Here is a 111,442-nt window from a genome sequence, read left to right as displayed (position 1 = left end):
TAGAGCCCGACCGCGCACGGCACCGCCAGCAGGAATGTCAGGCGCAGGCCCCAGTCGAGCAGGCCCGAGTATTCGGCGCGATTGTCCTGGGCGCTCGCCTTCGACAGGCTTGGCAGCAGGATGGTGCCGAGCGCCACGCCGAGCAGCGCGGTCGGGAATTCCATCAGCCGGTCGGCATAGGTCAGGTACGACACGCTGCCGGCAGCCAGGCGCGAGGCAATGTTGGTATTGATGATCAGGCTGATCTGCGCCACCGACACGGCCAGCAGTGCCGGACCCATCTGCCGGAGGATGCGGCGCACGCCGGGATCGGCCCAGGCCTTGCGCACGCTGAAAGTCACACGCGGCATGGCGCCCAGGCGCTTGAGCGCGGGGACCTGGATCAGCAGTTGCAGGATGCCGCCGACCAGCACGCCCCACGCCTGCGCATAGATCGGCTGCGCCATGCGCGGGCCGACGAACAGCGCCGCGAAGATCAGGCAGAGGTTCAGCAGCACCGGCGTGAACGCCGGCACGGCGAACTTGCGCCAGGTGTTCAGGATGCCGGACGCCAGCGCCACCAGCGAGATCAGGCCGATATACGGGAACATCACCCGGGTCATGAAGACGGCCGCCGTATAGGTCTCGCCCTGGCCGCGGAAGCCGGTCGCGACTATGGTCATGACCAGCGGCGCGCCGATCACGCCCAATAACGACACCCCCATCAGCGCCCAGGTCATGATGGTCGCAACGGCGTCGATCAGGTGTTTGGTCTCCGCGTCGCCGCGCTTGGCGTGGTATTCGCCGAGGATCGGCACAAAGGCTTGCGAGAACGCGCCCTCGCCGAAGATGCGCCGCAGCAGGTTGGGGATCCGGAACGCCACGTTGAAGGCGTCGGTCATGTCCGAGGCGCCGAAGGCCCGGGCAATCATGATTTCGCGCACCAGGCCCGTGATGCGCGAGAGCATGGTCAGGCTGCTGATGGTGGCGAGCGCTTTGAGCAGGTTCAAGGTGAGTCGGCGGGAAGCGGTGGATCGGGCTGGTACGGGCTGGCGGGCATGGCGGCGTGCGTGCCGCGCATTGCGTGCAGGCGCGCGGATGGCGGTTCAGACGCCCGGCGCGCGGTAAAGTTGCCGCAGCGACACGCCGCGTGCGGCGAAGTGGCGCCTATTATACGGATCGGCTTGGCTGCAACTCCGGCCCAGCTTGGTATACCGAGCCCGGTCTTGCATGTGGCTTCGGCGTGTGTGTATAATTGCCGATTCACAAGGACAGCTGCGTTCCGGATTCGTGTGTCAGTGCATCCCGGGTCGCTTGATATGACTTAATTGTTGTGTCCCCCGCGGCACGCATCTGAATTCAGGATATTTAATTACATGGCAAATTCCGCACAAGCACGCAAGCGCGCCCGCCAAGCCGTTGCTCAAAACGCTCACAACTCCAGCCTGCGCTCGCGCCTGCGTACTGCCGTGAAGGCCGTCCGCAAGGCCATCGACGCCGGCGACAAGGCTGCTGCTGCTGAAATCTTCAAGAATTCGCAAGCTACCATCGACAGCATTGCCGACAAGAAGATCGTGCACAAGAACAAGGCTGCACGTCACAAGTCGCGTCTGTCGGCTGCTATCAAGGCCATGGCTGCCTGATAGTTGCCTGGGCCGCTCCGGCGGCCCCGACGGTACTGCAAAGTGCCCGTCTCAATAAAAAAGCTCGTCGGATGACGAGCTTTTTTATTTTCCGGCCGCCGCTGCGCGCGGCGCCCAGTCGTCTTATTCCAGCGAGCAGGCTTCGACCAGTTGCAGGTTGTTGTCGCGCGCGAAATTCAGCACGAAGTCGAGCGCCTTCGGTTCGATCTCGCGCAGGCGCACATCGACCACCACGCATTTGACGTTGCCCGAGAAGATCGGGCGCACGTACGGGGAATAGGTCAGGCGGGGATCGCCGGTATCGCCTTCCGGGCGGAATTGCGCCATGACGCCGCAGAGTCGTTCAGCCCAGTCGCTTGGACGGAAGGTCTTGCCTTCCTTGGTAATGCCTTGGATGAAGTATTCGCGAACATTGGGGTTCATGAGACTGGGCGACTGCGGGTGAGGCGAGGTGACTCGACGGAAAACCCGCGGAACGGGCGCCCGTTTGACGCGGCCGGCGAGTGTTTGGTTCGCTCTTTCCAGGCCGGGGTGGCGGGGCGTCGGTGTCTGCGGGGGCACTTTTGATGCCGGCGGCGGGCAGCGGCAAGGGTATGCCGGGCCCCGCGTGAATCAGCCAGTATTATATCTTATATAAGACTTGCGCATAAGCCCGAAAACCTGTCGGGAACCTGTCAGCAGGTGCCGAGGCGGGTTCTTCCGGGCTCGCCAAAGCAGAAATAATCCCTTATGATCGTTGCACGTAAATTGCGTATGCGACGCGAAAGGCGGCTCCGCGACGCGCTTCTGTCATGCAGGTTCATGACGGCGTGTCTCCTCCGGGCCGCCTTCTTTGTTTTATGAGCTCAACCCCGATCAAGCATTACCTCCAGTTCAGCGACTTGTCTCCCGATGAGTACGAGTACCTGCTGGACCGCGCACGGATCCTCAAGGCCAAGTTCAAGAACTACGAAACCTGGCATCCGCTGCACGACCGCACGCTGGCCATGATCTTCGAGAAGAACTCGACGCGTACGCGCCTGTCGTTCGAAGCCGGCATCCACCAGCTCGGCGGCCACGCGGTGTTCCTGAACACGCGCGATTCGCAGCTGGGCCGCGGCGAGCCGATCGAAGACGCGGCGCAGGTGATCTCGCGCATGGTCGACATCATCATGATCCGCACGTTCGGGCAGGACATCATCGAACGCTTTGCCGCGCATTCGCGCGTGCCGGTCATCAATGGCCTGACCAACGAATACCACCCGTGCCAGGTCCTGGCCGACGTGTTCACCTACATCGAGCAGCGCGGCAGCATCCGCGGCAAGACCGTGGCATGGATCGGCGACGCCAACAACATGGCCTACACATGGATCCAGGCGGCCGAGCGGCTTGGCTTCACTTTCAATTTCTCGGCGCCGCCGGGTTACCAGCTTGATCCGGCGATGGTGACGGCATCGGCCGCAGGCCAGCTCAAGGTGTTCGACGATCCGCTGGCGGCATGCCAGGGCGCGAGCCTGGTGACCACCGACGTGTGGACCAGCATGGGCTTCGAGGCCGAGAACGAAACGCGCAAGCGCGCCTTCAAGGACTGGATGGTGACCACGTCGATGATGGACCGCGCCGAGCCCGATGCGCTGTTCATGCATTGCCTGCCCGCGCACCGTGGCGAGGAAGTCGAGGCCGCCGTGATCGACGGCCCGAAGAGCGTGGTCTGGGACGAGGCGGAAAACCGCCTGCACGTGCAGAAGGCGCTGATGGAATACCTGCTCTGCGGCCGCTACTGAAGCACGCGCCGGCAGGCACAAGGGGAGGGGCCATGATGGCCCCTCTTTTTACGTGACCGCATCCACATGAATGCAATCAAGGAGATGGAAGTGAGCCAGTTCGACAACGTATCGGTCGTCAAGAAGGCCAACCTGTATTTCGACGGCAAGTGCGTGAGCCACACGGTGCTGTTTGCCGATGGCACGCGCAAGACGCTGGGCGTGATCTTCCCGGCGACGCTGACCTTCAACACCGGCGCGCCGGAGATCATGGAAGTCAACGCGGGCGTGTGCCGCGTGCGCCTGGCGGGCTCGGAAGACTGGCAGACCTATGGCGCCGGCCAGCAGTTCAGCGTGCCGGGCAACAGCAGTTTCGATATCGAAGTGCAGGAAACGCTCGACTACGTCTGCCACTTCGCCTGATCGTGGCGACGGAGCCGGTCAGAGCACGACCGGTTCCGGCTCGATACGCACGCCGAAGCGGGCCTGGACCGTATCGGCGATGCGCGTGGCCAGGGCCAGCAACGCTGCGCCAGTCCCGCCGCCATGGTGCACCAGCACCAGCGCCTGCTTGCCATAGACGCCCACCGGGCCGTCATTGACCCCCTTGAAGCAGCAGCGGTCGATCAGCCAGCCGGCGGCCAGCTTGAACGTGCCGTCCGGCTGGGCATAGCTGACCAGGTCGGGGTGGCTGGCCACCAGCGCGCGCCGTTGCTCGGCGCTGACCAGCGGATTCTTGAAGAAGCTGCCCGCATTGCCGATCTGCGCGGGATCCGGCAGCTTGCGCGAGCGGATGGCGATCACCGCGTCGCGGATCGTTGCGGCGTCAGGTGCGGCATTGCCTTCCAGTTCCCGTGCCAGTTCCCCATAAGCGAGCACAGGCTGCCAGTCGCGCGGCAGCCGCAGCGTGACCGCAGTGATGATGTAGCGGTCGCGGCCCGCCTGCTTGAACAGGCTGTCGCGGTAGCCGAAGGCGCACCGTGACAGGTCAAGGTCCACGAAGCGCATCGTCTGGCGGTCAAGCGCGCGCAGGCCGGCAAAGCGCTCGCGCAGTTCCACGCCATAGGCGCCGATGTTCTGGATGGGTGCCGCGCCGGCGGTGCCGGGGATCAACGCGAGGTTTTCGAGGCCAGGAAGGCCGTCCGCAATGGTGCGGCAGACCAGGCCATGCCAGTTTTCGCCGGCACCGGCGGTGACGCGCCATGCGTCAGTGCCGGTCTCCACGCGGTATCCCGGAATCTCCATCAGCAACACCAGCGCGTCGAGATCGCCGGTCAGCACGACATTGCTGCCGCCACCGAGCACCACCAGCGGCAGGCCCCGGCCGCGCGGGTCTTCCAGCGCGGCCAGCAGGTCGGCTTCGCTGCGGACATGGACGGCGTAGCGCGCGCGGACATCGAATCCGAATGTATTGTGGCGGCGCAGGGGATAAAATTCGTGGAAATCTGCCATGCAAGCTAGAGGTGATGCGGCCGCCACAGCGCGGCCTGGCGCCTCATGGTGCGAGGCAGGCTGGATTATACGGAAGTGCCGGCGTGGCCCGAACCGGGCCCGGACGCCGTGCAGGCAAGCGAAAAGGAGAATGCAATGCCGTCGTTTGACGTAGTGTGCGAAGCCAACATGGTCGAGATCAAGAATGCGGTCGAACAGGCCAACAAGGAGATCTCGACGCGTTTCGATTTCAAGGGTTCGGACGCACGGGTCGAGCAAAAGGAAGGCGAACTGACCGCCTTCGCCGACGATGACTTCAAGCTGGGCCAGGTCAAGGATGTGCTGATCAACAAGATGGCCAAGCGCAATGTCGACGTGCGCTTCCTCGACTACGGCAAGGTCGAGAAGATCAGCGGCGACAAGGTCAAGCAGGTCGTCACCATCAAGAAAGGCGTGACCGGCGACCTGGCCAAGAAGATCGTGCGCATGATCAAGGACAGCAAGATCAAGGTGCAGGCCAGCATCCAGGGCGACGCCGTGCGGGTGTCAGGCACCAAGCGCGACGACCTGCAGGGCGTGATCGCGTTGCTGCGCAAGGACGTGTCCGAGGCGCCGCTGGACTTCAACAACTTCCGGGACTGATTCCCGTACCCGCGCCGGTGCAATGCCGGCGCGGTGCGAGGCCGCCGGCGGCGCTCAGCGCGCCTGCGGCAGCCCGCCGATCTTCGCGCCGGCCCGGATGCCCTTCTGCGCGAACCAGCCCTTGTTCATCTCGAGTGCGTAGCGGATCGCCGCCTTGGGGCAGTGATTGTCTTGCGTCTGCGGCGCCATGTCCTCGATATTGACGATGCTGCCGTCATCGGCCAGGAAGGCGATCGACAGCGGCAGGTCCGTATTTTTCATCCAGAAGCAGTGTCCGGCCTTCTGCTCGAACACGAACAGCATGCCGGCATTGGCCGGCATCGATTTGCGGTACATCAGCCCCTGCTCGCGCGCCGCAGGCGTCGACGCGACCTCTGCCTGAATGGCGTACATCCCGGCCGTGAGAGGCACCACGGGCAGGGCGCTCTGTGCGTGGGCCAGCCCGGTGACGGTGGCGGCCAACAGGATGCAGCGGGAAAGCAGGGTCTTGGTCAGGATTCGCATGGCAATGCGGCGGGGGGTCAATGGCAGGCGCAAGCATAACGCACGCACGGGCAGACTGAGCGACGTCCGCACGGCGGCGCGGTGGATACAAAAAAAGGCAGGTTGCCGGGCAACCTGCCTTTCGCACGTGCGCCGGAGATCCGGCGCGGCCGCGTGCTTACTGTGCGGCCGGTGCCGAAGCGGCTGCAGCCGAAGCGGCCTTCTTCGAGTGGTGCTTCTTGTGCGAGCTCTTCTTCTTGGTGGCCTTCGGGGCTTCCTTGGCGGCCGGAGCTGCGTCAGCGGCGGCCGGAGCCGAAGCCTGGGCGAAAGCGCCCGTGGCGAACAGACCAACAACCAGGGCAGCGATCAGTTTTTTCATTGCGATTACCTCGAAGAGTGACTGTAGTCGGAAAGTTGGCGCGCAATTGGACGCGTCACCGACAACAACGAGGACACCGCCCGCTGCGTTGACGTACCCGGTGTTAGTTTTTGTAACGCACGCGACCCTTGTTGCCGGCGCCCGGCCCGCGCGGGGCAGGCTGTGGCGCGCGGGCGACGGGCAGGCCAAGCAGGTCCGGCGCCACGACACAGGATTGCCCCGGCAGCAACGACAGTGCGCGCAGGTCAAGCCGGCCGATGGTCGCGCGCACGAGGCGCAGCGTCGGGAAACCTACCGCAGCGGTCATGCGACGGACCTGGCGGTTCTTGCCTTCACGGATCTGCAGTTCGAGCCAGCTGGTCGGGATCGCCGCGCGATAGCGCACGGGCGGATGCCGGGGCCAGAGCCACGACGGCTCCTCGACCACGCGGACCTTGGCCGGCAAGGTATGGAAATCGCCGAGGTCGACGCCTTGCCGCAAGCGCGCCAGGGCGGCCTCGTCGGGAATGCCCTCTACCTGCGCGAAGTAGGTCTTGGCGAGCTTGTGGCGGGGATCGGCGATCCGCGCCTGCAGGCCGCCGTCATCGGTGAGCAGCAGCAACCCCTCGCTGTCTGCATCGAGTCGGCCGGCCGGGTACACGCCAGGCGTCGCGATCCACTCGGCCAGCGTCGGCCGCGAGGGATGCTCGGAAAACTGGCTCATGGTGCCAAAAGGCTTGTTCAGGGCAATCAACGTCATGGGGCAGCAGTATGCCGGAGCCGGGGCGATTCCCGGCGTTCCCTGATCGGCGCTTCCAGCGTGGCAGATCGCCCGGAATTGCTGCATAATTAGTGGTTAGTCTTGTGTCTTATATAAGACTGACGTGGTGCGGCGCAACGCAGGCGGCCCCGGGCCTCCGGCTACAATGCCTTCGCTCCGCCTCGCTCATTTTGCTGCCGGGCCGTGCGTGCCGGGCGGCTGTCTTAACCGTTCCGTACTGGAGACGTCATGTATCAACACATCAAGGTCCCGGCTGGCGAGAAGATCACGGTCAACCAGGATTTTTCGCTGAATGTCCCGGACCAACCGATCATTCCTTACATTGAAGGCGATGGTACGGGCCGGGATATCACCCCGGTGATGATCAAGGTGGTGGACGCGGCAGTGGCCAAGGCGTACGACGGCAAGCGCAAGATCTCGTGGATGGAGATCTACGCCGGCGAGAAGTCGACCAAGGTCTACGGCCCCGATGTGTGGCTGCCCGACGAGACCCTGGACGTGCTCAAGGAATATGTGGTCTCGATCAAGGGCCCGCTGACCACGCCGGTCGGTGGCGGCATCCGTTCGCTGAACGTGGCGTTGCGCCAGCAGCTCGACCTGTATGTGTGCCTGCGCCCGGTGCGCTATTTCAAGGGCGTGCCTTCGCCGGTGCGCGAGCCGGAGAAGACCAATATGGTCATCTTCCGCGAGAACTCAGAAGACATCTACGCCGGTATCGAGTGGGAAGCCGAAAGCCCGCAGGCCAGGAAGCTGATCGCCTTCCTGCAGAACGAGATGGGCGTAAAGAAGATCCGCTTTCCCGAAACCTCGGGGATCGGCGTCAAGCCCGTATCGAAGCAGGGCACCCAGCGCCTGGTGCGCAAGGCCATCCAGTACGCTATCGACAACGACAAGCCGTCGGTCACGCTGGTGCACAAGGGCAACATCATGAAATTCACGGAAGGCGGGTTCCGTGACTGGGGCTATGAGCTGGCCCAGGCGGAATTCGGTGCCGAGCTGGTCGACGGCGGCCCGTGGTGCAAGTTCAAGAACCCGAAGACCGGCCGCGATATCGTCATCAAGGACGCCATTGCCGACGCCTTCCTGCAGCAGATCCTGCTGCGTCCGGCCGAATACTCGGTGATCGCCACGCTGAATCTCAACGGCGACTACATCTCCGACGCGCTGGCGGCCCAGGTCGGCGGCATCGGTATCGCCCCGGGTGCGAACCTGTCCGACTCCGTGGCCATGTTCGAAGCCACCCACGGCACGGCGCCGAAATACGCCGGCAAGGATTATGTCAATCCGGGTTCGGAAATCCTGTCGGCGGAAATGATGTTGCGCCACATGGGCTGGACCGAGGCGGCCGACCTGATCATCGCTTCCATGGAAAAGTCGATCCTGTCGAAGAAGGTGACGTATGACTTCGCCCGCCTGCTGGAAGGCGCGACGCAGGTGTCGTGCTCAGGTTTTGGCCAGGTGATGATCGACAATATGTGATCCACTGGCCCGGCAGGCGCGCGCGTCTGCGTGCGAAAGCCCCGGCGCCGCAATGCGGCGACCGGGGCTTTTTAACGCCGATGAGCGACGTCGGGATCCGGGCAGGGTATTGCGGCACGGCGCACGGCCGCAGAATGCAGAAAGCCCGGCGCGAGGCCGGGCTTTTCGTCCGATGCGGTAGCGTGCAGCTGAGAGCCGTGCAACGGCATTGCCGCGGCCCTGAGGGCGGAGGCCATGCTGTTTTCGCGGATCCCGTTCCGGGGGAGTTTCCCCCCGCATCCTTGGTGACTACCCCGAAACTCTGTCGGCCCGGGTGCAGTCGCGGCGCACTTCAGCCCTGCGCGTCCTGGATGTTGGTGGCCTGCTTGCCCTTGGGGCCCTGGGTCACCTCGAACGAGACGCGCTGGCCTTCCTTGAGCGTCTTGAAGCCCGCCATCTGGATTGCCGAAAAGTGCGCAAACAGTTCTTCCTCGCCTTCGTCCGGCTTGATGAACCCGAAGCCCTTGGCGTCATTGAACCATTTGACGATACCGCTTGCCATATACTCCCCCAACGAAATAGCAGATTTCAAAGCGGGGAAGCCTGCGGCCAGCTGGATGACACGCGCTGCGGCGCCAGGCCGCCGCTTCCCTTCGGGATGCGGACGGCAATGACGCAGCATGGGTGAATCGCGTGGCAACGCTTCTGGTTATTGTGTGCCAGTATCGTCGCCACTGGTTCGTAAGCCTCCCTGCTCACGGATCACGAGGTCCGGCCCTTTTGCTTGACTCGCTGGCCTGAACCCGGTGTGCGACCGATTCTTCTGGCAAACCCATTTACTGTCAAGCTGGCGGATTCCCCACTCCCGGAAGGGTGTGGCGGGAATCGGACGGCCGCTGATGGTACCGTGTGGGGATGCGCACAGCGGCGTGGCGCACATTGGCGCTAGCGTGCCGGCGTGGGCCAGTCACGTGCATTGCAATGCCTTTGGCATTTTCCTAACGACGCGAACGCGTGGCGCGGCCCTTGAATCCCGCCACAGTTCCCCAAATTGCAGAGTTGCGAGTAAGGGTTAGAATAAAGCCATGGCTACACGGCTGGCGAATGTCCCACAACGCGAAGCAGGCACCATTCTGGAGCGGAAGGAGCAGGCGCTCAAACCGCCCGCTATGTACAAGGTGGTGCTGCTCAACGACGACTACACTCCGATGGAGTTTGTAGTCATGATCCTGCAACAGTATTTCAGCAGGGACCGTGAAACGGCGACGCAGATCATGCTCACCGTGCATCGGGAAGGTAAGGGCGTCTGCGGTATCTACACCAGAGATATCGCCGCGACAAAGGTCGAGCTGGTGTCAACGCACGCGCGGCAGGCGGGCCACCCCCTGCAGTGCGTGATGGAGGAAGCATGATTGCGCAAGAATTGGAAGTGAGCCTGCACATGGCGTTCGTTGAGGCCCGGCAGGCACGCCACGAGTTCATCACCGTGGAACACCTGTTGCTGGCGTTGCTCGACAACCCGACGGCAGCAGAGGTCTTGCGCGCCTGCGCGGCCAATATCGAGGACTTGCGCACCAGCCTGAAGAATTTCATCGCTGACAACACACCGGTCGTTCCCGGCACGGATGAGGTCGACACTCAGCCGACGCTGGGTTTCCAGCGTGTGATCCAGCGCGCGATCATGCACGTGCAGTCCACGTCCAACGGCAAGAAGGAAGTGACTGGCGCCAACGTGCTGGTCGCCATCTTCGGCGAGAAGGATTCGCACGCCGTCTACTACCTGCAGCAGCAGGGCGTGACGCGCCTGGACGTGGTCAACTTCATCAGCCACGGCATCCGCAAGGACCAGTCCGAGCCCGCCAAGCATGGCGATGGCACGGGCGAAGGCGAAGGCGGTGACGGCAAGGAAAGCCCGCTCGAGCAATACACCCAGAACCTGAATACGCTGGCCAAAGCCGGCAAGATCGACCCGCTGATCGGCCGCGAAAGCGAAGTCGAGCGCGTGGTGCAGGTGCTGTGCCGGCGGCGCAAGAACAACCCGCTGCTGGTCGGCGAGGCCGGCGTCGGCAAGACCGCGATCGCGGAAGGCCTGGCGTGGCGCATCACCAAGAACGAAGTACCGGACATCCTGGAAAAGGCGACCGTCTACTCGCTCGACATGGGCGCGCTGCTGGCCGGCACGAAATACCGCGGTGATTTCGAACAGCGCCTGAAGGGCGTGCTGAAGTCGCTCAAGGACAACCCGAACGCGATTCTCTTCATCGACGAGATCCACACGCTGATCGGCGCGGGCGCCGCGTCAGGCGGCACGCTGGACGCGAGCAACCTGCTCAAGCCGGCCCTGTCGTCGGGCCAGCTCAAGTGCATCGGCGCCACCACCTTCACCGAATATCGCGGCATCTTCGAGAAAGACGCGGCGCTGTCGCGGCGCTTCCAGAAGATCGATGTGGTCGAGCCTTCGGTCGACCAGACCGTTCAGATCCTGCGCGGCCTGAAGTCGCGCTTCGAGGAGCACCACGGCGTCAAGTACGCGGCCTCGGCGCTGACCGCGGCGGCCGAACTGTCGGCGCGCTTCATCACCGACCGCCACCTGCCTGACAAGGCGATCGACGTGATCGATGAAGCCGGCGCGGCACAACGCATCCTGCCGAAGTCCAAGCAAAAGAAGACCATCGGCAAGGGCGAGATCGAGGATATCGTCTCGCGCATTGCCCGCATCCCGCCGCAGAGCGTGAACCAGGACGACCGCAGCAAGCTGCAGACGCTGGAGCGCGACCTGAAGTCGGTGGTGTTCGGCCAGGACCCGGCCATCGAAGCACTGGCCTCGGCGATCAAGATGTCGCGCGCGGGGCTGGGCAAGACCGACAAGCCGATCGGCTCCTTCCTGTTCTCGGGCCCCACGGGCGTGGGCAAGACCGAAGTCGCCAAGCAGCTCGCCTTCATCATGGGCATCGAGTTGCTGCGCTTCGACATGTCGGAGTACATGGAGCGCCACGCGGTCAGCCGCCTGATCGGCGCGCCGCCGGGATACGTCGGCTTCGACCAGGGCGGCCTGCTGACCGAGGCCGTTACCAAGAAGCCGCACTGCGTGCTGCTGCTGGATGAAATCGAGAAGGCGCATCCGGATATCTTCAATATCCTGCTGCAGGTCATGGACCACGGCTCGCTGACCGACAACAACGGCCGGCGTGCCGACTTCCGCAACGTGATCATCATCATGACCACCAATGCGGGGGCGGAGACCATGAACCGCGCCACCATCGGCTTCACCACGTCGCGCGAGCAGGGCGATGAAATGGCCGACATCAAGCGCATGTTCACGCCGGAGTTCCGCAACCGGCTGGACGCGATGATCAGCTTCCGTTCGCTGGACGAGGAGATCATCCTGCGTGTGGTGGACAAGTTCCTGATGCAGCTGGAAGAGCAGCTTCACGAGAAGAAGGTGGAAGCCAGCTTCACCGAGGCACTGCGCAAGTTCCTGGCGCGCAAGGGCTTCGATCCGCTGATGGGCGCCCGCCCGATGCAGCGTCTGATCCAGGACATGATCCGCAAGGCGCTGGCCGACGAGTTGCTGTTCGGCAAGCTGGTGTCCGGGGGCAAGGTGGTGGTCGATCTCGACGATCAGGACCAGATCAAGCTCGACTTCTCCGAAGCCGATCCGGAGCCGCCCGAGGCGCCGGAAAGCGAGCAGCGCGCGGAGGTCTGAGCGACGCGCGAGGACATTGTCTGCAATTGCGGCCATCCTCGGGCAAAATACAGGGGCGGCAGAAATGCCGCCCTTTGTTTTTTGTCACGGCAGCCAGTGGGCCGCCTCTTCCAGAAAGACCGATGTCCCGTCCCGAACGCACGCGGCTGCGCCGCATGCTGCTCAAAGCCCTGCCGCTGGCCGCTACACCGCTGACCGCGGTGGCCGCCGGCGCGCCCGCCGATTCGCCCGCAAGCGGCCGTCCGATCACGATGGTCCTGCCGTTTCCGCCGGGTGGCAGCGTCGATATCGTGGCGCGCCAGCTGCAGCCGGGCCTCAAGGCTTTGCTCGGCCAGACGGTCGTGGTCGACAACAAGCCTGGCGCCGGCGGACTGATCGCCTCCAGTACCGTTGCGCGTTCCAAGCCCGATGGCAATACCCTGCTGATGGCTTTCGACACCCACGCCATCAACCCGTTTGCCTACAAGCAGCTGCCCTACGACACCTTCCGCGATTTCACCCCGATTTCGCAGCTGGTGCGTTTTCCGCTCGTGATTGCCGCGAATCCGGCGCTGCCGGCCTCCAATGTGCGGGAGCTGGCGGCACTGGCCAAGGCCAGGCACGACGGCGTGCGCTATGCCTCGTCCGGCATCGGCAGCCTCAACCAGCTTGCCGCCGAAGCGCTGGCCACCGAGACCGGCGTGCATATGCTGCACGTGCCCTACAAGGGCGGCGGCCCGGCCGTGCAGGCCGTGCTGTCGAACGAAGTCGACATCTTCTTCAGCAGCTACGCGGCCGTGCAGGCCCATATCGCGGCCAAGACCATCAAGGTGCTTGGCGTCACGGGAACCAGCCGGCTGAAGCAGTTGCCGCAAGTGCCTACCGTGGCGGAGCAGGGCGTGCGCGGATTTGAGGCGTATTCGTGGATCGGCGTGTTCGGCCCGGCGGGCATGGCGCCCGCCACCGTGAGCCGCATCCACGACGCCCTGGTGGAGTCGCTGCACCAGCCGCGCGTGGTCGATGCCCTGGCGGCGCAAGGCTTCGAGATCGTCGGCGGCAGCCCCGCCGAGCTTGGAAACCTTGTGCGGCATGAGCACGACAAGTGGCAGGCTGTGGCACGCAAGGCCAATATCCAGTTCGAGTAATGGCAGGCAACGCCGAAATGTTCGACCACGCTGTCGTGGTCTGCCCCGATCTTGATGCCGGCGCCGAGGCCTGGCGCCGGCTCGGCTTTACGCTGACGCCGCGCGGCTATCACACGCTGGGTTCCCAGAACCACTGCATCATGCTGGCGCGCGACTATGTCGAGTTGCTCCACGTCACCGCACCGAACCCAAGCCGGCAGTATTACTGGGACGCCCAGGCGCGTGGTGGCGGCTGTGCGGCCATGTCATGCAAGAGCGCCGATGCCTTCGCCACGGCGGCCCGACTGCGCGAGGGCGGCTGGCATATTTCCGAGCCGATCGAGTTTTCGCGTCCGGTGGTGCTCGACGATGGCAGCGAGCACGCTGCCACGTTTCGCGTCACGGCGCTCGATGACGCACCGGGTGCGCGCTACTTCGTTTGCGAGCACCGCACGCCCGAACTGCTCTGGCGGCCGGAATGGATCCGGCACGCCAATGGCGCGCAGGGGATTGCGTCGATGTTCATGGTGGTAGCGCCGGCGCTGTTGGATGCGACCGGCCGCGCCTATGCCGAGCTGACCGGCGGCGAGATGACGCAGCTGAGCGACCACATTTGCAGTGTCGCGGTGGACGATGCCACGCTGGTCGTCAGTACGCCCCAGGCGCTGGCAGCGGCAACCGGCACCGCGCACATCCAGCGCGATGTGCCGGGCTATGCGGCGATCCGCCTGCGCACTGGCGCACTGGCAGAAGCGCGCCAGATCTGGCGCGCGGCCGGCATTCCGGCCCAGGACCTCGGACCGCACGAGACCCTGATTCCGGCGAGCGCCGCCGGCGGCGTTGCCCTGCTGTTCGAACAGCAGGGCTGAAGCCGGGCAGCGTCAGGCGCTGGCCTTGGCGTGGTGCACACCAGTCGAGCCAAAACCGCCGGCGCCGCGCTCGCTGTTTTCCGAGAACTCCTCGACCGTCGTGAACACCGGGCGCAGCACGGGCACGAACATCATCTGCGCAATGCGCTCGCCGGGCTGGATCACGATGGGCTCGGTGCCCGGCGCGTTGCGGTTCCACACGCTGACCATGATCTGGCCCTGGTAGTCGGCGTCGATCACGCCGATCGAATTGCCCAAGACCAGGCCTTTCTTGTGGCCTAGTCCCGAGCGCGGCACGATGGTCGCGGCCATGTACGGGTTGCCCATATGCACGGCGATGCCGGCCGGCACCAGTTGCGCGGCGGTGCCCGCTGCGATCGACACCGGTGCGTCGACGCAGGCATGCAGGTCGATGGCGGCGGCCATGTCGCTCTGGTAAGCGGGCAGGCCCCACTCGTTCAGGCGGGAATCCAGCACCTTGATTTCAACGGACGGGTTCAGTTCTAGGCTCATTTCGGGATCGGTTCTGAGAATCTCCGGCAAGGCGGCTTGCCTTGACGAGGTTCAGTTTTCGGAATTCAGTTCAAACGCTTCGGCCAGCAGTTCGTACGTGCGCAGCCGGGCGGCATAGGTCGCGGTCACGCTCAGCACCACCAGCTCGTCGGCGGCGAACTGCTCGCGCAGGGCCAGCATGCGCTCCGCCACGCGTTCGGGCGTGCCGCAGAGGGTGCGCGGGCGCTCGCGCTCGATGATCAGCTGGTCGCGTTCGGTCGGCACATGGTTTTCGGCCTGCTCCAGCGACGGGATCGGCGCGTTGACCCCATAGGCCATCTGCAGCCGCCGCAGATCCACGGCGCGTTCCAGGTCGGCCGCTTCGGCGTCGGTGTCGGCGCAGATCACGAAGATCGCGGCGGCACTGTAAGGCTGGGCCTCATAGCCTGGCTGGAAGTCCTCTCGGTACTGCCGCGCGACATGATGGCCCGTGTGCGCGTTGATGAAATGCGCAAACGCAAACCGCAACCCGAGCCGCGCGGCCAGTGCGCCGCCGTAGTCGCTGGAGCCCAGTATCCACAGTTCAGGCTGCGTATCGACCACGGGCTGGAGCAGCACGCCCTCGGCCAGATGGCCGGGCGGCACGTCGCCGCGCAGCAGGCAGGACAGGTCGCGCACCTGCTCCTCGAACTGCGCGCCGCGGTCGTACTGGCCCATTGCCACGGCCTGCGCCGTGCGCAGGTCGCCGCCGGGCGCCCGGCCCACGCCGAGGTCGATGCGGTTCGGGAACAGGCCTTCGAGCATGCGGAACTGCTCGGCCACCTTGAACGGGCTGTAGTAGGGCAGCATGACGCCGCCCGAGCCCAGCCGGATACGCTGCGTGACGCTGCCGATGCGCGCCAGCATGACTTCCGGCGCGGGATTGCAGACGCCGCGCAGGCCATGGTGTTCGGCGCACCAGTAGCGCGTGTAGCCAAGCGCGTCGGCCATCTGCGCCAGTTCTACGGTCGCAGCCAGCGCATCACGCGCGGTGTGGCCGGCGATGACCGGGCTCTGGTCGAGCACGGACAGGCGCAGGCGGGGTTTGGTCGCGGTCATGATGCTTCAGGGCTGGGCGCGGCCCGGCAGGCGCTGGCCGATGGCAGCCACCAGTTGGCGCGCCAGCGTGAGCTTGTCGGCGCGCGGCAGCCGGGTCATGCCGGCGGCATCGAACAGCACGATCTCGTTGTCGTCGAGGCCGAAGGTGTGGTGGCCGATATTGCCCACCAGCAGCGGCACGCCCTTGCGCTGGCGCTTCTGTTCGCCGTACTGCTCGAGGTTCTCGCTCTCCGCGGCAAAGCCGACGCAGTAGGGCGCATGGGCGCGTCCGGCGACGGTCGCCAGGATGTCCGGGTTCTGCACGAACTGCAGCGTCGGCGTATCGGTATCGTTGGCCTTCTTGAGCTTCTGCTGCGCGACCTCGGCGGGGCGCCAGTCGGCGACGGCCGCAACCGCGATGAAGACGTTTACGTCGCGCAGCTGGGCCAGCACCGTGTCATGCATCTGCTGGGCGCTGCGCACATCGGTGCGCACCACGCCGCGCGGCGTGGGCAGGCCGGTCGGGCCGGCCACCAGCAGCACCTCGGCGCCGGCTTCGCGTGCGGCGCGGGCGATGGAAAAGCCCATCTTGCCCGACGAGAGATTGGTGATGCCGCGCACCGGATCGATAGCCTCGAAGGTCGGGCCCGCGGTGATCAATACACGCTTGCCCGCCAGCGGCTTGGGCTGGAAGAAGGCGATGAGGTCATCGACCAGCTCTTCCGGTTCCAGCATGCGGCCGTCGCCGACTTCGCCGCAAGCCTGGTCGCCGCTGCCGGGGCCGAGGATGACGACGCCATCCGCGCGCAGTTGCGCCGCATTGCGCTGCGTGGGCGCGGCGGCCCACATCTGGCGGTTCATGGCCGGTGCCACGAGCAGCGGACAGTCGCGCGCGATGCACAGCGTGGTGAGCAGGTCGTCGCACAGGCCATTGGCCAGCTTGGCGAGGAAGTCGGTCGATGCGGGCGCGATCACGATGGCGTCGGCCTCGCGCGAGAGGTCGATGTGCGCCATGTTGTTGTCGACGCGCGCATCCCACTGCGACAGGAACACCGGGCGGCCCGAAAGGGCCTGCATCGTGACCGGGGTGATGAAATGGGTCGCTGCCTCGGTCATGGCCACCTGTACCGTGGCGCCGGCCTTGGTCAAAAGGCGGACCAGCTCGGCCGACTTGTAGCAGGCGATGCCGCCGGCCAGGCCGAGAACGATGTGCTTGCCGCGCAAATCCATGGGGGACTCGTCAAAGAAAGGGGTGTCGGCATGATACCGGCAGCCCGCGCGGGCTGCCGGGGGCGGCTTGGTGCCGGCTCAGTGCCGGCGAACGCGCCGCAGCTCGTCGACGACCAGCAGCACAGCGCCGACGGTGATGGCGCAGTCGGCCACGTTGAAGGCCGGCCAGTGGTAGTTGCGCACGTAGAAATCGAGGAAGTCGATCACGTGCCCGTAGACCACGCGGTCGACCACGTTGCCCACGGCGCCGCCCAGGATCAGCGACACGGCGAAGCAGAACAGGCGCTGGCCGGTATGGCGGTAAAGCAGCCAGACGATGAACGCGCCGACCACGAGCCCGAGCCCGGTAAAGAACCAGCGCTGCCAGCCGCCGGCATCTGCCAGGAAGCTGAACGCCGCGCCCTTGTTGTAGACCAGGACCAGGTTGAAGAAGCGCGTCACCGGGCGCGATTCGCCGTACGAGAACGTACGCACGATGACGATCTTGAAGAACTGGTCCAGCACCACCACCAGCAGGGCGAACGCCATCCACAGCAGCGGCGTGGCGTTGCCCGAGGCCTTGTTGTTATGGCCCGACGCCTTGTTATTGCGGCGTGCCGGGCGGGCGGAACGGGTCGTGGACGATGCCATCAGGCATGGCTCCTGTGTTCACCGGCGCCGAACAGGTTGCTGTCGCAGCGGCCGCAAAGGGTCGGATGGTCGGGGTTCTGGCCAACGTCGGCGCGGTAGTGCCAGCAGCGTTCGCACTTGGCATGCGCCGAAGCTGCGACCGTGACGAGCAGGTCGCCGGCTTCCGGCGCGGGCGTGACGGTGGCCGCGGACGTCAGCAGCACGAAGCGCAGGTCGTCGCCAAGGCTCTGCAGCGCGTCCAGCACCGGGCCGCCGGCCTGGATGTTGACCTCGGCCTGCAGCGACGAGCCGATCGCGCCTTCCACGCGCACTGCCTCGAGCTGCTTCGTGACTTCCGCGCGGACTTCGCGCAGGGTGTGCCACTTCTGCAGCAGGTCGTCGGCCTGGTCCACTTCCGGCAGCGTGTAGTAGGTGCTCGTGAAGATGGTGTCGGTGTGGCCGGTGCCGTGCGCGAACACTTGCCACGCTTCCTCGGCGGTGAACGACAGGAACGGCGCCATCCAGTGCAGCATGGCCTGCGTGATGTGGTACAGCGCGTTCTGCGCCGCACGGCGGTCCTTCGAGTCAGGCGCCGTGGTGTACAGGCGGTCCTTCAGCACGTCCAGGTAGAAGCCGCCCAGGTCTTCCGAGCAGAAGGTCTGCAGCTTGGCCACCACCGGGTGGAACTCGTACGCGTCGTAGTGCGACAGCACTTCCTTCTGCAGGCGCTCGGACAAGGCCACGGCGTAGCGGTCGATCTCCAGCCATTCCGAAGCGGGCAGCGCGTGCTTGGCATGGTCGTAGTCGGACAGGTTCGACAGCAGGAAGCGCAGCGTATTGCGGATGCGGCGATAGCTTTCCACCACGCGCTTGAGGATCTCGTCGGAGATCGACAGCTCGCCCGAGTAGTCGGTCGAGGCCACCCACAGGCGGATGATCTCGGCGCCCATCTTGTTGGCGATGTCCTGCGGCGACACGGTGTTGCCGACCGACTTCGACATCTTGCGGCCTTCGCCGTCGACGGTGAAGCCGTGCGTCAGCAGCGCCTTGTACGGCGGCTTGCCATACAGCATCGACGCCGTCAGCAGCGACGAATGGAACCAGCCGCGGTGCTGGTCCGAGCCTTCCAGGTACAGGTCCGCCAGGCGGCCGTCGGCTTCATCGGCCGACGGGTCGTACAGGTCTTCGCGGTGCGAACCGCGGATCACGGTCCAGTGCGTGGTGCCCGAATCGAACCATACGTCGAGCGTGTCGCGGTTCTTCTCGTACTGGTCGGCCTCGGCGCCGAGCAGTTCCTTCGGGTCCAGCGTCTGCCACGCCTCGATGCCGTGCTGCTCGACGCGCTTGGCCACTTCTTCCAGCAGCTCAGGCGTGCGCGGGTGCAGCGCGCCCGTTTCCTTGTGCAGGAAGAAGGCCATCGGCACTCCCCACTGGCGCTGGCGCGACAGCGTCCAGTCCGGGCGGTTTGCGATCATGTTGTGCAGGCGCTGCTTGCCCCACGACGGGAAGAACTCGGTAGCCTCGATGCCCGCCAGCGCGGTTTCGCGCAGCGTCGGCACCGGCTTGCCGTCCTGCTCGACCGGATCGACATCCATGCCCGCAAACCACTGCGAGGTGGCGCGGTAGATGATCGGCGTCTTGTGACGCCAGCAGTGCATATAGCTGTGGGTGTACTTGTGCGAGTTGAACAGGTTGCCGGACCCCTTCAGTACCTCGACGATCTTCGGGTTCGCGTCCCAGATCGACAGGCCGCCGAACAGCGGCAGCGTGCCGGCGTACACGCCGTTGCCCATCACCGGGCTGATGATGTCGTGGTCGCTCATGCCGTGCGCCTTGCACGACTGGAAGTCTTCCACGCCATAGGCCGGGGCCGAGTGCACGATGCCCGAGCCGGTGTCGGTGGTCACGTAGTCGCCCAGGTAGATCGGTGACAGGCGGTCATAGCCGGCGTCCATCTTGGCCAGCGGATGGTGGAAGCGGATTTCCGACAGCGCGGCGCCGGTCGTGGTCGCGACGACCTTGCCTTCCAGTTCGTAGACCTTGAGTTGTTCCTCGACGCGCTCGGTTGCCAGGATCAGGAAGCCGCGCGGGGTGTCGACCAGCGCGTACTCGACTTCGGGATGCACGTTGAGCGCCTGGTTGCTCGGGATCGTCCAGGGCGTGGTGGTCCAGATCACGATCCAGCCCGGCTTGGCGTTGATCTGCTCGAACGGCACCTTGAAGGCGTGCGCGAGCTTGTCGGTGTCGGCGAACGGGAAACCGACGTCGATCGACAGGTCGACCTTGTCCTTGTACTCGACCTCGGCCTCGGCCAGCGCCGAGCCGCAGTCGAAGCACCAGTTCACCGGCTTCAGGCCGCGGAACACATAGCCCTTTTCCATGATCTTGCCGAGGGCGCGGATCTCGTCGGCCTCGTTGCTGTAGTTCATGGTCAGGTAGGGATGGTCCCAGTCGCCGAGCACGCCCAGGCGTTCGAAGTCCACCATCTGGCGCTTGATCTGCTCGGTGGCGTAGGCACGTGCCTTGGCCTGGACTTCCTGCACCGGCAGGCCCTTGCCGAACTGCTTCTCGATCTGGATCTCGATCGGCATGCCGTGACAGTCCCAGCCCGGCACGTAGACGGCGTCCAGGCCGGTCAGTCCGCGCGCCTTGACGATCATGTCCTTGAGGACCTTGTTGACCGCGTGGCCGATATGGATGTCGCCGTTGGCATACGGGGGGCCATCATGCAGCACGAACTTCCTGGCGCCCTTGCGCGCCGCGCGGATCTTCTTGTAGAGCTGCTTGTCCTGCCACTGCTTGACCCACTGCGGCTCGCGCTTGGGCAGGTCGCCGCGCATCGGGAAGGGGGTGTCCAGCAGGTTGACCGGATATTTGCTTTTCTCGGGCTTGGCGCGTTTGTCGTTGGACATGTCGATTCTCGGGGCAATTCGTTTGGCGCGCACCGGGCCGTTGATCTGGCCACGCATGGGTCGCACTGGGGCGTGCGCGCAGGAAAGACTGGATAGGGCGGAGCGCGAACCGGCACCGCGGGGTGCCGGGCCGCTAGCTAATTCGGTCCGTGGCCGACGTGGCGAAGCCGCCAGCGCCCTCGGCGCGGCCGGTGGAGGCGTCCGGCGCGGTCAGGCCGAAGAAGGCGCGCGCGTCGGCGCTATCCTTGGCGATGGCCGCGGTCAGTTCTTCCAGATTATCGAAACGCGCTTCATCGCGCAGCTTCTTCATGAACTCGACCCGGATCAGCTTGCCGTACAGATTCTCGTTGACGTCGAACAGGTGAACTTCCAGCAGCACGCGGCCGGCGTCCTCGATGGTCGGGCGCACGCCGATGCTGGCCACGCCGGGCAACGGATGCTCGGCAATGCCGTGCACTTGCACGACAAAGATGCCGTTGACCGCCGGTCGCTTGTGCGAGATGCGCAGGTTCAGCGTCGGAAAGCCCAGGTCGCGGCCCAGCTTGCGGCCGTGGATCACGTGGCCGCTGATGGCATAGCCATGGCCGAGCAGCCGGCGTGCGTGCTCAAGGTCGCCATCGGCCAGCGCCTGGCGCACGGCCGAGCTGGAGATGCGGATGCCGCCCTCGGACACCGAGCCCATCTGCTCCACGTCGAAGCCGAAGCGCTGGCCCGCGTCCTGCAGGTAGGCGAAATCGCCGGCGCGCTTGGCGCCGAAGCGGAAATCGTCACCAACCAGCACCCAGCGCGCGTGCAAGCCATGCCACAGCACGTTCTCGACGAACGCCTGCGGCGACTGGCCCGCGAAGTGGGCGTTGAAGTGCTCCACCACCACGCGATCCACGCCATTGCGTCGCAGGCTCTCGAGCTTGTCGCGCAGCAGGGCGATACGGGCCGGGGCCTTGTCAGGCGTGAAGAACTCGCGCGGATGCGGCTCGAACGTCATCACGCACAGCGGCAGGCCGCGCGCGTCGGCTGCCGCGCGTGCGCGCGCAAGCAGCGACTGGTGGCCGCGATGCACACCGTCGAAATTGCCGATGGTGAGCGCGCAAGGCGCCCGGCTCTCGGCGTTGGGCAGGCCGCGGAAGACTTTCACGGGGACGGCGGGAAATGTTTCGGATAAAGCGGGCATTATAAGGCGAATGGGTCCGATTGCCCCTGCCGGGCGCCCATGTGTCGTCGACCGCCGCGGTTTTTGTGGCGCAATCGTCCTGTCGTCGTGGCGCGATAGGGCAAAAGGCGGCATGATAGGCGCCAGTCCAGACGCGCGGCCTTGGCTGCCGGCGCGTCCAAGCCTCGATCCCACAAATTCCCTTGAACGCGCTGCTCAATCGGCTGTTGCCGCGATTCCTGCCGCCTGCCGGCGCCCCGCTCGATACCGAGACGCGCGCGAAACTGATGGCGATCGTCCACAAGGGGTCGCCGTCGGGCACGCTGGCGGCGGTACTGCTGCCAGCGCTGACCATCTTCGCCTTCTGGGATTCCGCCGACCACGCCGCGCTGCTCGGCTGGGGCGCGGTGATGCTGTTGCTGGCCGGCGGCGGCGTGTGGTTCTACCTGGGCTACCAGCGCGATGGCGCTTCCATGAGCCGTTCGGCGCACACGCGGAAGTGGTGGGGCAATATGCGCGCCGTGGCGTTCCTGACCGGGCTGACCTGGGGCAGTTCGGCCCTGCTTCATATGTATACGGGCTCGACGATCTTCTCCAGCGTGCTGTACCTGCTCAGTCTCGGCGTTCTGGCGGGCGGGGCGGTGTCGCAGGCTCCCGTGCCGTCGAACCTGGTCTATGCCGGCGTGCCCGTAATGGTCCCGAACATGTTGTTGGCCGAGATTGCGTTTCCGGGGCACGGCATCTACGTGCAGTTGCTGCTTGTTATCTATGCGCTGATGCTGGGACGCCATGCAGTCGGCCTGCAGGGCACGCTGGTCAGGGCGATCCAGCTGGAAGGCGACAGCCGCCGACTGGCCAAGCAATTTCAGGAAGAGAAGGAACGTGCGCTGCATGCGAGCGAGGAGAAATCGCGCTTCCTGGCCGCGGCCAGCCACGACCTGCGGCAGCCGGTTCATGCGCTGGTGATGCTGGTGGAAGCGTTGCGCGCGCGCAACCAGTCCACGGTGCTCCATCCTCTCGTTGAGCAGGTGGCGGCCGGTACGCAGACCATCGACCTGTTGTTCCGTTCTTTGCTGGATCTGTCCAAGCTGGAGGGCCGCAAAGTCCTGCCCACCCTCGAACCGTGCGAACTGAGCGGATTGATCCGCGACGTCATGAGCCAGTTCGCCGCCGATGCGCGCGAAAGCGGCCTGACGTTGACGCCGCGCGTGCCGGACGAGCTTTATGCCATGGCCGAGCCGGTGCTGCTGCGCCGCGCGCTGTTCAACCTGGTGCAGAACGCCTTGCGCTATACGAAGCGCGGGGGCGTACTGATCACCGCGCGCCAGCGCCGCAAGCATGTGCGGCTGGAAGTGTGGGATACCGGAGCCGGCATATTGCCCGACCACCTGCCGGACATCTTTTCACCGTACTACCAGGTCCATAACCCGCAGCGAGACCCGTCGCAAGGCCTGGGGCTGGGGCTGGCCATCTTCAAGGAATGCGTGCGCCTGATGCGCGGCACGTACGGCGTACGGTCGGTGCCCGGCAAGGGCTCGGTGTTCTGGTTCGCACTGCCTCCGGTGCCGGCCGAGACAGTGGCCAGCGTGCGTGAAATGCGGGCCATGGCGGCGGCCGAGGATTCCAGGCCGGACAAGCTGCAAGGCACGGTGCTGGTGGTCGACGACGATACGCAGATCCGCAAGGCGTGGATTGCGCTGATGGAGGCGTGGGGCATCCGGGTGGCCTGTGCCGCCCATGGCGCGGAAGCCGACAAGCTGTTTGCCATGGGTTTGCGGCCGGACATCATCTTCTGCGATCTGCGCCTGCCTGGCAGCGAAAATGGCCTGGATCTGCTGGAACGCTGGCAAAACACCCAGCCGCAGGCGCGCAGCGCCCTGCTGACGGGCGACCTGAAATCCGCCGCGCTGGCGGCGGCGGAGGACGCGGGATATTTCGTCTTGCCGAAGCCGGTGGATCCGGCATCGCTGCGCGTACTGCTGCGCCGCTGGCTGCGCGCCGCGGCCTGAGAGCCTGGTCTGAAAGCTGGAGGACCTTACTGACGCAGGCGGAAGCGTTCCATGCGGGACATGACTTGCATGCGCGTGCGGACACCGAGCCGCTGGAGGATGGCCGAAACGTGCTCCTTTACGGTGTTTTCGGTCAGCCCGAGCCGGCGCGCGATCACCTTGTTCGGCAATCCTTCCAGCACCAGCGCAAGCACCGAGCCCTGGCGCGGCGTCAGGCCAAGCTCGGCAGGCGTCACGGGGATACCATGAGCCGGTCCAAAGGACTGGGCGCGTCCGCTAAGCGCCTCATCGGTCGGAAACGAGGTATCGCCGGCGAGCACTTTGCGCACCGCGGAGGTGAAGGCGTGCGCGTCCAGGTGCTTGCCCACGAAACCACAGGCGGCCAAGGCGCGGGCGCGTCCGACGATTTCCGGCGTGGCTTCGGCCGACATGAAAATGAACCGCGCCCCTGGAATGACGGTCTTGAAGGACTGCATGGCATCGAAGCCCGTGCCGTCGTTCAGCCAGATATCGAGCAGGACGATATCCGGGCGCAGGCCTTGCTGGAGGCTCGTCAGCGCTTCCCGGGCGCTGCCGGCGGCATGGACTGCAACATCTGGCATCACCTCGGTCAGGAATGCAGTAGTGCCTGACAAGGCCATCGGATGATCATCGACCACCAACAACGTCGGTGCAGCGTTCGACATGCTAATTCCCGTAATTTCCCGTTTCGTCCTTGTTGTCACCAGCTTGCACAAAACTGGAGCGTGGACGTAGAGGCCACTCTATCAGAGGGTGCGAGGCGTCACAATCTATCAAACGGGTCTTTGGGGCTTCACTGTCGCGTGCCCGTTGCAGTGTCCCGACTCCGATTCACGCGAATTAGGCGCCTGATAGTTTGGCTTTGCCGGAGTTTGGTGCCTGCCCTTGGTAGAATTGCGCGATGAAAAAAATCGTCATCCTGATTTCAGGGCGGGGCTCCAATATGGAAGCCATCGTCCAGGCATGCGCGGCCGGCGGGTGGCCGGCGCGCATCGCTGCGGTAATTTCCAACCGGCCGGAAGCGGCCGGGCTGCAGTTTGCAAAGGACCACGGCATCGCCACTAGCGTGGTCGACCACCGCCTGTATCCCGATCGCGCGAGCTTCGACGCGGCGCTGGCGGAGGCTATCGATGGTTATGCACCGGACCTGGTGGTGCTTGCCGGCTTCATGCGCATCCTGACCGCGGGCTTCGTGGATCGTTATGCCGGCCGCCTGCTCAATATCCATCCGTCGCTACTGCCTTGCTTCCCGGGCCTGAATACCCATAAGCAGGCGCTCGACGCCGGCGTGAAGCTGCACGGGGCCACCGTGCATTTCGTCACGCCTGAATTGGATCATGGTCCTATTGTGATCCAGGCGGCTCTCGATGTATTGCCGGTCGATACGCCCGAGAGCCTTGCCGTTCGCCTGCTCGATTGCGAGCATCTGATTTATCCCCGTGCCATCCAATGGTTTGTCGAAGGACGCCTGCTGGTCCGGAACGGGGTCGTTCACGTCAATCCGGCCGAGCCTCAATTGCTTATGGCCATCTCCGCCGGTGTACCGGCGGCAGGAGCAAAGCCATGAGTCGTCATCAGGCCGGGGCGCGCCCGGCGTCCAAGGATTCCCGCCAGCCTGCGCGGGTCCGCAAGTCCAGTCCTATTCGCAAGGCCCCCGGTGCGGACGGTCAGCAGGTACGTTCGTCGAGCGGACTTCACGCTACGCACATCCAGCATATCGACCGCTTGCTTGGCAAAGTCATGCTGTTCGCGCGCCCGGCCGATGCCGTGGTGAGCTATTACTTTCGCGAAAACCCCAAGCTCGGACATCGCGAGCGCGGCATCATCGCCGAGGCGGTCTACGCGGTGCTGCGCCGCCGCGTCGAGTTCGGCCAGTTTGCCGAGAGTGGCACCGGCGCGGCGTCGCGCCGCCTGGCACTGCTGGGTCTGGCGGCAACCCTTGGACGCGATGTACTTTCGCCTTTCCTGTATCCGGAGGAAGGCGAGTGGCTCGATCGCCTGACCACGATCGAGCGCGCCAGCCTGTCGCCCCGCGTGCGGGCGAACCTGCCGGAATGGCTGTTCGATAACCTGGTGGCACAGCACGGCGAAGCGTTTGCTTCGGCACTTGGGGATGCATGGTTGCGCCCGGCTCCGCTGGATCTGCGAGTGAATCTTGGCAAGGCCACCCGTGAAGCCGTGCTGGCCGAGCTCGAAGAAGCCGGCCTGCGTGCCGAGCCCACGCCGATGGCGCCGGCCGGCATCCGGCTGCAAGGCAAGCCGGCGTTGAACCAGTTGCCGCTGTTCGTGAATGGGCTGGTGGAGGTCCAGGACGAGGGCAGCCAGCTGCTGTGCAGCCTGGTCGCGCCGAAGCGCGGCGAGATGGTGGTGGATTTCTGCGCGGGCGCCGGCGGCAAGACGCTGGCGCTCGGCGCGGCGATGCGCTCGACCGGCCGCCTGTACGCGTTTGATGTATCTGAGAAGCGCCTCGCCAATCTCAAGCCGCGCCTGGCGCGCAGCGGTCTGTCGAATGTGCACCCCGTGCTGATCGATTCGGAACGCGACGCCAAGGTCAAGCGCCTGGCCGGCAAGATCGACCGCGTGCTCGTCGATGCGCCCTGCAGCGGGCTTGGCACGCTGCGGCGCAATCCGGACCTGAAATGGCGCCAGAGCCCGGAATCGGTGCTGGAACTTACCGCGAAGCAAAGCGCGATCCTGGACGCGGCGGCACGCCTGGTGAAAGGCGGCGGCCGCGTGGTCTACGCGACATGCAGCGTGCTGGAAGCCGAGAACGAGGCCATCGTGCGCAGCTTCCTCGCTTCCCACCCGAATTTCCGGCTGGTTCCGGCAGCAGAGGTGCTGGCCGAGCAGAAGATCGAAGTTCCTGACTTGCCGACGGAAGGCGGCATGTTCGCGTTGTATCCCCACCTGCACCAGACCGATGGCTTCTTCGCCGCGGTCCTGGAGCGTACGCAGTAATCCCTCCCACCGGTCGTGGCGCGGCAAGCGCGACGACCGGTGCGGCAGCAAGGTCCAGGCAGATTCTCCATGAGCGGAAACCCATTGGCCGGCCTGACGGCCACGCACACGACATTCGGCAGGATGCTCGACGACCTGCTCCGGGATGCGGGCGGCCCCGGCTTCATCTGGCAGCTTGTCGTGCTGGGCGGCTGCTTGCTGGCAGCCTGGCCGCTCGCGCGCTTTATCGTCAAACGGCTAGAGGATCGTTACGCATCGTCGAGTTTCTCGCTGCGCTTTGCCGCAGCCAGTCTTGAGCGTGCCATGTTCCCGCTGTTTGGCTGGCTGCTCGTGATGTCGGCCCGTTTCGCGCTGGAGCCGATGATGGCGATCAGCGTGCTGCGGCTGGCGCTTGTGCCGCTGTTCGGCATCACCTCCCTGTACTTCACGTTCTATATCCTGCGGCGCGTGCTGTCCGGCAGCGGCCAGTTGCACGGCATGCTGCTATTGGTCGAAAAAGTGCTGACCACGCTGGTCTGGGTGGCCATGGGGCTTTACGTGCTTGGCCTGCTTTCCGACGTGACGGGATGGATGGAGGCCATGCGCTTCTCGCTGGGCAAGCAGAAGGTGAGCCTGGCGGACATCCTGATGGCGGTCGTGTGGATCCTGCTGACCGTGCTGGTGGCCATGTGGTTCGGGTCCTGGCTGGAAGAGCGCCTGATGCGCTCGGCCAGTCTCGACGTGAACCTGAAGGTCGTGCTGACCCGCATTTCGAAGGCGCTGCTGCTGCTGGTCTCGCTGCTGCTGAGCCTGTCGCTGGTGGGCATCGACCTGACCGTGCTGTCCGTGTTCGGCGGTGCACTTGGCGTCGGCCTGGGTCTTGGCCTGCAAAAGATCGCCAGCAACTACATTTCGGGCTTCATCATCCTGCTCGACCGCTCGGTCAAGCTGGGCGACCAGATTACGGTGGACAAGTACTCCGGTACTGTCTCTCAGATCCGCACCCGCTACACGGTGGTGCGCAACGGCGACGGCGAGACCCTGGTGCCTAACGAGCAGTTGGTGGCGCAGTCCGTGCAGAACCACTCGTTTTCCAACACGCATGTCCGCGTGGCGACGCGGGTGCAGGCCGATTATGCGGCGGATCCCGAAACCGTGATCATGCTGCTGACCGAATGCGTGCGCGAACTGCCACGCGTGCTGAAGGACCCTGCGCCGGCGGCATTTCTGGTGATGTTCGCGGATAGCGGCATCGAATATGAGGTAGCCGTCTATATTGCCGATCCGCAGAACGGCAAGCTCGGCGTGCAGTCGGCCATGAACCGGGCAATCTGGCGTACGCTGCGAGAACACCGGATTTCGATCCCGTATCCCCAGCGGGAAATCCGCGTGCTCAATGCGCCGCAGGAACTCAACTCGGTCGATGATATTTCCGCGCCACCCGCGGAAGTGGCCAAATCGGCATGACTTCATAAAGAAACAGGCAAGAGCCGCACAACGGAACAAAAATCGCGGCGCCTCGTCAAACTCCGGGAAAAAGCGTATGACTCAGGCTTGCGCAATCCGGTAGAATGCTGGGTTGTCGCGGGTTGCGAGCATCCCGCATCCTCACACCGACAGCCGCCAGATTGCAGCGGCTCGTGCCTGTCCCGCCTGCCAACCGCCGGCGCCGGAACTGCGCGCCGGGGGTTCCCGCCATGAGATGGCCGGTCCCTGGCGGACGCCAGACCATATCGCAATCAGTAGATTTGCAGTCTTTTTTCTGCGCGTTGTGCACGGCGCCGGGGCAGCCGCAAGGGAATGCCCCTGTTTAACCGACGGAGAACAGAGTTTGTTCGACATTATTCTTGACTGGGCCGCCAATGGCCTTGCCAACTGGTCCTGGTGGGAGATCGTGATCTACACGCTGGTGATGACGCACGTCACCATCGCCGGGGTCACCATCTTCCTGCATCGTTGCATGGCGCACCGATCGCTGGACCTGCACCCGATTGCCCAGCATTTCTTCCGCTTCTGGCTCTGGCTGACGACGGGCATGGTCACCCGCGAGTGGACTGCCATCCACCGCAAGCACCACGCCAAGTGCGAGACCGAAGACGATCCGCACAGCCCGCAGACCCGTGGCATCCGCAAGGTGCTGCTGGAAGGCGCCGAGCTGTACCGCGCCGAAGCCAAGAACAAGGAAACCATCGCCAAGTTCGGCCATGGCTGCCCCAATGACTGGATCGAGCGCAATGTGTATTCCCGCTTTGGCTGGCAGGGCGTCGGCCTGATGCTGATTATCGACCTGGCCCTTTTCGGCGTGATCGGCATGACGGTCTGGGCTGTGCAGATGCTGTGGATCCCGATTCACGCTGCCGGCATCATCAATGGCCTGGGCCACTGGTGGGGCTATCGCAACTACGATTGCGAAGATGCTTCGACCAATGTGTCGCCATGGGGCCTGATCATTGGCGGCGAAGAGCTGCATAACAACCATCACACCTATCCGACTTCGGCCAAGTTCTCGATCAAGTGGTACGAGTTCGACGTGGGTTGGGGCTATATCCGCGCCATGCAGGCCGTGGGGCTGGCCAAGGTGAAGAAGACGCCGCCCAAGGCCCGGCTCGTGGAAGCGCGTCCGGTCGACGACAACACGCTGGAAGCCATCATCGCCAATCGCTATGACGTGATGGCGCGCTACGCCAAAGCCTTGAAGAGCGCGTTCCGCCAGGAACTGGAGCAACTCAAGGAAGGCCGCGGCGCCGAGTACCGCACCCTCAAGCCGGCTGGCAAGTGGTTCCACCGCGAAGAAACCAAGCTGGCCGCACCGCAGCGCCAGCAATTGGCCAGCATCGTCGAGCAGAGCAAATCGCTGCACACCTTCGTGGAAATGCGACGTGAGCTGGCCGCCATCTGGGGCCGTTCCAACCTGACGCGGGAGCAGTTGCTGCAGCAGCTGCAGGCCTGGTGCCATCGTGCCGAGGCCAGCGGAATCCAGGCGCTGCACGATTTTTCGCTGCGCCTGCGCCGCTACGCCTGATACAATCGGCCCGCGCCCGAATGGCTACACAAGGCCCCGCCCATGGCGGGGCCTTTTGTTTTAGATAAACTCCCCCATGTTCTGGCCGCCCGCATGAAGTTGCATGCGCGAGGGCCACGAGGAGTACCGGAGATGACCCCCCAATCGATCAAGACCGTCGAGTTCGAAAAGCCGAACCTGGCGGATACCGACAACGCCGCCGGCGGCAGCTGCGTGGCCCATGCCTGGGCCAAGGTGCCTCCGGTGCTCTCTCCCGACGAAAGGCAGGCGCTCAAGGCACGCATCAGGCGCTTGCTGAAAGAACGCAACGCCGTGCTCGTCGCGCACTATTACGTGGACGCCGACCTGCAGGACCTGGCCGAGGAAACCGGCGGTTGTGTCTCGGACTCGCTGGAAATGGCCCGCTTCGGCCGTGACCATTCGGCCCAGACCCTGGTGGTGGCCGGCGTGCGCTTCATGGGCGAGACCGCCAAGATCCTGAGCCCTGAAAAGACCATCCTGATGCCGGACCTGGATGCGACCTGCTCGCTGGACCTGGGTTGCCCGGCCGACGAGTTCGCTGCCTTCTGCGACGCGCATCCGGACCGCACCGTGGTCGTGTACGCCAATACCAGCGCGGCGGTGAAGGCCCGGGCCGACTGGATGGTGACCTCCAGCATCGGCCTGAAGATCGTCGAGCACCTGCATGCGCGCGGCGAGAAGATCCTGTGGGCACCGGACAAGCACCTCGGCGGCTATATCCAGAAGCAGACTGGTGCCGACATGCTGCTGTGGCAGGGCTCCTGCCTGGTGCATGACGAATTCAAGGGCGTCGAGCTGGACCTGCTGCGCCGCGAGTTTCCCAACGCCAAGATCCTGGTGCATCCCGAGTCGCCGGCCAACGTCGTGGCGCAGGCGGACGTGGTGGGCTCCACGTCGCAGATGATCGCGGCCGCGCAGGAACTTGACGCGACCGAATTCATCGTGGCGACGGACAACGGCATCCTGCACAAGATGCGGATGGCCGCCCCGGGCAAGCACTTTATTGAAGCGCCGACTGCGGGCAACAGCGCCACGTGCAAGAGCTGCGCCCACTGCCCGTGGATGGCGATGAACGCGCTGTCGAACCTGGCCGAGGTGCTCGAGACCGGCCGCAACGAGATCCACGTGGATCCGGCCACGGGCCGCCAGGCTGTGGTCTGCATCAACCGCATGCTGGATTTCGCCGCGCAGCAGAAAGCCAATGTCCGCCCGGTGGCTGACCTCGCGAAGGAACAGGCGTTGTTCCAGGGAATCGGCCCGGCATGAGCGTGAATCCCATTTTCGACAGCTATGGTTCGGCGCTGAAGGCGGCGCTGGAAGCCAACGTCGGCGCGGCCATTGCCGAAGACGTAGGCAGCGGTGACCTGACCGGCCTGCTGGTGCCGGCGGACAAGCAGGTGCTGGCGCGGGTGATCGTGCGCGAGCAGGCGGTGCTTTGTGGTCAGCCGTGGTTCGCCGCTTGCATGAAGGCCATCGACGAACGTCTGGTGGTGAGCTGGAAGCAGGAAGAGGGCGCCCGCATGGCACCCGATTCGATTGTCTGCGAAATCACCGGACCCGCACGCGCGCTGCTGACCGCCGAGCGGCCCGCGCTGAATTTCCTGCAACTGCTGTCCGGCGTGGCGACCGTCACGCGGCGCTATGCCGACCTGATCGCCGGCACGCGCGCGCGCGTGCTGGATACCCGCAAGACACTGCCGGGCCTTCGGCTGGCGCAGAAATACGCGGTCAAAGTGGGCGGCGGCGAGAATCAGCGGCTGGCGCTCTATGACGGCATCCTGATCAAGGAAAACCACATTGCCGCGGCAGGCAGCATCACGGCTGCGATGCGCGCCGCGCTGGCGCTGGGCGCCGATGCGACGATCCAGGTCGAGGTGGAGTCGCTTGCCGAACTGGAAGAGGCCCTGGCTGCCGGCGCCACGTCGATCCTGATCGACAACTTCACGGTGCCGATGATGCATGACGCCGTGCGCATCAATGCCGGGCGCGCGTTGCTGGAGGTGTCGGGCGGTGTCAATGCGGAAACGATCCGCACCTTTGCCGAGACCGGCGTGGACCGCATCTCGGTCGGGGCGCTAACGAAGGATGTGCGCGCCACCGATTACTCGCTGCGCATCATCGGCTGATCCCTGACTGTGCAGAACAAAACGGCCCGCTCGATGCGGGCCGTTTTGCATGCTGCCTTGCGCGGCGCTGCCTCTCAGCGCTTGCGCGCGGGCTGCATCACGGTAGGCAGTGCTTTGGGCAGGGTCTCCGGATAGTCGCGGCTGAAATGGAGGCCGCGGCTTTCGTGACGCGAATACGCGCTATCGACGATCAATGCGGCGACCTCCACCAGATTGCGCAGTTCGAGCAGATCGCGCGTGACGCGGAAATTCGCGTAGTACTCGGCGATCTCCTCGCGCAGCAGGCGGATGCGGTGCTGCGCGCGCTCCAGCCGCTTGCTCGTGCGCACGATGCCGACATAGTTCCACATCATGCGGCGCAGTTCGTCCCAGTTGTGCGAGACCACGACTTCCTCGTCGGCGTCGGAGACGCGGCTTTCATCCCAGGCCGGCAGCGGCAGGTCAGGCAATGCCGCCTTGTCCTGGCCAGCAATGTCGGCAGCGGCGGCTCTCCCGATCACCATGCACTCGAGCAGGGAATTCGATGCCAGCCGGTTGGCCCCGTGCAGGCCCGTGCAGGCCGTCTCGCCGACGGCGTACAGGTTGCCGATATCGGTGCGGCCCGCGGTATCGGTCACCACGCCGCCGCACGTGTAGTGCGCGGCCGGGACCACTGGGATCGGCTCGCGCGCGATGTCGATGCCAAGCTCCAGGCAGCGCGCATGGATGGTGGGGAAATGCTCCTTCAGGAAGGCCTCGGGCTGGTGCGTGATGTCGAGGTAGACGCAGTCCAGGCCGCGCTTCTTCATTTCGAAGTCGATCGCGCGCGCCACCACATCACGCGGCGCCAGCTCGGCGCGATCATCATGCTCCGGCATGAAGCGGGTACCGTCCGGCAGCTTCAGCAGCCCGCCTTCGCCGCGTACGGCTTCCGAGATCAGGAAGGACTTGGCATAGGGGTGGTACAGGCAGGTTGGATGGAACTGGATGAATTCCATGTTCGACACCCGGCAACCCGCGCGCCACGCCATGGCGATGCCGTCGCCAGTGGCCGTGTCAGGATTGGTGGTGTACAGGTAGACCTTGCCGGCACCGCCCGCCGCCAGCACCGTGTGCGTAGCGGTGATGGTGCGGACTTCTTCCGTGCGGTCGTCGAGCACATACAGGCCGTAGCAGCGGTTGCCAGGTAGCCCGAGCTTGCGCGAGGTGATCAGGTCGACGGCGAACTGGTCTTCCAGGATGGTGATGTTCGGATGCTGGCGCGCCTGCTCCGACAGCGTGCTGACGACGGCATGGCCGGTCGCGTCGGCGGCGTGGATGATCCGGCGACGGCTGTGTCCGCCTTCGCGGGTCAGGTGATAGCCGAGTTCGGCCTGTTCGTCCCTGGTGAACGGCACGCCGCGATCGATCAGCCACTGGATGGCTTCCCGCCCGTGCTCGACGATAAAGCGCGTGGCTTCTTCATCGCAAAGACCAGCGCCGGCGACGAGCGTGTCCTGCGTGTGCTCGTCATGGCTGTCGCCTGAATCCAGCACTGCGGCAATGCCGCCCTGGGCCCAATCGCTGGCGCCATGCGTCATGGCGCGCTTGCTGAGGATGACAACCCGGTGGGTGTCGGCCAGTTGCAGCGCGACCGTGAGACCGGCCAGCCCGCTGCCTACGATGGCGACGTCGAAGTTCATGGTGCAGGAGGTGCCCGCGCGAGGGCGCGGCATTGGAGGGAAAGCTCGAAAGTCTACACCCGGGGGTGCCCTCACGCATCAGCGCTGTCGCCGCTGCAAGGGCTAAAAGCACTGCCGCGAGCCTCGGTGCGCGCCATAAGCCGCGCTGACGCCACAAAAACAAAAAGCCCCGCGGTGGCGGGGCTTTCTGGCTGGAATCCGGATCAATTACTTGATCTTGGTTTCCTTGTAAGCGACGTGCTTGCGGGCGACGGGATCGAACTTCATGATCTCCATCTTTTCCGGCATGGTGCGCTTGTTCTTGGTGGTGGTGTAGAAGTGACCCGTACCTGCGGTCGATTCCAGCTTGATTTTGTCGCGGCCGCCCTTGCTTGCCATGATGTACTCCTAATTAGACTTCGCCACGTGCGCGCAGATCGGCGAGCACGGAGTCGATGCCTTTCTTGTCGATCAGGCGCAGGCCGGCGTTCGAGACGCGCAGGCTCACCCAGCGGTTTTCCGATTCAACAAAGAAACGACGATTCTGCAGGTTGGGCAGAAAACGGCGCTTGGTCTTGTTGTTTGCGTGGGAAACGTTGTTGCCGACCATCGGCGCTTTCCCGGTCACTTGACAGACGCGTGCCATGAAGCACTCCTAACTCTTCTATTCGTGGACAATGTTCGCAACAGATCAACAAAAGGCGCGCGGGCCCGGACTGCAGCGGATGAGACACAGCAAACGGGCATTATAGACTGGAAGCCGCCGATGAATCAATGCCTTCTGCACTCTGGTGTTGTATACCCTTCCGCGGTGCCGTCAGCATCACGTGACGGATTTCAGTTGCCCGTGCTCGGCAAAGGAGTGCACATGGGTGCCGGCTACGACGAAGTGGTCGAGTAGCTGCACATCGATCAGTGCCAGGGCGCGGCCCAGCATGCGGGTCATCTGCAGGTCGCTCTGGCTTGGCGTGCACGACCCGGACGGGTGGTTGTGCGCGATGATGACGCCGGCGGCATTGTGCGCCAGCGCGCGGCGTGCCACCTCCCGCGGATAGACCGCGGTCTGGGTCAGCGTGCCGCGAAACATTTCCTCGGTCGCGATCATGCGGTTGCGGGTGTCGAGGAACAGGCACATGAAGACCTCATGCGCGAGCGGGGCCAGCGTCAGGCGCAGGTAGTTGCGTACCGCCGCAGGGGAATCCAGCCCGCGCGGCAGTTGCAGTGACTCGGCCAGCATGCGGCGCGCCAGTTCGGGCACGGCCTGCAGCTGGGTGTACTTGGCTTCGCCCATGCCCCGGATGTCCAGGATGGTGCGTGCATCGGCCGAGAACAGGCGGGTCAGCGAGCCAAAATGAATCATCAGATCGCGCGCCAGCTCCACCGCGCTCTTGCCCGTCGCGCCAATACGCAGGAACACGGCCAGCAGTTCGGCGTCGGACAGGGCAGCGGCGCCGCTCGCCTGCAGCTTTTCTCGCGGCCGCTCGCAGGGTGGCCAGTTTGTGATGCTCATGTCTCGGGAGTCTCTGGACGGGTGGGCCCGGGTCGGGCAGGCGTGGATGGGCAGGGCGCCCGGCAGCCCAGTCGAATACAATACGGGTTGTTCCCTGGTTGATCACCCATGAATTTGCAAACATTTGCGTCGGAAGCCGACGGCGGCGCAGCTGGCCGCAAGACGGTCCAGGCCGACTCGTTCCTGACCCTCCATTACAGTCTCTCTCTCGAAAACGGCACCGAAGTCATGAGCACGTTCGAGGACAAGCCCGCCACGCTGCTGCTCGGCCAGGGTCAGTTCGCCCCGACCCTGGAGCAGGCGCTGCTCGGCATGCCCGAGGGCGAGCGCATGACCTATCGCCTGGCGCCCGAGCAGGCGTTCGGCCCGCGCAACCCGGAACTGCTCCAGTGGGTCTCGCTGGCCACGCTGCGCGAGAACAGTTCGTTCGAGGAAGACTACAGCCCGGGCGACCTGGTCGAGTTCAACGCGCCCGGCGGCGGCAAGTACGCCGGCGTCCTCAAGGAGTTCGGCGACACGGCGGCGCTGTTCGATTTCAACCATCCGCTGGCCGGGCAGACCATCCTGTTCGACGTGCAACTGATCGGGATCCTCTGATATTGCAGCATGCCTGACCTGACTACCGCCCCCGATGCCGAGATCCTGATGGCGCAGCCGCGCGGCTTCTGCGCCGGCGTCGACCGCGCCATCGAGATCGTCGAGCGCGCGCTGGCACGCTTCGGGGCGCCAATCTATGTGCGTCACGAGATCGTCCACAACGCCTATGTCGTGGCGGACCTGCGCCGCAAGGGCGCCGTGTTCGTGCGCGAGCTGGACGAGGTGCCTGCCGGCGCCACCGTCATCTTCAGTGCCCACGGGGTGTCCAAGGACGTCCGGGCCGAGGCCGCCATGCGCGGCCTCAATGTATTCGACGCGACTTGCCCGCTGGTGACCAAGGTCCATGTGGAAGTGGGCAAGATGCGCGCGGAGGGCTGCGAGATCGTGATGATCGGCCACCGCGGGCATCCGGAGGTCGAGGGCACGATGGGGCAGGCCGAAGGCGGCATGCTGCTGGTCGAGTCGGTGGCTGATGTCGCCGGCCTGGCGGTGACCGATCCCGCGCGCCTCGCCTACGTGACGCAGACCACGCTGTCCGTGGACGAGACGCTCGAGATCGTGGCGGCACTCAAGGCACGCTTCCCCCTGATCCGCGAGCCCAAGAAGCAGGACATCTGCTATGCCACGCAGAACCGCCAGGACGCCGTGAAGTTCATGGCGCCCCAGGTTGACGTGGTGATCGTGGTGGGCAGCCCCAACAGTTCCAACTCGAACCGGCTGCGCGAGCTGGCCGCGCGCCTCGGCGTGCCGGCCTATATGGTGGATGCGCCGGAGCAGGTGCGCCCGGAATGGGTCGCGGGCAAGCGTCGCATTGGCCTGACCGCGGGCGCTTCGGCGCCCGAGGAACTTGCCCAGTCCATCGTCGCGCGCCTGCGCGAACTCGGCGCGGGCCATGTCCGCGCCCTGCAAGGCATTGAAGAAAACATGGCCTTCCCGCTTCCGCGCGGGCTGCAGGCCGCTATCCCCGCCGGCGTTACCGCCTGAGCTGCCAGGCGCCGCCTCCTGCGGCGCCTGATTCCCCGCTTCGCTTTTCCTGCCGTATGCGCGTCCAGCGTGCGCGGGCGTACCGACATTTCGCTCCAGTTGGCCGGATGCTTTTATCGTCACAACGATAATCTTTGAAATTAAATTCCACGGAAGCCTCTTAATACGCCCCTTCAAAGGGCACTCATTAGGTGCCTGTTCGGGTAAGCAGACAAATCAGGGTAATCCCCGTAACTGGGGTTTTCCCTATTATGGTGCGGCGCTACATTCTGCACATTAGATAGCGGTGCATGGCATTGCGAATGAAATGCCTAATTAATACGGATGGATTATGTATGGCCCCAGGCGCGTATATTTCAATGGAGAGAAGAAGCAGGCACGGTTCTTGTAAGCATTGGCGTTGACGCCGCCAGGCGATCAGGAATTGCCTCAATCTGTGCATTGGGGAAATTCCCTAGCTCGATTGGCGGTTGATTCGTCCAGGTTGTTGCGTCGCGTATTGCATCGCCGAAGAAAGGGGATACAATGCGCGCGTTTCAAATTGAAACTAAACAAAGGCGGTACGGGGAGACGTCCGGGAGGCGTCGCAAATCCCCGTTTTGTGAATCCTAGGAGATCACTCATGCAAATCTCGTTTGCCAAGATTCTGCCGATTGCGGCCGCAGTGGCGCTCGTTGCAGCTTGCGGCAAGAAAGAAGAAAAGCCGGTTGAACCGTCGGCATCGGCTCCTGCTGCTGCCGCTCCGGCCGCCGGCGGCGGTGAAGTTGTCGTCAAGATCGGTCACGCCGCTCCGCTGACCGGCGGTATCGCCCACCTTGGCAAGGACAACGAAAACGGCGCCCGCCTTGCCGTGGAAGAAGTCAACAAGAAGGGTCTCGAGATCGGTGGCAAGAAAATCAAGCTGGAACTGATCGGCGAGGACGACGCGGCCGATCCGAAGACCGGCACCGCCGTGGCCCAGAAGCTGGTCGACCAGAAGGTCGTGGCCGTGGTCGGCCACCTGAACTCGGGCGTGTCGATCCCGGCGTCGAAGATCTACAGCGATGCCGGCATCGTCCAGATCTCGCCGTCGTCGACCAACCCCGACTACACCAAGCAGGGCTTCAAGACGACCTACCGCGTGGTCGCCACCGATGCCCAGCAAGGTCCGGCGCTGGCCAACTACGCCGCCAAGAGCCTGCACGCCAAGAGCGTGGCCATCGTCGACGATGCCACTGCCTACGGCAAGGGCCTGGCCGACGAGTTCGAGAAGACCGCCAAGGCGGCAGGCGTGAACGTGGTGGCGCGTGAAGCCACCAACGACAAGGCCACCGACTTCAAGGCCATTCTCACCAAGATCAAGGGCAAGAAGCCTGACGTCATCATGTACGGCGGCATGGACGCCACCGGCGGGCCGTTCGCCAAGCAAGCCAAGGAACTGGGCATCTCGTCCAAGATCGTTGGCGGCGACGGCGTCTGTACCGACAAGGTGGCCGAGCTGGCCGGCGATGCCGTGTCCAACATCATCTGTTCCGAGGCAGGCCTGGCCCTGTCGAAGATGGAGAACGGCGCCGACTTCGAGAAGCGCTACCAGGCTCGTTTCAATGCCCCGGTGCAGATCTACGCACCGTTCACGTATGACGCCGTCATGGTCATCGTGGACGCCATGAAGCGCGCCAACTCGACCGAGCCGGCCGCCATCCTGGCCGAAATGCCCAAGACCAACTACAAGGGCGTGATCGGCAACATCGCCTTTGACGAGAAGGGCGACATGAAGGAAGGCACCATCACGCTGTACGAGTACAAGGACAAGAAGAAGTCCGTTCTCGACGTCGTGAAGATGTAATTCGGGCTTACCGGCCCATCCGAACGGCACCGTGAGTATTTTGCGGTGCCGTTCTTTTTAGCCTCGCCTAATGTAGAAGCATCCTTACCAAGGATGGAACAGGGCAGGCCGCTTACCAGCAACCCACCACACTCACCTACCCATCTCGCACCATGGTCCCTCCGGCATCCACACCATGCCGTAAGAACCGGGGCTGAAGCAGGAGTTTTCATGGATATCTTTATCCAGCAGATCGTGAACGGTCTGGTGCTCGGCAGCATTTATGCGCTGATCGCACTGGGCTACACCATGGTCTACGGCATTCTAGGCATCATCAACTTCGCCCACGGCGACGTCCTGATGATTGGCGCGCTGACCGCTTTGTCAGCGATTCTGGGGCTGCAGAAATTCGCTCCCGGGCTGCCCGAGTGGCTGACGCTGGTGATTGCCACGCTCATCGCCATGCCGGTCTGTGCTGTACTGGCCTATTCCATCGAGCGGATCGCCTACCGGCCGCTGCGCAATGCACCGCGCCTGGCGCCGCTGATCACCGCCATCGGCGTTTCCATCATCCTGCAGACCGCGGGCATGCTGATCTGGTCGCGCAACCCGCTGACCTTCCCGCAGTTGCTGCCTTCCGAACCGATCGACATCGGCTCCACCGGCGCCACCATTACCGGCAAGGAAATGGTCATCATCGGCCTCGCCGTGATGGTCATGGCCGGCCTGCTGGCCCTGGTCAACCGCACCAAGCTGGGCCGCGCCATGCGCGCCACTGCCGAAAACCAGAAGGTTGCCGGCCTGATGGGCGTGAACCCGAACTTCGTCATCTCCGCCACGTTCATGATCGGCGCGACGCTGGCCGCGCTGGCTGGCGTGATGATGGCCACCAACTATGGCAACGCCCACTTCTACATGGGCTTCATTCCCGGCCTGAAGGCGTTCACCGCCGCGGTGCTGGGCGGCATCGGCAACCTGGCCGGCGCCATGGTCGGCGGCATGCTGCTGGGCCTGATCGAGGCACTGGGCGCCGGCTATATCGGCGACCTGACCAACGGCGTCTTTGGTTCCAACTACCAGGATGTCTTTGCGTTCATTGTGCTGATTACCGTACTTGTGTTCCGTCCGTCCGGCATCATGGGCGAACGCGTGGCTGACCGTGCCTGAGGGGAGCGAATCCATGAATACTCCGATTCCATCCACGGCCGCCGTCGCCGCGCCGTCCAAAGTTCCGGCGAAAACCCTGGCCGCGCTGGTCGGCTTCCTCGTGATCGCCCTGTGCGCCCCGTTCTTCGTCCAGACCCTGGGCGGCAACTACTGGGTACGCGTGCTCGACTTCGCGCTGCTGTACATCATGCTGGCGCTGGGCCTGAACATCGTGGTGGGCTTCGCCGGCCTGCTCGACCTGGGCTACATCGCGTTCTACGCGGTCGGCGCCTACATGATGGCGCTGCTCGGCTCGCCGCACCTGGCCAACCAGTTCGAGTGGATCCACCAGTTGTTCCCCAATGGGCTGCACCTGTCGATGTGGTGGGTCTTGCCACTGGCGATCCTGGTGGCAGCCACCTTCGGCGTGCTGCTGGGCGCGCCGACCCTCAAGCTGCGCGGTGACTACCTGGCCATTGTGACGCTGGGCTTTGGCGAGATCATCCGCATCTTCATGAACAACCTCGACCGCCCGGTGAACATCACCAACGGGCCGAAAGGGATTACCGCGGTGGACCCGGTCCATATCTTCGGCTTCGACTTTTCGAAGACGCACGATATCTTCGGCCTCAAGTTCTCGCCGGTGTTCATGTACTACTACCTGCTGGTGGCCCTGGTCATCGTGATCGTGTTCGTGTGCCTGCGGCTGCAGAACTCGCGTATTGGCCGTGCGTTCGTCGCCATTCGCGAAGACGAGATCGCCGCCAAGGCGATGGGCATCAACACCCGCAACATCAAGCTGCTGGCCTTCGCCATGGGCGCGTCGTTCGGCGGCGCCTCCGGTGCGGTGTTCGGCGCGTTCCAGGGCTTCGTGTCGCCGGAATCGTTCACGCTGTGGGAATCGATCTATGTGCTGGCGATCGTGGTGCTCGGCGGCATGGGCCATATCCCGGGCGTGATCCTGGGCGGCATCCTGCTCGTCGGCTTCCAGGAACTGCTGCGCGTGGTGGCGGAGCCGATCCAGACCGGCATCTTTGGCCATGTGATCGTCGATGCGGAAGTCCTGCGCCAGCTGCTCTTCGGCCTGGCCCTGGTCGGTGTCATGCTGTATCGCCCGGCGGGCATCTGGCCGTCGCCGCGCAAGGAAGATCGCCCCGTCGCACGCCGCGCGGGCAGCGTGGGCCGTTTCTGACCAGGAGGACAACATGAGCAATAACAATTTCCTCCTGTCGGTACAGGGGGTGAACAAGCGTTTCGGCGGCCTGCAGGCGCTGTCCGAGGTCGGCCTGGAGATCAAACCGGGCGAAATCTACGGCCTGATCGGCCCCAATGGCGCCGGCAAGACCACGTTCTTCAACGTCATCACGGGCCTCTACACGCCCGATTCCGGCGAATTCGTGCTGGGCGGCAAGCCCTACCGGCCGACCGCCGTGCATGAGGTGGCCAAGGCCGGCATCGCCCGTACGTTCCAGAACATCCGCCTGTTCGGCGATATGACCGCGCTCGAGAACGTGATGGTTGGACGCCATGTGCGTTCCAAGGCCGGCCTGTTCGGTGCGATCTTCCGTCCGCCGGCGGTGCGCCGCGAGGAAGAGGGCATCGAGGACCTGGCGCATGACCTCCTCGACTATGTCGGCATCGGCAAGTACGCCAACTTCACCTCGCGCAACCTGTCGTACGGCCACCAGCGCCGGCTCGAAATCGCCCGCGCGCTGGCGACGGAGCCCAAGCTGCTGGCGCTGGACGAACCGGCTGCCGGCATGAACGCGACCGAGAAAGTGGAGCTGCGCGGCCTGCTCGAGAAGATCAAGGGCGATGGCAAGACCATCCTGCTGATCGAGCACGACGTGAAGCTGGTGATGGGTTTGTGCAACCGCCTGACCGTGCTGGACTACGGCAAGGTGATCGCGCAAGGGCTGCCGCATGAAGTACAGAGCAACCCGGCGGTGATCGAGGCTTACCTGGGTTCGTCGGCGCACTGAGGCGGGAGGACAGCAATGAAACAGACAGTACTGAAGATCTCCGGCCTGAAGGTTGCCTACGGCGGCATCCAGGCCGTCAAGGGCATCGACCTTGAAATCAACGATGGCGAACTGGTGACGCTGATCGGCGCCAACGGCGCCGGCAAGACCACCACCATGAAGGCCATCACCGGCCTGCAAGGCTGGGCCGGCGGCGATGTGGAGTACATGGGCAAGTCCATCAAGGGCGTGCCCAGCTACGCGCTGCTCAAGCGCGGCCTGGCGATGGTGCCGGAAGGGCGCGGCGTGTTCGCGCGCATGACCATCACCGAGAACCTGCAGATGGGCGCCTACACCCGCAGCGACGACAGCAAGATCAAGGACGATGTCGATCGCATGTTCGGCATCTTCCCGCGCCTGAAGGAGCGGGCCAACCAGCTGGCGGGCACCATGTCGGGCGGCGAGCAGCAGATGCTGGCGATGGCGCGCGCGCTGATGAGCCAGCCCAAGGTGCTGCTGCTCGACGAGCCGTCGATGGGCCTGTCGCCGATCATGGTCGAGAAGATCTTCGAAGTCGTGCGCGACGTCTCGGCACAGGGCGTGACCGTGCTGCTGGTCGAGCAGAACGCGCGCCTGGCGCTGCAGGCCGCGCACCGTGGCTACGTGATGGAGTCGGGCCTGATCACGATGAGCGGCGAGGCGAAGCAGATGCTGGATGATCCCAAGGTCCGGGCGGCGTACCTGGGCGAGTAAGGCGCTCGGCAGCAACAAAAAGCCCCGCGAAAGCGGGGCTTTTTGTTTTGAAGCGCAATGCGATCAGGCCAGCTTCTTCAGCAGCGTACGCAACATGCCGATCATCTGGTCGATCTCTTCGCGCGTCACGTTCAGTGCCGGCATGAAGCGCAGCAGGTTGGCGCGCGGCGCGTTCAGCAGCATGCCTTCCGGTCCCATGTCGCGGGCTTCCTCGACCAGTTGCGGGCCGATGTCCTTGCCGAGCTGCAGCGCGCGCAGCAGGCCTTCGCCACGTTCGCCTTCCAGGCCGAATTCGCCGCATAGCGCCAGCAGCTGTTCCTTCAGGTACTCGCCCTTGGCGTTGACGTCATCCAGGAAGCCGGGCGCGGTCAGCTGTTCGATCACCGAGCTGCCCACGGCCGTCATCAGCGGGTTGCCGTTATAGGTGCCGCCCTGGTCGCCGGCTTCGAAACTGGCGACTTCGGCCTTGCACAGCAGCGCCGACAGCGGCACGCCGCCGCCGATACCCTTGCCCAGCGTCATGATGTCCGGCTCCACGCCCGACAGCTCATAGGCGAAGAGCGTGCCGCAGCGGCCGCAACCGGTCTGCACCTCGTCGACGATCAGCAGCAGCTTGTGCTTGTCGGCCAGCGCGCGTAGGCCTTGCATGAACTCGCGCGTGGCGGGGATCACGCCGCCTTCGCCCTGCACCGGCTCGAGCATGATGCCGACAGTCTTGTCGTTGATGAGCTTTTCCACCGAGGCCAGGTCGTTCAGGTCGGCCTTCGGGAAACCCGCAACCTGCGGCGCGAAGATGGTGTCCCAGCCGGCCTTGCCCGATGCGCTCATGGTGGCGAGCGTGCGTCCATGGAAGCTGTGGTCCATGGTGATGATCTCGAACGCGCCGTTCTTGTGCTTGCGGCCCCATTTGCGCGCGAGCTTGATCGCACCTTCGTTGGCTTCGGCGCCGCTGTTGGCGAAGAAGACCTTGTCGAAGCAGCTGTTGTCGGTCAGTTGCTTCGCCAGCCTGATCATCGGCTCGTTGTAGAACGCCGGGCTCGGGTTGATCAGCTTGCCCGCCTGCGCGACCACGGCGTCGACCATGCCCTGGTTGGAGTGGCCGAGGCAGTTCACTGCCCAGCCTTGCACGAAGTCCAGGTATCGCTTGCCGTTGTGGTCCGTCAGCCAGGAACCCTTGCCCTCGGTGAAGACGAGCTCGGGCCGGTTGGTGATGTACATCAGGGATTGAACGGGATACTCGGCAAATGCCATGGCGGACTCCAGGGGTCGGCGTAAATCGTTAGACGGGATGGCGAAGGGACAAACAGGTCGAAACCCGCAAGGGCACGGCCCAAAGCAAAAAGCCACGGGGGTTGCCCGTGGCTTGTTGACCTGAACAGACGCTGTCGACGGTCAGCCGCGCGGCACCCCGGTGGGGAGCATCGTACGGAAACTGCGTCGGATCATGGCGGCGTTCATGCGGGCAAATATAAGACGCATGGCCCCCGGTGTCAAAACGAATTTTGGCGGTCGGCGGCATTGTTGTGCTGACGGAACGGCCTGGCGGTTCGCTTCAGGCAGCTGGCGCAGCGGCGTGCATGTCGGCCTCGGACGTGAACGAGTCCGCGAAGAACGCGTCTTCGTGCAGCTTGCATTGCTTGGTGAAGTCGGTGCGGGCGGCGTTGATCATCACCGGGGCGCCGCAGGCGTAGACCTCGTGGCCGGACAGGTCCGGGTGGTCCGCGATCACGGCCTGGTGGACGAAGCCGGTGCGCCCGCTCCAGTTGTCTTCCGGCAGCGCGTCGGAGATGACCGGCACGTACTGGAAGTTGGGCAGGTCGCGTGCCCACTGCTCGCACAGCGCGTGCATGTACAGGTCCTTCGGCCGGCGGCCGCCCCAGTACAGCGTCATCGGGCGCGTGATGCCGGTGTAGGCGGCGTGCTCGACGATGGCCTTGATCGGCGCGAAGCCCGTGCCCGAAGCCAGCAGGACGATCGGCGCTTCGGACTCTTCACGCAGGAAGAAGCTGCCCAGCGGGCCTTCGAAACGCAGGATGTCGCGCTCCTTCATGGCCGGCGCGCCTTCCTTGGCGCCGAACACGTAGTCGGTGAACGCGCCGCCGGGCATGTGGCGGATATGCAGTTCGATCGGGCCGTCCTCATGCGGCGGCGTGGCGATCGAATAGCTGCGGCGCTTGCCGTCGCGCAGCAGGAATTCCACGTACTGGCCGGCCAGGTACTGCATGCGCTCGGTGGCGGGCAGTTGCAGCTTGATGGCGATGACATCGTCGGCCAGGCGTTCCAGCGAGGTGACGCGGCACGGCACCTTCTTGATGGGAATATCGCCCGCGCCGTGGACCTCGCGGCTTTCGATGGTGATGTCCGAGCTGGCGTTGGCGCAGCAGAACAGCGCGCGGCCCTCGGTCTTTTCCTGTTCGGTCAGCGCGGCAGGGGCGTGGTCGCCCTGTACGATCGTGCCTGCCAGCACGCGGCCCTTGCACGAGCCGCATGCGCCGTTCTTGCAGCCGTAGGGCAGGCCGATGCTGTGGCGCAGGGCCGCGCCCAGGATGGTTTCATCGGCAGCCACTTCGAACTTGTGGCCGCTGGGCATTACGGTGACTTGATAAGCCATAATCGATCTATGAGCGAAATTCTTAAGAAGCTGCAGCCATCGCGCCGTCCGGGCCCTGCCGTTCGCCTGGGCCGCCCGCGCCTGCTGATCGTCGGGTGCGGGGATGTGGGGACGCGCTGCCTGCGAATCCTGTCGGCGCGCATGCGTGTCTTTGCCGTGACGTCGCAGCCGGCGCGCCGCGCCGAACTGCGTGCCGCCGGCGCGGTGCCGCTGGTCGCGGACCTGGATCGGCCCGCCACGCTGGCACGCCTGCGCGGCCTGGCGGATCGCGTGCTGGACCTGGCGCCGCCACCCGGGTCGGGTGAGGGCGATCCCCGCACGCGCGCCTTGCTCGCCACCCTGCGCCGCACCGCCTGGCGCCGCGCCCGGGCGCACGCCGGCGAGCCCGTCATTCTACCCGAGCGCCGCAGGGCCCGTCCGGCCTTTGTCTATGCCAGCACATCGGGGGTTTATGGTGACCGGGCCGGCGCCCGGGTGGCCGAATTCGCCCGCCTTCGCCCGCAGACTGCGCGGGCGCGACGCCGCGTGGCGGCCGAGCGCACCGTGCGCGAGTTCGGCCGTGCGGGGAACTGGCGCACCAGCATCGTGCGCATTCCTGGCATTTACGCCGAGGACCGCCTGCCGCTGGCGCGCCTGAAGCGCGGCACGCCGGCGCTGGCGCCGCAGGACGACGTCTATACCAGCCACATCCACGCCGACGACCTCGCGCGCACCATGGTCGCCGCGCTGTTCCGCGGAAGGCCCCAGCGCGTGGTCCATGCGAGCGACGACACCGAGTTGCGCATGGCGGACTATTTCGACTTGGTGGCCGACCGCCGTGGCCTGCCACGGCCGCCGCGCATCACACGCCAGCAGGCGCGTGAAGTGATCGATCCCACGCTGCTCAGCTTCATGAGCGAATCGCGCCGCCTCGACAACCGGCGCCTGAAGCGCGAGCTGCGTCTGCGGCTGCGCTATCCCACCGTCTCGTCTTTTTTCGACGCCTGAGCCGCAAGAGTCCGCGCCGTGCCGTTTCAGGCACGGCGCTTGCCTTTCCATCGGCCGCATCCTTCCTGTCTATACAGCGACCGGCTTTTTGCCCCGCCACCGTGCATCGGCCGCGCTTGCCAAAGCGGCTTCCTCGCGCACCTGGTGCCGAAGCACGCCACGGAAGTGCGCAAATCGATGCCTTACGTACGCCATGCCCCGGGCAACTACTACGTTGACTTGTATATACAGGATTGTAAAATCCCCGGACACGAGCAGTGCCACACGCATGGCGCCGCCGCTGACGGACAAACCAAAGGAGCTTACCGATGAGGATTCAGAGCCGGATTGCAAGTCAGGCCGCCACGCGCGTGGCCCGTGCGTCGCTGCTGGCAGCCGTTGCCATGGCAGGGGTGGCCCATGCCCAAACCACGCAGGTCACGCTCGGCATGAGCGGCTGGACCGGCTTCGCGCCGCTGACGCTGGCCGACAAGGCAGGAATCTTCAAGAAGCATGGCGTCGACGTGGACATCAAGATGATTCCGCAGAAGGACCGCCATCTCGCGCTGGCCTCCGGCGCGATCCAGTGCGCGGCCACCACCGTGGAAACGCACGTCGCCTGGAACGCCAACGGCGTGCCGATCACGCAGATCGTGCAACTCGACAAGTCCTACGGCGCCGATGGCCTGGCCGTACGCGCCGACGTCAAGGGCTTTGCCGACCTGAAGGGCAAGACCATCGGCGTGGACGCGCCCGGTACCGCGCCGTACTTCGGCCTGGCGTGGATGCTCAAGAAAAACGGCATGACGCTCAAGGACGTGAAAACCACCACGCTGTCGCCGCAGGCGGCCGCGCAGGCCTTCGTCGCCGGCCAGAACGACGGCGCCATGACCTACGAGCCCTACCTGTCCACCGTTCGCCAGAACCCGGACAAGGGCAAGATCCTGGCCACCACGCTCGACTATCCGATGGTGACCGACACGCTCGGCTGTGCGCCCAAGTGGCTCAAGGACAATCCCAAGGCCGCGCAGGCGCTGGTCGACAGCTACTTCGAAGCGATCGAGATGATCCAAAAGGAGCCCGGGAAGTCGAACGAGATCATGGGCGCGGCGGTCAAGCAGACCGGCGAGCAGTTCGCGAAGTCGTCGGCCTACCTGCGCTGGCAGGACCGCGACGCCAACCGCAAGTTCTTCTCCGGCGAACTGGCCAGCTTCAGCAAGGAAGCCGCCGGCGTGCTGCTCGACATCGGCGTGATCCGCCAGGTGCCGGACGTCACCGCGCTGTACGACGCACGCTTCCTCAAGTAAGCAAGGGGCCGATGTCATGGCGCAAGTTCAAGTGAGTTCCCCGGCGCCGGTCGCCATGGCGGCGAAGGCGGCACCGGCGCGCCGCCGGCATCCGTGGCTGTCGCCGCTGGTGCCGGTGTCGCCGCACGCGCGCTGGGTGCTGGGCCTGTCCTTCTTCGTGCTGTTCTTCGCGGTCTGGGCCGTGGTCACGCTGGGCGGTTTCGTGCCGCGCACCTTCCTGGCCGATCCGCTGACGATGGCGCGCGAAGGCATGACCCTGTTCGCCGAGTACAACTTCATCGGCGATATCGGCATGACCGTGTGGCGCGTGCTCGGCGGCTTCGTGCTGGCGGCGGTGCTCGCGGTGCCGCTCGGCATCCTGATGGGCGCGTACAAGGCGGCCGAGGCGTTCTTCGAACCGTTCGTCTCGTTTTGCCGCTACCTGCCGGCCTCGGCCTTCATTCCGCTGCTGATCCTGTGGGCCGGTATCGGCGAGACCCAGAAGCTGCTGGTGATCTTCATCGGCTCGTTCTTCCAGATCGTGCTGATGGTGGCGGTCGCCGTGGCCGGCGCGCGCAAGGACCTGGTGGAAGCCGCCTATACACTCGGCGCCAACAGCCGAGGCATCGTCAGGCGCGTGCTGATCCCGGGCGCAGCGCCGGAGATTGCCGAGATCCTGCGGCTGGTGCTGGGCTGGGCCTGGACCTACGTGATCGTCGCGGAACTGATCGGCTCGTCCTCGGGCATCGGCCACATGATCACCGACAGCCAGGCGCTGCTGAATACCGGCCAGATCATCTTCGGCATCATCGTCATCGGCTGCATCGGGCTGGTGTCGGACCTCGTCTTCAAGCAGGCCAACCAGCGCCTGTTCCCGTGGAGTTCGATCTGATGAGCGCACTGTCCATCCAGCAGGTCTCGCGCACCTTCGCCAATCCGCGCGGCGGCCAGACCCATGCGCTGCTGCCCGTCGATTTCGAAGTGCGCGACAACGACTTCGTCACCATCCTGGGCCCGTCGGGCTGCGGCAAGTCCACGCTGCTGCGCATCGTCGCCGGTCTCGACACGCCCACGAGCGGCACCGTGCTGCTCGACGGCCAGCCGGTCAGCGGGCCGGGCGCCGACCGCGGCATGGTGTTCCAGTCCTATACGCTGTTCCCGTGGCTGACGATCGAACAGAACGTGCGCTTCGGCCTGCGCGAGCGCGGCATGAGCGAGGCCGAGCAGCGCGAGCGCAGCGACTTCTTCATCGAGCGCGTGGGCTTGCGCGGTTTCGAGCACCACTATCCCAAGCAGCTCTCGGGCGGCATGCAGCAGCGCACCGCGATTGCGCGCGCGCTGGCCAATGATCCCAAGATCCTGCTGCTCGACGAGCCGTTCGGCGCGCTCGATAACCAGACCCGCGTGCTGATGCAGGAATTGCTGCTCGGCATCTGGGAAGCTTCGCGCAAGACGGTATTATTCGTGACCCACGATATCGACGAGGCCATCTTCATGGCCAACCGGGTGGCGGTGTTTTCCGCCAGGCCGGGTCGGATCAAGAGCGAGATCGCGGTCGATTTTCCGCATCCGCGCCATTACACGATCAAGACGTCGCCGGAGTTTTCCGCGCTCAAGGCGCGGCTGACCGAGGAGATCCGCGCCGAGGCCATGGCCGCGGCCGAGCACTGAATACCATGAACCACGCCGTCGGCCAAGGGCCAGCCAACTCCGCTACGAACTCTCCCACCGCGCTTTACCAGCAGGTGAAGGAGTACATCGCGCGCCAGATCCAGAGCGGCGCGTGGCAGCCGGGCGACCGGGTGCCATCGGAGCAGGAGCTGGTGACCCGCTTCGGCGTATCGCGCATGACCGTCAACCGCGCGCTGCGCGAACTGTCCGAGCAGGGCAGGGTGGTGCGCGTGGCCGGCGTGGGCACCTTCGTGGCCGAGCACAAGCCGCAGTCCACGCTGCTCAGCGTGGTCAACCTGCAGGACGAGATCCGCATGCGCGGGCATGACTATGCCTGCGACGTGATCCTGGTGGAGCGGGTGGCCGCATCGATCGAAGTGGCCGCGGCGCTGGAGCTGCGCACCGGCGAATCGGTGTTCCATTCCGTTTGTGTGCATCGCGAGGACGGCGTGCCGGTGCAGCTGGAAGACCGATACGTCAACCCGCGCGTGGCACCGGACTTCATCAGCCAGGATTTCACCGGCATCAAGCCCGGCGAATACCTGCTGCGCAATGTGCCCTATGACCAGGTCGAGCACGTCGTCGATGCCATTTCCGCCACGCCCGACCAGGCCGCGCAACTCGAAATGCCGCCGACGCAGCCTTGCCTGATGCTGACCCGCCGCACCTGGACCAACGGCGTGCCGGTGACTTTCGTGCGTTGCCTGCACCCGGGCAACCGCTACCGCCTCGGCAGCCGCTTCCGCGCCGACGGCAATCCCGCCTTCGGCTGATTCCAACTGATTTCGGACAGAAGCCAGCCATCCATCCCAATTTTGTTCTAAGCTGTATAGACAGGAACATACAAGACAGGATTCACTCATGACCGCCAGCCAAACCAAACTCGCCTCCCGCCCGTTGCTGACCTTGCATCCGGGCGAGGTCACCCTGGCCGACCTGCGCCGCATCTATCGCGGCGAAGTGCGCGTGGCAATGGCCGACTCGGCCTGGGCCGGCGTGCGTGCCGCACAGGCCACCGTGCAGGACATCATCGACGCCGACGCCGTGGTCTATGGCATCAATACCGGCTTCGGCAAGCTTGCGCAGACGCGCATCCCCCATGACAAGCTGGCCACGCTGCAACGCAACCTGGTGCTGTCGCACAGCGTCGGCACGGGCCCGGACCTGGCCGAGGACACGGTGCGCCTGATTCTCGCCATCAAGGCTGTGAGCCTTGCGCGCGGCCACTCGGGCGTGCGGCCCGAGCTCATCGAAGCGCTGCTGGCGCTGGCCAACCACGGCGTGACGCCGTGCATCCCGGGCAAGGGTTCGGTAGGCGCCTCGGGCGACCTCGCGCCGCTGGCCCATATGTCGTGCACGCTGATCGGCGTGGGCGATGTGATCGTCGATGGCCGCCGCGTGCCGGCCGCCGAAGGTCTGGAAGTTGCCGGTCTGTCCGTGTTCGAACTGGGTCCGAAGGAAGGCTTGGCGCTGCTCAATGGCACGCAGGTATCGACCGCGCTGGCGCTGGCGGGCCTGTTCGCCGCCGAAGATGCCTTCGCGGCCGGCCTCGTGGCCGGGGCGCTGTCGCTGGAAGCGATCAAGGGCTCGGTCAAGCCGTTTGACGCGCGCATCCATGAAGCGCGTGGGCAGGCGGGTCAGATCGCCGTGGCGGGCGCGACGCGCGCGATGCTCGACGGCAGCGAGATCGTCGATTCGCACAAGGCCTGTGGCCGCGTGCAGGACCCGTACTCGATCCGCTGCCAGCCGCAGGTGATGGGCGCCTGCCTCGACAACCTGCAGCACGCCGCGCGCATCCTGCGCATCGAAGCGAATGCCGCCTCGGACAACCCCCTCGTCTTCTCCGAGCAGGGCGACGTGATCTCCGGCGGCAACTTCCACGCCGAGCCGGTGGCGTTCGCCGCAGACATCATCGCGCTGGCGATCGCCGAGATCGGCGCGATCTCCGAGCGCCGCCTGGCGCTGCTGCTGGATACGGGCTTGTCCGGGCTGCCGCCGTTCCTCGTGCGCGATGGCGGCCTGAACTCGGGCTTCATGATCGCGCAGGTGACGGCAGCGGCGCTGGCATCGGAGAACAAGTCGCTGGCGCATCCGTCGAGCGTGGACAGCCTGCCGACGTCGGCCAATCAGGAGGATCATGTGTCGATGGCCACCTACGGCGCGCGCCGGTTGGGCGACATGGCCGCCAATACCGCGGTGGTGGTCGGCATTGAAGCGATGGCCGCTGCGCAAGGCATTGAATTCCATCGGCCGCTGAAATCATCGCCGCTGATCGAAAGCGAACTGGCCCGCATCCGCGCGCGCGTCGCGTTCGTGGAAGCGGACCGCTACCTGGCACCGGATATCGAAGCGATGAAGCAGTGGGTGGTGCAGGGGGATGCGGGCGCGGGGTGGCCGGCGGCGGTTCGCGACATCCTGCCCACTAACACCAAGAGCGCCTGAGCAAGGAGAGAGACCTCATGAACGCCCACGAATCCCAATTCCTCCAGCGCGGCCAGCGCGAGATCCGCGCGCCGCGCGGCACGCAGCTGCATTGCAAGAACTGGCTGATCGAAGCGGCCTACCGCATGATCCAGAACAACCTGGACCCGGACGTAGCCGAGCGTCCGCAGGACCTGGTGGTCTACGGCGGCATCGGCAAGGCCGCGCGCAACTGGGAATGCTTTGACGCCATCCTCGACAGCCTGCGCCGCCTGGGCGAGGACGAGTCGCTGCTGGTGCAGTCGGGCAAGCCGGTCGGCGTGTTCCGCACGCACCCGGACGCGCCGCGCGTGCTGATCGCCAATTCCAACCTGGTGCCGCACTGGGCCAACTGGGACAAGTTCAACGAACTCGATCGCGCCGGCCTGATGATGTACGGCCAGATGACCGCGGGCTCGTGGATCTACATCGGCACGCAGGGCATCGTGCAGGGCACCTACGAGACCTTCGTCGAAGCGGGCCGCCAGCACTACAACGGCGACCTGTCGGGCAAATGGATCCTGACCGCGGGCCTGGGCGGCATGGGTGGCGCGCAGCCGCTGGCCGGCGTGCTGGCCGGTGCGTGCGTGCTGGCGATCGAATGCCAGGAATCGCGCATCGACTTCCGCCTGCGCACGCGCTATCTCGACAGGAAAGCCACCACGCTCGACGAAGCGCTGGCGATGATCGCCGAGGCCACGCAGAAGAAGGAAGCGATCTCGGTGGGCTTGCTCGGCAATGCGGCCGACATCGTGCCGGAACTCGTCAAGCGCGCACAGGCGGGCGGCATGCGTCCGGATATCGTCACCGACCAGACCTCCGCGCATGACCTCGTCAACGGCTACCTGCCGCAAGGCTGGACTGTCGAGCAATGGGAGCAGGCGCGCCAGCAGGATCCGAAGTCGGTGGAGTCGGCCGCGCGTCCGTCGATCGTCAAGCATGTGCAGGCGATGCTCGCCTTCCAGCAGATGGGCGTGCCCACCGTGGACTACGGCAACAACATCCGCCAGGTCGCGTTCGACGAAGGCGTGAAGAATGCGTTCGACTTCCCGGGCTTTGTGCCGGCCTATATCCGTCCGCTGTTCTGCCGCGGCAAGGGGCCGTTCCGCTGGGTTGCGCTGTCCGGCGATCCCGAGGATATCTACAAGACCGATGCCAAGATGAAGGAGTTGTTCCCCGAGGACAAGGCCCTGCACCGCTGGCTCGACATGGCACATGACCGCATCGCGTTCCAGGGCCTGCCCGCACGGATCTGCTGGGTGGGGCTGGACGAGCGCCACCGCGCCGGCCTGGCGTTCAACGAGATGGTGAAGTCGGGCGAGCTGAAAGCGCCGATCGTGATCGGCCGCGACCACCTCGATTGCGGCTCCGTGGCCTCGCCCAACCGCGAGACCGAAGCGATGCGCGACGGCTCCGATGCCGTGTCCGACTGGCCACTGCTCAACGCGCTGCTGAACACCGCGGGCGGCGCAACGTGGGTCAGCCTGCACCATGGCGGCGGCGTCGGCATGGGCTTCTCGCAGCATTCGGGCGTCGTGATCGTCTGCGACGGCACCGATGCCGCGGCCAAGCGCATCGAGCGCGTGCTTTGGAACGACCCGGCCACTGGCGTGATGCGCCATGCCGATGCCGGCTATGACCTCGCCATCGACTGCGCGCGCGAGAAGGGCCTCAACCTGCCCATGGTGGACCGCGCATGACCCGCTTCGCACTCGACACCCTTTCTCCCACGCCGTGGAAGAACGGCGGCGGCACCACGCGCGAAGTCGCCGTGTGGCCACCCGATGCGGGGCTCGATGACTTTGCGTGGCGCATCAGCGTCGCCGACATCGCGGCGGACGGCCCCTTCTCGGCCTTCGCGGGCATCGAGCGGCACATCGTGCTGCTCGATGGTGCCGGCGTGCGTTTGCGCGCCGCCGACGGCAGCTTCGATCATCGCCTCGATACCGTCGGCGAACCGTTCGCGTTTTCGGGCGACGTAGCCGTGGACGCCACGCTCGTCGCCGGCACCACGCGCGACTTCAACGTGATGTCGCGCCGCGGCGTGTGCCGCGCGCACGTCCACGCCATGCGGCATGGCTTCTCGTTCAACTCGGGCGAGGACGCCGTGGCGCTGTTCGTGCTCCGGGGCGCCTGGCGCGATCCCGGCGCGAGCCTGATGGAGCCGCTGCGCGCCAACGAGGGGGTCTGGTATCCCACTGGCGTCACTGCGGCATTCCATGCGCTCGCGCCGCTCGAAGACGATTCGCTGTGCCTGTGCATCACGCTGCAAACGGAGGCCGACGAATGACCGCGCCTGTTGCTGCGGGCCTGCCCGAAGCCCGGTCCGCCGACGGCGTCTGGCACCACTGTCACCTGCTGCCCGATGCCGACCCGGACCGCGCCGTGCGCGACGGCGCGCTGGTGGTCGAGCAGGGCCGCATCGCGTGGCTCGGGCCCGAGGCCGAGCTGCCCGACGACTATCGCGGCCTGCCCCGTCACGATGCGGACGGGGCATGGGTCACGCCGGGCCTGGTCGATTGCCATACGCATCTGGTCTACGGCGGCCAGCGTGCCGATGAATTCGCCATGCGGCTGGCGGGCGCCAGCTATGAGGAGATCGCACGAGCGGGCGGCGGCATCGTGTCGTCGGTGCGTGCCACGCGTGCCGCGGATGAAGACACGCTGTTCGCGCAGGCTGCTGCGCGCCTGGCGCCGCTGCTGGCAGAAGGCGTGACGGCCATCGAGATCAAGTCCGGCTATGGCCTGGAACTGGAGGCCGAGCGCCGGCAACTGCGCGTCGCGCGCCTGCTCGGCGAAGCCTTTGGGGTGTCGGTGCACACGACCTTCCTTGGCGCGCATGCGCTGCCGCCGGAGTATGCGGGGCGTGCCGACGATTACATCGACCTGGTCTGCAACACCATGCTGCCGGCCCTCGCCGAAGAAGGACTGGTCGATGCCGTCGACGCCTTCTGTGAATCGGTTGGCTTTTCGCTGGCGCAGACTGAGCGCGTTTTTGAAGCCGCCGCCCGCCATGCCCTGCCGGTCAAGCTGCACGCGGAACAATTGAGCAACCTCGGTGGCGCCGCGCTGGCCGCGCGCCATCGCGCACTGTCGGCGGACCATCTGGAGCATCTGGACGAAGCGGGCGTGGCGGCCATGGCGGCCGCGGGCACGGTGGCGGTGCTGCTGCCGGGCGCCTACTATTTCCTGCGCGACACGAACCTGCCGCCGATCGCGCTGCTGCGCCGCCATGGCGTGCCCATGGCGATCTCCACCGACCACAATCCCGGGACCTCACCGGTGACATCGCTCCTGCTCATGATGAACATGGCCTGCACGCTGTTCCGCCTGACCGTGCCCGAGGCGCTGGCCGGCGTGACCACGCACGCGGCGCGCGCACTAGGCGCAGCCGACCGGCATGGCTTGCTCGCAATGGGACGTGCCGCGGACTTCGTGCTCTGGCGCGTCGATTCCCCGGCCGAACTGGCCTACTGGTTCGGCCGCAATCCGGCTGCTGCCGTGGTGCGTCAGGGACGCATCCATCCGGCGCCATCGCAACATGGCGGGAGGGCATGAGAGCATGAGCGAATCACGCATTTTTGCATCCCATGCATTGCTGCCCACTGGCTGGGCTCGCGACGTGCTGCTGGCATGGGACGCCGATGGCCGCCTGACCTCGATACAGGCGGGCGCATCCGCCGCGGCCGACGTGCCGCGCGCGGCCGGTCCGGTATTGCCCGGCATGCCGAATCTGCATTCGCACGCGTTCCAGCGCGGCTTTGCCGGCCTGACCGAGTACCGCAGCGTGGCGCAGCGCGGAGATCCCGCCGGTGCCGACTCGTTCTGGAGCTGGCGCACGCAGATGTACCGCTTTGCGCTGCGCGTGTCGCCCGACACGCTCGAGGCCATCGCCACGCAGCTCTACATCGAGATGCTGCGCGCGGGCTACACCAGCGTGTGCGAATTCCACTACGTGCACCGCGACATCGATGGCAAGCCCTATGCAGACGCGGCCGAGATGTCGCTGCGCCTGCTGCGCGCGGCTCAGCGCGCCGGCATCGGCATGACGTTGCTGCCCGTGCTGTACCAGACCGCTGGCTTCGGCAACAAGCCGCCGCTGGCCGAGCAGCGCCGCTTCCTGCACGACACCGATGCCATGCTGAAGCTGCTTGAACGGCTCGCGCCGGCCTGCAGCGAGCACGGTGCTCGTCTTGGGCTCGCCCCGCATTCGCTGCGCGCGGTGCCGCCGCAAAGCCTGACGCACGCGCTGGCCGGCCTGCATGCGATCGATCCGACCGCTCCGGTGCACATCCACATCGCCGAGCAGCAGCGCGAGGTGGACGACTGTATCGCCTGGGCCGGCATCCGTCCGGTCGAATGGCTGCTCGACCACGCCGAGGTCGACGCACGCTGGTGCCTGGTGCACGCGACCCATATGGACTGGGATGAGCGCCGGCGGCTCGCGCACAGCGGCGCCGTGGCCGGCATCTGCCCGACCACCGAGGCCAACCTTGGAGATGGCGTGTTCGAGGCTGCGCCCTACATGGCGCAGCACGGCGCGTGGGGCATCGGCTCGGACAGCCATGCGAGCGTCAGCGTGGCGGAGGAGCTGCGCATGTTCGAATACGGGCAGCGGCTGGCGCTGCAGCAGCGCAATGTGCTGGCGTCGGAATCGCACCTGCAGGTCGCGGACCGCTTGTACCTGGAAGCCGTGACCGGCGGGGCGCGCGCCGCGGGGCGTGCGGTGGCGGGACTGGCAGCCGGCCAGCAGGCGGATTTCGTCGTGCTCGACGGTGCGCATCCGGCGCTTGCGGGCCTGGACGGCGCGCAGGCGCTGGCCACCCATGTCTTTGCCAACCACGGCCATGAGACACTAGCGGAGGTCCGCACGGCCGGCCGCTGCCGCGTGCAGCATGGCGCGCATCCTTTGCAGGCGGAGGCCGGCCGGCTGTTCGTGGCCGCGCGCGCGAGCCTGCTCGGCGACTGAAACCGGAAGCCGCCGCCTTGGGGCGGCGTGCTGCCAAGCCTCACACAGACCATGCCCTTTTCTACCGATACCCCCGCCTTTACCCTGCATCGCGGCACGCGTCCGCTGCTGGTATCGATGCCGCACGTCGGCACTTACCTGCCCGCAACCGTGTCGCAGCGGCTGACTGCCGAAGCGCGTACCGTAGCCGATACCGACTGGCACCTGGAACGCCTCTACGACTTCGCGCGCGAACTCGGCGCCTCGGTGCTGGCGGCCACGCATTCGCGCTATGTGGTGGACCTGAACCGTCCGCCCGACAACGCCAACCTGTATCCCGGCCAGGACACCACCGGCCTGTGCCCGGTCGACACCTTCGACAAGACGCCGCTGTACGTCAGTGGCGTGGGCCCGGACGAAGCCGAGATCGGCATGCGCCGCGATGCTGTATGGCGGCCGTACCACACCGCGCTGGCCGAAGAGCTGGCGCGCCTGCGCCAGCAGCACGGCACCGTGGCGCTGTGGGACGCGCATTCGATCCGCTCGGTCCTGCCGCGCTTCTTTGAAGGCAAGCTGCCGGACTTCAACCTGGGCACGGCCAATGGCGACAGTTGTGACCAGGCGCTTGCGGACGAACTGCTGGAGATCGCGCAGGACGTGCCCGGCCATACCGCCGTGCTGAACGGACGCTTCAAGGGCGGCTATATCACGCGCAACTACGGGCAGCCGCGTGATGGCGTGCACGCCGTGCAGCTTGAACTGGCGCAGTCCGCGTATATGAGCGAGTCGTATCCGTTCGCGTATGACGAAGCGAAGGCGTCGGCGCTGCAGCCGTCGCTGAAGCAGATGCTGGTGGCGGTGCTGGGGTTTGTGGAAGGGCGCTGAGCCGTACTTCGTGGGGACGCCTGCCCTCTCCCCCAGCCCCTCGCCCGCAGGCGGGAGAGGGTAGCAGCCCACGCCGGCTTTGGAAGCGCCACGTGCTGCGATACGCGGTTTGCTCCCCTCTCGCGCCAAAGCCTTGTCTGGCCCGGTTTTCGGGGAATTCGCGGGGTTTGCCTACAAGATTACCTACATGGTGGACGGGGCAGCCAATGGGCGGATTTTACCTTGTAAATTCCAGCCGGCGCGGCTTTCCGGCGTTTGGGCCTGCGGTGGGTGCTTGCCGGTAGCCTGCGGCATGGCGCAACGAAGGGGGGCGAACATGCCAAGGTCGAAACGCCGCGCCAGGGGTCCGCGCCTGGTGGGCCGCAGGCCGGCACCTACACTGGAACATGACCACACATGACCGTTGGGCGTGGGGTCTGTTTCTGCATGGTTGGGCGGGTCTGAAGGCCTGCCCTGTTTTCAGGTCCGGCGTGCAATGCGCGGGATCATCCGTGGCCGCCGCCCCCTTGGTTCCCGGTGGTCCCGGGCTTTTTTCCGCAGTGCTGATCTGTCGGGTGTCTCCACTCTCAGCAAACCCGATGGCCAACATATCGGAAGCCACGGATGCAATGGATAGCAGGCGGGCGGCAAAAAAAGAAGCCCAACACGGACGCGTCCGCATTGGGCCTTGGTAGCGTCCGCGCGGCAGCTACTGCGGCGCGCGGTCAGGCCATGATGGGGGCGCGGCAGGTCCACAAGCAATACCACGGACGGGGTAGTTTCACGCGAAGGCGAGACGGGCGCCACGCTGCTGGCCATCATCCGGCGCGGGCGGCGGATGTTTTCGGCGCCACCCTGTCGGTGGCCGGCGCCTAGTGTCCGCCTGCCCCCTCGTCGGTGCCATCCCCGCGTGCCAGCGCTCATTTCGCTTTCCCTATTGCCTAACCTCATCCAATAGTAAGACTCCCAAAACATCACGGTATGGTGATGTCAGGTGCGCGGCAGGTGGCATTAGGTGCGTATGGGGTCACGTTTCGGTCCCGGAAAATTAGGCCCCGTTTTTTGCGCTTTTTCAAAAAGTGCGGGTCGAGGGCCGCTCAAAAGACAAAGTGAATTTCTTCCCGCATACCCCCCGCCCGAGCGGCACCCGCGTCGCACGAGCGGAGCGTTCAAGCGCGTTACGCGATCCTTCTGATACCACGTGCCAAAGTGCGTTAATCGCGATCGCACCGAACATCTCGCGTAAAAAAAACTTGCAAAGCCTAATGTTGGCTTTTACTATAGCCTCATAGTGACACAGCAATGAGCAAGCGAGGATGCTATGCAAACGTCGATGCACATGAAGGCCCGTATGACTCAACGCAGCTTCACTCCCGACATGGTCAGCGCCATTCTGGATTTGGGGCAGTGGAACGATCGGGGCGATCGACTGATTTTGGATCAGCGAACAGACCACGATCTCGACGAAGTCATCACCGAAAAGCGTCGAGAGCGAAAGCGGTTGGAACGCGAGATCAGAGATCTGGAGCGCCTGCGCAGGAAGGGTCCCGTTACCGTTGTGACCCGGAACGAAATCCTGATCACCGTTTATCGCGACACAAAAAGGTAGAAGCCATGAGCAAATCATTCACCAGGGAAATATCGGGGCAGGGACGAGACACCACCATTTCGCTTCAGGTGGATCGGTTCCATTCATCGGCCAACAAGCCACTGGCCAGTCGCGGAAAGTACGATCGGAAGTACAACATCAAGATCATGCAGGAAGATGTGTTCCTGCTCGATGCTCTAGCAACTCAACACAATATTCCACGTTCGTTGCTGTTGAACAATCTTTTGCATGAGATTCTCCTGAATGAATTACAGGGTATTCAGGAACACGACGTCCGCCTGCTGCTCGCGCAGAGCGCAGATCAACGTGCTAACTATGATGAACTGTCGAGTCCGTGGGTGTTGGACGCGATCAAGAGCGAATGCATTCAGCTTATGAAGAACGTCATGCGCTACAACAGAGCGGAGTTGCTGGTTCAGGAAGACCCTAACGTTCCGGCTGATCATAATTGGAACAGTGACGCGTTTCTTCTTGTCAAGCAAGCGTTGGAGGGGATGGAAAAATGAGCGATGGAATTTTTTCCAAGGTAATTTCAAGCGTCATTGAGGCCCAGTCCGCAAAGAACTACGAAGGCTATGTTATGGTCAACGTGCGGCCGGGCGAGAAAGTATCCGCGATGCTGGACGTCATCGCACATCTGTATAAGAAGTCACCATCAGAGTTCGTTGCGGATGCGCTCTCGCGGAAGCTTGCAGAATACGCGGCATCTTCGCTCGACCACGCGGATGCCATTCTGGACGCAGCGGAGCGGGTCACGTCCGAGTTGGGGCAGCCCCACAATAACAGCGCGTTGGGAATCTTGACTAGCGAAGGGCTTATCACGTTCAGCAATCCCTTCATCAAAAAAGTCGTGTTTTCCAAGTTGAAGTGACGACATTTTTTGCGCAGCGATGAATTCCCTCAGAGTGAGGGGCGCAAGAATACAAGGCCGAAACGATAATCAGAACATGAAAAACATAAAAAAGGGAAGAGAATGGAAGCTGCGTACGTAACAAAATACAGCTACCAAAGGTTGGCCAAAATCCTTATGGTGGACGGGGATATCTCCATCGACAAAATTTTCTCTGTGATTTATCGAGAGAGCTTGCGGTCAATCATCAACTCCAAAGAAGCAACGGATTTGCATACAAAAAAGCTGATGATCGAAGGAAAGTTCGACCGTCTCAAGATGTCTCAGCGAACGTTTTCGCGTAGGTATGTTTTAAGCGTTGGTAATCCGAAATTTCATGAGAGAAACGACTGCAAGTACCTGAAATCGGATTTTTCAAATTATCTAGTTCCTGCAGAAATCGAAGCGCAGGGACAAGAAAAGGTGCGCGAATTCCAAGAATTTTGTGAAAAGAATAGAAAGGAGCTTCAAAAAGAACCGAACGATGCGTTCTGGGCAATTGTTCGTATAAAGTTCAAAATCAAAAACACGCCAGAGCAAATCACGTTCGTCAATAGCGGGGTCCACGACATCAGCAAGATGTCAATCGAAGCTTTACAGGCCACGATCGCCGATTCGATCGAGGAAGCGAATCATATGCTGCAGGACACGCATTCTGGAGAGAGCATCAGGGCCGTCAGGTATGCGCCACATATCAATGTGGCACTATCGAGCCTAAAGGATGAAGCGATCGTACAGATGGTGCGCGCCTTCTTCGATCTCAAGTGGAAGATCATCAATTCCCTCTTCGAGCTTTACGTAAAGCAGTCAGGCTCAGAAGATTTCGTTATTCCTTTGACGCTTCTTAAGGCCGCCAATTACGAGCCATGCCGCGGCTGCTGCTCTACCGGGTATTTTTAACCCTTGCGTACCGTTTCACGGAATGTCCTGGATTCAAGCGGGACATTGCGGTACGTATCGGCCTGGTCTCCAGCTTGGGCAGCGGCCAACAGCACCAGGCCCACACGCACCATCAGGCCATGGTCCAGGCCATCGTCGAGTCGGACGAGCAGGACCGGCGGAGCAGATTGCGCCAGGTCGGCGGCCACGCGACGGACCGCCATCAGCATGGCGGCAACGTCCGCGCACGGGTAGCACTGCGGATTGCCTGCACGGTCGGTGGTCCGGCGCTCGATGCTCAACAGCCAGTCGCCACAGCCTGGCCAGTTCGTGACCACCACCAGGCAGGTGCCTGGAAGGCGCGGCGTGTAGGCGCGCATCTACGTGGCCTGCTGGCGCGCAGCGGACCAGGAACGCTTACTGGGACGGCGCGGCGCGAGGGCAACGTTAAACACGGGGGGCACCATTACCCACCACGCCAGGGCGCGTGATGCGGGGCAAGGCCGGCCTAGCCAACGGGACAGGCTTCGCGTCGCCGGCCAGATTGACGGCGCTTTTGACACCCGCGCGCAGCACGGCCAATTCCTTGGCCATCTTGTCCGTGGACACTTCCAAGTCCGCGATGCGCGCCACTAGCGCGTCCGTGATTGCCGCCAAGTCCTGTGTGACGCCCAGGCGCGCGGCGCCAATCTCGCGGGCTATGTAGTCCTGCCATTCCTTCGTCGGGTCGCTCATGGCCAGCCCCTTACCAAGTCGCGCCGGACAGCTTGACCACGCGCGTGTTGTCGCGCATGGCCCAATGAACCGGCAGGACTGCACGCACGGCAACCAGGCCCATTTGATAAACGGAAATGACGTTACTGGCCAGCGTGCCCGCATCATCCACGATGGCGGCCGGTGCATTATCGGAATGTAGTAACGCTTCCTCCGTGCGCAAGAACTCCACTTCGCCCCCGGCGTTCATGAGGAAGTCCGCCGCGTCGATCAACCATGCGGTGCCAAGCTCTACGTGCGCGGACGCGATGATGGGGGCGTCGCCAATCGTGCTGGCATCCACGATGTTAGCCGCCTTCGCGCCAATCACCTGCGATGGATGCATCAGCCATACGGGCGTCACCATGCCGGACCCGGGTGCGGCTTCCACCATGGCTTTGGTATCGGCCACCGCGTCCGCGCTACCCGGTAATGCGGTGACACCGTTCCCGAGTCCAGGCGGCTGGCTATCACTGCCGGCACCGTTGCCCAACAGCACAGCATCCGCGCCCATGGCGATGGCTTCGGACAGCTGACTTTCCAGCATGACGTCTGTGCCTGGGCCTGCGTCCAGCAGTTCGCGCGAGCACGCCACGATGGTGGCCAATTTGTTGGACGCAATCGTGGCGCCGGCGCCCACGGATCCGGACACCACGGGGACGGGCATCCGCTCCGCAACGAATGTTGCGACTTGCGATGGTGTCACATGCCCCGGCACACGCAGTTTGCCCTGCACCGTCAGCTTGGTGGCATAGGGGACCAGCCGGGCCAACACGCTGTTGGGCACGCTTTCAAAAAAGTCAAAGACGCTAGTTGCCACCAGTTGCTTGGCCCATCCATCTGTGACGGTATCCGCAGGGTTCTGCGCGGCCTTCGCGTGGATGTTGCTCGCGTCCAGCCTGGCCATCGTGCCGCTGTTCGGGCGCGAAAACTCGCGCAAGCTGGCCAAGGCCATGGTGACAACAGTCGAGACATTCCGGCCGGTGGTGGTTTGGATTTCCATTTTTCGTCCTCCAAAAGTTCAGTGTGGGGAAGCGGCCTTGCGCCAGCCGCGTTCGATGCTCTCCACGATGGCCCAACAAATCATCGCGGCGCGGTGCGGGTCCACGTCCGGCGGTGGCCATACTGTCAAGCCTGTGGTGGCGATGCCTTCGGCGCGCAGCGCGTGGCCCATCATTTCGGCAGTGGCGGCGATGCCTTCTGGCGGCACGTCCTCTTGCGTGTCAAAGAAAACGCCGGTCCCACATTCCAGTCGCATGGCGTAGGTATCCGCGCCCATGTGTGTGATGATGATTTGCGGTCGGGTGGTGTGGTCGGTTGTCATTGCTGTGACTCCACGCGCGGGCTTGTCTTCAAGGATAGATGCCCTGGTATGCACGGACGCGAGTTGTTCACTGCGCCAGCTTTCGAGCCTGGAGGCCAACTAGTCCGGCGCTAGGTTCTTAAAGGTCATGATTCCTCCTAGGCGCGGCGTTCGTCCTTTGTCATGATTTCCCCCCCGAGATGGTCGGGACTTCGCGGCGCAAGTAGTGCCGGCAGTGGCTCAAAGTGTTGCCGCTGGCCAGGGCAACTTGGCTTGCAACGATGTCTTCCTGCAGGATCATCACGGCCGCGCAGAGATTGGCGCCCGTTCTCGGATGGCGCCGCCAGAAGGCGCAGTTCTCGCAGCAACGCACCACGAAGTCAGGCGGCGGCAGCGGCCTGACATCGGCAATGCGGGCGGTGAAGTAAGCGAGGTCTTCCGCGAGGGAACCCACGGGCGCGCGGCTCACGGCATTCATGACGCGCGCAAGCCGGGTTGCCGGCCACGCTTCGATGGCGGCTAACGTCTGGATGCACGCGCGGATATCGGCCAACATCCGCGCCACCTGGTCGGCCGAAAGGGGAACCACGTAGGGGGTGAAGGGTGCCCCCTGCGAATTTTCGCTTCTAGGATTTGCGACAGCGACAGTTGCGACAGGTGCGACACTTTGGGCGCGGACATCACTTCTACGGCTATCTGTCGCAAGTGTCGCAACTGTCGCTGTCGCACCGTCAGGAATTGAACTTTGCACAGTGGGTGCGTCCTTGTCCCAAGTCCCCCGGATCATGTCCCGCAGTTTCATGGTGTCCCTCCGATCAATTCAGGGTTGACCCGGATCATCTTGCGGCGCCCTTCCTGACTAATGCGCACCCGGTCCAGTTCTTCCAGGTAGCGCAACGCCTCAGCTAATCGGCCCTTGTCGCGGATCGGCCCAAGCCTTTGGGCGTCCCGAGTGGATACCATCGTGGTCCGCTCACCCATGCACCAGTCGGTCAGGAATCTATCCAGCCGGATGGCGTCCGCTATGTCCTGACCTTGCGCCATCTCCCCGAAAAAGCGGCGTGCTTCCAGCAGGTGCCACGACACCACGCGGAACGCGGCTTTTACGGCAGCGTCCGAAATTGGCGACACGGCCAAGTCCGTGCCACCAGGTTGAATGCCGGCGGTTTCGAACACGTGGAAGATGCAGGCAAGCCGCGCGATGTTTTCCGCCGCCTTGGCTGCAACATCGCGGATGTCGGATAGTTCGCCAAACTTGCCCAATCCCCGTTCGATAGTGTTGTATGCCCACACCCACAGATCGAAGGCGGCGGGGGACATACCAATGGCCTGCAAGTCCAACACGCCGTCAGAAGTCAGGGGCGGCGTGACATCCAGCAATTGCCGCACGCGCCGATGAAACGCGCTCAGGGCGGGGGTGCTCTTGGGTGGTGACTGATACAGCCGGGTGCCTGCTGTGCTTTCCGGCCACGCGATCAGGAATCGTGCAAAGAACCCGCTTTTGCGAAACACCGGCCCCAGATCATCACAGACGGTCCGCAATACACCGTCCTGCACCTGGATGCCGACCGTCAGGCGGACATCGTGCAGCGCATAGCTCGGGGCGGTGCGGCGGTCCACGTAGTAGCGCTCACCACTCCACAAGTGATTGAACAGGGCAAGGGTCCGCACCACGGAATCCTTGCCCATGGCATGGCCCCCGAACACGGCGCCACCTTCGGCGCAGATCAGCGCACCAGACGGCCAATTGTGCTTGAGGGAGTAGGCCAGGGCTTCGGGTGTGGCATCGGTGTATCGCAACCGTTCGATGCGCGGTGCGTTGGGCTTGTCATGAATTGCCGTGCGCAGTTCTTCTTTCAGGCTGTCCGCCCCCTGTAGTGCGCCGCCCTTCTGGCCTTTCTCCAACTTGCGGGTAAGGGCGCGGTGCATCGTTTCCCACGCTTCCAGCGCGGCGGCATGATCCTTTAGCAGCGGTTCGCCAGCTTCGGAACGCTCACGTTCAAAGGCATTGACAGGTTCCATAAACAATCCGTCCACCGTGCTCTTGCGTTCCCCTGATTCGGCAATCGTCAGGCAGTACAAGCTGCATGGACCAGATAGGGCTTCATCGCGGCGGACATCACACAAGGCCTGTACGGCAAGGGATGCCGCAGTCAGCGCGGAATTGGCGATCAGGGAAACCGGCGCCCTGGTGAAGCTCTCCACTTCCACTACTGCTTCACGCAGCATCCCCGGCAGGGCATCCAGCGGATAAGGGTCCGGTTCTATGTGGGCAATCAGCGGTTGAGGGTCCGGCCACCTGTCCATCCCTTGTTCGGTGGTGTTGCCGTCCAGCACGCGCAGGCCGCGTTCCCATCCATCTCGCTCAGCCATTTGCCATCCCCTCAGCGGTTACCAGCCGCGTTACGGCAAGATCGAATCGCGCCCACGCCTGCGCGTCCAGCGTTTCACCGTTTCGCACGGCGCGCGCTGTCGCAACAACCACCAGCAGCTCGCCCATGATGGCGTGCATGACATCGTGGGCGTTGAACCGTTCGCGCGGGTGCGGATGGATGGGGAAGGTGCGTTCGGGAAACAGGTCAGACAGGTCCAGGCCGATGGCCCCCACGATGGCCGCCACGTCGCACCCTGCAAAGCAGTGCAGCAACATCCGGCCGTCCGGCATTTCGGCCCAAGCCAAGGATTTTTTTTGCCCATCACCGTGGGCGGGGCACGCTGCACGCCCGGTGGTCGGGCTGGACTGGTGCACGTGCTGGAACCTCGGTACCACTCGGTCAATCGGACGCATGAACGACTCCGACGAAGATTGTGGGCGCAAAGGTGCCCCATGCCCGCCGGGCAATTGGCCTGGCGGGGCGCGCTGTTCGTTTCCTTGGGTGTCTGTGTGCGGCGCCACAGAGCGCCGTGTCAGGCGGGGGGATTAGGTGACGGCGTGGTCGGGCGCGTCGCGGTTGGCGCGCTGACGGCGTTCCTTGATGGCCTGCGCGATTTTTTTCTTGATGTAGGCGTCTATATCGGCCTGCATGAATCGCACGGTGGACGGCCCCAGCTTGATGGGCACCGGGAAGTCCGGGTCCGTCTTTTCCAGTTCGTAGGTGTGGCGCGGGCTGACGTCTATTTGCTGTGCAAAGCCCTCACGCGAAGCCATCGCCGGCTTGCTGGCAACGGGCGCCTGTGGCACCTTGCGCGGCCTACCCGGTCCGCGTCGGGGCGGCTGGTCGAGGAGGTGGACGTTGGTGATCGGGGAAGTGTCCTTCGTCATGGCAGTTGCTCGGTGATTGCTTGACTAAAAGCATGGACAATCACGGCGAAAACTGCCACAGGAGGATACTGTACCCTCCCAAAAACTACCCGCAAACCCAAGCTGGTGGCCGAAGGAATTCTATGCCGCCGTGGCTTGCAGAACAGATTTAGCCTGCAAGGCGTCCCGCAGGACAGCAGGCAGGCGGCCGTTTTCATGCGCACGCTGCCAGCCGACATACACGCGTTCGCTTTGCGCGAAGCGTGCGCACCAGCCCGCCAGCGTCCGGTCATCACCTACTAGCCCGCGCGCCTTCATTGCATTGCGGAAGCGGGCAAAGTCCGGATAGGTCGCCGGTTTGCGCTGCCATTCCAGCCACGCAGCGCGTACCAGTTCCACGGCTGCGCGCGAGCCGCTGGCCTCGCGCAATGGCGCCAGCTTCTTCGGCCGTCCACGTCCGGCACGGCCACCCGCACCACGCACGTCCCGTTCGATCAGGTCATATTGCGGTTGGGCCAGCAGTTCGGGATGCCGTGCCGCGTGGCCTAAGAAGGCTCCAAACTCAATGAGCCTTTTTTTTAGGTCATGCGCTCCTGCTAACCGGTCATCAAATTGCAGGCTGTTGATAAGGCCAATCACCAGCGCGCATTGCTCCACGTGTTTGGACGTGGCGGCCTTGCCGGTAGTCGGATTCTCAGTCGCGGTGCGCTTTGCCATGGCCTGCCCCCTCAAGCTGCCACTGCCAATGCGGCGTGACGCAATGGCAGGGCGGTCACGCTGGCGGCGGCCAGTGTCACGCGGCCCGCGCAGAATTCGGACCATGCGGCCATCATGCCGCGCCGCTCGTTCAAGTAGTCTCCACGGTCATAAGCCGATTGCACGTCCGTTCTCGTTTCGTGCGCAAGGCACAGTTCCTTCACCATGAATTCGCCATCCACGTGCGTGGCCAAGAAACCGCGCATGGCAGAACGCATCCCATGCACACTGGCCACACCCTTTGCAAATCCGTGTTTGCGCAGCATCGCGGTCAACTGGTCCGCATCAAAGGCGCTGCCATCGGCCGCAGAGAACACCAGGCCGTCCCCTTCATCGGTGCGCAACGCCTGCCGAGCCTCCAGAATGGCGGCCATGCCATCACTGATGGGCACGCGAAAATCCCCATGCTGCCAACGCTTCAAACGGGAGTCCACGGAACCGCCTGGGATGGTCCAAGTGCGCGTGGCCATGTCGATTTCGGACCAGCGCGTGCCGGCCGCTTCGTTGCAGCGGGTGCCGGCCAGAATCAGGAAGCGGAACAGTTGGGCCATGGGGTCATCGCCGTGACCTTCCAGCTTGCGCACGAAGTTGGGCAGGACCGTCAACGGCATGGCCGGATGGTGCACGGCCTTGCGCTTGGCAACGCGGGGCAACTTTTCCTTGACGCGGTCCAGCACCAATGGGTTGTCGCCTTTGATCCAGCCAAGGCGGCGCGCGTGCCCCATGACCTTGATGCAGCGGCCAAGCGTGCGAACCGCCATCACGTGGCTGCTTTCCCAATGCGGGGTCAGCGCATCAACCACCATCTGTTCCGTGATGGTGGCCACGTCCTTGCCAATGAGGGATTCGCAGTAGCGGCGAACCGGTGAGGTCCACTTCGCCTTGGCCTGCGGGTCCGGCTTCCATGCCTTTGCTTCGGCATCCACGGCCGCGTCCAGCGCATCGCCAAAGGTATGGCCGCTGCGCCGGATGGGCACCGGCTCCAAGGCCCTGGCGGCGGTCAGTTCCGCCACGTCCTGCGCGCGTTGCCCCTTGCGTTCGGCCAGCACGTCCACGCGGTCACGACGCACGCGCAGGCGCGCGGCAGCGGCGGCGGCTATCGCTTCGTCCATCGTCACGTTGTCGATACTGCCGAGGGACATGTAACGCGATTTGCCGGCAAGGCTGTAGCGAAACACCCAAAGGCGGCTACCGCCCTTGACTTGGACGTACAGGGAAGGGGCGGCGCGGTGCGTGCCTTCGGGCAGGCGGGCTATCTGGCGCGCGGTCAGGTTTTTGGGCATCATCAGGCATCCGGTTTGCCCACAAATTGCCTACAACCTTGTAGGCAGATTCGGGGCGTTTTTCTTCAGGCGGCTGCGCGGGAAATCATGAGAAATCACGACAAATCATAAGAAAATCAATGACTTGCTGTGCCGGCAACCCTGATGATAGGCTAAAATCGGTGGGATCCCCTCTCCCACTTGTGGGTGAGGGGCGGGGAAGAGGGCCAGCGCTCGCCCGAGCCAACACGCTTACAACAACGAATCCGCCAACCTGCAAAGGTTCTGCCACGTCCGCGTCCGCAACGGCCGCCGAGCCCATTTTTCCCGCGCCACCGTATCGCTGTCCGCCAGATAGCGTTGCTGAATCCGCACCATCTTTTCCACCACCTCCCGGTCATAGATCACCAGCGCCGCCTCGGCATTGAGCGCGAACGAGCGGATATCCATATTGGTTGATCCCACCATGGCCACGGTGTCGTCGATGGTCACGTGCTTGGCATGCAGGAATGCCGGCCGGTACAGGTGGATCTTCACGCCCGATTCCAGCAGCACGCCGAAATAAGCTTCCTGCGCGGCCTGCGTGAAGCGCTGGTCGATGCGCTGCGACAGCACCAGGTGCACCTCCACGCCGCGGTAGCAGGCCACGTGCAGCGCCTGCAGGAACGACTCGTCCGGCACGAAGTAGGGCGTGGTGATGACCACGCGGCGCACGGCGTTATGGATCATCGAGACCAGCACCATCTGCGCGTTCTGCGTACCGTAGCCGGGTCCGCTGGACAGCATCTGCGCGATGCTCGGGCCTTCCGGCGACAGCGGCGGGAAATCCGCCGCGCCAAGGTCCTTGTCGCCGGTTTCGAGGTAGCGGTCCGCCAGGAACACGGCCTGCAACTGCGACACCGCCGGCCCCGTGACGCGCGCCACCAGTTCCTCGTTGGGCAGGCCCGGCATCGACTCCGCATCGACGATGTTCTGCGAGCCGATATAGCCTACGCGGCCATCGAGCACCACGATCTTGCGGTGGTTGCGCAGGTCGAAGCGCGCACTCTTGCCCTTGAGCACCGCGGACAGCGAGCCCATCGGCAGCACCGGCACCACCTGCACGCCGGCGTGCCGCAATACGTCGGTGAAGGCCTTCAGGCCGCCACGCGCGCCCAGCGCGTCGAGCAGCACGCTGCAGCGCACGCCGCGGCGTGCGGCGCGCAGCACGGCGTCGGTGATCGTGCGGCCGGTGGCATCGGCGGCGTAGATGTACATGAGGATGTGCACCGACTGCACCGCGGCATCGATATCGGCCACCATTGCCGCCACGACTTCGTCGTAGCGGTCCATCAGCGTGACCGTGTTGCCGCGCATCGGCGCGAACGAGCCGACGCGCTCGATCAGGCAGGCCCCGGTCTGGCACACCCCGTCGGGCAGCGGACCTTCCGGCAGCTCGTGGCTGATGCGCTCGCGCAGCTGCTCGATGCCGCGGTTGATGCGGGCCAGCTTCACGCTGCGTGATTTTGGATAGTAGATGCGCCCGAACAGCGCATAGAGCAGCAAGCCAAGCCAGGGCAGGAAGAACACCAGCAACAGCCAGGTGCGCGCCGCCGCCGGCGCGCGGCGCTGCGGCACATAGACCAGCATGGTCAGGCGGATCGCCCACTCGGTCAGCGTGAACAGCGGGTCCGACCACAGGGCGGGGTCGGGCAGCGAAGACAGGAACGACGGAAGCAGCATGCCAGGGCTCGGGTATGGCGGCGGAGGGCGGGCGGAAATCGCCCAGACCATACCAGAGCCGGCTGCCCGCGGCCATAAGTGGGCAACCGCGGCGGGCAACCGGGGCCGGCACCTCGCGGGTGCCGGCCAGTGCGGCGCTTACTTCTTCACCACGTTCTTGTTGGCCTTGTTGCCGGTGGCCGCGTTGTATTTCTCCACATACTCCTCGAACAGCTTGCGGATCGAGCGGCCGATCTTGGCGTAGTCCGATTCGTTCAGGTTGGCCAGGGACACGCGGCCCGACGGGTGGCGCGTACCGAAGCCGCGGCCCGGCAGCAGCACCACGCCGGAATCCTCCGCCAGGCGGAACAGCAGTTCGTTCGGCTCCACCGATGCCATCACCCATTTGACGAAGTCCGGCCCCAGCGCCTTGCCGCCCAGCGCTTCAATGTCGAGCAGCGTGTAGTAGTCCACGGCGTTCGGATCGTTCGCCTCCGGCGCGATGCCGATCTCGCGGTACAGCGCCGCCTTGCGGTTGCGGATCAGGCGCTTCATGGCGGTCTTGTAGCTGTCCGGCGTGTCCATCAGCGAGAACAGCGAGAACAGCACCATCTGCACCTGCTGCGGCGTCGACAGGCCCGCGGTGTGGTTCAGCGCGACCGTGCGGCTGTCGGCCACCAGGCGGTCGATGAACTTGAGCTTGTCCGGCTCGGTCGTGATCGAGGTATAGCGCTCGTGCAGTTCCTTGCGCGCGGCCTCGGGAAGCGCGGCGATTTTCTGGTCGAAGATATTCTCGCGGTGCGTGGCGATCACGCCGAGCCGCCAGCCGGTCGCGCCGAAGTACTTCGAGAACGAGTACACCAGGATGGTGTTCTTCGGGCACATCGCGAACAGCGAGACGAAGTTGTCGGCAAAGGTGCCATACACGTCGTCGGTCAGGATGATCAGGTCCGGACGCTCCTCGATGATCGAAGCCAGGTACTCCAGGCTTTCATCGCTCATCCGCACCGAAGGCGGGTTGCTGGGGTTCACCAGGAAGAAGGCCTTGACCTTGGGGTCGCGCAGCTTGTCGAGTTCCTTGTTCGAGTACTGCCAGTTGCTGGCCGGGTCGGCGTCCACGGACAGCTCGACCAGCTTGTAGTCGTTCAGCTCGGGGATCTCGATATACGGCGTGAAAATCGGCATGCCCAGCGCGATGGTGTCGCCGGCCTTGAGCAGATGGTTCTCGCGGATCGAGTTGAACAGGTACGTCATCGCCGCAGTACCACCTTCGACGGCGAAGAGGTCGAACTCGCCGATGAACGGATGATTGCCGATCATCTCCTTGCGGATGTACTGGCCAACGATGACCTCCGACAGCTTCAGCATGCGATCCGGCACCGGGTAGCTGCAGGCCAGGATGCCTTCGCACATCTCATAAAGGAAGGCGCCGGCATTCAGGCCAAGCTGGTCGCGCACATAGGACACCGCACCCGCCAGGAACGACACGCCGGGCACATCGGCGAATTCGCGTGCGAACAGGTCGAAGCGCTCCTCGATGCCTTCGCGGCGCGGGAAGCCGCCCACGCCCTCGGGCATGTAAGAGAACGAACGCTCGGATTCGCGCATGGCGAACAGGCCAAGCTGCCAGAAGGCATGGCGCGGGACGGTGGCGAGGAAGTTCGGGTTGCCGCGGCCCGCGTTGAGCATCAGGCGGTCCGCGTCGCTGCTGGCAAGCTTGATCAGTTCGTCCTTCAGTTCAAACGGCGAGAGGCTGGCCAGCTTGGAGATATCCGGTTTGCTCATGACTTGCTCCTGTAAAGACGCTTGTCGGGTTGGCGCTGGCGGGCCGGAAGGGTAGGGCCCGCGTAGCGGTTGGGAACGCAAGGAATGCTGGCGCGACTAGACCAATCCCACAATCAGGGGGCCGAGCAGCGTCAGCAGAACGTTGGCAATGGCATACGTGATGGCGAACGGAACAGTAGGCACGGGGCTTTCCGCCTTGTCCAGCACGCCCCCAAATGCCGGGTTCGCACTGCGCGATCCCGACAGGGCCCCAGCCAGCAAGGCGGCGTTGTCGTAGCGCAGTACATAGCGGCCGAACAGCATGGTCAGGAACAGCGGCAGCAGCGTGACGACCGCGCCGAGCACGAAGATAGTGAGGCCTTGCTGCTTCAGCGTGTTGGCTGCCTGCAGGCCGGAGTTGATGCCGACGATGGCGACGAACGCGGCCAGCCCGAAATCCTTGAGCAGCTGGCAGGCCGCCGTGGGCATCGCGCCGAACATCCTGTGCTTGGACCGCGCCCAGCCGAACACCAGGCCGGACAGCAGCGCACCGCCGCCCGAGCCCAGGGTGAGCGGAATTCCGCCGACGCGCCATACCAGCAGGCCGATCAGCAGACCCACCAGAACGCCGGCACCGAAGTACACGAAATCGGTCTTCTCGCTAGGCACCAGCTCATAGCCCGCCATTTCCGACGCGCGCTTGGTGTCGGCCGGGGTGCCGTAGAGCGTGAGGATGTCGCCGTGCTGCAGCTTCAGTTCCGGCAACAACGGCAGCGGATGGTCATAGCGCTCGATATGCTCGATGTAGACGCCATGGCGCATATCGCGTCCCACCATCTCGACAATCTCGGCCACCGTCTTGTTGTTCATGCCCTTGGCGGAGAAGACTACCTTGCGCGCCTGCATGACTACGCCCATGCCTTCCGCGTCAGCCACTTCCTCACCGATCCGGGCGGCAGTCGGTATCATGGCATCGCGCCGGCCCACCAGCAGGACCAGGTCGCCTTCCTTCAAGACCTCATTCTGCTTGACCTCCAGGGCCTTGCCGCCACGCTGGATCTTCTCCACGGTGACCAGGTCCTCTCCGCCAATCTCGATCTGCGAAACGGTCTTGCCGGCAGCATCGGTGACGCGGAACAGGCGGCCGGTCAGGCGCGGGAGTGCGCCACGCTGGCCCGGTCCGAACTGCGGCAACCCGCCATGCAGTTTGACCTCCATCTTCTTGGCGTCGCTTTTGAGGTCCGCCTTCATGAAGCGTGGCAGGATGTTCACGCAGACGATGATGGCGCCGAGCGACCCAAATACATAAGTCACGGCGTAGCCGATCGCGACGTTGGCCTGCAGCCGCTTCACCTCCTCGGCCGACAGGCCGAGCTTGGTGATCGCATCGCCCGCCGTGCCGATGATGGCCGACTGGGTCATGCCACCAGCCGCAAGTCCGGCGGCGATGCCCTTGTCGAGATCAAAGATCTTGGCCAGCACCACCACCGTCACCAGGCCGCACACCGCCATGAAGACCGCCATGGCGATCTCGCGCAGCGAACTGCGGTTGAGCGAGTTGAAGAACTGCGGGCCGCTTTCGTAGCCGACGGCATAGATAAAGACCGCGAACATCACGGCCTTGACGCCGTTGTCGATCTGGACGCCGAACTGGCTGATCACCACCGCGGCAAGCAGTGAGCCGGCCACGCCGCCGAGCTGAAAGCGCCCGAAGGTGATCTTGCCGATGGCATAGCCGACGGCGAGCGACAGGAATAGCGCTGACTCCGGCGATTTCTGGAAGATAGTGTGCAACCAATCCATGGTGCCCTCCTGAAGCGATCGATGCGAGTTGAGACGACGTTTTCGACTTGCTGCTGCCGGGTGTTGTAGGGACAGTCTTCTCGCGCGGCATCTGCGTGCCGCGTCTGGTCAATGCCTTGCCAGTGCTCCGGCCATGGCCACCGATATCGGGCCCAGCAGCGGCAGGAGGACATTGGAAATCGCATAAGTGATGGTGTAGCCGATCACCGGGGTGCCGTTGCCGGCCGCGGTGGTCAGCGCCATGATGGTCGGCGTGCTGCAGTGCTGCCCGGCAACGGCGCCGAGCAGGATGGGCGTGTCGAGCTTCAGCCAGCGATGACCGATGAACAGCGAGATCGCGGCTGGCACCACCGAGACGAGGATGCCCGCCACCGGCAGGATCAGGCCATATTCGCGGATGAGCTTGATCGCGTCAGGACCGGCGGAGAGGCCCACCGCGGCAATGAAGGTGGCCAGGCCGAAGTCCTTCAGGATCTCGGCGGCGGAAGAGGGCAGCGAGCCGAACAGCGGCACGCGCGCGCGCAGCCAGCCGAACATCAGGCCTGACACGAGGCAGCCGCCGCCGGTGCCGAGCGTGAGATCGGCGCGGCCGAGCTTTACGCTGAGGCTGCCGATCAGCATGCCCAGCAGCACGCCGACGCCCAGGAACACGAAGTCGGTCTTGATGGTCGGCGTGACCGTGTAGCCGAGTTCCGGCACGACGCGCTGCACTGCCTCCTGCGGGCCCGCCAGGGTCAGCACGTCGCCGCGCCTGAGTACGGTTTCGGGCAACGCGGGAACGCTGTGCTGCATGCGCGCAATGCGCTGGATATAAACGCCGCGTCCCATGCCGACATCGGCCATCTGGCGCAGGCGTGCCAGCGTGAGGCCAATGACCTCGCGCCGCGTGAGCAGGACGTCGTGCTCGCTCTGCACGGCGTCCATGTCGGGCTCTTCCGGCAATTCGGGGCCGACCAGTCCGGCGAAGGCCACCATGGCATCGCGCCGGCCAACGGCGAGCACCGCATCACCGCCGCGCAGGATCTCGTCGGGGGTCGGCCGAAACGTGTTCCCGTCGCGCCGTACACGCCGGATCGTCACGCCCAGCGCGACCAGCTTCTCGGTATCGAGCACGGTCTTGCCGGCCACGTCTTCGACGCGCAGTACGCGTCCGACCAGCAGCGGCAATGCGCTGCTCTGGCCTTGGCCCATGTCGTTCTCGCCACCGAGCTTGTGCCACAGTTTTTCGGCGGAGTCGCGCAGGTTCACGCGCAACAGCCACGGCGCGAGCTGGCTTGTGAACAGGACGATGGAAACCAGGCCGAACAGGTAGGTCACGCTGTACGCGGTGACGATATTGGTTTGCAGCACCCGTATCTTTTCTTGCGAGATGCCCAGCCGGGAAATCGCTTCGGACGCGGTGCCAATTACGGCAGACTCGGTCGCGGCGCCGGCGAGCAGGCCGGCGGCGGTACCCTGATCGAGTCTCAGCAGTGGCACGGCGACGGCCAGCAGGCCCAGCAGCACGAAGACTTCCACGAGCGAGAGCAGCCCGATGCGCCATTCGCGTCCGACATTGGCAAAGAACTGCGGCCCGCCGGTGAAGCCCAGCGCGAAGATGAAGACGGCGAACGCAACGTTCTTGACGTCGTTGTCGAGCCGCGCGCCGCTTTGCCCGATCACGAGCGAGGCGATCAGCGTGCCGCAGATGCCGCCGAGCTGGAACGGGCCGAAGCGGATCGCGCCGATCGCATGGCCGACCGCAAGCGCGAGGAACAGCGCAATTTCCGGTTGCGAGGCAAGCAGGCCTGAAAGGAATTCCATGGCGCGGCAGCGATATCCTTGGGGCGTGCGGCGTGGCGCGAAAACGTATTGCGCATTGCCGCTCAAAGCGCGCGGCCGTGCGGCCAGAACGCATCAGCATCCGCATGGGGATGCTGCGTGATGGATTATCACTGCGGGGTCGAAACCGGCGTACTGAAAGCTTTTATCGGTGATTTAAATAATTAAACGCGTCCGATTTTCGTTGCGCCGCACCACGCGGCGGACCCGGAACGCTTCACCCGGTCGGGTGCGGCGCCGCCATGGCAACGTCACGCGCTACTTCCCGCCGGCGAGCCGTGCGTCGATGTGCTTGGCGCGCTCCAGCGAGCCGGGGTGGCTGCTGAGCATGCTGGACTGTCCGCCGTCGAGTGCCGCCAGCTTGCGGAAGGCGGAGGCCAGCGCCTGCCGGTTGGCGCCGTTTTTGGTGAGCAGGTCGAACGAATAATCATCGGCGGCGCTCTCCTGCCGTTGCGAGAACTGCGCATTGATGAATTGTTCGCCCAGGTCGGCGATCTGCGACGAGGTCAGCGCGGTGAGTGTCGGACTGCCCAGCGAACCGAGCAGGCCGCGCGCCGCCGACGTGCTGTACGCCACCTGCATGGCGTGCTTGGTATGCCCCAGCGCGACGTGGCCGATCTCGTGGCCCACCACGCCGCGGACTTCGTCGTCGCTCATCAGGTCCATCAGGCCGCTGTAGACGCGCACGCAGCCGTTGGCCATGGCCCAGGCATTGACGTCCTTGGTCATGTACACCTTGGCGTCGAGCGGCAGGCCGGTATTGCCCAGCCCGCTCATCACGTTGGCGAGGCGTCTGGTGTAGGGGCTGTCGGCCGCGGCAATGGTGTTTTTCTTGTCCATTTCCGCGCAGGACTGGTCGGACAAGGTCTTGACGTTGGCGTCGGTCAGCGAGGCTGCCGAGAACAGGCTGCCGCCGGCTTGCGTCATGCTGTCCATGTTCATGTTGGCGCAGCCGGCCTGCAGGGCCACGCAGACCACGGCAGGGACGGCAACTCGCGCGATTCGCGTCATGGTTCGGCTCCAGGGCGGAATTGACAAATGCATAGCATAGGAAAACCGGGAGCGAATGCGCCAGTGGAGTTTGTCCGACAAGGACGCGCGCCAGCGCGCGCGTCCTGTGACGTGGAGCGTTTTTTCAGCGGGCCTCGGGCCGTTTCGCGCACATTGCGGGGACGGCTCCCGACGCCTCAGTTTTGCGGCAGTTCGTAGGCGATGGTGCGGATGACACCACCGCTATCGGCCACCTCGCAGAGAATCCGCGCGGACCGTACCTTCAGGTTGAACGGAGGCGCGGTCAGCACGAGCCCGCTTGGTTGCGCCCCGAACAGGCGCAGGTGCGAGCCGATTGCCTTGTCGACGTTAGGCGTGAAGTTCGCGCTCTGCGGCAGGTACTCGGTCAGGATCAGCACCTTGTATGGCCCGAGTTTCGACAGCACGGTGGCGATGCGCGCATTGTCCAGGTGGTCGAGCACCTGGCGCAGGAACACGATGTCGCCCGCAGGCAGCGGATCGGTCGTGATGTCGACGCAGCGAAAGTCCACGTCGAGATCGGCGAACCTTGTCCGGTTCGACTGGATCGCCGCGTCCACGACGTCGCAGCCGACGTAGCGCCCGCAAACGGCGCGAATCCGCTTGCCGACGTTGAAGTCGCCACAGCCGAGGTCGACGACGGCCGGCTGCGACAACGCGCCCAGGTACTCGGTCACCGCCTTTACATAGGGTTCGACAATCTTGGGGTCATGGGAACTGCTGCCGCTGTAGAACCCGGACTGGTCCTCCGCCACGCCCCAGCCACCGGTCTGGTACACGTGGGTGAAAACTTCCCCAAGGGGCTTGCCTTCATACAGCGCCGTTTGCCTGCGTATGTTTCGGTCGCGGTGGAACTTCAGCACCCACGACGGCATGAATGGCTTCAGCGTTTGTTTGACGCGTTGCGCCAGTACGGAACGTGCGGGTGTGGCTGCCGTAGTCATGTTGCCTCCTGTCTGGGCTGTAGGGACTGGCTCGGATGTTTGAGCTTAGTAACAACCACAGCCAGCTTCATCCCAAAGGTTGATGACCTTTGTGCGGAAGGCCTCAGAACGACTGGATCTTTTGGGTCGTGCGCGCAGCAATGCAAGCGTACGCCGGTGCGTTCGCGGCAATGCCAGGGACAGGGGAGCACCGATCCGGAAATCCTTTGTCAATCAAAGGTTTGATCGGTATTGATGGTGCCCGGGGTCGGACTCGAACCGACACGCCTTGCGGCGGGGGATTTTGAGTCCCCTGCGTCTACCTGTTTCACCACCCGGGCAGGTGCGGGCGCCGGAGCCGGCACCGCGTTGAGCCGCGAATTATGCCGCAAATCGCCCCTTTCGACAACCTGCGGGTGCGCTCAGCGGCGCCGGCGGGCGTTGATGTGGCGGGTGCCGTCGCAATATTCAGTGGTATTGGCCCGGATATCCGCGCGTGCCGGGCCGGGGCTACGATGGCGCTTTCCCATGCACGCCGAGCCCGCCATGCCCGCACAATCGTCCCTGGCCAGCCTGGCCCGGTTGCCTTCCCAGGACCCGGCCTACTACGAGCGAGAATACAACAACCGTGCGCGCGTGCCCGACAACGCCGAGCACATGGCGCGCTGGGCGACGCTGTCGGCGCAGGTGCGCGCGCGCGGCGGCTACCAGGAGGATCTGAGCTATGCCGCACCCGGTTCGGTCCACGCGCAGGACGAGCGGCTGGACTACTTCCCGGGCGCCGGCGAGAACCCGCCGCTGCTGGTATTCGTGCATGGCGGCTATTTCCGCGCGCTGGACAAGCGCGACCACAGTTTCGTGGCCAGCGAGCTGCCGCGGCTGGGCGTATCGGTGGCGGTCGTGAACTATTCCCTGTGCCCGTCCGTGGCGGTCCCGGCGATCGTGCGCCAGGTGGTGGGCAGCGTGGCGTGGCTGTACCGGCAATCATCGCGCCTGGGCCATGACCCTGCGCGCATCTTCGTGGCCGGCCATTCGGTTGGCGGCCACCTGGTGGCCATGCTGATGGCGGCGCTGTGGCCGCAGGTCGGTCCCGACCTGCCGGACGACCTGGTCAAGGGCGGCCTGTCGGTCAGCGGCCTGTACGACCTGGAGCCGCTGCGCCGCGCCGAGTTCCTGCAGCGCGACCTGCGCCTGTCCGAGGCCGACGTCGCGCGCCTGTCGCCGGCGTTCATGCCGCCCGCGACGCATGCGCCGCTGGTGACGGCCGTGGGCGAACTGGAAGCCGCCGAGTACCACCGCCAGAACGCGTTGATCCGCGCCGCGTGGCCGGCCAATGCTGCGCAGGATGTGCCGCTGCCGGGCCGCCACCATTTCAACGTGATGGATGACCTGGCCAATCCCGACAGCACGCTGCTGCGGGCTGTCCTGACGCTGACGGGCGCCAGGACGTAGCCGGCGCGCTCAACCTTCGAGCACGCGCAGCAGGGACGAGGTATCGTCCTTGCCCCAGCCCTTTTCCATGAGCGTCTGGAGCTGGCCCGAGGTGGCTTCCATGGCCGGCAGCTTCAGGCCGATTTCCTCGGCGATGTTGCGCGCGAGCCCGAAGTCCTTGTCATGCAGCCGTGCCTCGATGCCGGCGGCGAAGTCGTGCGCGACCATCTTCGGCCCCATCATGTCGAGCATGCGGCTGCCGGCCAGGCCGGTGGACATGGCCTCGAACACGCGTGCGGTATCGACCTGCTGCGCGGACGCAAAGCGCATGGCCTCGGCGATGCCTTCGATATTGACCACCTGCGCGATCTGGTTGCACAGCTTGGCCACCTGGCCGGCACCGTGGTCGCCGATGTGGGTGATGGTCTTGCCGAGCAGCGCCAGCAGCGGGCGCACGCCTTCCAGCACTTCGGGCTTGCCGCCGACCATGATGGTCAGCGTCGCGGCCTCGGCCCCGACCGTGCCGCCCGATACGGGGCAGTCCAGCATGTCGATGCCGCCTGCGGACAGTGCGGCGGCGATTTCACGCGTGACGATGGGCGAGATGGTGCTGTGGTCGATGCAGACCGTGCCGGGAGCAGCGCCGTGGATCACGCCGTTCTCGCCGAGCAGCACCTCGCGCACGTCCTCGGACGAGGTGACGTTGGTGAACACCACGCTGGTGCCGCGTGCGGCTTCGGCGGGCGTAAAGTACGGCTCGGCGCCAAGCGCGCGCGCAGCCTCGGCGGCTTCCGGGCGGCGCACGAAGGCGCGCACCGAATGGCCTGCGGCCAAGAGGTGGCGGGTCATGTGCGAACCCATGGCGCCCAGGCCGATAAACGCGACGGTGCGCGCGGAGGATTGTGGATTGGCGGTGGTCATGCGGTGTTTCCCTTTCAGTGCGGCCGTGCCGGTCGCAATCGCTACAGGTGCTTACTCGTCGCCCGCGTAGGCGAACTTGCCGTTGCGGACGGTTCCCATCACGCGCGAACGCTGGTCGAAGCCCTGGTGGTCTTTCGCATTCATGTTCATCACGCCGTTGGGAATGGTGAGGTTCGAGGTGGTTTCAATGGCGTTGCGCAAGGCGTTGCGGAATTCACGCGTGCCCGGCTGCGCGCCGGTCTTCAGAGCGCGCCGCGAGGCATCGTCGAGCAGCTGCCACGCGCCCCAGGCGTCGCCGGCGAACTGGGTCACGCTGTCGGCGCCGTACTTCGCTTCATAGCGCGTGACGAAGTCGAGCGCCACCTTGCGCACCGGGTGGCTGGCCGGCAACTGGCGCGCGACCACGACGGGGCCGGTGGGGAACAGCGTGCCTTCCACGTCCTTGCCGCCGACGCGCAGGAAATCCCACGTCGCGATGCCATGGGTCTGGTAGATCTTGCCCTTGTAGCCGCGCTCGGCCAGCGTCTTCTGCGGCAGCACCGCGGGCGTGCCCGAGCCGGCGATCAGGATGGCGTCCGGATTGGCCGACATCAGCTTGAGCACCTGCCCGGTCACGGAGGTGTCGTTGCGGCCAAAGCGTTCATTGCCGACCACTTTCAGCTTGCGCACCTCCGCCAGGCGCGAGAACTCGCGCCACCAGCTTTCGCCGTAGGTGTCGGAAAAGCCGATGAAGCCGACTGTCTTCACGCCATGGTTGCTCATGTACTCGGTCAGCACCGTGGCCATGTGCGAGTCGTTCTGCGGCATCTTGAAGGCCCAGCGCCGGCGCGCATCGGTCAGCGGCTCGATGATCGCGGCGGAGGCGGCCAGCGCCACCATGGGCGTTTCGTTCTCGGCGATGGCATCCAGCGCGGCAATCGCGTTAGGCGTGATGTTGGGGCCGACGATGACGTCGACCTTTTCCTCGGAGATCAGCTTGCGCACGTTGCGCACCGCGGCGGCCGGGTCCGAGCCGTCGTCGAGCAGCACGTAGTGAGCCTTTTGCCCGCCCAGCGTCTGGGGCCACATCAGCACGGTGTTCTTGGACGGAATGCCAATCGACGCCGCCGGGCCAGTGGTCGATACGTCAATGCCGACGCGGATGTCGGCCTGGGCGCTGTTGGCGATCAAGGTGGTAGCGGAGGCGCAGGCGATGACAAGCGCACGGCGCAGCAGGTTGGGCATGGTTCTCCTCCTGGTGTGTGTTTTTCTTTTTGAGGGTTGCTCCCCTCTGCCACGCAGCGGGAGAGGGGAGCAACCAAAGGGGGCAAGCTTACCGCGCCCCCAGCCGCCACAGCGACGTCACTTCCGCCGAGCGCGCCGCATGGAGTGCGTCGGCCGCGTCCGTTGCGCGCGGGTGGCGCGGACGGATATCCGTGCGGCCCAGCACTTGCAGGCCGGCCGCTTCGATCCAGCCGAGCAGTTGCTCGCGCGAACGCAGGCCGAGGTGCTCGGCCAGGTCGGACAGCAGCAGCCAGCCCTCGCCGCCAGGCTCCAGGTGGGCCGCCAGGCCGTCCAGGAAGCCACGGAGCATGACGCTGTCGGGGTCGTAGACGGCGCGCTCCACGGGCGAACTCGGTCGTGCCGGCACCCACGGCGGGTTGCAGACGACCAGTGGCGCACGGCCCGCGGGGAACAGGTCGGCTTCGAGCACCTCGACCTGCCCAGCCACGCCAAGCTGTTCAAGATTTTCGCGCGCGCAGGCGAGCGCACGCGGGTCCTGGTCCGTCGCCACCACGCGCTTGACGCCGCGCCGGGCCAGCACGGCCGACAGCACGCCAGTGCCCGCGCCGATGTCGAACGCCAGCGCCTTCGACGGCAGCGGCGCATTGGCGACGAGGTCCACGTACTCGCCGCGCACCGGCGAGAACACGCCGTACCACGGGTGGATGCGCGCGCCCAGCGCGGGAATCTCCACGCCTTTGCGGCGCCATTCGTAGGCGCCGATCATGCCGAGCAGCTCGCGCATCGACGCGACGTAGGGTTCGCCGGCGTTGCCATAGACCTGCTCGCAAGCCTGCGCGACATCCGGCGCGCGGCGCAGCGGCACCGTATGGCCGGCGTCGAACGGCAGCAGCAGCATGGCCAGCGTGCGCGCACGCTGGGACTGTGCCAGCCGGTGCTGGTGGAAGGCTTCGGTCGGCGACTCGGACGCATGCTTGTGTCCGGGCCGGCTCTTTTTCTTCGGCTTGCGCTCGGTGCGGCGGGCCATGGCCTGCAGCATCTGGCGGGCATTCTGGAAGTCGCCGCGCCATAGCAGCGCGGTGCCTTCGCACGCCAGGCGGTATGCGGTATCGGCGGAGGTGGTGTCATCGGCCACCACCACGCGGCGCGGCGGCGGCAGGCCGGCTTCGGAGCGCCACTGCGCGCTGCGTTCGGCGCCGTCCTCGGTCCAATGGATTTGCGGCAATTCGCTCACGGGCGGGCCTCCGGTCGGCACGGTTGTGCCAGGAAAACGTGCATAAAGGTGTCCTGCATACAAATGGGGATGGGCGGGAGCCGCGGCCTCAGAGTTCGTAGACCTCGTGCTCGCCCGACATGGCTTGCTCCACCAGCTTGCGGTTCAGCGTCGGCGAGAACAGTTCGATGAAGGTATAGACGAAGCTGCGCAGGTAGGCGCCCTGCTTGACGGCCAGGTGCGTCACATTGGTGCCGAACAGGTGGCCGGCCGGAATGCCGCGCAGGTTGCGATCGCGCTCTGCATCGTAGGCCAGGCCGGCCACAATGCCGACGCCGAGCCCGACTTCCACATAAGTCTTGATCACGTCCGCATCGATGGCCTCCAGGACGATGTCGGGCTCCAGGTGGCGTAGCGCGAAGGCCTTGTCGATCTTCGGCCGGCCGGCAAAGTTCGGATCGTAAGTGATCAGCGGGTAGCCCTTCAGGTCTTCCAGCGCCAGGTGCTTCTTTTCGAGCAACGGATGATCGGGTGGCGTAATGACCACATGTTGCCACTGGTGGCCCGGCAGGGAGACCAAGGTCTTTTCGCTGGAGATGCCTTCCGTCGCAATGCCGATGTCCGCCTGGTCATGGAGCAGCATGTCGGCGATCTGCGCCGGGTTGCCCTGCTGGATCGACAGCCGGACCTTCGGGTAGCGCTTGGTGAACTCGCTGATGACCCGCGGCAAGGCGTAGCGCGCCTGCGTGTGAGTGGTGGCAATGGTGAAGTTGCCCTGGTCCTGCGCGGCATAGTCCATGCCCACGCGCTTCAGGCTTTCCACTTCCTGCAGGATCTTCTCCACCGAGTTGAGGATGCGCCGCCCCGGTTCGGTCAGGCTGCGGATGCGCTTGCCATGGCGCGTGAAGATATCGACGCCCAGCTCTTCTTCCAGCTCGATGATGGCCTTGGACACACCCGGTTGTGATGTGTAGAGCGCTTTTGCGGCTTCCGTCAGGTTGTAGTTCTGGCGTACCGCTTCACGCACAAAGCGAAACTGGTGCAGGTTCATATAACTTCGATCGTATAAACAAACAACTTCTTATTAGTTTGAGGTATGAGGCCAGTTTATTACGATTCTCGAACTTTGTTAATGAATGGCCAGCCCGCATTGCGCCCGCAGCCGCCACCCTGAAAGTGGCGCGGGCAAGACGGAATGGCCCACAAGAGCCTCTCAATGTCCCTTGCCTATACCGTTTCCGGTTTGCTGGTAGGCGTCCTCGTCGGTCTGACCGGGGTGGGCGGGGGCTCGCTCATGACGCCACTGCTGACGCTGCTGTTTGGCTTCTCGCCGGCCACGGCAGTCGGCACGGACCTGGCCTTCGCCTCCATCACCAAGGGCTTCGGCACGCTGGCGCACCGTGCGCACGGGCATGTGCAGTGGCAGGTCGTGCGCCGCCTGTGCCTGGGCAGCCTGCCGGCCGCGGTGGCCGCCATCCTCGTCCTGAAGAGCGCCGGCGAACTCCATGGGCAGTGGCTGCACGCGATTCGCCTGACGATCGGCGTGTCGGTGCTGCTGACCGTGCTGTCGCTGCTGTTCCGCAAGCAGATGCTGGCCTGGCTGGCGCGCAATCCGCGCTTCCAGCTCCAGGGCCGTGCGCAAGTGATTGCCACCGTCGTGGTCGGCGCCGTGATCGGCGTGCTGGTCACGGTGTCGTCGATCGGTGCCGGCGCGGTTGGCGCCACGCTGATCCTGCTGCTGTATCCCCATATGAAGCCGGCCGAAGTGGCCGGCACCGATATCGCCTACGCCGTCCCGCTGACGGCGCTGGCCGGGCTGGGCCATGTGTGGCTTGGCACCGTCGACTGGAATCTGCTGCTGGCGCTGCTGGTGGGCTCGATCCCCGGCATCTGGCTGGGTGCTCAGCTCTCCCGCGCGCTGCCCGAGCGCCTGGTGCGCGCGGCCCTGGCCACCACGCTGACCCTGGTCGCCATCAAGCTCGTCTCCTGAATCCCACGAATACTGAACGGACCCCGCCATGTATCAGTACGACCAATATGACCAGCGCATCGTCAACGAGCGTGTTGCCCAGTTCCGTGACCAGGTGCGCCGCCGCCTGTCGGATGAACTGACCGAAGAAGAATTCCTGCCGCTGCGCCTGCAGAACGGCCTGTACATGCAGCGCCATGCCTACATGCTGCGCGTGGCGATTCCGTACGGACTGCTGGCCTCGAAGCAGCTGCGCAAGCTGGCCCATATCGCGCGCGAGTACGACCGCGGCTATGGCCACTTCTCGACGCGCCAGAACATCCAGTACAACTGGATGGAACTCGAGCGCGTGCCCGACGTGCTGGCCGAACTCGCCAGCGTCGAGATGCACGGCATCCAGACCTCGGGCAACTGCGTGCGCAATATCACCACCGACCACTTCGCCGGCGTCGCGCCGGACGAGTCGGTGGACCCGCGCGTGCTGGCCGAGTTGCTGCGCCAGTGGAGCACGTTCCAGCCGGAATTCGCGTTCCTGCCGCGCAAGTTCAAGATCGCGATCTCGGCCTCGAAGGACGACCGCGCCGTGGTGCAGATGCATGACATCGGCATCTACGTCTACAAGAACGACGCCGGCGAGACCCGCATCCGCGTGCTGGCCGGTGGCGGCCTGGGCCGCACCCCGATCCTCGGCACGATCATCAAGGACGACCTGCCGTGGCAGCACATGCTGACCTACGTCGAGTCCGCCATCCGCGTGTACAACCGCTATGGCCGCCGCGACAACAAGTACAAGGCGCGCATCAAGATCCTGGTCAAGGCCATCGGCGCCGAGAAGTTCGCGCAGGAAGTCGAAGAGGAATGGCAGTTCAGCAAGGACGGTCCCGGCACGCTCACGCAGGACGAGTTCGACCGCGTGGCGCAATACTTCGCGCCGCCGGCCTATGAGAAGCTGGCCGACACCGATGCTTCGTACGAGAAGCACCTGCTCGAAGAGAAGGCCTTCGCCCGCTGGGTGAGCCGCAGCGTGCATGGCCACAAGGTACCGGGCTACGCCGCCGTGACGCTGTCGACCAAGCCGGGTCCGGTCTCGCCTCCGGGCGACGCTACCGCCGAGCAGATGGAAGCCGTGGCCGACCTGGCCGACCGCTTCGGCTTCGGCGAGCTGCGCGTCGCGCACGAGCAGAACCTGGTGCTGCCGGACGTGAAGAAGCACGACCTGTACGACTTGTGGCAGCTCGCGAAGAAGGCTGGCCTGGCCACCGCCAACATCGGCCTGCTGACCGACATCATCGCCTGCCCGGGCGGCGACTTCTGCTCGCTGGCGAATGCCAAGTCGATCCCGATCGCGCTGGCCATCCAGGAGCGTTTCGACAACCTGGACTTCGTCCATGACCTGGGCGAAGTGTCGCTGAATATCTCGGGCTGCATCAACGCCTGCGGCCACCACCATGTCGGCAATATCGGCATCCTAGGCGTCGACAAGGATGGTTCCGAGTGGTACCAGGTCACGCTGGGTGGCGCCCAGGGCAACGACGCCGCGATCGGCAAGGTCATCGGCCCGTCGTTCAGCGCCGAGGAAATGCCGGACGTGGTCTCGCGCATCATCGAGACCTTCGTGGCCAACCGCATCGAAGACGAACGTTTCATCGAGACCGTGAACCGGATCGGCGTCGCCCCGTTCAAGGAGCGCGTCTACGCCGACAAGCAGCCGCGCGAGCGCGCCGAAGCCTGAGGACCGGAGAAAGACACATGGCAAAGATCATTCAACTGCAACGTACCGCCGACGCGGTCACCCCGGTTATCGTCGAAGACAGCTGGACCGTGCTGCGCGGCGCCGAAGGGCAGCCGCTGACCGAAGAGCAGATCACCGCAGCCGTGCAGGGCCAGGACGCCGTCCTGTTCCCGCTGACGGTGTGGAAGTCGCATCAAGACCTGCTGGCCGGCCGCGCGCGCGAGCGTACCGGCGTGTGGCTGGCCCCCGAAGACGAGCCGGGCGATGCCCAGTCGCTGTTCGACGGCGTGGCCGTGGTGGCGGTGGATTTCCCGGTGTTCCGCGATGGCCGCGGTTTCTCCACGGCTTACCTGCTGCGCACGCGCTACCAGTGGAAGGGCCAGCTGCGCGCCATCGGCGACGTGCTGCGCGACCAGCTGAATTTCATGAAGCGCTGCGGCTTCGACACCTTCGCGGTGCGCGCCGACAAGAACATCGACGACGCCATCAAGGGCTTCACCGAGTTCACCGTGGCGTACCAGGCTTCGGTCGACGAGCCGCTGCCGCTGTTCCGCCGTGCACGTGCCGAAGTTGGCGCAAGGGAATCGGCATGAGCGCTGCATTGAGCGACATCGCGGTGGTGGATGCCGGTGCGCCGGCGTCGGCGCTGCGTCCCGCGCTGTGGACCATGCCCGAGTACACGGGCAGCGTGGCCGCGCTGGAAGAGAAGGAGCGCGAGCTGGCGAGCCGCCTGTCCGGCATTGCCGCACGTTTCTTCCGCGCGCGCTTCGCCACCAGCCTCGCCGCCGAGGACATGGTGCTGACCGACGCGATCCTGCGCGGCACGCAGGCCGTGCGCGCGGGCATCCGCGTGTTCACGCTGAACACCGGCCGCCTGCACGCGGAGACGCTGGCTGTGCTGGACCAGGTGACCGGTCACTATGGCTACACCATCGAGCAATACACGCCGGATGCCGAGGCAGTGGAAAACTACCTCAAGAGGCACGGCTTGAACGCTTTCTACGACAGCGTAGAACTGCGCAAGGATTGCTGCGGCATCCGCAAGGTGGAGCCGCTCAACCGCGCGCTGTCGCACGCGGACGCCTGGATGACCGGCCAGCGCCGAGAGCAGGCCGTCACGCGCGCCGAGCTGCCGTTCGAGGAAATGGACGAAGCCCGCGGCATCCCCAAGTTCAATCCGCTCGCGGACTGGACCGAGGCCGAGGTGTGGGCATACCTGAAGCGCCACAACGTACCGGTCAACGCGCTGCATGCCAAGGGCTACCCCAGCATCGGCTGCGAACCCTGTACCCGCGCGGTGCGCGCCGGTGAAGACGTACGCGCCGGGCGCTGGTGGTGGGAGAGCAAGGACTCGAAAGAGTGCGGGCTCCACGAACAGAACATCAAGCATTGAGATTGGGGCCGAACGACATGGGCATCATGAACGACATCGCAAGCGCCGCCAGCAGCGTGGCGCACCTGCTGCAGGTACAGAACGACCACCTCGACCGCCTGGAGGCCGAGTCGATCTACATCATCCGCGAGGTGGTGGCCGAGTGCCGCAACCCGGCGCTGCTGTTCTCGGGCGGCAAGGACTCGATCGTCATGCTGCACCTGGCGCTGAAGGCCTTCCGCCTCGGTGAGCGCAAGATCGAGCTGCCGTTCCCGCTGGTGCACATCGATACCGGCCACAACTACCCGGAAGTGATCACCTTCCGTGACCAGCGCGTGGCCGAACTCGGCGCGCGCCTGGTGGTGGGCCACGTGGAAGATTCGATCAAGCGCGGCACCGTGCGCCTGCGCAAGGACACCGATTCGCGCAACGCGGCGCAAGCCGTGACGCTGCTGGAAACCATCGCCGAGCACCAGTTCGACGCGCTGATGGGCGGCGCCCGCCGCGACGAAGAGAAGGCCCGCGCCAAGGAGCGCATCTTCTCGTTCCGCGACGAGTTCGGCCAGTGGGACCCGAAGGCCCAGCGCCCCGAGCTGTGGAGCCTCTACAACGCGCGCATGGCGCAGGGCGAGCAGATGCGCGTGTTCCCGATCTCGAACTGGACCGAGCTGGACGTGTGGCAGTACATCGCCCGCGAAAAGCTGGCGCTGCCGCCGATCTACTACACGCACCAGCGCGAAGTGGTACGCAAGAACGGCCTGCTGGTGCCGGTGACGCCGATCACGCCGAAGCAGGACGGCGACGTCAGCGAAGTGCTGTCGGTGCGCTTTCGCACCGTGGGCGACATCAGCTGCACCTGCCCGGTGGCCAGCACGGCGGATTCGCCGGAAGCGATCATCGCCGAAACGGCCGTGACCGAGATCACCGAGCGCGGCGCCACGCGCATGGACGACCAGACCAGCGAGGCGTCGATGGAACGCCGCAAGAAGGAAGGCTATTTCTAAGCCGACGCAGCCAAGGATTCAGACATGACTCACCAATCTACCCACCAGGGCCTGCTGCGTTTCATCACCGCGGGTTCCGTCGACGACGGCAAGAGCACGCTGATCGGCCGCCTGCTGTTCGACAGCAAGGCCGTGCTGTCCGACCAGTTGACCGCGCTGGCCAACGCCAAGAACAAGCGCACCGCCGGCGAGCAGATCGACTTCTCGCTGCTGACCGACGGCCTCGAAGCCGAGCGGGAGCAGGGCATCACGATCGATGTGGCGTACCGCTATTTCTCGACCGCGCGCCGCAAGTTCATCATCGCCGATACGCCGGGCCACGAGCAGTACACGCGCAACATGGTCACGGGTGCCTCGACCGCGCATGCGGCCATCGTGCTGGTGGATGCCACCCGTGTGACGGTCAAGGACGGCCGCGCCGAACTGCTGGCGCAGACCAAGCGCCATTCGGCCATCCTGAAGCTGCTGGAACTGCAGCACGTGATCGTGGCCGTCAACAAGATGGACCTGGTCGACTACAGCGAGCAGCGCTTCAACGAGATTCGCACGGCCTACGCCGAACTGGCCGAACAGCTCGGCCTGAAGGATGTGCGCTACGTGCCGGTGTCGGCGCTGCGCGGCGACAACATCGTGCACGCCAGCGACGCCATGCCGTGGTACCAGGGCGAGTCGCTGCTGCCGCTGCTTGAAGAACTGCCGGTGGAAGAGGCTGCGCCGGAGGGCGACACCACGCTGCGCTTCCCGGTGCAGCTGGTGATCCGCCAGGACGGCTCGCAGTCGGACGACTTCCGTGGCTACGCCGGCCGTGTCGAGGCAGGCACCGTGCGCGTGGGCCAGAAGCTGCGCGTGCTGCCGGCCAACCGCGACGCCGTGGTGGCCGAAGTGCTGACGCCGAACGGCGCCGCCGATTCCGCCAGTGCCGGCGATACCGTGACGGTGCGCCTGGCCGAGGACGTCGATGTATCGCGTGGTGACATGTTCGTCGCCGCCGACGCGACCGCGGCCTCCGCCAAGAAGCTGCAGGCCGACCTGTGCTGGTTCGACGACGAATCGCTGAACCCGTCGCGCAAGTACGTGCTCAAGCACACCACGGCCAGCGTGTTCGCACGTGTGTCGGCTGTGGATCGCGTGCTGGACGTCCACACGCTGTCGCACGAGACCGGCCGCCACGATATCCGCCTGAACGATATTGGCTCGGTGCAGCTCTCGCTGCAGAAGCCGATCGTGTGCGATACCTACGGTGACAACCCGGCGACCGGCGCCTTCGTGCTGATCGACGAGGCGACCAATCACACGGTGGCCGCGGGCATGATCCGTGCATACTCCTGAGCGTTACGGCACATAGTCAATCGCAAGCGCAAGGGGCAGATGATGAGCAAGGCAGGCAAAGCGACCGGCAAGGTCTACCTGATCGGGGCAGGTCCCGGGGCGGCGGATCTCATTACGGTGCGTGGTGCACGGTTGTTGGGCGAAGCCCAGGTCGTGCTGCATGACGCATTGGTATCGCCGGAGATGCTGGCCTGGTGTCCGCAAGCGAAGCTGGTGGAAGTGGGCAAGCGCTGCGGCAAGCGTTCGACGGCGCAGCTGTTCATCAACCGCCAGATCGTCGACATGGCCACCAAGTTCGAACGCGTGGTGCGCCTGAAGGGCGGCGACCCGATGCTGTTCGGCCGTGCCGACGAAGAGCTGCAGGCGCTGGAAGCCGCGGGCATCGAGTATGAGGTGGTGCCCGGAATTACCGCTGCGCTGGCGGCCGCATCGGCCATCGCCAAGCCGCTGACCAAGCGTGGCGTGTCGCGCAGCGTTGCGTTTGCCACGCAGGCCAAGGCCGCGGACGGCACGGAAGTGCCAGCTGCGGCGGCCGATATCGAGGCCGATGTACGGGCCGATACGCTGGTCTATTACATGGGCCGCGACCAGGCTGCGGCCATTGCTGCGCAACTGATTGCGCACGGAAAGGCGCCATCGACGCCGGCATGGGTGGTGGAGTCGGTCAGTACCCCGCGCCAGCGCAGCCATGCGTTCACGCTGCGACAGATGGCGGCGGGCGAGGCTGCCGGCTGGATCGACCCGGCGCAACCGAGCCTGCTGATGATCGGTGAGGCGCTGGCGGCGCGGGCGACCGAGCCGGTGCTGGATCAGGCGGAGCCTGTTGCGGCGAAAGCGGCCTGAGGCCGCGTAGCCGTACGAAAGAAAAACCGGGCAACTGCCCGGTTTTTTCATGCGCCGCCAGTTGCGGCCGGCGCCAGCGATGCCACGCAGTACGCGGCAATCGCATCGAGGACACTGTCATCCTCGCCCACTGCGGGCGCACAGCGAATCGACAAGGCAGGATATTGCTGCCGGCAGGTATCGATCAGCGCGGGCAGGTCGCGCCGCAGGTGGCCACCCTGGCCAAAGAACACTGGCACCACGGTGATCTCGTCGATGCCAGCGGCTGCGAGCTCACCAAGGGCCTCCTGCAACTGCGGCGACATCAACTCCAGGAAAGCAAGCCGCACCGGCGTGCCCGGCAGAACCCCGCCGAGCTTCTGCGCCAGCCGATCGAACGGCTCACGCCAGCGCGCGTCGCGCGCCCCGTGTGCGAACAACACGAGGGCCTGGCGGCTGGGCGTGGCTGTGGTTGGAGGCATCACGATCCTTGTGTCAGTGACGATCCACCCAGCGCAGCGCTGTCAGCGCGAACAGCAGGTACAGCGTTCCGGGCACCAGCGCCGAAAGGATCGGTGGCCAGGTATGCAGCAAGCCCACGTGCGAAAACAGCGTATTCGACAGGTGGAACGACAGCCCCAGCATGATCCCGCCGAACACCTTCACGCCGACCGCGCCCGCACGCGCGTGCAGGTAGGCGAAGGGCAGGGCGAGGGCCATCATGACGAACAGGGTCAGCGGGTAGACCACTTTCTTCCAGAAGGCGATCTCGTAGCGCTGCGTGTCCTGCTTGTTGTCGCGCAGGTGCCGGATATAGCGGAACAGGTCCAGCGTCGACATGCGTTCGGGCGTGACCAGCAGCACGGACAGGATCTGCGGCGTCAGCTCCGAGTGCATGGTGATGCTGGGGAACTTGACCTGCTCGGCGCGGAACTCCGGTGCGAGCCCGTCGCCCGGCGCGTTGGCCGGCTTGCCCAGTTCCGAGAAGCGGGTCTCGTTGACATCGCTCAGCAGCCACGACTGGGCGCCCTGGTACCGGCCTTCCTTCACCACCCGGATGACGCGCAGGCGGTACTGGGCATCGAACTCATAGACCGTGATGCCGGTGATGGTCTGGTCCGGCCGCAGCCCGGCCACGTTGACGAAGCGCGTGATCTCGCCATCGCCCTTCGGATCCTTGTCGCGGTCCTTGACCCAGACGCCGGAACGGAAGTCCGACGATACCGTGGCACCGATGGCTTCCAGCTTGACCTTCTGCGCGAACTGCTCGGCCCGGGGGCCGATGAACTCGCCGAAGATGAAGGTGATGAGGGCCAGTGGTACCGCCAGCTTGAACAGCGAGAACAGCGCCTGCCGCGTATTCAGACCCGCCACCCGGAAAATCGTGAACTCCGACTGGCTGGCCAGTTGCGAGAAGACGTAGATCGCGCTGATCAGCACCGCGATCGGCAGCACCTCGTAGACCCGCGTCGGCGCCTGCAGCAGGACGTGGAAGAACGCGATCAGCGAGGTGTACTTGCCGGCAACGCTCTCCAGTTCGTTGAGCAAATCGAAGAACACGAACAGCGACAGCACCGCGAACAGGATGAAGATGAACACCCCATAGACCTGGCGCGCAAAGTAGCGCTCATAGACGCGCAGCACCCTCATGCCGTGCCCCCCTTGGCGGGCGCGGGCCGATGCCCGAACACGGCGCGCCAGCCGCCCAGGCTGCGGTTCTGCCGGTAACGGAACATCACCAGCGCGGCCAGGAACACCACCAGGTGGATCGGCCACCAGGCCAGCCAGAACGGGACCGAGCCGGAACGCACCCAGGACTGGGCCAGGTTGATCATGTTGCTGTAGGTCAGGTAGATCAGCACCGCGAACACCAGCGGCGTGTAGCGGCCGAGCCGCGGGTTCACGTACGCCAGCGGGATGGCGATCATCACGAAATTGAAGGCAAGGATCGGCAGAGAAATGCGCCAGAGCAGCTCGCCCAGGTTCTCGCGTGTGGGATTGCGCAACAGGTCGATGGTGTCACGGCTTTTGGGCGGCACCGAGTTCTGGTTTTCAGGTGGCTTATTGTCCACCTTGACGGCATAGCGCTCGAACTCGACGATGCGGTAGTCGATCTGGCCCGGCGTGCCGGCATAGCGGCGGCCATTCTCCATGACCACCAGGCGGTCGCCGTTGGGCATGGTCTCGAACTTGCCCTGGTGGGCCAGCGCGACCCCGACCTTGCCGGCCTCGGCATTGGCGACAAAGACGTTGCGCGCGTACTGCATGTTGGCGTCGATGCCTTCGATGAACAGCACGTAGTTGCCGTTGGACGGTTCGATGAAGCGCCCCGCGGCAATCATCGACAGCACACCGCGCTGCTCGAAGCGGTCGCGGAACAGTGCGCTCTGCTGGTTGGCCCACGGCCACGCGAACACGCCGAGCAACAGCGACAGCAGGATGAACGGCGCCGCGAACTGCAGCACCGGCTTGACCAGGTCGCGCAGCGAGATGCCGGCCGAGAACCACACCACCATCTCGGAGTCCTTGTACCAGCGCGTGAGCACGATCAGGGTCGAGATGAAAAGCGTGGCCGAGAGCAGGATGGACAGGTAGCCGATCGTGGCCAGGCCGATCAGGATCAGCACGTCGTTGGGACTGGCCTTGCCGTTGGCGGCCAGGCCCAGGATACGGATCACAAGCGACGTGAGCATGAAGGTCAGCATCACCAGGAACACCGCGCCGGCGGTGTAGGCGAGCTCGCGTCGCAGGGCTTGTTGAAGGATCATGCGGTGTCGGTTCCGGGCTGCCGGCCGGCGCGGGCGATGTGCCGTGTGTCAAGTGCCTCGCAGGACAGCGGGCTGGCGGCGGGGCGGATCGGCAGCGGCAGGTCGCGGATAAAAATCGCGGATAATGGGGGCTTTCGTGACTACAAGCCCCTAGAAGGAAGCGCGATGGAATTTAGCACAAAAGCCCTGGATTGGAGCAAAGCCGGCCAAAATGGTTTCCTGGCGACCAAGACCGACTGCCTGGTGGTCGGCGTGTTCGAAGGGCAGAACCTGGCGGGGGTCGCCAAGGCCCTTGACGTGGCCACCAAGGGCTTGGTCGCACGCTTGCTGAAGCAGGGCGACTTCGAAGGCAAGCGCGGCACGCAGCTTACGCTGCACGAAGTGGCCGGCGTGGGCGCGGCCCGCGTGCTGCTGGTCGGCCTCGGCAAGGAAGCGGACTTCAGCGACAAGGCGTTTGCCGAATCCGTGCGCACGGCCGTGCGTGCCTTGTCGGCCACGCGCGCGACGTCGGCGCTGTGGTGCCTGTCGCAGCAGCCGCCGCAGCAGCGCGACATCGGCTGGGCCGTCATCACGACGATCACGCTGGTGCGCGACGCGGGCTACCGCCTGCTGGAGCGTCACCCGGGCCTGAAGCGCGCCAACGGCAAGCCGGGCGCGCCCGACAAGCCGGCGCTGCGCAAGGTGGTGCTGGCCGTGGACGCCAACGATGCCAAGGCCGCGACCCAGGCCGTGGTGCGTGGCACGGCCATTGCCAACGGCATGGAACTGACCCGCGACCTGGGCAACCTGCCGTCCAATATCTGCACCCCGACCTACCTGGCCAACACGGCGCGGGCCATTGCCAAGCGCCACAAGCTCAAGGTGGAAGTGCTCGGCCGCAAGCAGATGGAAGCGCTGAACATGGGCTCGTTCCTGGCCGTGACCAAGGGCAGCGTCGAGCCGCCGCAGTTCATCGTGCTGCGCTATGACGGCGCGGGCGCCAAGCAGGCGCCCGTGGTGCTGGTGGGCAAGGGCATCACCTTCGATACCGGCGGCATCTCGCTCAAGCCGGGCGAGGGCATGGACGAAATGAAGTACGACATGTGCGGTGCGGCCTCGGTGCTGGGCACGCTGCAGGCCGTGGCCGAGATGGGCCTGAAGCTCAACGTGATTGCCGTCGTGCCCACCTGCGAGAACATGCCCAGCGGGATCGCGACCAAGCCCGGCGACGTGGTGACCAGCATGTCGGGACAGACCATCGAGATCCTGAACACCGACGCCGAAGGCCGCCTGATCCTGTGCGATGCGCTGACCTACGTCGAGCGCTTCAAGCCGGCCGCGGTGGTAGACGTGGCCACGCTGACCGGCGCCTGCATCATCGCGCTGGGCCACATCAACAGCGGCCTCTACGCCCGTAGCGACCTGCTCGCCGACCAGCTGCTGCAGGCCGGCCGCAAGTCCATGGACACGGCCTGGCGCATGCCGCTGGACGACGAGTACCAGGACCAGCTCAAGTCGAACTTCGCCGACATGGCGAATATCGGCGGCCGCCCGGCCGGCAGCGTGACCGCCGCCTGCTTCCTGGCGCGCTTCACCGAAAAGTACGACTGGGCCCACCTGGACATCGCCGGCACGGCGTGGAAGAGTGGGGCGGCCAAGGGTGCCACCGGGCGCCCGGTGCCGCTGCTGGCCCAGTTCCTGATGGATCGCGCCGCCTGACGGGCGCAAGGGGCAGGCAGTCATGACGCGCATCGATTTCCACAGCAACGTGCCGGACAAGCTGGGCTATGTCTGCCGGCTGGTCCGCAAGGCATATGGCGCTGGCCAGAAGGTGGTGGTACACGGCCAGCCGCCGCAGCTCGCGGAACTCGACGCGCGGCTGTGGACCTTCTCGCCGCTGGACTTCCTGCCGCACTGCGGCGTGGACAGTCCCAATGCGGCCGTCACGCCGATCGTGCTGGCCGCGCAGCTGGAAGGCCTGCCGCACCATCAGCTGCTGATCAACCTGGACTCGCAGGCACCGGCGCAGTTCGCCAGTTTTGAACGCCTGATCGAAGTCGTGGGTGCCGGCGCCGAAGACCGCGAGGCAGGGCGCGAGCGCTACCGTTTCTATCGTGAACGCGGTTATCCGCTGACGCACCACGACCTCGGCCAGCCCAAGGGAGATTCCGCATGAGCGAACGCACGACCTCGCGGGTGATCCCGCGGCTCGGGCCCAACGACAGCATTCCGCTGCTGACCGAAGTGGTGGAGTTTCCGGATGCCGCCACGGCGCTATCCGAGGACGGTGTCATCGATACGGCCGGCATGGCCGAGTCGGGCGTGGTCACGTATGTGGGCGACACGGGCGAGCCGGATGCGCTGGCGATACCGGTTTTGATGGATGAGGTGGAAGACGGCGATACCGCGTTGCCGGTGACCGATCCTGAAGCCATCGCTGTGTCGGGGCGCTATTTGTCGGATGCGCCCGGCGAGGATGATCTGCGCGCCATGCGTTCCGAATTGCTGACACGCGTCATGATGCGCTTTCGCACGGAGTGGCCGCAGGTGGTGGAGGCGCATACCGAGGCCACGCTGCGCGCGCGGCTGGCGCCACTGACCGCGCAGCTCGCGGCTGAACTGACCCAGGCGCTCGAGGCTCGGCTGGTCGAGTGGCTGGATGCGACGCTGGAAGAGATTGAGCGGGATCCGGGTGGGTTGTGAGGATGGCGTCCCGGGCAGGCGCCGCTGTTTCGCCGGCGTAGCCGGCGAGTCACTTCTTGTCCGGGCGACAAAAAGTAAGCAAAAAACGCGTCGCTTACCCTAGCGGGCGAATATTGATCGTAGCGTGCGCAGAACTTCGTACGGGTATTGGCTTCATAGTCTTCCACGCTGCCTGCCGCGTGGAGCGCGTCCGTCTGCAGGCTCTCGGACAATGATTGAACGAGCCCCGAAACTGTCCGTGGCCCGGCCCTGCTGGCGCTTTCGCATCATCGCCTGCGGCTGCGCTGCGCGCGGCTCGGCAGCCGCGACGCTTCGCGCAACCGTCCGCTCAATCGGTCACCGCCCCCTTGCTCGCGGTTGACGCCAGCCGCGAAAACTTCGCCAGGACTCCACGCGTATAGCGCGGCGCGGGCTGTTTCCATTCGGCCCGGCGCCTCGCCAATTCTTCATCCGACACATTGACCTGCAATACCAGCTTGTGTGCGTCAATCGTGATCGAATCCCCTTCCTGTACCAGCGCGATCGTCCCGCCCACATACGCTTCAGGCGCTACGTGGCCAACCACCATGCCCCACGTACCACCGGAGAAGCGGCCATCCGTAATAAAGCCCACGGATTCGCCCAGCCCCTTGCCGATGATGGCGGAGGTCGGCGCCAGCATTTCCGGCATGCCCGGCCCGCCCTTGGGACCCAGGTAGCGCAGCACCAGCACGTCGCCGGCGTTGATCTTGTCGGCCAGGATCGCGTCCATGGCGCTCTGCTCGTCTTCAAACACGCGCGCCGGGCCGGTGATGACGGGGTTCTTCAGGCCCGTGATCTTTGCGACAGCACCTTCCTCGGCCAGGTTGCCCTTCAGGATGGCCAGGTGGCCTTCGGCGTATAGCGCCTTCTCGATCGGCATGATCACGTCCTGGTCTGCACGCGGCTGGTCTGGCACGTGCTCCAGTTCCTCGGCCAGCGTGCGGCCGGTGATGGTCAGGCAGTCGCCATGCAGCAGCCCGGCCTTCAGCAGGATCTTCATCACCTGCGGGATGCCGCCGGCCTTGTGCAGGTCGGTGGCCACATACTGGCCCGATGGCTTCAGGTTGCAGATCACCGGCACCTTGCGGCGGATGCGCTCGAAATCGTCGATGGTCCATTCGACTTCGGCGGAGTGCGCAATGGCCAGGTAATGCAGCACGGCATTGGTCGAACCCCCGGTCGCCATGATCAGGCTGACCGCATTCTCGATCGACTTGCGCGTGATGATGTCGCGCGGCTTGATGTCCCGCTTGACGGCCTCGACCAGCACGCGCGCCGATTCCGCCGCGCTGTCGACTTTCTCCTGGTCAGGGTTGGCCATGGTCGACGAGTACAGCAGCGACATGCCGAGCGCCTCGAACGACGAACTCATCGTGTTGGCCGTGTACATGCCACCGCAGGAACCCGTGGACGGGCAGGCGTTCTTTTCCACGCCCTCGAAGTCTTCCTCGCTCATGCGGCCGGCAGTGAATTCGCCCACGGCCTCGAACGACGAGACGATCGTCAGGTCCTTGCCTTTCCAGTTGCCCGGCCGGATGGTGCCGCCATAAACGTAGATGCTGGGCACATTGGTGCGCGCCATCGCCATCATGCCGCCCGGCATGTTCTTGTCGCAGCCGCCGATCACGACCACGCCATCCATCCACTGCCCCTGCGCGGCGGTCTCGATGCAGTCGGCAATGACCTCGCGCGAGATCAGCGAGTACTTCATGCCCTCGGTGCCCATCGACATGCCATCGGAGATGGTCGGCGTGCCGAACACCTGCGGATTGGCCCCGGCGGCCTTCACGGCGTCGATCGCGGCATCGGCAAGGCGCTGCAACCCCGCGTTGCACGGCGTGATCGTCGAATGACCGTTGGCGATGCCGACCATCGGCTTGTCGAAGTCCTCCTTCTGGTAGCCGAGGGCGTAGTACATCGAGCGGTTCGGGGAACGGGCCACGCCTTGCGTGATGTTCTTGGAGCGCTTGTTGAATGCCATGGTGGGGGTCTCCGGGGGATGTCTCTCGGCCGCCAGCACGCCGCACGGGCGCAAGGCAGGGCAATGTTGTGCCGAAAGAATGCGACTTGCGTTTTGGCGTGTCAAATATATTATTTGACCGTTATTGAGTCGAAAAACATATCAGGAGCGGCATTGGACCTGCGCCAGCTGCGGTACTTCGTCACGGTGGCGGAAGAGTTGCATTTCGGACGCGCGGCCACGCGGCTGGCCATGACGCAGCCGCCGCTTTCGCAGCAGATCCAGTCGCTGGAAGAGGAAATCGGCGTGCAGCTGTTCGCGCGCACGCGCCGTTCGGTCATGCTGACGCCCGCCGGGCAGCAATGGCTGCCCGAGGTGCGGCGCGTGCTGGCGGATGCGGCGGCGCTGCCAGCGCTCGCCCAGCGGTTCGCGCGGGGGGAGATCGGCTCGCTGGCGCTGGCATTCGTCAGCACGGCCGACTACGGCATCCTGCCCGAGCTGCTGCGGCATTTCCGCGCACAGCATCCGGAAGTCCAGCTGCAGTTGCGCGAGGCCACCAGCGATATCCAACTGGAGGCACTGATCGACGGCAGCATCGACGCCGGGCTGATCATCCGCCCGCAATGGCCCGCCATGCCGCACGGCCTGTCCTACCTGCCGCTGGTCAGCGAACCGCTGGTACTCGCCGTGCCGGATGGCTGGCGGCCCGCGCACGGCGCCGCATCGTCCGACGGCAAGGTTTCGCTGCGCGACGCCGCGCGGGAACCGCTGATCATCTTCCCGCGACGAAGCGCGCCGGTGTTTTATGACATCATTACGGGCTACTATGCGCGCGACGGCTTGTCGCCAGTGATCGCGCAGGAAGCCATCCAGATGCAGACCATCGTGAGCCTGGTGTCTGCGGGCATGGGGGTGGCGCTGGTGCCGGCCTCGCTCTGCAACCTTCGCCGCACCGGCGTGTCGTACCTCGCGTTGCGCGAGGCCGGGCCGCAGATCGAGACCGGCCTGGTCTGGCGCGAGGGCGCCGCCGGCGTCGCGCCGGCGCTGCGTTCCCTGATCGACATCGCGAGCGGGCTGGCCTTCGCGGGACCAGTGGGTTCCGTGGCTGCCGGGCCTTTATAACTTCCACCCACCTCACCATGCTGATTCATCCCCAATTCGATCCGGTCGCCATCCATCTCGGCCCGCTTGCCATCCGCTGGTACGGGCTCATGTACCTGGCCGGGTTCATCATGTTCCTGTGGTTCGGGCGCCTGCGCATCCACCAGCCGCATATGACAGCCAAGGGCTGGGTGGCGCGCGATCTCGATGACATGCTGTTCTTCGGCGTGCTGGGCGTGATACTGGGCGGCCGGCTCGGCTATGTGCTGTTCTACAAGCCGTCGTACTACCTGTCGCATCCGCTGGAGATCTTCAAGGTGTGGGAAGGCGGCATGGCCTTCCACGGCGGCTTTCTCGGCGTGCTGGTCGCCATGTGGCTGTTCGCGCGGCTGCGCGAGCGCCATTGGCTGGAGGTGACCGACTTCATCGCGCCGATGATCCCGTGCGGGCTGGCCGCCGGCCGCATCGGCAATTTCATCAACGGCGAGCTGTGGGGCCGGCCCACCGACCTGCCGTGGGGCATGATCTTCCCGCAGGCAGGCGACAACATTCCGCGCCATCCGTCGCAGCTCTACCAGTTCGCCGGCGAGGGCGTGGCGCTGTTCATCATCCTGTGGCTGTTCGCACGCAAGCCGCGGCCGATGGGCGCGGTGTCGGGCGTGTTCCTGATCGGCTATGGCGCCTTCCGTTTCGCCGTCGAGTTCGCGCGCGAGCCGGACAATTTCCTGGGCCTGCTGGCGCTGCACTTGTCCATGGGCCAGTGGCTGAGCCTGCCGATGATCCTGATCGGGATCGGCATGGTGGTGTGGGCGTATCGCCGCCAGCCGCGCCCCGCAGAGGAACAGCCCGCGGCGGGAACGGGCGCCTGACAGGGCGTCCGCGCGCAGTCAGGTGCCTGCCGCGCGCAATGCCTCGATCCGTTCGCGCGTGTGCGGATGCGTGGAAAGAAAATCATCCCTCTCGGGTGCTTCCGCCTTGCCGGCGGGCGCGGCCGCGTCCTTCCGCGCGCCACGGTTCTGGTTCTCCAGCGCAATCAGGACATCGGCGAGCGCTGACGGCGGCAGCCGGTTGCGCAGCATGATCTCGATGGCATAGGCATCCGCCTCGCGTTCATGCTCGCGCGAATAGCGCAACGTCAGCATCGCGGCGGGCACGCCCGCCAGCACCGAGGAATAGTCGCCGAACATGTAGGCCGCCAGCGCGCCGACCGCAGATGCCTGGATGACCTGCTGCAGGCCGTGGCGTTGTGCCACATGGCCGGCCTCGTGTGCGAGCACCCCGAGCATGCCGGCGCCGGTCCCCGCCAGCCCTGCCAGTTCGTCCGTGACCACGATGATGCCGCCGGGCAGGGCCAGCGCATTGGCGCCCAGGCGCCCGCCGCGGCGGAACACGATCTGGTAGTCATGGCCCGGATCGTCGGGCCGCTTCAGCCCGGCAAAGCCCGCGCGGATGCGCGCCTGTTCCGCGGCGGGCAGGCGCGTGGGCTCTACCACGCCGTTGTCCAGGCTGGCCAGCGTGGCGCGCCCGAGCTGCGCCTCGAGCGCGGGCGGTACGGCGCGTGCGATCTGCGACGAGCCCCACGGCAGCACGACGTAATAGCCCAGCACGAGCACGGCAACCAGCGCCGCCACGGCCATGCCCGCCATGCGCCAGCTGTTCTGCGCCCTGACCACCCAGCCTTCCCGATGTCCCGTTTCGGCAAGCAGCCGGTCGAACCCGTTGTGGTCGCTGACCTGGCAGAAGGCGCCGTCCGCGAACGTGACCAGGCGCGGCGCGCGCCGGACCCGCTCCGATACGCGCAGCGACGACAGCGCCGCGCGCCGCAGTTCCGCGCCATTGGCATCGCGCAGCACGGCCTGCCCGGCGTCCACGGCCAGCGTGGCCGGGTGCGCCCGGGAAGAGCGGCCATCGAAGTAGGTGACGGGAATCATCGGCGCCATGTCATGGGTGAATCATTTCGGCATCTGCTGCGCGCGGGCTCACAGCGCGATGTCGATGTCGTACCAGTCCGCCGCGGCATCACCGAGCGCACCTACGCTCTCGGCCTGCCCTGCAACGAAGGCGTCCAGCGGCGCGCGCGCCAGCAGCGACACGCGTTCCACGCGGTAGCGTGCGGACCTGACCCGGGCAAACGGCAGGAACAGGCCCAGGGTCAGTGTGATGGCAACCATGTTGGTCAGGAAAATATAGAACAGACGGCTTGCCTTCACCTCGCTGCGCAAGCCGTGCGGGGCCAGGGTGGTGTGGTTCCACACCACGTTCTGCAGCCGCGCGGTGAAGTAGGGCCCGATAGCCAGGAACGAGGCGTAGATCCCGAGTGCTCCGACCAGGCCCGCAAGCATCGAGGCGGCTTCGTTCCCGCGCGCCGCTGCGGCGAGCCCGGCGGCGCCGAGGGCGGCAACAATCAGCACCAGAACTGTTAGCCCGCAGCCACGCAGGTAGACGCTGTAGAAATCCCCGGAAACCGCGCTGAAGGCGAATGGCGCGGTGCCGAAGCGCGTGTGGTTGTGCTGGTAGTGCTTCAGGCGCTGATGCGCCAGCGGTGCCAGCGCGCCAAGCGTGAACACCGTCAGCAACGGCCACAGCACGAACACCTTGTACGCTTCGGCGTCGCCGCCAGTGAAGGCGAAGCGCAGGCCGCGATAGCTCGTGTTCGCCATGCGGAAGCGCAGCGACCGGACCAGCAGCAGCGGGAACACCGCGGCCAGCGCCAGGGCCAGCAGGACGGCCAGCAGCGGCGACACCTTGCCGGCCAGCTGAAACGCGAGTGCCAGCACGAACACGATGGCGCGACCCTTGAGGATGGCCGTCGGCTTGCCGTGGTAATCGAACGTCGCCCCGTCCAGGCTGGTGTTGCGATAGAAGTACTGCAACGTGCGGACCTTGGCCCACGCGGAGTAGATGCCGAACGTGACGATGGTCAGCAGGGTGTTGACGATCCAGATCCGGAAATATTCCGATCCTGTGCCGGTGAAAGCGAGCCGCAAGACGCTGGTCTCGACCGCGGACGTCGAGGGTGGCCGGGCGCGGTCTTGCGTTTCCGGGAAAGCGGGGACTGCGCTGGTGTCGCCGGTTTGCATGGTCGGAATTCCCCTCGGGTCGTATTGCGGAAGCCGGGCCGCGTTGTTTCATCAGCGCAACCAATTTGCGCGTGTCGATTGTGCCTTACTCCCCATACTGCTGGTATTTGAACTGGCAAATTCGCCACAAATGCCAGTGTCTTCAAGGCCGCCCCCACTTCCCGACCTGCCCCCGGACAGGATCAGTGTCGTAACAACCTGGAAACATTCTGTTACATCGATGCGGTCTTGTAACAAGTTTCTCATCATCGACTTCAATAAAAACAAGGGATTAGCTTTCATGGCACGATCCTCGCTAACTCTTCTGTTACAACAGAGCGGGCTATGCCGAGCCCGCCAGGACGGCGCCAGGGAGGATCTGCCAGTCAGGCAGGGGCACCGGACCACAACGACGGCAGACGGGAAAATCTGCGCACCGGTGTGCGCCAACAGGGGGGCGCAGGGTCTGCGCCGGGAGTCCATGACCCACGCGGGACGATGCCTATCCAGGCGTTGACCGGCGATGAAATAGTCCGCAGCTGTTCTTTCAGGCGCGGGCGGATGCTGGCGGGGAGGCCTGGCATCCGCCCGCCGCACCTCTGCCCCTTTCCGAATCGATCTCGCTAGCCCATCCGCCGCTGCGGCGCAGCATCGAAATGCCTTGCCTGATACTTCCAGTTATTCATAATTATGAATTATGAAGACCCCTGCACAGCATGCGGGACGGTCTGGACTGATCCTGGCGGAGGCCTATGCGTATCGTCCAGCAGGCGCTGTATCTGGAGGTGGCGGACCGCATGCGCGGCATGATCGATGCGCACGCCCTGGTCCCCGGGGCATGGATCGACGAAAGCACGCTCGCCGGGCAACTCGGCATTTCACGCACGCCGCTGCGCGAAGCGCTCAAGGTGCTTGCCGCCGAGGGGCTGGTTCGCCTGGAGCCGAGGCGCGGCTGCTTCGTCAACGAGCTGTCCGAGCGCGATCTCGACGAAATCTTCCCGCTCATGGCGCTGCTGGAAGGACGCTGCGCCTACGAGGCCGCGCGCAACGCGACCGCGCAGGACCTGGAGGCGCTCGAAGGGTTGCACGCCGAACTCGCGCGGCATGCCGGCGCGGGCGAAATCGATGCCTACTACGAAACCAATTTCCAGATCCACGAAGCGATCCAGCGGCTGGCCGGCAACCGCTGGCTGTCGGGACTGATCAGCGACCTGCGCAAGGTGCTGCGCCTGTCGCGGCACAAGAGCCTGAAATTGCCGGGGCGCATCAACGAGTCCTGTGCCGAACACCTGAGCATCTTCGCTGCGCTCAAGGCGCACGACCCCGAAGGCGCGGAAGTCTTGATGAAGACGCATCTGCTGCGCCAGCGTGCCGCACTGACGACGCTGACGGCGCTGACGGCGCTGGACCGCAGCGTCCGGGCTGACGTGGCCGCGCCGCATGCGTTCCCCAATGTTTCTTCACGCACCCAGGCAGGTACCCCATGAGCGCCCTCGACTCCGGTGACCAGAAGATCAGCGCCCCGCTGGGCGTCAGCGAACCGTCAGGCCCCAACCTGTTGTCCAGGATCGGACGCTGGTGGGGCCGCAAGGGCGAAGCCGAGGCGACGCCCGCATCGGCCAGGAACGCGGAGGCGGCGCCGTTGCCCGCGCGCGTGGCGCGCCGCCAGCGTGAACAATTGCGGCTTTGCCTTGATGCGCGGCTGACCGACGGCAATGCCAATACCGCCGCCCAGGCCTGGCAGGCCGAATACGAAGCCGCGGACGAGGGCCGGCGTCGCGGCATGCTCGAAGTGCTGGCGGAGGTGGCCGGCGGTACGGGTCCGGAAAACGGCGCGGCGGATGCGGACAAGCCCGCCAGGGCGGCACAGGCTTTGTCGAATGCGCGTATCCGCTTCTTCAAGCGGCTCGCCGCGCTGCATGGCCAGCGTGGCAACAGTGCCTGCGGCCTGCATTTCCTGATTCACCTGCGTGCCGACATGCTGCGCTGGCAACGGCGTCTTCCCGGCTTGCGCGTGCTCGATGAAGACCTGGAAGCCCTGTTCTCCAACTGGTTCGACGTGGGCTTGCTCGAGTTGCAGCCCATCACCTGGGACTCGCCGGCCTCGTTGCTCGAGAAGCTGATCCGCTACGAAGCGGTGCATGAAATCTCGTCGTGGACCGACCTGCGCAACCGCCTCGATTCCGACCGCCGCTGCTATGCATTCTTCCATCCGCGCATTCCACGCGAGCCGCTGATCTTCGTGGAAGTTGCCTTCGTGCCGGAGATGGCGGCCAATGTGCAGACCCTGCTCGACGAGGCCGCGCCGCTGGAAGACCTGCGCCGCGTGAAGTGGGCCATCTTCTATTCGATCTCGAATACGCAGGCCGGATTGCGCGGCGTGAGCTTCGGCAACTTCCTGCTCAAGCGCGTGATCGAGGAACTGCAACGCGAGTTTCCCAAGGTCAGGCAGTTCGCCACGCTGTCGCCGATCCCGGGGTTTGCCGACTGGCTGCGCAAGCAGGACGGCACCACCGTGGCCGAGGCGCTCGGTGCCAGGCGGGTGGCGCGCTGGCAGGACCGGCACGGCCCGGCGCCGGCCGATGGCGCGGGCTGGCTCGCCGCGTTGCCAGCCGATTCGCAGGACGCCGTGGTGCGTGACACCGCGCTGTCGCTCGCCGCGCATTACCTCGTGCGCGAGCGCAGCCAGTCCATGCCCGCGGACCCGGTAGCGCGCTTCCACCTGGGCAACGGCGCTTGCGTGGAACGGCTGAACTGGGGCGGGGACCTGTCGCGCAAAGGCTGCAACCAATCGTGCGGCATGATGGTGAATTACCTTTACGCGCCCGAGGCACTGGATGACAATCTAGCGCGCCTTGGCGAAGGCAACCCGCGCATCAGCCGTGCTGTCGCGAAGCTGCTGTGACTCTGGTCAGGTCACATTAAACACGCCATGGCATCGCCGTTCCCAGACCGCCGGGGACGGCCTTTGACGGGATTAACAACAAGCCGTATCGGAACCAACTTTCCAATTCGAGAGAAAGGGAGACAGTGAAGATGAATCGTCGTCAGTTCAGCCTGGCCGCGTGCGCGCGCGCCGCCGTCGTGGTCGCCGGCGTTGCCGGCATGGCCGGGCAGGCACCCTCCGCGCTGGCGGATACCTGGCCGTCCAAGCCGGTCACCGTGATCGTGCCGTTCCCGGCAGGCGGCGGCACCGATGCCTTTGCCCGTCCGCTGACCGCGCAGCTTTCCAAGCAGCTCGGCAAGCAGTTCGTCATCGACAACCGCGGCGGCGCTGGCGGCACCCTGGGCGCGAGCCTTGCGGCCAAGGCCGCGCCGGACGGCTACACCGTCTTTATCGGCGGCGCGCACCACGCGATCGCGCCGTCGTTCTACAAGAAGCTCGACTACGACATCGAGAAGGACTTCATCCCCGTCACCGTGATTGCGCAACCGCCGCAGGTCGTGGTGGTGAATCCGTCGCGCGTGCAGGCCAACAACCTGCAGGAGCTGCTCGACTATGCGCGCAAGAATCCCGGCAAGCTGAACTACGGCTCGGCGGGCAATGGCTCGTCGCACCACCTGGCGGGCGAACTGTTCAAGCTGCAGACCAAGACCTTCATCACGCATATCCCCTACAAGGGGGCGGGCCCGGCGTTGTCGGACCTGATCGCCGGCCAGGTGGACATGGTGTTCGACGGCCTGGGCTCGTCCGCGCAACACATCCGCGCGGGGCGCATCAAGGCGCTGGCGGTGGCATCGGCCAAGCGCTCGCCCGCGTTCCCGAACGTGCCGACCGCGGCCGAGGCGGGCGTGCCGAACTACGAGGTCTCGACCTGGTACGCGATGTGGGTGCCCAAGGGCACGCCCAAGGAGATCGTCGACCGCCTTTACATCGAGACCGAAAAGGCCCTGAACACGCCGGATATCAAGCACGTCTGGATCAGCAACGGCTCGGAAACGCCGCAGTTTACGCAGGAGCAGTTCGCGCAGTTCCAGCGCAGCGAGATCAAGCGCTGGGCCCAGGTGGTGCAGGCCTCGGGCGCCAAGATCGACTAAGCGATGAGCGGTACTGTCCAGTTCGCTGTCGAAGGCACGACGGCCACCGTCACGCTGTCGCACCCGGGCAAGCTCAACGCCATCTCGGCGCAGATGTGGGAGGCGCTGACCGCCGGCTTCATGCGGCTGTCGGCTGACCGCTCGCTGCGCTGCGTGGTGGTGCGCGGCGCCGACGGCAATTTTGCCGCTGGCGCCGACATTGCCGAGTTCCCCACGGTGCGCGGCGACCAAGCCGCGGTGCGCCGCTACCACATGGAGATCATCGCGCCGGCGCTGGCGGCCATCGCCGGTTGCCTGCACCCGACCGTGGCGATGATCGAGGGCGTATGCGTCGGCGGCGGCCTGGAGATTGCCTGCCACTGCGACCTGCGCATCGCGGCGGACAACAGCCGCTTCGGCGTGCCGATCAACCGGCTCGGCTTTCCGATGGCGCCGGGCGAGTTGAAGGGTTTGCTGGCGCTGGCGGGCCGTGCCGTGGCGCTCGAGATCCTGCTCGAAGGCCGCGTCTTCGATGCGGCCGAAGCGCGCGAGAAGGGCCTGCTGACGCGCGTGGTTGCGGCCGGCGGCGTGGCGGCGGAGGTCGAGGCCGCGGTGCGCCGCATCACGGCGGGGGCACCGCTCGCCGCACGCATCAACAAGGCCACGATCCACCGCCTGTCGCCACAGCCCGAGCCTTTGAGCGCCGAGGAACTGACCGCACATTTCGCCTACGCCGAAGGCGGCGACCATGCCGAAGGCGTGGCCGCCTTCCTGGCGCATCGTCCGCCGCGGTTCAAGGGAAACTAGCGCCTTTCCGCATTACAATCGCCCATCGCGTCATCGTTCCATCGACCCTTCGTCCATTGCATTGCGCGCCCGGATTCCGGAAGCCCTTGTCTTCATCCGCACCATGAACGCCAACCTGTTCGCTCTGTTCGAAAACCGCTTTCCCGCCGACCGCACCGCGTGCTGCATCGAAACGCATGACGGCCTGTACTACAGCTGGGACGATCTCGACCGCGCCACCGCCAAGCTGGCCAACCTGCTGACAGGCCTGGGCCTGCCCGAAGGCGCGCGCGTGGCCGTGCAAGTGGAGAAATCGCCCGAGGCGCTGTTCCTGTACCTGGCAACGCTGCGCGCCGGCTATGTCTACCTGCCGCTGAACACGGCCTACCAGGAAGCGGAGATCGACTACTTCGTCGGCAACGCCGAACCGTCGGTGGTGGTGTGCAGCAGCAAGAATTTCGCCTGGGTATCGAAGGTGGCGTTCCGCCACGGCACCAGCTACGTCTTCACGCTTGACGAAGACCGTTCGGGCTCGCTGCTGTCGCGCGCCGCGGCGCGGCCCGATACGTTCGAGACCGTGCAGCGCGCTGACGATGACCTGGCCGCCATCCTCTATACGTCCGGCACCACCGGCCGCAGCAAGGGGGCGATGCTGACGCATGGCAACCTGGCATCGAACGCGCAGACGCTGCACGAATACTGGGGCTGGCGCAGCGACGACGTGCTGCTGCACATGCTGCCGATCTTCCATGTGCATGGCTTGTTCGTGGCTTCGCACGGCGCGCTGCTGGCCGGAGCCAAGATGATCTGGGCGCCCCGGCTCGACATGGCGCAGGTGCTGAAATTCCTGCCGCGTTCCACCGTGATGATGGGCGTGCCGACCTACTACGTGCGCATGCTGCAGGAGCCGCGCTTCGACGACGACACCTGCCGCCGCATGCGGTTGTTCGTGTCGGGTTCGGCCCCGCTGCTGCTGGAAACATTCGAAGAATTCCGCAAGCGCACGGGCCACACCATCCTCGAACGCTACGGCATGAGCGAGACCGTGATGCTGGTCTCCAACCCGTACGACAGTGCCTTGGGCGAGCGCATCGGCGGCACGGTCGGCATGCCGCTGCCTGGCGTGTCGGTACGCGTGGTCGATGGCGAGGGCCAGCCGAGCGCGATCGGCGAGATCGGCAATATCGAGGTCAAGGGCCCGAACGTGTTCAAGGGCTACTGGCGCATGCCGGAAAAGACGCGCGAGGAATTCACCGCGGACGGCTGGTTCAGGACCGGCGACGTGGGCCGCTTTGGCGGTGCCGTCGTCAGCCAGGCGGGCGAGGTTTCGGTACCGGACAACTACGTGACCATTGTCGGCCGCAGCAAGGACCTGATCATTTCCGGGGGCTACAACGTGTACCCGAAGGAGATCGAGAGCTTTATCGACGAGATGCCGGGCGTGGCGGAAAGCGCGGTCATCGGCGTGCCACATGCCGATTTCGGCGAGGCCGTAGTGGCCGTGGTGGTGAAGAAGCCCGGGGTCGAACTCGATGAGGGCGAACTGATCGGCACGCTGAAGGGACGTATCGCCAACTTCAAGGTGCCCAAGCGCGTGCACGTGGTGGACGAATTGCCGCGCAATACCATGGGCAAGGTACAGAAGAACGTATTGCGGCAGCAGTTCGCCGCGCTGTAGTTCCTTGCTCCCCTCTCCCATTTATGGGAGAGGGGAGCAACGACCCGCCGTTGCGAAGAGGCTTACTTCAGCATCTGCACCGACCCATTCACCGACACGGTGACCTGCGTCTTGCCGCCCTCGACCGGCACCGGCGCCGCGGCGTCGGACATCATGGCCTTGGCGGCGCCGTACATGCGCGGCATCGGCGGCACCACGCCGCTCTCGTTCACATTCACTTCGCGGATCGTATAGCTGCTGAAGCCGAACAGCTTCGAGGCGGACTGCGCCTTTTCGCGGAAGGCGCCCACGGCCTGTTCGGTCAGCTTGCCTTCGGCGGCCACGCGCGCTTCGCGCGACAGCGAGAACGCAATGCCCTGCACCTGCATCTGGCTGGCCAGCTCCCCGGCCAGCTTCGACACGGCCGCAAAATCCCGCGATTGCAGGATGACTTCCGAACGGCCGCGCCAGGTGGTGATGCGGCCATTGCGGTCGGTACTCGGGCGGATCGTGAAGCCACCGGATTCGGCCTGCACGCCGGGGGTGCGCTTGGCCTGGCTGATGACGGCCTGCGTGCGGGTCGAGAGCTGCGACGAGATCGCGCCCGGCTCCGCGCCTTCCTGCTCCGCGGCCAGCGTCAGGTGCACGACGTCGGTCGGGACTTCGGTCACGGCCTGCGCCGAGAGTGACAGCACGCCGGCCGGCGGCGGCACGGTCTGCGCGGAGGCGGCCAGCGCCGTGGCGCCGAGCAGGGTCGCTGCAAGCAGTTGCTTCATTCTTCTTCTCCCAGTCAAAGTGATGGGTATGAGACGCAAACGCCGCGCAATCGTTCCGCGCGCTCGCTCGGATGGACGCGTCAGAATGCCTTCCAGGCCTTCCAGAACATGTAGCTGGCCAGGCAGAGCAGCAGGATCGCAAACGCTTTCCTGAGCTGCGCCACGTCCATGCGATGGGCGGTGCGGGCGCCCAGCGGCGCGGTCAGCACGCTGGCGACGGCAATGCCGACCAGCGCCGGCAGGTAGATGTAGCCGAGCGAGCCGGCCGGCAGGTCCGGCTGCTGCCAGCCGCTCCAGATGTAGCCGATCACGCTGGCTACCGCAATCGGGAAGCCCAGCGCGGCCGAGGTGGCCACCGCATTGTGGATCGGCACATTGCACCAGGTCATGAACGGCACGGAGACAAAGGCACCACCCGCGCCGACCAGACTGGACAGGAAGCCGATCACCGATCCGGCGCCCACCATGCCCGGCACGCCCGGCAACTGGCGGCTGGGCTCGGGGCGCCGGCTGCGCAGCATCTGCAGCGCCGAAAAGCCGACGAAGCAGGCGAATGCCAGCGACAGCCAGCTGGTCTTGAGCGCGGCGAACACCTTGCCGCCACCGATCATGCCGCCCAGCAGGATCCCCGGCGCCAGCGCAAGGACGATCGGCCAGCGCACCGCGCCGCGCTTGTGATGTGCGCGTACCGACGACAGCGAAGTGAACAGGATGGTGCCCATCGACGTGGCGATGGCCATATGCACGATGGCCTCGCCGGCAAAGCCGAGACTCGTGAACAGCAGCGTAAGAAAAGGCACCATCATCATGCCGCCGCCCACGCCGAGCAGGCCGGCGCAGAAACCGGTAAAGGCGCCCAGCGCGAGCAGGGCGGGAATCAGGGCAAGGCTCATAGGAAAGGAAACGAGGAAAACGCCGCGTCGCTTGTGGTTGTACTTGTGATCGCGTCCGCCGCGCGGGCGGCGCGGCTCAGCCCATCAGCCGCGTGGTGATGAAGCGCCATTCGGCCGGCGTGACCGGCGTGATCGACAGCCGGTTGCCGCGTCTTAGCACGACCATATCTGCGAGTTCTTCGTGCGCGCGCAGTTCGGCCAGCGGGATCAGTGCACTCTTGCGCACGAACTTCACGTCGACGAGCTGCCAGCGCGGCTCGTCCGGCTTGGACGCGGCATCGTAGTAATCGCTCTTGCGATCGAACTGGGTCGGGTCCGGGTAGGGCTGCGAGCAGACCTCGGCGAGGCCGGCGATGCCAGGCTCCGGGCATGACGAATGGTAGAACAGCACGCCGTCGCCGATGCGCATGACGTCGCGCATGAAATTGCGCGCCTGGTAGTTGCGCACGCCGGTCCACGGCAATGTCCCTTCTTTTGCAAGGGTATCGATGCTGGCCTCGTCCGGTTCGGACTTCATCAGCCAGTATTGGCGGGCACGTGCGGGCGCTTTTTCTGTGCGACTGTTTTCTGCGCGGCTCATGGCAGTCGGGGATGCGGGCGTTTTGGAATACGCGCTGCACGCGCGACGCGGCAGCGCCCGGCAAGAAAAAAGGCGGTGGTCTGTGAAAACCACCGCCTTTTTAAGGGGTCCCCGCCTCGGCCGTTGGGTCGGCATCCTGAACCCTGTTGAGGTTCAGAGTGGCTGCGGAAGTCGTATTTCGGGTACATCACCCATTCAGGGAGTCCAAGCCAGGCCCAGACTATGAAGGTAGCGACGCGCTCGCCCATACGACATGATCCCGCACCATGCGATGCATATCGGTTCAAGGAGTCTATGACCCTAGCGAACCAGGCAGGGAAACTGTCAAACGTCTGACGCTCCGGACATCCCGACGTGACCAGAATTCGGACTCGCGGGCGGGATGTCAGACGTTTGCCGTTTCGAACTAGGATGGGATGAGAACGGCGGTCAGGCGCGATAACCCGACCCTTATGCTGCACGTCTGTGGTGCCTCGTGCAGTCTGGCTACACTATACACCTCGATGTGTTGCATACCAAGTCCACCTGGCCGCCTCGTTACACTTTGCCCGACAGCGCACATCCAGCGCACATGGGCCCGCGCGCCGCGCTCAGCCAGGCTGTGCCTGCGTGCCCGTGCCAACGTGCGCGTACTGGCGCAGCGCTTCGTCGGCACGCTCGTTGAGTTCGCGAATGCGCGCGCGGATGGCATCGACGGGGATCGCGCCATCCGACTGCTGCTTGCGCTGCAGGGCCAGCAGGTCGGACGCGATGCTGATCGCCGCCATCACCGCCACGCGCTCCACGCCCTTGGCCGAGGCGTTGTTGCGCAGCTTGTTCATCTGCGTGTCCACCAGTGCCACGGCGTCCAGCAGCGCGGCCTCGTTCTCGGGGGCGATCGCGAAGCGGTAGGGCTGGCCGGCGATGTTCACTTCGACTTGCTTGTTGCTCATGCGTGTTCTCCGGAGGCCTTGTGCGCGGCGCGTTCCTGGGCCGATGACCCGGCCTCTTCGCCGAGCAGGTCGAGCTGGCGCGAGTCGGCCGCGGTGGGGAGCTTGTCGAGGATGGACTGGATGCGCAGTTGCGCTTCCTCGATCTTGATATTGAGCAGTTCGCGATCGGCGGCCATGGCTTCGCGCTCGCCGCGCAACTGTGCGGCCTCGCCTTCCAGGCGCGCGATTTCGTCGCGCAGCCGCTGGTTCTCCGCCGCCAGGGTGTCCGCGTGATGGAGCACGCGTCCGATCTTGGCTGCCAGCTGTTCGAGTTCGTTAAGCATAGGGCCTGTCATGGTGAAAGGTGTCAGGTATCGGGATTCTAGCCGAAGCGTCGTCGCGCACAACGAAAGGCAAGGCGGTGTGATCGCCATGACGCGCGGAAGCTGCCCGCTTCTGCGCCGAAATCACGGTTTATG

The 111,442-nt window shown here is 65.1% G+C and carries 108 protein-coding genes, 1 tRNA gene and 1 other RNA gene (1 of these 110 only partly in view); 56 read left to right on the top strand and 54 right to left on the bottom strand.

The features are described from left to right. On the bottom strand, positions 1 to 989 hold the 5' portion of the coding sequence (gene murJ, locus AC3FKG_RS02060; protein ID WP_488742305.1) for a murein biosynthesis integral membrane protein MurJ. It extends 562 nt beyond the left edge of the window; the window shows 989 of its 1,551 coding nt (coding positions 1-989); the start codon lies at positions 987 to 989; its stop codon lies off the left edge, out of view. A gap of 366 nt (positions 990 to 1,355) precedes the next feature. Here murJ and rpsT point away from each other — a divergent pair, with 366 nt between their 5' ends. Then, on the top strand, positions 1,356 to 1,622 hold the full coding sequence (gene rpsT, locus AC3FKG_RS02055) for a 30S ribosomal protein S20 (RefSeq protein ID WP_011298911.1): 267 nt from the start codon (positions 1,356 to 1,358) through the stop codon (positions 1,620 to 1,622). A 123-nt stretch (positions 1,623 to 1,745) separates the two neighbouring features. Here the strand turns inward: rpsT and AC3FKG_RS02050 are convergent, their stop codons facing one another. Beyond that, positions 1,746 to 2,045, bottom strand: a complete 300-nt coding sequence (locus AC3FKG_RS02050; RefSeq protein WP_011298910.1) for a DUF3579 domain-containing protein — start codon at positions 2,043 to 2,045, stop codon at positions 1,746 to 1,748. Between the two features lie 416 nt (positions 2,046 to 2,461). On the opposite strand from AC3FKG_RS02050, the gene argF reads away from it, so the two are divergent. Continuing rightward, positions 2,462 to 3,385: an ornithine carbamoyltransferase gene (gene argF / locus AC3FKG_RS02045; protein WP_488742304.1), complete on the top strand. Its 924-nt coding sequence runs from the start codon at positions 2,462 to 2,464 to the stop codon at positions 3,383 to 3,385. A gap of 90 nt (positions 3,386 to 3,475) precedes the next feature. Continuing rightward, positions 3,476 to 3,787, top strand: coding sequence for a pyrimidine/purine nucleoside phosphorylase (gene ppnP, locus AC3FKG_RS02040; RefSeq protein ID WP_483711532.1), 312 nt, complete (start codon positions 3,476 to 3,478; stop codon positions 3,785 to 3,787). An 18-nt stretch (positions 3,788 to 3,805) separates the two neighbouring features. Here the strand turns inward: ppnP and murB are convergent, their stop codons facing one another. Continuing rightward, complete coding sequence (gene murB, locus AC3FKG_RS02035; protein ID WP_488742303.1) at positions 3,806 to 4,816, bottom strand: UDP-N-acetylmuramate dehydrogenase; 1,011 nt, start codon at positions 4,814 to 4,816, stop codon at positions 3,806 to 3,808. Between the two features lie 135 nt (positions 4,817 to 4,951). Here murB and AC3FKG_RS02030 point away from each other — a divergent pair, with 135 nt between their 5' ends. After that, positions 4,952 to 5,437, top strand: a complete 486-nt coding sequence (locus AC3FKG_RS02030; protein WP_483709162.1) for a YajQ family cyclic di-GMP-binding protein — start codon at positions 4,952 to 4,954, stop codon at positions 5,435 to 5,437. Between the two features lie 54 nt (positions 5,438 to 5,491). Here the strand turns inward: AC3FKG_RS02030 and AC3FKG_RS02025 are convergent, their stop codons facing one another. The 3 genes from AC3FKG_RS02025 to AC3FKG_RS02015 form a co-directional block, all read right to left on the bottom strand. After that, positions 5,492 to 5,941, bottom strand: coding sequence for a DUF192 domain-containing protein (locus AC3FKG_RS02025; protein ID WP_483709160.1), 450 nt, complete (start codon positions 5,939 to 5,941; stop codon positions 5,492 to 5,494). Positions 5,942 to 6,098: 157 nt separating this feature from the next. After that, positions 6,099 to 6,299 (bottom strand): hypothetical protein, encoded by a 201-nt coding sequence (locus AC3FKG_RS02020; RefSeq protein ID WP_483709158.1) that lies wholly within the window; start codon positions 6,297 to 6,299, stop codon positions 6,099 to 6,101. A gap of 103 nt (positions 6,300 to 6,402) precedes the next feature. Further along, positions 6,403 to 7,038, bottom strand: a complete 636-nt coding sequence (locus AC3FKG_RS02015) for a pseudouridine synthase (protein WP_488742302.1) — start codon at positions 7,036 to 7,038, stop codon at positions 6,403 to 6,405. Between the two features lie 249 nt (positions 7,039 to 7,287). Here AC3FKG_RS02015 and icd point away from each other — a divergent pair, with 249 nt between their 5' ends. Further along, positions 7,288 to 8,538: an NADP-dependent isocitrate dehydrogenase gene (gene icd / locus AC3FKG_RS02010; RefSeq protein ID WP_488742301.1), complete on the top strand. Its 1,251-nt coding sequence runs from the start codon at positions 7,288 to 7,290 to the stop codon at positions 8,536 to 8,538. A 331-nt stretch (positions 8,539 to 8,869) separates the two neighbouring features. On the opposite strand, the gene AC3FKG_RS02005 is transcribed toward icd, so the two are convergent. Beyond that, positions 8,870 to 9,079 carry a cold-shock protein gene (locus AC3FKG_RS02005; RefSeq protein ID WP_483709152.1) on the bottom strand — a complete coding sequence of 70 codons (210 nt, stop codon included), beginning with the start codon at positions 9,077 to 9,079 and terminating at the stop codon, positions 8,870 to 8,872. A 523-nt stretch (positions 9,080 to 9,602) separates the two neighbouring features. Between AC3FKG_RS02005 and clpS the strand changes: the two genes are divergently transcribed. The 4 genes from clpS (at position 9,603) to AC3FKG_RS01985 (ending at position 14,195) form a co-directional block, all read left to right on the top strand. Further along, on the top strand, positions 9,603 to 9,929 hold the full coding sequence (gene clpS / locus AC3FKG_RS02000) for an ATP-dependent Clp protease adapter ClpS (RefSeq protein ID WP_116318045.1): 327 nt from the start codon (positions 9,603 to 9,605) through the stop codon (positions 9,927 to 9,929). Continuing rightward, entirely contained in the window at positions 9,926 to 12,223 is a 2,298-nt protein-coding gene (clpA, locus tag AC3FKG_RS01995; protein WP_483709150.1) for an ATP-dependent Clp protease ATP-binding subunit ClpA, read from the top strand. The genes clpS and clpA overlap by 4 nt, the downstream gene beginning before the upstream one ends. A 122-nt stretch (positions 12,224 to 12,345) precedes the next feature. Beyond that, on the top strand, positions 12,346 to 13,347 hold the full coding sequence (locus tag AC3FKG_RS01990) for a Bug family tripartite tricarboxylate transporter substrate binding protein (RefSeq protein WP_488742300.1): 1,002 nt from the start codon (positions 12,346 to 12,348) through the stop codon (positions 13,345 to 13,347). After that, positions 13,347 to 14,195 (top strand): VOC family protein, encoded by an 849-nt coding sequence (locus AC3FKG_RS01985; RefSeq protein WP_488742299.1) that lies wholly within the window; start codon positions 13,347 to 13,349, stop codon positions 14,193 to 14,195. Before AC3FKG_RS01990 ends, AC3FKG_RS01985 begins: the two co-directional genes overlap by 1 nt. 12 nt (positions 14,196 to 14,207) lie before the next feature. Here the strand turns inward: AC3FKG_RS01985 and dut are convergent, their stop codons facing one another. The 6 genes from dut to AC3FKG_RS01955 form a co-directional block, all read right to left on the bottom strand. Then, entirely contained in the window at positions 14,208 to 14,708 is a 501-nt protein-coding gene (dut, locus tag AC3FKG_RS01980; protein ID WP_483709146.1) for a dUTP diphosphatase, read from the bottom strand. Between the two features lie 51 nt (positions 14,709 to 14,759). Beyond that, entirely contained in the window at positions 14,760 to 15,785 is a 1,026-nt protein-coding gene (locus AC3FKG_RS01975) for an LLM class flavin-dependent oxidoreductase (RefSeq protein WP_488742298.1), read from the bottom strand. Positions 15,786 to 15,791: 6 nt separating this feature from the next. After that, positions 15,792 to 16,994: a bifunctional phosphopantothenoylcysteine decarboxylase/phosphopantothenate--cysteine ligase CoaBC gene (coaBC, locus tag AC3FKG_RS01970; protein ID WP_488742297.1), complete on the bottom strand. Its 1,203-nt coding sequence runs from the start codon at positions 16,992 to 16,994 to the stop codon at positions 15,792 to 15,794. A 78-nt stretch (positions 16,995 to 17,072) separates the two neighbouring features. After that, the gene (gene lspA / locus AC3FKG_RS01965; RefSeq protein WP_483709143.1) at positions 17,073 to 17,624 is read right to left on the bottom strand and encodes a signal peptidase II; all 552 of its coding nucleotides are present in this window, start codon (positions 17,622 to 17,624) and stop codon (positions 17,073 to 17,075) included. Then, positions 17,624 to 20,515, bottom strand: coding sequence for an isoleucine--tRNA ligase (gene ileS, locus AC3FKG_RS01960; protein WP_488742296.1), 2,892 nt, complete (start codon positions 20,513 to 20,515; stop codon positions 17,624 to 17,626). The genes lspA and ileS overlap by 1 nt, the downstream gene beginning before the upstream one ends. A 133-nt stretch (positions 20,516 to 20,648) precedes the next feature. Continuing rightward, the gene (locus AC3FKG_RS01955) at positions 20,649 to 21,650 is read right to left on the bottom strand and encodes a bifunctional riboflavin kinase/FAD synthetase (RefSeq protein ID WP_483709140.1); all 1,002 of its coding nucleotides are present in this window, start codon (positions 21,648 to 21,650) and stop codon (positions 20,649 to 20,651) included. 218 nt (positions 21,651 to 21,868) lie between these two features. Here AC3FKG_RS01955 and AC3FKG_RS01950 point away from each other — a divergent pair, with 218 nt between their 5' ends. After that, positions 21,869 to 23,674, top strand: a complete 1,806-nt coding sequence (locus AC3FKG_RS01950; protein WP_488742295.1) for a hybrid sensor histidine kinase/response regulator — start codon at positions 21,869 to 21,871, stop codon at positions 23,672 to 23,674. A 26-nt stretch (positions 23,675 to 23,700) separates the two neighbouring features. Here the strand turns inward: AC3FKG_RS01950 and AC3FKG_RS01945 are convergent, their stop codons facing one another. Next, positions 23,701 to 24,360, bottom strand: a complete 660-nt coding sequence (locus AC3FKG_RS01945; protein ID WP_483709138.1) for a response regulator — start codon at positions 24,358 to 24,360, stop codon at positions 23,701 to 23,703. A 236-nt stretch (positions 24,361 to 24,596) separates the two neighbouring features. Between AC3FKG_RS01945 and purN the strand changes: the two genes are divergently transcribed. The 6 genes from purN to nadC all read left to right on the top strand — a co-directional run bounded on the left by purN (position 24,597) and on the right by nadC (position 31,801). Further along, positions 24,597 to 25,262, top strand: a complete 666-nt coding sequence (purN, locus tag AC3FKG_RS01940) for a phosphoribosylglycinamide formyltransferase (protein WP_488742294.1) — start codon at positions 24,597 to 24,599, stop codon at positions 25,260 to 25,262. After that, positions 25,259 to 26,653, top strand: a complete 1,395-nt coding sequence (locus tag AC3FKG_RS01935; RefSeq protein ID WP_488742293.1) for an RsmB/NOP family class I SAM-dependent RNA methyltransferase — start codon at positions 25,259 to 25,261, stop codon at positions 26,651 to 26,653. The genes purN and AC3FKG_RS01935 overlap by 4 nt, the downstream gene beginning before the upstream one ends. A gap of 69 nt (positions 26,654 to 26,722) precedes the next feature. Beyond that, positions 26,723 to 28,099 (top strand): mechanosensitive ion channel family protein, encoded by a 1,377-nt coding sequence (locus AC3FKG_RS01930; RefSeq protein ID WP_483709135.1) that lies wholly within the window; start codon positions 26,723 to 26,725, stop codon positions 28,097 to 28,099. A gap of 364 nt (positions 28,100 to 28,463) precedes the next feature. Then, a complete protein-coding gene (locus AC3FKG_RS01925; RefSeq protein WP_488742292.1) occupies positions 28,464 to 29,654 on the top strand; it encodes a DesA family fatty acid desaturase in 1,191 nt (396 codons plus the stop codon). Between the two features lie 132 nt (positions 29,655 to 29,786). Beyond that, the gene (gene nadA / locus AC3FKG_RS01920; RefSeq protein ID WP_483709132.1) at positions 29,787 to 30,941 is read left to right on the top strand and encodes a quinolinate synthase NadA; all 1,155 of its coding nucleotides are present in this window, start codon (positions 29,787 to 29,789) and stop codon (positions 30,939 to 30,941) included. Continuing rightward, entirely contained in the window at positions 30,938 to 31,801 is an 864-nt protein-coding gene (gene nadC / locus AC3FKG_RS01915; protein WP_483709130.1) for a carboxylating nicotinate-nucleotide diphosphorylase, read from the top strand. Before nadA ends, nadC begins: the two co-directional genes overlap by 4 nt. Before the next feature lie 74 nt (positions 31,802 to 31,875). Here the strand turns inward: nadC and nadB are convergent, their stop codons facing one another. From nadB to radC, 4 genes are all read right to left on the bottom strand, one after another. Then, entirely contained in the window at positions 31,876 to 33,462 is a 1,587-nt protein-coding gene (gene nadB, locus AC3FKG_RS01910; RefSeq protein ID WP_483709129.1) for an L-aspartate oxidase, read from the bottom strand. Positions 33,463 to 33,669: 207 nt separating this feature from the next. Next, positions 33,670 to 33,840 (bottom strand): 50S ribosomal protein L33, encoded by a 171-nt coding sequence (gene rpmG / locus AC3FKG_RS01905; RefSeq protein ID WP_010814980.1) that lies wholly within the window; start codon positions 33,838 to 33,840, stop codon positions 33,670 to 33,672. A 13-nt stretch (positions 33,841 to 33,853) separates the two neighbouring features. Continuing rightward, the gene (rpmB, locus tag AC3FKG_RS01900) at positions 33,854 to 34,087 is read right to left on the bottom strand and encodes a 50S ribosomal protein L28 (protein WP_006575661.1); all 234 of its coding nucleotides are present in this window, start codon (positions 34,085 to 34,087) and stop codon (positions 33,854 to 33,856) included. 177 nt (positions 34,088 to 34,264) lie between these two features. After that, on the bottom strand, positions 34,265 to 34,951 hold the full coding sequence (gene radC, locus AC3FKG_RS01895; protein WP_488742291.1) for a RadC family protein: 687 nt from the start codon (positions 34,949 to 34,951) through the stop codon (positions 34,265 to 34,267). Positions 34,952 to 35,059: 108 nt separating this feature from the next. Between radC and AC3FKG_RS01890 the strand changes: the two genes are divergently transcribed. From AC3FKG_RS01890 to AC3FKG_RS01860, 7 genes are all read left to right on the top strand, one after another. After that, complete coding sequence (locus AC3FKG_RS01890) at positions 35,060 to 35,548, top strand: FKBP-type peptidyl-prolyl cis-trans isomerase (RefSeq protein WP_483709125.1); 489 nt, start codon at positions 35,060 to 35,062, stop codon at positions 35,546 to 35,548. Between the two features lie 9 nt (positions 35,549 to 35,557). Continuing rightward, on the top strand, positions 35,558 to 36,532 hold the full coding sequence (gene ispH, locus AC3FKG_RS01885; RefSeq protein WP_488742290.1) for a 4-hydroxy-3-methylbut-2-enyl diphosphate reductase: 975 nt from the start codon (positions 35,558 to 35,560) through the stop codon (positions 36,530 to 36,532). 622 nt (positions 36,533 to 37,154) lie between these two features. Next, positions 37,155 to 38,357, top strand: a complete 1,203-nt coding sequence (locus tag AC3FKG_RS01880) for a branched-chain amino acid ABC transporter substrate-binding protein (RefSeq protein WP_483709123.1) — start codon at positions 37,155 to 37,157, stop codon at positions 38,355 to 38,357. A 210-nt stretch (positions 38,358 to 38,567) separates the two neighbouring features. After that, a complete protein-coding gene (locus AC3FKG_RS01875; RefSeq protein WP_011298876.1) occupies positions 38,568 to 39,503 on the top strand; it encodes a branched-chain amino acid ABC transporter permease in 936 nt (311 codons plus the stop codon). Between the two features lie 13 nt (positions 39,504 to 39,516). Next, complete coding sequence (locus AC3FKG_RS01870) at positions 39,517 to 40,674, top strand: ABC transporter permease subunit (protein ID WP_483709121.1); 1,158 nt, start codon at positions 39,517 to 39,519, stop codon at positions 40,672 to 40,674. A gap of 13 nt (positions 40,675 to 40,687) precedes the next feature. After that, positions 40,688 to 41,464 (top strand): ABC transporter ATP-binding protein, encoded by a 777-nt coding sequence (locus AC3FKG_RS01865; protein ID WP_483709119.1) that lies wholly within the window; start codon positions 40,688 to 40,690, stop codon positions 41,462 to 41,464. 15 nt (positions 41,465 to 41,479) lie between these two features. Further along, positions 41,480 to 42,196, top strand: coding sequence for an ABC transporter ATP-binding protein (locus tag AC3FKG_RS01860; RefSeq protein WP_483709118.1), 717 nt, complete (start codon positions 41,480 to 41,482; stop codon positions 42,194 to 42,196). 63 nt (positions 42,197 to 42,259) lie between these two features. On the opposite strand, the gene AC3FKG_RS01855 is transcribed toward AC3FKG_RS01860, so the two are convergent. Both AC3FKG_RS01855 and AC3FKG_RS01850 read right to left on the bottom strand, forming a co-directional pair. Next, positions 42,260 to 43,447 (bottom strand): acetylornithine transaminase, encoded by a 1,188-nt coding sequence (locus AC3FKG_RS01855; protein ID WP_488742289.1) that lies wholly within the window; start codon positions 43,445 to 43,447, stop codon positions 42,260 to 42,262. 301 nt (positions 43,448 to 43,748) lie between these two features. Continuing rightward, complete coding sequence (locus AC3FKG_RS01850; protein ID WP_483709116.1) at positions 43,749 to 44,807, bottom strand: CDP-6-deoxy-delta-3,4-glucoseen reductase; 1,059 nt, start codon at positions 44,805 to 44,807, stop codon at positions 43,749 to 43,751. Positions 44,808 to 44,816: 9 nt separating this feature from the next. Between AC3FKG_RS01850 and AC3FKG_RS01845 the strand changes: the two genes are divergently transcribed. From AC3FKG_RS01845 to AC3FKG_RS01775, 15 genes are all read left to right on the top strand, one after another. After that, a complete protein-coding gene (locus AC3FKG_RS01845) occupies positions 44,817 to 45,794 on the top strand; it encodes an NAD-dependent epimerase/dehydratase family protein (protein WP_488742288.1) in 978 nt (325 codons plus the stop codon). A 308-nt stretch (positions 45,795 to 46,102) separates the two neighbouring features. Then, entirely contained in the window at positions 46,103 to 47,080 is a 978-nt protein-coding gene (locus tag AC3FKG_RS01840; protein WP_483709113.1) for an ABC transporter substrate-binding protein, read from the top strand. A gap of 16 nt (positions 47,081 to 47,096) precedes the next feature. Then, on the top strand, positions 47,097 to 47,951 hold the full coding sequence (locus AC3FKG_RS01835; RefSeq protein ID WP_488742287.1) for an ABC transporter permease: 855 nt from the start codon (positions 47,097 to 47,099) through the stop codon (positions 47,949 to 47,951). Continuing rightward, positions 47,951 to 48,730, top strand: coding sequence for an ABC transporter ATP-binding protein (locus AC3FKG_RS01830; protein ID WP_483709111.1), 780 nt, complete (start codon positions 47,951 to 47,953; stop codon positions 48,728 to 48,730). The genes AC3FKG_RS01835 and AC3FKG_RS01830 overlap by 1 nt, the downstream gene beginning before the upstream one ends. Before the next feature lie 5 nt (positions 48,731 to 48,735). Beyond that, positions 48,736 to 49,503 (top strand): histidine utilization transcriptional repressor HutC, encoded by a 768-nt coding sequence (gene hutC / locus AC3FKG_RS01825; RefSeq protein ID WP_483709110.1) that lies wholly within the window; start codon positions 48,736 to 48,738, stop codon positions 49,501 to 49,503. 88 nt (positions 49,504 to 49,591) lie between these two features. Then, positions 49,592 to 51,172 carry a histidine ammonia-lyase gene (gene hutH, locus AC3FKG_RS01820; protein WP_483709109.1) on the top strand — a complete coding sequence of 527 codons (1,581 nt, stop codon included), beginning with the start codon at positions 49,592 to 49,594 and terminating at the stop codon, positions 51,170 to 51,172. A 17-nt stretch (positions 51,173 to 51,189) separates the two neighbouring features. Beyond that, a complete protein-coding gene (gene hutU, locus AC3FKG_RS01815; protein WP_488742286.1) occupies positions 51,190 to 52,890 on the top strand; it encodes a urocanate hydratase in 1,701 nt (566 codons plus the stop codon). Then, positions 52,887 to 53,480 (top strand): HutD/Ves family protein, encoded by a 594-nt coding sequence (locus AC3FKG_RS01810; protein ID WP_483709107.1) that lies wholly within the window; start codon positions 52,887 to 52,889, stop codon positions 53,478 to 53,480. The genes hutU and AC3FKG_RS01810 overlap by 4 nt, the downstream gene beginning before the upstream one ends. After that, positions 53,477 to 54,748 (top strand): imidazolonepropionase, encoded by a 1,272-nt coding sequence (hutI, locus tag AC3FKG_RS01805; protein WP_488742285.1) that lies wholly within the window; start codon positions 53,477 to 53,479, stop codon positions 54,746 to 54,748. The genes AC3FKG_RS01810 and hutI overlap by 4 nt, the downstream gene beginning before the upstream one ends. Before the next feature lie 4 nt (positions 54,749 to 54,752). Then, positions 54,753 to 56,159, top strand: coding sequence for a formimidoylglutamate deiminase (locus AC3FKG_RS01800; RefSeq protein ID WP_488742284.1), 1,407 nt, complete (start codon positions 54,753 to 54,755; stop codon positions 56,157 to 56,159). Between the two features lie 51 nt (positions 56,160 to 56,210). Beyond that, positions 56,211 to 57,023, top strand: coding sequence for an N-formylglutamate deformylase (gene hutG / locus AC3FKG_RS01795; protein WP_488742283.1), 813 nt, complete (start codon positions 56,211 to 56,213; stop codon positions 57,021 to 57,023). Positions 57,024 to 58,353: 1,330 nt separating this feature from the next. Further along, entirely contained in the window at positions 58,354 to 58,611 is a 258-nt protein-coding gene (locus AC3FKG_RS01790; RefSeq protein ID WP_488742282.1) for a hypothetical protein, read from the top strand. A 5-nt stretch (positions 58,612 to 58,616) separates the two neighbouring features. Beyond that, complete coding sequence (locus AC3FKG_RS01785) at positions 58,617 to 59,117, top strand: hypothetical protein (RefSeq protein ID WP_488742281.1); 501 nt, start codon at positions 58,617 to 58,619, stop codon at positions 59,115 to 59,117. Beyond that, positions 59,114 to 59,482, top strand: coding sequence for a hypothetical protein (locus AC3FKG_RS01780; RefSeq protein ID WP_488742280.1), 369 nt, complete (start codon positions 59,114 to 59,116; stop codon positions 59,480 to 59,482). The genes AC3FKG_RS01785 and AC3FKG_RS01780 overlap by 4 nt, the downstream gene beginning before the upstream one ends. Positions 59,483 to 59,584: 102 nt before the next feature. Beyond that, positions 59,585 to 60,400, top strand: coding sequence for a hypothetical protein (locus tag AC3FKG_RS01775; RefSeq protein ID WP_488742279.1), 816 nt, complete (start codon positions 59,585 to 59,587; stop codon positions 60,398 to 60,400). Here AC3FKG_RS01775 and AC3FKG_RS01770 read toward each other — a convergent pair. The 17 genes from AC3FKG_RS01770 to AC3FKG_RS01690 all read right to left on the bottom strand — a co-directional run bounded on the left by AC3FKG_RS01770 (position 60,397) and on the right by AC3FKG_RS01690 (position 77,076). Then, complete coding sequence (locus AC3FKG_RS01770) at positions 60,397 to 60,759, bottom strand: hypothetical protein (protein WP_488742278.1); 363 nt, start codon at positions 60,757 to 60,759, stop codon at positions 60,397 to 60,399. The two genes, AC3FKG_RS01775 and AC3FKG_RS01770, sit on opposite strands and share 4 nt — an antisense overlap. Before the next feature lie 67 nt (positions 60,760 to 60,826). Next, complete coding sequence (locus AC3FKG_RS01765; RefSeq protein WP_488742277.1) at positions 60,827 to 61,114, bottom strand: hypothetical protein; 288 nt, start codon at positions 61,112 to 61,114, stop codon at positions 60,827 to 60,829. A gap of 10 nt (positions 61,115 to 61,124) precedes the next feature. After that, a complete protein-coding gene (locus AC3FKG_RS01760) occupies positions 61,125 to 62,135 on the bottom strand; it encodes a phage major capsid family protein (protein ID WP_488742276.1) in 1,011 nt (336 codons plus the stop codon). Between the two features lie 18 nt (positions 62,136 to 62,153). After that, positions 62,154 to 62,456, bottom strand: coding sequence for a hypothetical protein (locus tag AC3FKG_RS01755; RefSeq protein ID WP_488742275.1), 303 nt, complete (start codon positions 62,454 to 62,456; stop codon positions 62,154 to 62,156). Positions 62,457 to 62,616: 160 nt separating this feature from the next. Further along, the gene (locus AC3FKG_RS01750) at positions 62,617 to 62,991 is read right to left on the bottom strand and encodes a hypothetical protein (RefSeq protein WP_488742274.1); all 375 of its coding nucleotides are present in this window, start codon (positions 62,989 to 62,991) and stop codon (positions 62,617 to 62,619) included. A gap of 242 nt (positions 62,992 to 63,233) precedes the next feature. Continuing rightward, positions 63,234 to 64,808, bottom strand: a complete 1,575-nt coding sequence (locus tag AC3FKG_RS01745; protein ID WP_488742273.1) for a YfjI family protein — start codon at positions 64,806 to 64,808, stop codon at positions 63,234 to 63,236. After that, a complete protein-coding gene (locus AC3FKG_RS01740; protein WP_488742272.1) occupies positions 64,801 to 65,223 on the bottom strand; it encodes a hypothetical protein in 423 nt (140 codons plus the stop codon). Before AC3FKG_RS01740 ends, AC3FKG_RS01745 begins: the two co-directional genes overlap by 8 nt. A gap of 132 nt (positions 65,224 to 65,355) precedes the next feature. Beyond that, complete coding sequence (locus tag AC3FKG_RS01735; RefSeq protein ID WP_488742271.1) at positions 65,356 to 65,697, bottom strand: helix-turn-helix transcriptional regulator; 342 nt, start codon at positions 65,695 to 65,697, stop codon at positions 65,356 to 65,358. Between the two features lie 120 nt (positions 65,698 to 65,817). Next, positions 65,818 to 66,393 (bottom strand): hypothetical protein, encoded by a 576-nt coding sequence (locus AC3FKG_RS01730; RefSeq protein ID WP_488742270.1) that lies wholly within the window; start codon positions 66,391 to 66,393, stop codon positions 65,818 to 65,820. An 11-nt stretch (positions 66,394 to 66,404) separates the two neighbouring features. Further along, positions 66,405 to 67,715: a tyrosine-type recombinase/integrase gene (locus AC3FKG_RS01725; protein WP_488742269.1), complete on the bottom strand. Its 1,311-nt coding sequence runs from the start codon at positions 67,713 to 67,715 to the stop codon at positions 66,405 to 66,407. A gap of 231 nt (positions 67,716 to 67,946) precedes the next feature. Next, positions 67,947 to 69,416: a cardiolipin synthase gene (gene cls / locus AC3FKG_RS01720; protein ID WP_488742268.1), complete on the bottom strand. Its 1,470-nt coding sequence runs from the start codon at positions 69,414 to 69,416 to the stop codon at positions 67,947 to 67,949. A gap of 138 nt (positions 69,417 to 69,554) precedes the next feature. Next, positions 69,555 to 71,180: a bifunctional aspartate transaminase/aspartate 4-decarboxylase gene (locus tag AC3FKG_RS01715; protein ID WP_483709102.1), complete on the bottom strand. Its 1,626-nt coding sequence runs from the start codon at positions 71,178 to 71,180 to the stop codon at positions 69,555 to 69,557. Between the two features lie 96 nt (positions 71,181 to 71,276). After that, positions 71,277 to 72,962 (bottom strand): aspartate-alanine antiporter, encoded by a 1,686-nt coding sequence (gene aspT, locus AC3FKG_RS01710; RefSeq protein ID WP_488742267.1) that lies wholly within the window; start codon positions 72,960 to 72,962, stop codon positions 71,277 to 71,279. A 108-nt stretch (positions 72,963 to 73,070) separates the two neighbouring features. After that, positions 73,071 to 74,765, bottom strand: a complete 1,695-nt coding sequence (gene aspT, locus AC3FKG_RS01705) for an aspartate-alanine antiporter (protein ID WP_488742266.1) — start codon at positions 74,763 to 74,765, stop codon at positions 73,071 to 73,073. 276 nt (positions 74,766 to 75,041) lie between these two features. Beyond that, on the bottom strand, positions 75,042 to 75,794 hold the full coding sequence (loiP, locus tag AC3FKG_RS01700) for a metalloprotease LoiP (RefSeq protein WP_483709099.1): 753 nt from the start codon (positions 75,792 to 75,794) through the stop codon (positions 75,042 to 75,044). A 176-nt stretch (positions 75,795 to 75,970) separates the two neighbouring features. Next, positions 75,971 to 76,756, bottom strand: a complete 786-nt coding sequence (locus AC3FKG_RS01695) for a class I SAM-dependent methyltransferase (protein WP_483709098.1) — start codon at positions 76,754 to 76,756, stop codon at positions 75,971 to 75,973. Between the two features lie 235 nt (positions 76,757 to 76,991). After that, a tRNA-Leu gene (locus AC3FKG_RS01690) sits at positions 76,992 to 77,076 on the bottom strand. 205 nt (positions 77,077 to 77,281) lie between these two features. Between AC3FKG_RS01690 and AC3FKG_RS01685 the strand changes: the two genes are divergently transcribed. Further along, positions 77,282 to 78,187: an alpha/beta hydrolase gene (locus AC3FKG_RS01685; RefSeq protein WP_483709096.1), complete on the top strand. Its 906-nt coding sequence runs from the start codon at positions 77,282 to 77,284 to the stop codon at positions 78,185 to 78,187. 9 nt (positions 78,188 to 78,196) lie between these two features. Here AC3FKG_RS01685 and AC3FKG_RS01680 read toward each other — a convergent pair whose 3' ends face one another. The 4 genes from AC3FKG_RS01680 to AC3FKG_RS01665 form a co-directional block, all read right to left on the bottom strand. After that, positions 78,197 to 79,087, bottom strand: coding sequence for an NAD(P)-dependent oxidoreductase (locus AC3FKG_RS01680; protein WP_488742265.1), 891 nt, complete (start codon positions 79,085 to 79,087; stop codon positions 78,197 to 78,199). A 51-nt stretch (positions 79,088 to 79,138) separates the two neighbouring features. After that, positions 79,139 to 80,311: an ABC transporter substrate-binding protein gene (locus tag AC3FKG_RS01675; protein WP_488742264.1), complete on the bottom strand. Its 1,173-nt coding sequence runs from the start codon at positions 80,309 to 80,311 to the stop codon at positions 79,139 to 79,141. Positions 80,312 to 80,399: 88 nt separating this feature from the next. After that, entirely contained in the window at positions 80,400 to 81,545 is a 1,146-nt protein-coding gene (locus tag AC3FKG_RS01670; protein WP_488742263.1) for a methyltransferase, read from the bottom strand. 88 nt (positions 81,546 to 81,633) lie between these two features. Beyond that, positions 81,634 to 82,575: a CysB family HTH-type transcriptional regulator gene (locus tag AC3FKG_RS01665; protein WP_483709091.1), complete on the bottom strand. Its 942-nt coding sequence runs from the start codon at positions 82,573 to 82,575 to the stop codon at positions 81,634 to 81,636. A 165-nt stretch (positions 82,576 to 82,740) separates the two neighbouring features. Here AC3FKG_RS01665 and AC3FKG_RS01660 point away from each other — a divergent pair, with 165 nt between their 5' ends. Genes AC3FKG_RS01660 through cobA form a run of 7 tightly spaced genes read left to right on the top strand, consistent with a single transcriptional unit; the run spans position 82,741 to position 89,773 of the window. After that, on the top strand, positions 82,741 to 83,514 hold the full coding sequence (locus AC3FKG_RS01660; protein ID WP_483709090.1) for a sulfite exporter TauE/SafE family protein: 774 nt from the start codon (positions 82,741 to 82,743) through the stop codon (positions 83,512 to 83,514). Positions 83,515 to 83,542: 28 nt separating this feature from the next. Further along, positions 83,543 to 85,225: a nitrite/sulfite reductase gene (locus AC3FKG_RS01655; protein WP_483709089.1), complete on the top strand. Its 1,683-nt coding sequence runs from the start codon at positions 83,543 to 83,545 to the stop codon at positions 85,223 to 85,225. Positions 85,226 to 85,242: 17 nt separating this feature from the next. After that, a complete protein-coding gene (locus AC3FKG_RS01650) occupies positions 85,243 to 85,818 on the top strand; it encodes a DUF934 domain-containing protein (RefSeq protein ID WP_483709087.1) in 576 nt (191 codons plus the stop codon). After that, the gene (locus tag AC3FKG_RS01645; RefSeq protein ID WP_483709086.1) at positions 85,815 to 86,618 is read left to right on the top strand and encodes a phosphoadenylyl-sulfate reductase; all 804 of its coding nucleotides are present in this window, start codon (positions 85,815 to 85,817) and stop codon (positions 86,616 to 86,618) included. The genes AC3FKG_RS01650 and AC3FKG_RS01645 overlap by 4 nt, the downstream gene beginning before the upstream one ends. A 17-nt stretch (positions 86,619 to 86,635) precedes the next feature. Beyond that, complete coding sequence (cysD, locus tag AC3FKG_RS01640) at positions 86,636 to 87,601, top strand: sulfate adenylyltransferase subunit CysD (protein ID WP_483709084.1); 966 nt, start codon at positions 86,636 to 86,638, stop codon at positions 87,599 to 87,601. Positions 87,602 to 87,625: 24 nt separating this feature from the next. Then, positions 87,626 to 88,930: a sulfate adenylyltransferase subunit 1 gene (locus AC3FKG_RS01635; protein WP_488742262.1), complete on the top strand. Its 1,305-nt coding sequence runs from the start codon at positions 87,626 to 87,628 to the stop codon at positions 88,928 to 88,930. A 39-nt stretch (positions 88,931 to 88,969) separates the two neighbouring features. Continuing rightward, positions 88,970 to 89,773 (top strand): uroporphyrinogen-III C-methyltransferase, encoded by an 804-nt coding sequence (gene cobA, locus AC3FKG_RS01630; protein ID WP_483709082.1) that lies wholly within the window; start codon positions 88,970 to 88,972, stop codon positions 89,771 to 89,773. Between the two features lie 47 nt (positions 89,774 to 89,820). On the opposite strand, the gene AC3FKG_RS01625 is transcribed toward cobA, so the two are convergent. Genes AC3FKG_RS01625 through lptF form a run of 3 tightly spaced genes read right to left on the bottom strand, consistent with a single transcriptional unit; the run spans position 89,821 to position 92,520 of the window. Then, a complete protein-coding gene (locus AC3FKG_RS01625) occupies positions 89,821 to 90,234 on the bottom strand; it encodes a sirohydrochlorin chelatase (RefSeq protein WP_483709081.1) in 414 nt (137 codons plus the stop codon). Positions 90,235 to 90,247: 13 nt separating this feature from the next. Continuing rightward, a complete protein-coding gene (lptG, locus tag AC3FKG_RS01620; protein ID WP_483709079.1) occupies positions 90,248 to 91,402 on the bottom strand; it encodes an LPS export ABC transporter permease LptG in 1,155 nt (384 codons plus the stop codon). Continuing rightward, positions 91,399 to 92,520, bottom strand: a complete 1,122-nt coding sequence (lptF, locus tag AC3FKG_RS01615; protein WP_483709078.1) for an LPS export ABC transporter permease LptF — start codon at positions 92,518 to 92,520, stop codon at positions 91,399 to 91,401. Before lptF ends, lptG begins: the two co-directional genes overlap by 4 nt. Positions 92,521 to 92,685: 165 nt before the next feature. On the opposite strand from lptF, the gene AC3FKG_RS01610 reads away from it, so the two are divergent. The 3 genes from AC3FKG_RS01610 to AC3FKG_RS01600 are packed head-to-tail and all read left to right on the top strand — an operon-like array spanning position 92,686 to position 95,202. Next, positions 92,686 to 94,218, top strand: a complete 1,533-nt coding sequence (locus AC3FKG_RS01610) for a leucyl aminopeptidase (protein ID WP_488742261.1) — start codon at positions 92,686 to 92,688, stop codon at positions 94,216 to 94,218. 22 nt (positions 94,219 to 94,240) lie between these two features. Next, the gene (locus AC3FKG_RS01605) at positions 94,241 to 94,675 is read left to right on the top strand and encodes a DNA polymerase III subunit chi (protein WP_483709076.1); all 435 of its coding nucleotides are present in this window, start codon (positions 94,241 to 94,243) and stop codon (positions 94,673 to 94,675) included. After that, on the top strand, positions 94,672 to 95,202 hold the full coding sequence (locus tag AC3FKG_RS01600; RefSeq protein WP_488742260.1) for a hypothetical protein: 531 nt from the start codon (positions 94,672 to 94,674) through the stop codon (positions 95,200 to 95,202). The genes AC3FKG_RS01605 and AC3FKG_RS01600 overlap by 4 nt, the downstream gene beginning before the upstream one ends. Positions 95,203 to 95,530: 328 nt before the next feature. Here the strand turns inward: AC3FKG_RS01600 and ilvD are convergent, their stop codons facing one another. Further along, complete coding sequence (gene ilvD / locus AC3FKG_RS01595) at positions 95,531 to 97,204, bottom strand: dihydroxy-acid dehydratase (RefSeq protein WP_483709074.1); 1,674 nt, start codon at positions 97,202 to 97,204, stop codon at positions 95,531 to 95,533. A gap of 153 nt (positions 97,205 to 97,357) precedes the next feature. On the opposite strand from ilvD, the gene AC3FKG_RS01590 reads away from it, so the two are divergent. Both AC3FKG_RS01590 and lgt read left to right on the top strand, forming a co-directional pair. Continuing rightward, positions 97,358 to 98,305: a LysR family transcriptional regulator gene (locus AC3FKG_RS01590; protein ID WP_488742259.1), complete on the top strand. Its 948-nt coding sequence runs from the start codon at positions 97,358 to 97,360 to the stop codon at positions 98,303 to 98,305. Positions 98,306 to 98,322: 17 nt separating this feature from the next. Then, a complete protein-coding gene (lgt, locus tag AC3FKG_RS01585) occupies positions 98,323 to 99,153 on the top strand; it encodes a prolipoprotein diacylglyceryl transferase (RefSeq protein WP_483709071.1) in 831 nt (276 codons plus the stop codon). 18 nt (positions 99,154 to 99,171) lie between these two features. Here lgt and AC3FKG_RS01580 read toward each other — a convergent pair whose 3' ends face one another. From AC3FKG_RS01580 to AC3FKG_RS01570, 3 genes are read right to left on the bottom strand one after another with little or no spacing between them, the layout of a single operon-like run. Further along, complete coding sequence (locus tag AC3FKG_RS01580) at positions 99,172 to 100,215, bottom strand: M48 family metallopeptidase (protein ID WP_483711531.1); 1,044 nt, start codon at positions 100,213 to 100,215, stop codon at positions 99,172 to 99,174. Between the two features lie 48 nt (positions 100,216 to 100,263). Continuing rightward, positions 100,264 to 101,364 carry a YjgN family protein gene (locus AC3FKG_RS01575; RefSeq protein ID WP_483709069.1) on the bottom strand — a complete coding sequence of 367 codons (1,101 nt, stop codon included), beginning with the start codon at positions 101,362 to 101,364 and terminating at the stop codon, positions 100,264 to 100,266. A 51-nt stretch (positions 101,365 to 101,415) separates the two neighbouring features. Beyond that, entirely contained in the window at positions 101,416 to 101,646 is a 231-nt protein-coding gene (locus AC3FKG_RS01570) for a hypothetical protein (RefSeq protein ID WP_488742258.1), read from the bottom strand. Between the two features lie 449 nt (positions 101,647 to 102,095). Here AC3FKG_RS01570 and AC3FKG_RS01565 point away from each other — a divergent pair, with 449 nt between their 5' ends. The 5 genes from AC3FKG_RS01565 (at position 102,096) to AC3FKG_RS01545 (ending at position 107,824) form a co-directional block, all read left to right on the top strand. Then, positions 102,096 to 102,830, top strand: coding sequence for a GntR family transcriptional regulator (locus AC3FKG_RS01565; protein WP_488742257.1), 735 nt, complete (start codon positions 102,096 to 102,098; stop codon positions 102,828 to 102,830). Then, positions 102,827 to 104,248: a malonyl-CoA decarboxylase domain-containing protein gene (locus AC3FKG_RS01560; RefSeq protein ID WP_483709066.1), complete on the top strand. Its 1,422-nt coding sequence runs from the start codon at positions 102,827 to 102,829 to the stop codon at positions 104,246 to 104,248. The genes AC3FKG_RS01565 and AC3FKG_RS01560 overlap by 4 nt, the downstream gene beginning before the upstream one ends. Before the next feature lie 131 nt (positions 104,249 to 104,379). Further along, on the top strand, positions 104,380 to 105,381 hold the full coding sequence (locus AC3FKG_RS01555) for a Bug family tripartite tricarboxylate transporter substrate binding protein (RefSeq protein WP_488742256.1): 1,002 nt from the start codon (positions 104,380 to 104,382) through the stop codon (positions 105,379 to 105,381). Between the two features lie 3 nt (positions 105,382 to 105,384). Continuing rightward, complete coding sequence (locus AC3FKG_RS01550) at positions 105,385 to 106,167, top strand: enoyl-CoA hydratase/isomerase family protein (RefSeq protein ID WP_483709064.1); 783 nt, start codon at positions 105,385 to 105,387, stop codon at positions 106,165 to 106,167. A 103-nt stretch (positions 106,168 to 106,270) separates the two neighbouring features. Further along, positions 106,271 to 107,824 carry a malonate--CoA ligase gene (locus tag AC3FKG_RS01545; RefSeq protein ID WP_483709063.1) on the top strand — a complete coding sequence of 518 codons (1,554 nt, stop codon included), beginning with the start codon at positions 106,271 to 106,273 and terminating at the stop codon, positions 107,822 to 107,824. A gap of 62 nt (positions 107,825 to 107,886) precedes the next feature. Here AC3FKG_RS01545 and AC3FKG_RS01540 read toward each other — a convergent pair whose 3' ends face one another. The 6 genes from AC3FKG_RS01540 to AC3FKG_RS01515 all read right to left on the bottom strand — a co-directional run bounded on the left by AC3FKG_RS01540 (position 107,887) and on the right by AC3FKG_RS01515 (position 111,307). Next, positions 107,887 to 108,579, bottom strand: coding sequence for an SIMPL domain-containing protein (locus AC3FKG_RS01540; RefSeq protein ID WP_483709062.1), 693 nt, complete (start codon positions 108,577 to 108,579; stop codon positions 107,887 to 107,889). 80 nt (positions 108,580 to 108,659) lie between these two features. After that, positions 108,660 to 109,472: a sulfite exporter TauE/SafE family protein gene (locus tag AC3FKG_RS01535; protein ID WP_483709060.1), complete on the bottom strand. Its 813-nt coding sequence runs from the start codon at positions 109,470 to 109,472 to the stop codon at positions 108,660 to 108,662. A 76-nt stretch (positions 109,473 to 109,548) separates the two neighbouring features. Then, positions 109,549 to 109,989, bottom strand: a complete 441-nt coding sequence (locus tag AC3FKG_RS01530) for an EVE domain-containing protein (RefSeq protein ID WP_483709059.1) — start codon at positions 109,987 to 109,989, stop codon at positions 109,549 to 109,551. A gap of 167 nt (positions 109,990 to 110,156) precedes the next feature. Further along, a non-coding RNA gene (gene ssrS, locus AC3FKG_RS01525) (6S RNA) lies at positions 110,157 to 110,374 on the bottom strand. Positions 110,375 to 110,642: 268 nt separating this feature from the next. After that, positions 110,643 to 110,984, bottom strand: coding sequence for a cell division protein ZapA (locus AC3FKG_RS01520; protein ID WP_483709058.1), 342 nt, complete (start codon positions 110,982 to 110,984; stop codon positions 110,643 to 110,645). Continuing rightward, entirely contained in the window at positions 110,981 to 111,307 is a 327-nt protein-coding gene (locus tag AC3FKG_RS01515; protein WP_483709057.1) for a hypothetical protein, read from the bottom strand. The genes AC3FKG_RS01520 and AC3FKG_RS01515 overlap by 4 nt, the downstream gene beginning before the upstream one ends. Between the last annotated feature and the right edge of the window lie 135 nt (positions 111,308 to 111,442).

The sequence above is a fragment of the Cupriavidus sp. 22TCCZM04-2 genome (genome assembly GCF_057798895.1).
Note: the sequence above shows the minus strand (reverse complement) of the source record. Positions and strands in the feature narration are given on the sequence as shown.

Excerpts from the sequence above, each read along its gene's own strand:
- cls (WP_488742268.1), bottom strand. The coding sequence starts at position 69,416 with ATGCTGCTTCCGTCGTTCCTGTCTTCGCTGCCCGACCCCGCCCTGTGG.
- AC3FKG_RS01555 (WP_488742256.1), top strand. The coding sequence starts at position 104,380 with ATGAATCGTCGTCAGTTCAGCCTGGCCGCGTGCGCGCGCGCCGCCGTC.
- AC3FKG_RS01540 (WP_483709062.1), bottom strand. The coding sequence starts at position 108,579 with ATGAAGCAACTGCTTGCAGCGACCCTGCTCGGCGCCACGGCGCTGGCC.
- AC3FKG_RS01560 (WP_483709066.1), top strand. The coding sequence starts at position 102,827 with ATGAGCGCCCTCGACTCCGGTGACCAGAAGATCAGCGCCCCGCTGGGC.
- AC3FKG_RS01530 (WP_483709059.1), bottom strand. The coding sequence starts at position 109,989 with ATGAAGTCCGAACCGGACGAGGCCAGCATCGATACCCTTGCAAAAGAA.
- AC3FKG_RS01740 (WP_488742272.1), bottom strand. The coding sequence starts at position 65,223 with ATGCGTCCGATTGACCGAGTGGTACCGAGGTTCCAGCACGTGCACCAG.
- AC3FKG_RS01580 (WP_483711531.1), bottom strand. The coding sequence starts at position 100,215 with ATGATTCCCGTCACCTACTTCGATGGCCGCTCTTCCCGGGCGCACCCG.
- ilvD (WP_483709074.1), bottom strand. The coding sequence starts at position 97,204 with ATGGCATTCAACAAGCGCTCCAAGAACATCACGCAAGGCGTGGCCCGT.
- AC3FKG_RS01775 (WP_488742279.1), top strand. The coding sequence starts at position 59,585 with ATGGAAGCTGCGTACGTAACAAAATACAGCTACCAAAGGTTGGCCAAA.
- AC3FKG_RS01875 (WP_011298876.1), top strand. The coding sequence starts at position 38,568 with ATGGATATCTTTATCCAGCAGATCGTGAACGGTCTGGTGCTCGGCAGC.
- AC3FKG_RS01660 (WP_483709090.1), top strand. The coding sequence starts at position 82,741 with ATGTCCCTTGCCTATACCGTTTCCGGTTTGCTGGTAGGCGTCCTCGTC.
- AC3FKG_RS01765 (WP_488742277.1), bottom strand. The coding sequence starts at position 61,114 with ATGAGCGACCCGACGAAGGAATGGCAGGACTACATAGCCCGCGAGATT.
- AC3FKG_RS01855 (WP_488742289.1), bottom strand. The coding sequence starts at position 43,447 with ATGGCATTTGCCGAGTATCCCGTTCAATCCCTGATGTACATCACCAAC.
- cobA (WP_483709082.1), top strand. The coding sequence starts at position 88,970 with ATGATGAGCAAGGCAGGCAAAGCGACCGGCAAGGTCTACCTGATCGGG.
- lptG (WP_483709079.1), bottom strand. The coding sequence starts at position 91,402 with ATGAGGGTGCTGCGCGTCTATGAGCGCTACTTTGCGCGCCAGGTCTAT.
- aspT (WP_488742267.1), bottom strand. The coding sequence starts at position 72,962 with ATGGATTGGTTGCACACTATCTTCCAGAAATCGCCGGAGTCAGCGCTA.
- AC3FKG_RS01930 (WP_483709135.1), top strand. The coding sequence starts at position 26,723 with ATGAGCGGAAACCCATTGGCCGGCCTGACGGCCACGCACACGACATTC.
- AC3FKG_RS01600 (WP_488742260.1), top strand. The coding sequence starts at position 94,672 with ATGAGCGAACGCACGACCTCGCGGGTGATCCCGCGGCTCGGGCCCAAC.
- AC3FKG_RS02015 (WP_488742302.1), bottom strand. The coding sequence starts at position 7,038 with ATGACGTTGATTGCCCTGAACAAGCCTTTTGGCACCATGAGCCAGTTT.
- AC3FKG_RS01625 (WP_483709081.1), bottom strand. The coding sequence starts at position 90,234 with ATGCCTCCAACCACAGCCACGCCCAGCCGCCAGGCCCTCGTGTTGTTC.
- AC3FKG_RS01830 (WP_483709111.1), top strand. The coding sequence starts at position 47,951 with ATGAGCGCACTGTCCATCCAGCAGGTCTCGCGCACCTTCGCCAATCCG.
- lgt (WP_483709071.1), top strand. The coding sequence starts at position 98,323 with ATGCTGATTCATCCCCAATTCGATCCGGTCGCCATCCATCTCGGCCCG.
- AC3FKG_RS01715 (WP_483709102.1), bottom strand. The coding sequence starts at position 71,180 with ATGAGCAAACCGGATATCTCCAAGCTGGCCAGCCTCTCGCCGTTTGAA.
- clpA (WP_483709150.1), top strand. The coding sequence starts at position 9,926 with ATGATTGCGCAAGAATTGGAAGTGAGCCTGCACATGGCGTTCGTTGAG.
- AC3FKG_RS02005 (WP_483709152.1), bottom strand. The coding sequence starts at position 9,079 with ATGGCAAGCGGTATCGTCAAATGGTTCAATGACGCCAAGGGCTTCGGG.
- AC3FKG_RS01990 (WP_488742300.1), top strand. The coding sequence starts at position 12,346 with ATGTCCCGTCCCGAACGCACGCGGCTGCGCCGCATGCTGCTCAAAGCC.
- aspT (WP_488742266.1), bottom strand. The coding sequence starts at position 74,765 with ATGGAATTCCTTTCAGGCCTGCTTGCCTCGCAACCGGAAATTGCGCTG.
- rpmG (WP_010814980.1), bottom strand. The coding sequence starts at position 33,840 with ATGGCAAGCAAGGGCGGCCGCGACAAAATCAAGCTGGAATCGACCGCA.
- AC3FKG_RS01635 (WP_488742262.1), top strand. The coding sequence starts at position 87,626 with ATGACTCACCAATCTACCCACCAGGGCCTGCTGCGTTTCATCACCGCG.
- AC3FKG_RS01645 (WP_483709086.1), top strand. The coding sequence starts at position 85,815 with ATGAGCGCTGCATTGAGCGACATCGCGGTGGTGGATGCCGGTGCGCCG.
- AC3FKG_RS01695 (WP_483709098.1), bottom strand. The coding sequence starts at position 76,756 with ATGACTACGGCAGCCACACCCGCACGTTCCGTACTGGCGCAACGCGTC.
- icd (WP_488742301.1), top strand. The coding sequence starts at position 7,288 with ATGTATCAACACATCAAGGTCCCGGCTGGCGAGAAGATCACGGTCAAC.
- rpmB (WP_006575661.1), bottom strand. The coding sequence starts at position 34,087 with ATGGCACGCGTCTGTCAAGTGACCGGGAAAGCGCCGATGGTCGGCAAC.
- AC3FKG_RS01730 (WP_488742270.1), bottom strand. The coding sequence starts at position 66,393 with ATGGCAAAGCGCACCGCGACTGAGAATCCGACTACCGGCAAGGCCGCC.
- lptF (WP_483709078.1), bottom strand. The coding sequence starts at position 92,520 with ATGATCCTTCAACAAGCCCTGCGACGCGAGCTCGCCTACACCGCCGGC.
- lspA (WP_483709143.1), bottom strand. The coding sequence starts at position 17,624 with ATGGCATCGTCCACGACCCGTTCCGCCCGCCCGGCACGCCGCAATAAC.
- AC3FKG_RS01835 (WP_488742287.1), top strand. The coding sequence starts at position 47,097 with ATGGCGCAAGTTCAAGTGAGTTCCCCGGCGCCGGTCGCCATGGCGGCG.
- AC3FKG_RS01515 (WP_483709057.1), bottom strand. The coding sequence starts at position 111,307 with ATGCTTAACGAACTCGAACAGCTGGCAGCCAAGATCGGACGCGTGCTC.
- AC3FKG_RS01545 (WP_483709063.1), top strand. The coding sequence starts at position 106,271 with ATGAACGCCAACCTGTTCGCTCTGTTCGAAAACCGCTTTCCCGCCGAC.
- AC3FKG_RS01785 (WP_488742281.1), top strand. The coding sequence starts at position 58,617 with ATGAGCAAATCATTCACCAGGGAAATATCGGGGCAGGGACGAGACACC.
- hutC (WP_483709110.1), top strand. The coding sequence starts at position 48,736 with ATGAACCACGCCGTCGGCCAAGGGCCAGCCAACTCCGCTACGAACTCT.
- cysD (WP_483709084.1), top strand. The coding sequence starts at position 86,636 with ATGGGCATCATGAACGACATCGCAAGCGCCGCCAGCAGCGTGGCGCAC.
- ileS (WP_488742296.1), bottom strand. The coding sequence starts at position 20,515 with ATGTCCAACGACAAACGCGCCAAGCCCGAGAAAAGCAAATATCCGGTC.
- AC3FKG_RS01870 (WP_483709121.1), top strand. The coding sequence starts at position 39,517 with ATGAATACTCCGATTCCATCCACGGCCGCCGTCGCCGCGCCGTCCAAA.
- AC3FKG_RS01890 (WP_483709125.1), top strand. The coding sequence starts at position 35,060 with ATGAATTTGCAAACATTTGCGTCGGAAGCCGACGGCGGCGCAGCTGGC.
- hutG (WP_488742283.1), top strand. The coding sequence starts at position 56,211 with ATGCCCTTTTCTACCGATACCCCCGCCTTTACCCTGCATCGCGGCACG.
- AC3FKG_RS01860 (WP_483709118.1), top strand. The coding sequence starts at position 41,480 with ATGAAACAGACAGTACTGAAGATCTCCGGCCTGAAGGTTGCCTACGGC.
- AC3FKG_RS01750 (WP_488742274.1), bottom strand. The coding sequence starts at position 62,991 with ATGTTGGCCGATATCCGCGCGTGCATCCAGACGTTAGCCGCCATCGAA.
- AC3FKG_RS01605 (WP_483709076.1), top strand. The coding sequence starts at position 94,241 with ATGACGCGCATCGATTTCCACAGCAACGTGCCGGACAAGCTGGGCTAT.
- AC3FKG_RS01935 (WP_488742293.1), top strand. The coding sequence starts at position 25,259 with ATGAGTCGTCATCAGGCCGGGGCGCGCCCGGCGTCCAAGGATTCCCGC.
- AC3FKG_RS01770 (WP_488742278.1), bottom strand. The coding sequence starts at position 60,759 with ATGCGCGCCTACACGCCGCGCCTTCCAGGCACCTGCCTGGTGGTGGTC.
- AC3FKG_RS01880 (WP_483709123.1), top strand. The coding sequence starts at position 37,155 with ATGCAAATCTCGTTTGCCAAGATTCTGCCGATTGCGGCCGCAGTGGCG.
- AC3FKG_RS01800 (WP_488742284.1), top strand. The coding sequence starts at position 54,753 with ATGAGCGAATCACGCATTTTTGCATCCCATGCATTGCTGCCCACTGGC.
- radC (WP_488742291.1), bottom strand. The coding sequence starts at position 34,951 with ATGAGCATCACAAACTGGCCACCCTGCGAGCGGCCGCGAGAAAAGCTG.
- AC3FKG_RS01865 (WP_483709119.1), top strand. The coding sequence starts at position 40,688 with ATGAGCAATAACAATTTCCTCCTGTCGGTACAGGGGGTGAACAAGCGT.
- AC3FKG_RS02025 (WP_483709160.1), bottom strand. The coding sequence starts at position 5,941 with ATGCGAATCCTGACCAAGACCCTGCTTTCCCGCTGCATCCTGTTGGCC.
- AC3FKG_RS02020 (WP_483709158.1), bottom strand. The coding sequence starts at position 6,299 with ATGAAAAAACTGATCGCTGCCCTGGTTGTTGGTCTGTTCGCCACGGGC.
- AC3FKG_RS01550 (WP_483709064.1), top strand. The coding sequence starts at position 105,385 with ATGAGCGGTACTGTCCAGTTCGCTGTCGAAGGCACGACGGCCACCGTC.
- coaBC (WP_488742297.1), bottom strand. The coding sequence starts at position 16,994 with ATGGATTTGCGCGGCAAGCACATCGTTCTCGGCCTGGCCGGCGGCATC.
- AC3FKG_RS01790 (WP_488742282.1), top strand. The coding sequence starts at position 58,354 with ATGACTCAACGCAGCTTCACTCCCGACATGGTCAGCGCCATTCTGGAT.
- AC3FKG_RS01610 (WP_488742261.1), top strand. The coding sequence starts at position 92,686 with ATGGAATTTAGCACAAAAGCCCTGGATTGGAGCAAAGCCGGCCAAAAT.
- AC3FKG_RS01685 (WP_483709096.1), top strand. The coding sequence starts at position 77,282 with ATGCCCGCACAATCGTCCCTGGCCAGCCTGGCCCGGTTGCCTTCCCAG.
- AC3FKG_RS01535 (WP_483709060.1), bottom strand. The coding sequence starts at position 109,472 with ATGAGCCTTGCCCTGATTCCCGCCCTGCTCGCGCTGGGCGCCTTTACC.
- AC3FKG_RS01985 (WP_488742299.1), top strand. The coding sequence starts at position 13,347 with ATGGCAGGCAACGCCGAAATGTTCGACCACGCTGTCGTGGTCTGCCCC.
- nadC (WP_483709130.1), top strand. The coding sequence starts at position 30,938 with ATGAGCGTGAATCCCATTTTCGACAGCTATGGTTCGGCGCTGAAGGCG.
- ispH (WP_488742290.1), top strand. The coding sequence starts at position 35,558 with ATGCCTGACCTGACTACCGCCCCCGATGCCGAGATCCTGATGGCGCAG.
- AC3FKG_RS01650 (WP_483709087.1), top strand. The coding sequence starts at position 85,243 with ATGGCAAAGATCATTCAACTGCAACGTACCGCCGACGCGGTCACCCCG.
- AC3FKG_RS01565 (WP_488742257.1), top strand. The coding sequence starts at position 102,096 with ATGCGTATCGTCCAGCAGGCGCTGTATCTGGAGGTGGCGGACCGCATG.
- AC3FKG_RS01840 (WP_483709113.1), top strand. The coding sequence starts at position 46,103 with ATGAGGATTCAGAGCCGGATTGCAAGTCAGGCCGCCACGCGCGTGGCC.
- AC3FKG_RS01655 (WP_483709089.1), top strand. The coding sequence starts at position 83,543 with ATGTATCAGTACGACCAATATGACCAGCGCATCGTCAACGAGCGTGTT.
- loiP (WP_483709099.1), bottom strand. The coding sequence starts at position 75,794 with ATGACGCGAATCGCGCGAGTTGCCGTCCCTGCCGTGGTCTGCGTGGCC.
- dut (WP_483709146.1), bottom strand. The coding sequence starts at position 14,708 with ATGAGCCTAGAACTGAACCCGTCCGTTGAAATCAAGGTGCTGGATTCC.
- AC3FKG_RS01780 (WP_488742280.1), top strand. The coding sequence starts at position 59,114 with ATGAGCGATGGAATTTTTTCCAAGGTAATTTCAAGCGTCATTGAGGCC.
- AC3FKG_RS01745 (WP_488742273.1), bottom strand. The coding sequence starts at position 64,808 with ATGGCTGAGCGAGATGGATGGGAACGCGGCCTGCGCGTGCTGGACGGC.
- clpS (WP_116318045.1), top strand. The coding sequence starts at position 9,603 with ATGGCTACACGGCTGGCGAATGTCCCACAACGCGAAGCAGGCACCATT.
- AC3FKG_RS01810 (WP_483709107.1), top strand. The coding sequence starts at position 52,887 with ATGACCCGCTTCGCACTCGACACCCTTTCTCCCACGCCGTGGAAGAAC.
- purN (WP_488742294.1), top strand. The coding sequence starts at position 24,597 with ATGAAAAAAATCGTCATCCTGATTTCAGGGCGGGGCTCCAATATGGAA.
- AC3FKG_RS01570 (WP_488742258.1), bottom strand. The coding sequence starts at position 101,646 with ATGAAAGCTAATCCCTTGTTTTTATTGAAGTCGATGATGAGAAACTTG.
- AC3FKG_RS01975 (WP_488742298.1), bottom strand. The coding sequence starts at position 15,785 with ATGACCGCGACCAAACCCCGCCTGCGCCTGTCCGTGCTCGACCAGAGC.
- AC3FKG_RS01665 (WP_483709091.1), bottom strand. The coding sequence starts at position 82,575 with ATGAACCTGCACCAGTTTCGCTTTGTGCGTGAAGCGGTACGCCAGAAC.
- rpsT (WP_011298911.1), top strand. The coding sequence starts at position 1,356 with ATGGCAAATTCCGCACAAGCACGCAAGCGCGCCCGCCAAGCCGTTGCT.
- AC3FKG_RS01680 (WP_488742265.1), bottom strand. The coding sequence starts at position 79,087 with ATGACCACCGCCAATCCACAATCCTCCGCGCGCACCGTCGCGTTTATC.
- AC3FKG_RS01575 (WP_483709069.1), bottom strand. The coding sequence starts at position 101,364 with ATGCAAACCGGCGACACCAGCGCAGTCCCCGCTTTCCCGGAAACGCAA.
- nadB (WP_483709129.1), bottom strand. The coding sequence starts at position 33,462 with ATGAACTTCGACGTCGCCATCGTAGGCAGCGGGCTGGCCGGTCTCACG.
- murB (WP_488742303.1), bottom strand. The coding sequence starts at position 4,816 with ATGGCAGATTTCCACGAATTTTATCCCCTGCGCCGCCACAATACATTC.
- AC3FKG_RS02050 (WP_011298910.1), bottom strand. The coding sequence starts at position 2,045 with ATGAACCCCAATGTTCGCGAATACTTCATCCAAGGCATTACCAAGGAA.
- AC3FKG_RS01845 (WP_488742288.1), top strand. The coding sequence starts at position 44,817 with ATGAGCGAAATTCTTAAGAAGCTGCAGCCATCGCGCCGTCCGGGCCCT.
- AC3FKG_RS01945 (WP_483709138.1), bottom strand. The coding sequence starts at position 24,360 with ATGTCGAACGCTGCACCGACGTTGTTGGTGGTCGATGATCATCCGATG.
- AC3FKG_RS01735 (WP_488742271.1), bottom strand. The coding sequence starts at position 65,697 with ATGACGAAGGACACTTCCCCGATCACCAACGTCCACCTCCTCGACCAG.
- hutI (WP_488742285.1), top strand. The coding sequence starts at position 53,477 with ATGACCGCGCCTGTTGCTGCGGGCCTGCCCGAAGCCCGGTCCGCCGAC.
- AC3FKG_RS01725 (WP_488742269.1), bottom strand. The coding sequence starts at position 67,715 with ATGCCCAAAAACCTGACCGCGCGCCAGATAGCCCGCCTGCCCGAAGGC.
- argF (WP_488742304.1), top strand. The coding sequence starts at position 2,462 with ATGAGCTCAACCCCGATCAAGCATTACCTCCAGTTCAGCGACTTGTCT.
- AC3FKG_RS01760 (WP_488742276.1), bottom strand. The coding sequence starts at position 62,135 with ATGGAAATCCAAACCACCACCGGCCGGAATGTCTCGACTGTTGTCACC.
- hutU (WP_488742286.1), top strand. The coding sequence starts at position 51,190 with ATGAACGCCCACGAATCCCAATTCCTCCAGCGCGGCCAGCGCGAGATC.
- AC3FKG_RS01850 (WP_483709116.1), bottom strand. The coding sequence starts at position 44,807 with ATGGCTTATCAAGTCACCGTAATGCCCAGCGGCCACAAGTTCGAAGTG.
- nadA (WP_483709132.1), top strand. The coding sequence starts at position 29,787 with ATGACCCCCCAATCGATCAAGACCGTCGAGTTCGAAAAGCCGAACCTG.
- AC3FKG_RS01675 (WP_488742264.1), bottom strand. The coding sequence starts at position 80,311 with ATGCCCAACCTGCTGCGCCGTGCGCTTGTCATCGCCTGCGCCTCCGCT.
- hutH (WP_483709109.1), top strand. The coding sequence starts at position 49,592 with ATGACCGCCAGCCAAACCAAACTCGCCTCCCGCCCGTTGCTGACCTTG.
- AC3FKG_RS02030 (WP_483709162.1), top strand. The coding sequence starts at position 4,952 with ATGCCGTCGTTTGACGTAGTGTGCGAAGCCAACATGGTCGAGATCAAG.
- AC3FKG_RS01755 (WP_488742275.1), bottom strand. The coding sequence starts at position 62,456 with ATGACAACCGACCACACCACCCGACCGCAAATCATCATCACACACATG.
- AC3FKG_RS01520 (WP_483709058.1), bottom strand. The coding sequence starts at position 110,984 with ATGAGCAACAAGCAAGTCGAAGTGAACATCGCCGGCCAGCCCTACCGC.